The 115,343-nt window shown below is 74.6% G+C and carries 90 protein-coding genes, 1 tRNA gene and 1 pseudogene (1 of these 92 running past the window's edge); 34 read left to right on the forward strand and 58 right to left on the reverse strand.

Annotated elements, in window-relative coordinates; genetic code table 11:
• Window positions 1–436 precede the first annotated feature (436 nt).
• The 6 genes and pseudogenes from AB0H28_RS04255 to AB0H28_RS04280 all read right to left on the reverse strand — a co-directional run.
• Window positions 437–2,731: a transglutaminaseTgpA domain-containing protein gene (locus tag AB0H28_RS04255; protein ID WP_358035138.1), complete on the reverse strand. Its 2,295-nt coding sequence runs from the start codon at window positions 2,729–2,731 to the stop codon at window positions 437–439.
• A gap of 2 nt (window positions 2,732–2,733) precedes the next feature.
• The gene (locus AB0H28_RS04260) at window positions 2,734–3,888 is read right to left on the reverse strand and encodes a DUF58 domain-containing protein (protein WP_358033999.1); all 1,155 of its coding nucleotides are present in this window, start codon (window positions 3,886–3,888) and stop codon (window positions 2,734–2,736) included.
• A gap of 2 nt (window positions 3,889–3,890) precedes the next feature.
• Window positions 3,891–4,886 (reverse strand): MoxR family ATPase, encoded by a 996-nt coding sequence (locus tag AB0H28_RS04265; protein ID WP_358034002.1) that lies wholly within the window; start codon window positions 4,884–4,886, stop codon window positions 3,891–3,893.
• Between the two features lie 24 nt (window positions 4,887–4,910).
• On the reverse strand, window positions 4,911–7,544 hold the full coding sequence (locus tag AB0H28_RS04270) for a fibronectin type III domain-containing protein (RefSeq protein ID WP_358034006.1): 2,634 nt from the start codon (window positions 7,542–7,544) through the stop codon (window positions 4,911–4,913).
• Window positions 7,545–7,688: 144 nt separating this feature from the next.
• Window positions 7,689–8,435: a fibronectin type III domain-containing protein gene (locus AB0H28_RS04275; protein ID WP_358035140.1), complete on the reverse strand. Its 747-nt coding sequence runs from the start codon at window positions 8,433–8,435 to the stop codon at window positions 7,689–7,691.
• A gap of 1,704 nt (window positions 8,436–10,139) precedes the next feature.
• Window positions 10,140–10,313, reverse strand: a pseudogene (locus AB0H28_RS04280) (hypothetical protein); the annotation flags it as partial.
• Window positions 10,314–10,512: 199 nt separating this feature from the next.
• On the opposite strand from AB0H28_RS04280, the gene AB0H28_RS04285 reads away from it, so the two are divergent.
• From AB0H28_RS04285 to AB0H28_RS04295, 3 genes are all read left to right on the forward strand, one after another.
• Window positions 10,513–10,599: transfer RNA gene (locus AB0H28_RS04285), tRNA-Leu, on the forward strand.
• A 212-nt stretch (window positions 10,600–10,811) separates the two neighbouring features.
• On the forward strand, window positions 10,812–11,189 hold the full coding sequence (locus AB0H28_RS04290; RefSeq protein ID WP_358034008.1) for an AbrB/MazE/SpoVT family DNA-binding domain-containing protein: 378 nt from the start codon (window positions 10,812–10,814) through the stop codon (window positions 11,187–11,189).
• On the forward strand, window positions 11,186–12,205 hold the full coding sequence (locus AB0H28_RS04295) for a site-specific integrase (protein WP_358034011.1): 1,020 nt from the start codon (window positions 11,186–11,188) through the stop codon (window positions 12,203–12,205). Before AB0H28_RS04290 ends, AB0H28_RS04295 begins: the two co-directional genes overlap by 4 nt.
• Window positions 12,206–12,453: 248 nt before the next feature.
• On the opposite strand, the gene AB0H28_RS04300 is transcribed toward AB0H28_RS04295, so the two are convergent.
• Entirely contained in the window at window positions 12,454–13,236 is a 783-nt protein-coding gene (locus AB0H28_RS04300) for a transposase family protein (RefSeq protein WP_358034014.1), read from the reverse strand.
• A 106-nt stretch (window positions 13,237–13,342) separates the two neighbouring features.
• Window positions 13,343–13,651 (reverse strand): hypothetical protein, encoded by a 309-nt coding sequence (locus AB0H28_RS04305; protein ID WP_358034016.1) that lies wholly within the window; start codon window positions 13,649–13,651, stop codon window positions 13,343–13,345.
• A gap of 197 nt (window positions 13,652–13,848) precedes the next feature.
• Here AB0H28_RS04305 and AB0H28_RS04310 point away from each other — a divergent pair, with 197 nt between their 5' ends.
• Window positions 13,849–14,433, forward strand: a complete 585-nt coding sequence (locus AB0H28_RS04310; RefSeq protein WP_358034019.1) for a dihydrofolate reductase family protein — start codon at window positions 13,849–13,851, stop codon at window positions 14,431–14,433.
• Here the strand turns inward: AB0H28_RS04310 and AB0H28_RS04315 are convergent, their stop codons facing one another.
• Window positions 14,434–15,441 carry an RNA polymerase subunit sigma-70 gene (locus tag AB0H28_RS04315; protein WP_358034022.1) on the reverse strand — a complete coding sequence of 336 codons (1,008 nt, stop codon included), beginning with the start codon at window positions 15,439–15,441 and terminating at the stop codon, window positions 14,434–14,436. It abuts the gene before it with no gap.
• A 535-nt stretch (window positions 15,442–15,976) separates the two neighbouring features.
• On the opposite strand from AB0H28_RS04315, the gene AB0H28_RS04320 reads away from it, so the two are divergent.
• Window positions 15,977–16,111, forward strand: a complete 135-nt coding sequence (locus AB0H28_RS04320) for a hypothetical protein (protein WP_358034025.1) — start codon at window positions 15,977–15,979, stop codon at window positions 16,109–16,111.
• Window positions 16,112–16,178: 67 nt separating this feature from the next.
• Here the strand turns inward: AB0H28_RS04320 and AB0H28_RS04325 are convergent, their stop codons facing one another.
• Window positions 16,179–16,982 carry an SDR family NAD(P)-dependent oxidoreductase gene (locus AB0H28_RS04325; protein WP_358034028.1) on the reverse strand — a complete coding sequence of 268 codons (804 nt, stop codon included), beginning with the start codon at window positions 16,980–16,982 and terminating at the stop codon, window positions 16,179–16,181.
• A 143-nt stretch (window positions 16,983–17,125) separates the two neighbouring features.
• On the opposite strand from AB0H28_RS04325, the gene AB0H28_RS04330 reads away from it, so the two are divergent.
• Window positions 17,126–17,995 (forward strand): hypothetical protein, encoded by an 870-nt coding sequence (locus AB0H28_RS04330; RefSeq protein WP_358034031.1) that lies wholly within the window; start codon window positions 17,126–17,128, stop codon window positions 17,993–17,995.
• A 188-nt stretch (window positions 17,996–18,183) separates the two neighbouring features.
• Window positions 18,184–21,513, forward strand: coding sequence for a BTAD domain-containing putative transcriptional regulator (locus tag AB0H28_RS04335; RefSeq protein WP_358034034.1), 3,330 nt, complete (start codon window positions 18,184–18,186; stop codon window positions 21,511–21,513).
• A 4-nt stretch (window positions 21,514–21,517) separates the two neighbouring features.
• Here AB0H28_RS04335 and AB0H28_RS04340 read toward each other — a convergent pair whose 3' ends face one another.
• A complete protein-coding gene (locus tag AB0H28_RS04340; RefSeq protein ID WP_358034037.1) occupies window positions 21,518–22,207 on the reverse strand; it encodes a hemerythrin domain-containing protein in 690 nt (229 codons plus the stop codon).
• A 172-nt stretch (window positions 22,208–22,379) separates the two neighbouring features.
• The gene (locus AB0H28_RS04345) at window positions 22,380–22,922 is read right to left on the reverse strand and encodes a TetR/AcrR family transcriptional regulator (RefSeq protein ID WP_358034039.1); all 543 of its coding nucleotides are present in this window, start codon (window positions 22,920–22,922) and stop codon (window positions 22,380–22,382) included.
• Window positions 22,923–23,010: 88 nt separating this feature from the next.
• On the opposite strand from AB0H28_RS04345, the gene AB0H28_RS04350 reads away from it, so the two are divergent.
• Window positions 23,011–24,411 carry a DHA2 family efflux MFS transporter permease subunit gene (locus tag AB0H28_RS04350; RefSeq protein WP_358034041.1) on the forward strand — a complete coding sequence of 467 codons (1,401 nt, stop codon included), beginning with the start codon at window positions 23,011–23,013 and terminating at the stop codon, window positions 24,409–24,411.
• Between the two features lie 116 nt (window positions 24,412–24,527).
• Here the strand turns inward: AB0H28_RS04350 and AB0H28_RS04355 are convergent, their stop codons facing one another.
• The 8 genes from AB0H28_RS04355 to AB0H28_RS04390 all read right to left on the reverse strand — a co-directional run bounded on the left by AB0H28_RS04355 (window position 24,528) and on the right by AB0H28_RS04390 (window position 31,410).
• Window positions 24,528–26,018 carry an NAD(P)/FAD-dependent oxidoreductase gene (locus AB0H28_RS04355; protein WP_358034044.1) on the reverse strand — a complete coding sequence of 497 codons (1,491 nt, stop codon included), beginning with the start codon at window positions 26,016–26,018 and terminating at the stop codon, window positions 24,528–24,530.
• Window positions 26,012–26,401, reverse strand: a complete 390-nt coding sequence (locus AB0H28_RS04360) for an alpha/beta hydrolase fold domain-containing protein (RefSeq protein WP_358034046.1) — start codon at window positions 26,399–26,401, stop codon at window positions 26,012–26,014. Before AB0H28_RS04360 ends, AB0H28_RS04355 begins: the two co-directional genes overlap by 7 nt.
• Window positions 26,402–26,434: 33 nt before the next feature.
• Window positions 26,435–27,244: an SDR family NAD(P)-dependent oxidoreductase gene (locus tag AB0H28_RS04365; RefSeq protein ID WP_358034049.1), complete on the reverse strand. Its 810-nt coding sequence runs from the start codon at window positions 27,242–27,244 to the stop codon at window positions 26,435–26,437.
• Complete coding sequence (locus AB0H28_RS04370) at window positions 27,241–28,098, reverse strand: N-acyl homoserine lactonase family protein (protein ID WP_358034052.1); 858 nt, start codon at window positions 28,096–28,098, stop codon at window positions 27,241–27,243. Before AB0H28_RS04370 ends, AB0H28_RS04365 begins: the two co-directional genes overlap by 4 nt.
• 87 nt (window positions 28,099–28,185) lie before the next feature.
• A complete protein-coding gene (locus tag AB0H28_RS04375; RefSeq protein ID WP_358034055.1) occupies window positions 28,186–29,025 on the reverse strand; it encodes a sulfite exporter TauE/SafE family protein in 840 nt (279 codons plus the stop codon).
• Complete coding sequence (locus AB0H28_RS04380) at window positions 29,022–30,218, reverse strand: diaminopropionate ammonia-lyase (protein WP_358034058.1); 1,197 nt, start codon at window positions 30,216–30,218, stop codon at window positions 29,022–29,024. The genes AB0H28_RS04375 and AB0H28_RS04380 overlap by 4 nt, the downstream gene beginning before the upstream one ends.
• A gap of 14 nt (window positions 30,219–30,232) precedes the next feature.
• A complete protein-coding gene (locus AB0H28_RS04385) occupies window positions 30,233–30,979 on the reverse strand; it encodes an SDR family oxidoreductase (protein WP_358034061.1) in 747 nt (248 codons plus the stop codon).
• Window positions 30,976–31,410: a heme-binding protein gene (locus AB0H28_RS04390; protein ID WP_358034064.1), complete on the reverse strand. Its 435-nt coding sequence runs from the start codon at window positions 31,408–31,410 to the stop codon at window positions 30,976–30,978. The genes AB0H28_RS04385 and AB0H28_RS04390 overlap by 4 nt, the downstream gene beginning before the upstream one ends.
• 124 nt (window positions 31,411–31,534) lie before the next feature.
• Here AB0H28_RS04390 and AB0H28_RS04395 point away from each other — a divergent pair, with 124 nt between their 5' ends.
• The 7 genes from AB0H28_RS04395 (at window position 31,535) to AB0H28_RS04425 (ending at window position 40,837) form a co-directional block, all read left to right on the forward strand.
• Window positions 31,535–32,998, forward strand: coding sequence for a gamma-glutamyltransferase (locus tag AB0H28_RS04395; RefSeq protein WP_358034066.1), 1,464 nt, complete (start codon window positions 31,535–31,537; stop codon window positions 32,996–32,998).
• Window positions 32,998–34,233, forward strand: coding sequence for a M20/M25/M40 family metallo-hydrolase (locus AB0H28_RS04400; protein ID WP_358034069.1), 1,236 nt, complete (start codon window positions 32,998–33,000; stop codon window positions 34,231–34,233). Before AB0H28_RS04395 ends, AB0H28_RS04400 begins: the two co-directional genes overlap by 1 nt.
• Window positions 34,234–34,353: 120 nt before the next feature.
• Complete coding sequence (locus AB0H28_RS04405) at window positions 34,354–35,052, forward strand: GntR family transcriptional regulator (RefSeq protein ID WP_358034072.1); 699 nt, start codon at window positions 34,354–34,356, stop codon at window positions 35,050–35,052.
• 152 nt (window positions 35,053–35,204) lie between these two features.
• Window positions 35,205–37,652 carry a TIM-barrel domain-containing protein gene (locus tag AB0H28_RS04410; protein WP_358034075.1) on the forward strand — a complete coding sequence of 816 codons (2,448 nt, stop codon included), beginning with the start codon at window positions 35,205–35,207 and terminating at the stop codon, window positions 37,650–37,652.
• Window positions 37,653–37,719: 67 nt separating this feature from the next.
• A complete protein-coding gene (locus tag AB0H28_RS04415; RefSeq protein WP_358034078.1) occupies window positions 37,720–38,970 on the forward strand; it encodes an extracellular solute-binding protein in 1,251 nt (416 codons plus the stop codon).
• Window positions 38,971–39,020: 50 nt separating this feature from the next.
• Window positions 39,021–39,983, forward strand: a complete 963-nt coding sequence (locus AB0H28_RS04420; protein WP_358034081.1) for a sugar ABC transporter permease — start codon at window positions 39,021–39,023, stop codon at window positions 39,981–39,983.
• Window positions 39,980–40,837, forward strand: a complete 858-nt coding sequence (locus AB0H28_RS04425) for a carbohydrate ABC transporter permease (protein WP_358034083.1) — start codon at window positions 39,980–39,982, stop codon at window positions 40,835–40,837. Before AB0H28_RS04420 ends, AB0H28_RS04425 begins: the two co-directional genes overlap by 4 nt.
• A 50-nt stretch (window positions 40,838–40,887) precedes the next feature.
• Here the strand turns inward: AB0H28_RS04425 and AB0H28_RS04430 are convergent, their stop codons facing one another.
• The gene (locus AB0H28_RS04430) at window positions 40,888–41,706 is read right to left on the reverse strand and encodes a phytanoyl-CoA dioxygenase family protein (protein WP_358034086.1); all 819 of its coding nucleotides are present in this window, start codon (window positions 41,704–41,706) and stop codon (window positions 40,888–40,890) included.
• A 112-nt stretch (window positions 41,707–41,818) separates the two neighbouring features.
• Between AB0H28_RS04430 and AB0H28_RS04435 the strand changes: the two genes are divergently transcribed.
• Complete coding sequence (locus AB0H28_RS04435) at window positions 41,819–42,661, forward strand: AraC family transcriptional regulator (protein ID WP_358034089.1); 843 nt, start codon at window positions 41,819–41,821, stop codon at window positions 42,659–42,661.
• Window positions 42,662–42,680: 19 nt separating this feature from the next.
• Here AB0H28_RS04435 and AB0H28_RS04440 read toward each other — a convergent pair whose 3' ends face one another.
• Window positions 42,681–43,619, reverse strand: a complete 939-nt coding sequence (locus tag AB0H28_RS04440) for an AraC family transcriptional regulator (protein ID WP_358034092.1) — start codon at window positions 43,617–43,619, stop codon at window positions 42,681–42,683.
• Here AB0H28_RS04440 and AB0H28_RS04445 point away from each other — a divergent pair.
• Entirely contained in the window at window positions 43,618–44,520 is a 903-nt protein-coding gene (locus AB0H28_RS04445) for a phytanoyl-CoA dioxygenase family protein (protein ID WP_358034095.1), read from the forward strand. The two genes, AB0H28_RS04440 and AB0H28_RS04445, sit on opposite strands and share 2 nt — an antisense overlap.
• Window positions 44,521–44,532: 12 nt before the next feature.
• The gene (locus tag AB0H28_RS04450; protein ID WP_358034097.1) at window positions 44,533–46,161 is read left to right on the forward strand and encodes a glycoside hydrolase family 13 protein; all 1,629 of its coding nucleotides are present in this window, start codon (window positions 44,533–44,535) and stop codon (window positions 46,159–46,161) included.
• 43 nt (window positions 46,162–46,204) lie between these two features.
• Here the strand turns inward: AB0H28_RS04450 and AB0H28_RS04455 are convergent, their stop codons facing one another.
• Window positions 46,205–47,131 (reverse strand): AraC family transcriptional regulator, encoded by a 927-nt coding sequence (locus tag AB0H28_RS04455; RefSeq protein WP_358034100.1) that lies wholly within the window; start codon window positions 47,129–47,131, stop codon window positions 46,205–46,207.
• An 83-nt stretch (window positions 47,132–47,214) separates the two neighbouring features.
• Here AB0H28_RS04455 and AB0H28_RS04460 point away from each other — a divergent pair, with 83 nt between their 5' ends.
• Window positions 47,215–48,120 carry a phytanoyl-CoA dioxygenase family protein gene (locus tag AB0H28_RS04460; protein ID WP_358034103.1) on the forward strand — a complete coding sequence of 302 codons (906 nt, stop codon included), beginning with the start codon at window positions 47,215–47,217 and terminating at the stop codon, window positions 48,118–48,120.
• Window positions 48,121–48,169: 49 nt separating this feature from the next.
• On the opposite strand, the gene AB0H28_RS04465 is transcribed toward AB0H28_RS04460, so the two are convergent.
• From AB0H28_RS04465 to AB0H28_RS04480, 4 genes are all read right to left on the reverse strand, one after another.
• Entirely contained in the window at window positions 48,170–49,330 is a 1,161-nt protein-coding gene (locus tag AB0H28_RS04465; RefSeq protein ID WP_358034106.1) for an SRPBCC family protein, read from the reverse strand.
• Between the two features lie 106 nt (window positions 49,331–49,436).
• Window positions 49,437–50,051 carry a TetR family transcriptional regulator gene (locus AB0H28_RS04470; protein WP_358034108.1) on the reverse strand — a complete coding sequence of 205 codons (615 nt, stop codon included), beginning with the start codon at window positions 50,049–50,051 and terminating at the stop codon, window positions 49,437–49,439.
• Window positions 50,052–50,106: 55 nt separating this feature from the next.
• On the reverse strand, window positions 50,107–50,556 hold the full coding sequence (locus AB0H28_RS04475) for an SRPBCC family protein (protein WP_358034111.1): 450 nt from the start codon (window positions 50,554–50,556) through the stop codon (window positions 50,107–50,109).
• Window positions 50,553–51,602: a saccharopine dehydrogenase NADP-binding domain-containing protein gene (locus tag AB0H28_RS04480; RefSeq protein ID WP_358034114.1), complete on the reverse strand. Its 1,050-nt coding sequence runs from the start codon at window positions 51,600–51,602 to the stop codon at window positions 50,553–50,555. The genes AB0H28_RS04475 and AB0H28_RS04480 overlap by 4 nt, the downstream gene beginning before the upstream one ends.
• A gap of 142 nt (window positions 51,603–51,744) precedes the next feature.
• Between AB0H28_RS04480 and AB0H28_RS04485 the strand changes: the two genes are divergently transcribed.
• Window positions 51,745–52,674: a LysR family transcriptional regulator gene (locus AB0H28_RS04485; protein ID WP_358034116.1), complete on the forward strand. Its 930-nt coding sequence runs from the start codon at window positions 51,745–51,747 to the stop codon at window positions 52,672–52,674.
• A gap of 56 nt (window positions 52,675–52,730) precedes the next feature.
• Here the strand turns inward: AB0H28_RS04485 and AB0H28_RS04490 are convergent, their stop codons facing one another.
• From AB0H28_RS04490 to AB0H28_RS04505, 4 genes are all read right to left on the reverse strand, one after another.
• A complete protein-coding gene (locus tag AB0H28_RS04490) occupies window positions 52,731–53,060 on the reverse strand; it encodes a hypothetical protein (protein WP_358034119.1) in 330 nt (109 codons plus the stop codon).
• Between the two features lie 133 nt (window positions 53,061–53,193).
• Window positions 53,194–54,024 (reverse strand): helix-turn-helix transcriptional regulator, encoded by an 831-nt coding sequence (locus AB0H28_RS04495; RefSeq protein ID WP_358034122.1) that lies wholly within the window; start codon window positions 54,022–54,024, stop codon window positions 53,194–53,196.
• 61 nt (window positions 54,025–54,085) lie between these two features.
• Window positions 54,086–55,003: a hypothetical protein gene (locus AB0H28_RS04500; RefSeq protein ID WP_358034125.1), complete on the reverse strand. Its 918-nt coding sequence runs from the start codon at window positions 55,001–55,003 to the stop codon at window positions 54,086–54,088.
• Window positions 55,000–55,902, reverse strand: a complete 903-nt coding sequence (locus AB0H28_RS04505) for a hypothetical protein (RefSeq protein WP_358034129.1) — start codon at window positions 55,900–55,902, stop codon at window positions 55,000–55,002. The genes AB0H28_RS04500 and AB0H28_RS04505 overlap by 4 nt, the downstream gene beginning before the upstream one ends.
• 251 nt (window positions 55,903–56,153) lie before the next feature.
• Here AB0H28_RS04505 and AB0H28_RS04510 point away from each other — a divergent pair, with 251 nt between their 5' ends.
• The 3 genes from AB0H28_RS04510 (at window position 56,154) to AB0H28_RS04520 (ending at window position 59,455) form a co-directional block, all read left to right on the forward strand.
• Window positions 56,154–57,260, forward strand: coding sequence for a helix-turn-helix domain-containing protein (locus AB0H28_RS04510; protein WP_358034132.1), 1,107 nt, complete (start codon window positions 56,154–56,156; stop codon window positions 57,258–57,260).
• On the forward strand, window positions 57,257–58,396 hold the full coding sequence (locus tag AB0H28_RS04515; protein WP_358034135.1) for a helix-turn-helix domain-containing protein: 1,140 nt from the start codon (window positions 57,257–57,259) through the stop codon (window positions 58,394–58,396). Before AB0H28_RS04510 ends, AB0H28_RS04515 begins: the two co-directional genes overlap by 4 nt.
• Before the next feature lie 171 nt (window positions 58,397–58,567).
• Complete coding sequence (locus AB0H28_RS04520) at window positions 58,568–59,455, forward strand: LysR family transcriptional regulator (protein WP_358034138.1); 888 nt, start codon at window positions 58,568–58,570, stop codon at window positions 59,453–59,455.
• A 48-nt stretch (window positions 59,456–59,503) separates the two neighbouring features.
• On the opposite strand, the gene AB0H28_RS04525 is transcribed toward AB0H28_RS04520, so the two are convergent.
• The gene (locus AB0H28_RS04525) at window positions 59,504–60,244 is read right to left on the reverse strand and encodes a hypothetical protein (RefSeq protein WP_358034142.1); all 741 of its coding nucleotides are present in this window, start codon (window positions 60,242–60,244) and stop codon (window positions 59,504–59,506) included.
• Between the two features lie 131 nt (window positions 60,245–60,375).
• Between AB0H28_RS04525 and AB0H28_RS04530 the strand changes: the two genes are divergently transcribed.
• Entirely contained in the window at window positions 60,376–61,848 is a 1,473-nt protein-coding gene (locus AB0H28_RS04530) for an amino acid adenylation domain-containing protein (protein WP_358034145.1), read from the forward strand.
• A 38-nt stretch (window positions 61,849–61,886) separates the two neighbouring features.
• On the opposite strand, the gene AB0H28_RS04535 is transcribed toward AB0H28_RS04530, so the two are convergent.
• From AB0H28_RS04535 to AB0H28_RS04600, 14 genes are read right to left on the reverse strand one after another with little or no spacing between them, the layout of a single operon-like run.
• Window positions 61,887–64,976, reverse strand: a complete 3,090-nt coding sequence (locus AB0H28_RS04535; protein WP_358034147.1) for an AMP-binding protein — start codon at window positions 64,974–64,976, stop codon at window positions 61,887–61,889.
• Window positions 64,977–64,990: 14 nt separating this feature from the next.
• Entirely contained in the window at window positions 64,991–66,064 is a 1,074-nt protein-coding gene (gene gntD / locus AB0H28_RS04540; RefSeq protein ID WP_358034149.1) for a guanitoxin biosynthesis L-enduracididine beta-hydroxylase GntD, read from the reverse strand.
• On the reverse strand, window positions 66,061–67,413 hold the full coding sequence (locus tag AB0H28_RS04545; protein ID WP_358034151.1) for a DegT/DnrJ/EryC1/StrS family aminotransferase: 1,353 nt from the start codon (window positions 67,411–67,413) through the stop codon (window positions 66,061–66,063). Before AB0H28_RS04545 ends, gntD begins: the two co-directional genes overlap by 4 nt.
• The gene (locus AB0H28_RS04550) at window positions 67,391–68,413 is read right to left on the reverse strand and encodes a BtrH N-terminal domain-containing protein (RefSeq protein WP_358034154.1); all 1,023 of its coding nucleotides are present in this window, start codon (window positions 68,411–68,413) and stop codon (window positions 67,391–67,393) included. The genes AB0H28_RS04545 and AB0H28_RS04550 overlap by 23 nt, the downstream gene beginning before the upstream one ends.
• Window positions 68,404–69,000, reverse strand: coding sequence for a hypothetical protein (locus AB0H28_RS04555; protein WP_358034157.1), 597 nt, complete (start codon window positions 68,998–69,000; stop codon window positions 68,404–68,406). Before AB0H28_RS04555 ends, AB0H28_RS04550 begins: the two co-directional genes overlap by 10 nt.
• Complete coding sequence (locus tag AB0H28_RS04560) at window positions 68,997–69,845, reverse strand: GNAT family N-acetyltransferase (RefSeq protein ID WP_358034159.1); 849 nt, start codon at window positions 69,843–69,845, stop codon at window positions 68,997–68,999. Before AB0H28_RS04560 ends, AB0H28_RS04555 begins: the two co-directional genes overlap by 4 nt.
• Window positions 69,842–70,918 (reverse strand): M20/M25/M40 family metallo-hydrolase, encoded by a 1,077-nt coding sequence (locus tag AB0H28_RS04565; protein ID WP_358034162.1) that lies wholly within the window; start codon window positions 70,916–70,918, stop codon window positions 69,842–69,844. The genes AB0H28_RS04560 and AB0H28_RS04565 overlap by 4 nt, the downstream gene beginning before the upstream one ends.
• Window positions 70,915–71,766, reverse strand: coding sequence for a [LysW]-aminoadipate kinase (locus AB0H28_RS04570; protein ID WP_358034166.1), 852 nt, complete (start codon window positions 71,764–71,766; stop codon window positions 70,915–70,917). The genes AB0H28_RS04565 and AB0H28_RS04570 overlap by 4 nt, the downstream gene beginning before the upstream one ends.
• The gene (gene argC / locus AB0H28_RS04575; protein WP_358034168.1) at window positions 71,763–72,785 is read right to left on the reverse strand and encodes an N-acetyl-gamma-glutamyl-phosphate reductase; all 1,023 of its coding nucleotides are present in this window, start codon (window positions 72,783–72,785) and stop codon (window positions 71,763–71,765) included. Before argC ends, AB0H28_RS04570 begins: the two co-directional genes overlap by 4 nt.
• A complete protein-coding gene (gene lysX, locus AB0H28_RS04580) occupies window positions 72,785–73,633 on the reverse strand; it encodes a lysine biosynthesis protein LysX (protein ID WP_358034171.1) in 849 nt (282 codons plus the stop codon). Before lysX ends, argC begins: the two co-directional genes overlap by 1 nt.
• A complete protein-coding gene (locus AB0H28_RS04585) occupies window positions 73,626–73,796 on the reverse strand; it encodes a lysine biosynthesis protein LysW (RefSeq protein WP_358034173.1) in 171 nt (56 codons plus the stop codon). The genes lysX and AB0H28_RS04585 overlap by 8 nt, the downstream gene beginning before the upstream one ends.
• Window positions 73,797–73,818: 22 nt before the next feature.
• The gene (locus AB0H28_RS04590) at window positions 73,819–75,087 is read right to left on the reverse strand and encodes an MFS transporter (RefSeq protein ID WP_358034176.1); all 1,269 of its coding nucleotides are present in this window, start codon (window positions 75,085–75,087) and stop codon (window positions 73,819–73,821) included.
• Window positions 75,084–76,148: an acyl-CoA dehydrogenase family protein gene (locus AB0H28_RS04595; RefSeq protein WP_358034179.1), complete on the reverse strand. Its 1,065-nt coding sequence runs from the start codon at window positions 76,146–76,148 to the stop codon at window positions 75,084–75,086. Before AB0H28_RS04595 ends, AB0H28_RS04590 begins: the two co-directional genes overlap by 4 nt.
• The gene (locus tag AB0H28_RS04600) at window positions 76,148–77,317 is read right to left on the reverse strand and encodes an acyl-CoA dehydrogenase family protein (protein WP_358034182.1); all 1,170 of its coding nucleotides are present in this window, start codon (window positions 77,315–77,317) and stop codon (window positions 76,148–76,150) included. The genes AB0H28_RS04595 and AB0H28_RS04600 overlap by 1 nt, the downstream gene beginning before the upstream one ends.
• Window positions 77,318–77,516: 199 nt before the next feature.
• Here AB0H28_RS04600 and AB0H28_RS04605 point away from each other — a divergent pair, with 199 nt between their 5' ends.
• From AB0H28_RS04605 to argF, 5 genes are read left to right on the forward strand one after another with little or no spacing between them, the layout of a single operon-like run.
• Window positions 77,517–80,822 (forward strand): amino acid adenylation domain-containing protein, encoded by a 3,306-nt coding sequence (locus AB0H28_RS04605; RefSeq protein ID WP_358034185.1) that lies wholly within the window; start codon window positions 77,517–77,519, stop codon window positions 80,820–80,822.
• The gene (locus AB0H28_RS04610) at window positions 80,819–84,865 is read left to right on the forward strand and encodes an amino acid adenylation domain-containing protein (protein ID WP_358034187.1); all 4,047 of its coding nucleotides are present in this window, start codon (window positions 80,819–80,821) and stop codon (window positions 84,863–84,865) included. Before AB0H28_RS04605 ends, AB0H28_RS04610 begins: the two co-directional genes overlap by 4 nt.
• A 2-nt stretch (window positions 84,866–84,867) precedes the next feature.
• The gene (locus AB0H28_RS04615) at window positions 84,868–86,733 is read left to right on the forward strand and encodes a non-ribosomal peptide synthetase (protein WP_358034190.1); all 1,866 of its coding nucleotides are present in this window, start codon (window positions 84,868–84,870) and stop codon (window positions 86,731–86,733) included.
• Window positions 86,734–86,758: 25 nt separating this feature from the next.
• Window positions 86,759–86,959, forward strand: a complete 201-nt coding sequence (locus tag AB0H28_RS04620) for an MbtH family NRPS accessory protein (protein WP_199199650.1) — start codon at window positions 86,759–86,761, stop codon at window positions 86,957–86,959.
• Window positions 86,956–87,933 carry an ornithine carbamoyltransferase gene (gene argF, locus AB0H28_RS04625; RefSeq protein ID WP_358034192.1) on the forward strand — a complete coding sequence of 326 codons (978 nt, stop codon included), beginning with the start codon at window positions 86,956–86,958 and terminating at the stop codon, window positions 87,931–87,933. The genes AB0H28_RS04620 and argF overlap by 4 nt, the downstream gene beginning before the upstream one ends.
• A gap of 63 nt (window positions 87,934–87,996) precedes the next feature.
• On the opposite strand, the gene AB0H28_RS04630 is transcribed toward argF, so the two are convergent.
• Both AB0H28_RS04630 and AB0H28_RS04635 read right to left on the reverse strand, forming a co-directional pair.
• A complete protein-coding gene (locus AB0H28_RS04630; protein WP_358034195.1) occupies window positions 87,997–89,295 on the reverse strand; it encodes a methylaspartate mutase in 1,299 nt (432 codons plus the stop codon).
• Window positions 89,292–89,747, reverse strand: a complete 456-nt coding sequence (locus AB0H28_RS04635; RefSeq protein ID WP_358034199.1) for a cobalamin-dependent protein — start codon at window positions 89,745–89,747, stop codon at window positions 89,292–89,294. The genes AB0H28_RS04630 and AB0H28_RS04635 overlap by 4 nt, the downstream gene beginning before the upstream one ends.
• Window positions 89,748–89,943: 196 nt before the next feature.
• On the opposite strand from AB0H28_RS04635, the gene AB0H28_RS04640 reads away from it, so the two are divergent.
• Both AB0H28_RS04640 and AB0H28_RS04645 read left to right on the forward strand, forming a co-directional pair.
• Complete coding sequence (locus tag AB0H28_RS04640) at window positions 89,944–90,771, forward strand: transketolase (protein ID WP_358034201.1); 828 nt, start codon at window positions 89,944–89,946, stop codon at window positions 90,769–90,771.
• Window positions 90,768–91,706: a transketolase C-terminal domain-containing protein gene (locus AB0H28_RS04645; protein ID WP_358034204.1), complete on the forward strand. Its 939-nt coding sequence runs from the start codon at window positions 90,768–90,770 to the stop codon at window positions 91,704–91,706. The genes AB0H28_RS04640 and AB0H28_RS04645 overlap by 4 nt, the downstream gene beginning before the upstream one ends.
• Before the next feature lie 85 nt (window positions 91,707–91,791).
• Here the strand turns inward: AB0H28_RS04645 and AB0H28_RS04650 are convergent, their stop codons facing one another.
• The 9 genes from AB0H28_RS04650 to AB0H28_RS04690 all read right to left on the reverse strand — a co-directional run bounded on the left by AB0H28_RS04650 (window position 91,792) and on the right by AB0H28_RS04690 (window position 110,746).
• On the reverse strand, window positions 91,792–100,644 hold the full coding sequence (locus AB0H28_RS04650) for an amino acid adenylation domain-containing protein (RefSeq protein ID WP_358034206.1): 8,853 nt from the start codon (window positions 100,642–100,644) through the stop codon (window positions 91,792–91,794).
• A 52-nt stretch (window positions 100,645–100,696) separates the two neighbouring features.
• On the reverse strand, window positions 100,697–101,536 hold the full coding sequence (locus AB0H28_RS04655) for an SDR family NAD(P)-dependent oxidoreductase (RefSeq protein WP_358034209.1): 840 nt from the start codon (window positions 101,534–101,536) through the stop codon (window positions 100,697–100,699).
• A 14-nt stretch (window positions 101,537–101,550) separates the two neighbouring features.
• A complete protein-coding gene (locus AB0H28_RS04660) occupies window positions 101,551–102,333 on the reverse strand; it encodes an SDR family oxidoreductase (RefSeq protein ID WP_358034212.1) in 783 nt (260 codons plus the stop codon).
• Window positions 102,334–102,510: 177 nt separating this feature from the next.
• Window positions 102,511–103,965: a cellulose binding domain-containing protein gene (locus AB0H28_RS04665; protein WP_358034215.1), complete on the reverse strand. Its 1,455-nt coding sequence runs from the start codon at window positions 103,963–103,965 to the stop codon at window positions 102,511–102,513.
• Window positions 103,966–104,048: 83 nt separating this feature from the next.
• Window positions 104,049–105,080 (reverse strand): methyltransferase, encoded by a 1,032-nt coding sequence (locus tag AB0H28_RS04670; protein WP_358034218.1) that lies wholly within the window; start codon window positions 105,078–105,080, stop codon window positions 104,049–104,051.
• Window positions 105,077–106,249, reverse strand: a complete 1,173-nt coding sequence (locus AB0H28_RS04675) for an aminotransferase class V-fold PLP-dependent enzyme (protein WP_358034220.1) — start codon at window positions 106,247–106,249, stop codon at window positions 105,077–105,079. Before AB0H28_RS04675 ends, AB0H28_RS04670 begins: the two co-directional genes overlap by 4 nt.
• Window positions 106,246–107,520 carry a tryptophan 2,3-dioxygenase family protein gene (locus AB0H28_RS04680; RefSeq protein ID WP_358034222.1) on the reverse strand — a complete coding sequence of 425 codons (1,275 nt, stop codon included), beginning with the start codon at window positions 107,518–107,520 and terminating at the stop codon, window positions 106,246–106,248. The genes AB0H28_RS04675 and AB0H28_RS04680 overlap by 4 nt, the downstream gene beginning before the upstream one ends.
• Before the next feature lie 66 nt (window positions 107,521–107,586).
• Window positions 107,587–108,291 (reverse strand): tryptophan 2,3-dioxygenase family protein, encoded by a 705-nt coding sequence (locus AB0H28_RS04685; RefSeq protein ID WP_358034225.1) that lies wholly within the window; start codon window positions 108,289–108,291, stop codon window positions 107,587–107,589.
• Between the two features lie 94 nt (window positions 108,292–108,385).
• On the reverse strand, window positions 108,386–110,746 hold the full coding sequence (locus AB0H28_RS04690; protein ID WP_358034227.1) for a hypothetical protein: 2,361 nt from the start codon (window positions 110,744–110,746) through the stop codon (window positions 108,386–108,388).
• A gap of 188 nt (window positions 110,747–110,934) precedes the next feature.
• Between AB0H28_RS04690 and AB0H28_RS04695 the strand changes: the two genes are divergently transcribed.
• Together AB0H28_RS04695 and AB0H28_RS04700 are read left to right on the forward strand one after the other, a co-directional pair.
• Window positions 110,935–112,203, forward strand: coding sequence for a glycosyl hydrolase family 18 protein (locus AB0H28_RS04695; RefSeq protein WP_358034230.1), 1,269 nt, complete (start codon window positions 110,935–110,937; stop codon window positions 112,201–112,203).
• 19 nt (window positions 112,204–112,222) lie between these two features.
• The gene (locus AB0H28_RS04700; protein WP_358034232.1) at window positions 112,223–113,401 is read left to right on the forward strand and encodes a glycosyl hydrolase family 18 protein; all 1,179 of its coding nucleotides are present in this window, start codon (window positions 112,223–112,225) and stop codon (window positions 113,399–113,401) included.
• Window positions 113,402–113,575: 174 nt separating this feature from the next.
• Here the strand turns inward: AB0H28_RS04700 and AB0H28_RS04705 are convergent, their stop codons facing one another.
• Complete coding sequence (locus tag AB0H28_RS04705) at window positions 113,576–114,991, reverse strand: beta-1,3-glucanase family protein (protein ID WP_358034235.1); 1,416 nt, start codon at window positions 114,989–114,991, stop codon at window positions 113,576–113,578.
• Window positions 114,992–115,199: 208 nt separating this feature from the next.
• Here AB0H28_RS04705 and AB0H28_RS04710 point away from each other — a divergent pair, with 208 nt between their 5' ends.
• On the forward strand, window positions 115,200–115,343 hold the 5' portion of the coding sequence (locus tag AB0H28_RS04710) for a discoidin domain-containing protein (protein WP_358034237.1). Its footprint extends 2,946 nt past the window's final position; the window shows 144 of its 3,090 coding nt (coding positions 1–144); the start codon lies at window positions 115,200–115,202; the stop codon falls past the right edge of the window.

Raw genomic sequence — 115,343 nt, forward strand, 5'->3', positions numbered from 1 at the left:
GTGTTCGGCCGGCCCGTCCCGGACGCCGCGCCGGGGACTCTCCTTCCGGGGTCCCGTGTTCGGCCGGTCCGTCCCGGACGCCGCGCCGGGGACTCTCCTTCCGGGGTCCCGTGTTCGGCCGGTCCGTCCCGGACGCCGCGCCGGGGACTCTTCTTCGCGGGCCTTTGGAGCTGAGTCGTCGGTGATATCGCGCCGGTCCTGGCGGCAGGCGCCGCTCGCCGCCGTCGCTGATGTGCGCCGGCCGTGCCACCGGCGAGCGCGCGGCAACATCCCCTTCGGTGCGATGCCGATGTCCCGCGCACCGAGCCGGCCGGCCGTCGAGTCGTTTCTGATATCAGCTCGAAAGGCTCTCTGACCGAGGCTCTCCGCGCCCCTGAGCAGAGCCTGGCCCATCCCCGGCGAGCGACAGGCCGGGCCTTCGGGAAGCGTCCGGTGATCAGCGCCAGCGCAGCGGGCCCGGGCGCACTCGCCACCACAACCGCCGCCACCGGGGTCGGGCGTCGCGCAGGGCATCGCCGTACGTCGCGGCCAGGGCCGCCGCCCGGACGGCTTGAGCGGGAGTCGTGGTGCCGGGGGCAAAGGCCACCTGGTTGATCAGATCGGCGAGTTCGTCGACGTCACCGCCGGACGGATCGAGGTCACCCCCACCCGGGGCGGCGCGGGCCTCGGCGAGCGCCACCCGCGCCCGCTCGGCCACCTCCGCCGCCGCCAGGTCGTCGCCCACCGGGCGCCCGGCCAGGCGCAGCGCGTCGGCCAGCTCCCGCCAGGCGCCGGCGATCCGTGCGCCGGGATCACCCCGCTCCAGCCGGGCGCGCGTCAACCGGCGGCGCATCGCGGCAAGGGTCGCCAGCACCGCCCCCACCACCAGCAGCAGGCCGCCGGCGCCGCCGCCGACCAGCACCGGCGTACCCACGCCGCCCCCAGCCGGGCCCGACGCCGGCGCGGCGGCCGGGGGCGTGGCCGAGGGGTCCGCGGTCGGCGCCGGCACCTCCGACGGCGGCGGCTCCTCCGGCTGCGGCCGGAAGTCCTCCTCCACCGGCCGGGGCTCGGAGTCCGGACGCGGCATCGGATCGAACGGCACCCAGCCCACGCCCTCGAACAGCACCTCCGGCCAGGCGTACGCGTCGGCGGCCCGCACCGGCCCGTCGGACTTCGGCCGGAACCCCACCACCACCCGGGTGGGCAGCCCGGCGAGCCGGCCGAGCACCGCGAACGCGGCGGCGAACTGCTCCGAGGTGCCCCGCTGCCCACCGCCGTTACGCGGGCCGAACAGGAAGAACGTCAGGTTCGGGTAGGCGTGCCCACTCGGCGCGTCCGCGGTCACCCGGTAGTGCTCGCCGAGGAACGAGGCGATCGCGTCGGCCCGCGCGTACGGCGCGCCGTTGGACTCGGCGAGCTGGGTGGCGAGCCGGCGCAGCTGCTCCGGTGCGCCGTCGGGCACCCGCAGCACCCGCGACACCGCGTCACCGGCGGGCACGTCCGCGACGGTGACCAGATTCGGGTCCGGCGTCTCCCGGATCGAGGACACGTCGTACCGCAGCCCCGGGACGAGCCCCTCCGGCCGGATCAGCGTCCCGCTCGCCGGGTCGTACGCCACCCGCGCGCCGCTCACCTCGCGCGGCGTGGGCACGGCCGGCAGCAGCCGCCCGGTCAGGTCGGCCACCGTGATCTCCTGGCGCACCACGTCGGTGGTCGCGCCCGGCGCCGGGTCGACGGCGGGCAGGATCCGCCCCGCGTTGCGGTAGGTGGCGCCCACCCGCCACGTCACCCCGTCGTAGTCACCGAGCACCGCCAGCCGGATCCGCGGCGGCCCACCCCCGGTCGAGCCGGCGACCGTGCGTACGTCGAGCAGTCGCTGATCCGCGTTCAACGCCCAGCCGGAGATCCGGATCAGCGGGTTCTCGTCCAGCGACTCCACCTGCGGCGGCGCGACGTAACGGCGCGGATCGACCGGACGTTCGTCGACCTGGCCGGCGACCACCGGGGCCAGCAGCGCGGCCAGCGCCACCACCACCGCCAACCCGACCGCGCTCGCCACGGCCAGCCGCAACCGCACCGCCGCCCGTACCGCCGGGGCGAGCCCCGCCGCCGGGTCCGCCGCCGGGTCCGCCGCCGGGTCGGACCGTCGGCCCGGCGCGGCCAGGCCGACGGCCGCGACGGCCGCGAACAGCACGGTCGGGCCGACCGCCGGCTCCGCGTTCGGCCCCACCACGTAGAGCGCGCCCGCGAAGAGCAGCGCCGGCGGCAGGTAACCCAGCAGCACCCGACCGGCCCGTAGCGCCACCTCGGCGGCGGTCAGCCCGGCCAGCCAGGCCGCCACCACCGGAACCAGCACGGTGTCCGGCGCCGGCTGCACCGGGATCATCGCGGTGAGCAGTCGGGGAATCGCGTTGCGGGCGGCGTCGCCGGCCACCTCGCCGAGCCCGCCCGGCAGCGCCGCGTGGCTCGCCGCCAGCCGCAGCGACAGCAACGTCCAACCGGCCAGGGCGGCCACCGACACCGGCGCCACCAGCCATGACGGCAACCGCCGGGCGGCCACGCTCACCAGCACCGAACCGGCCGCCGCGCCGACCATCAGCCGGCTCAGCAGCGGGTCCGCGTACACCCGGCCCAGCACCACGCCGGAGAGCGCGACCAGCACCACCAACGCCCCCGGCAGCAGCACCGCCCACAACGCCCCCGCCAGCCGGCCGCGCGCCGGCGCCCCGGCGGCCGGCCGCGGCGGCGTCACCGTCACCACCGGCGGATCCCGTCCCACTCGGCGGCGAACGCCGCGCCGTCCGCCGCCTCCAGCACCACCAGGCCGGTCGCGGCGGCCCCCGTCGGCGCGCCCGCGCCGAACATCCCCACCACCACCGACGGGTACGCGCCGCGCAGCGCGCCGACATGCCCCAGCTCCTCGCCGGCGCCCGGCCCGGTGAGGAACACCAGCGTGTCGCCGAGCCGCTCCTGACGCAGCCGGCTCGTCGCCGCCGACAACACCTCCGACCCGCCGCCGGTCAGCTCGACCGCGGCGAGGCGGTCCAACGGCCCGGCCGCCCCCACCGGCTCGACCTCGGCCGGCGCGACCAGCAGCAGGCGCGCCGGCAGGTCCTCCCGCACCGCCGCGGCCACCACCGACGCCGCCGCCTCGCACGCCGCCTCGAACGACTCCGCCACCCCCGCCGAGCGCGCCGGGTGTGCGGCGGCCCGATTGTCCAGCACCACCACCAGACGCGGCAGGCTGGTGTCCACGTTCTCCCGCACCATCAGCTCACCCACCCGGGCACTGGTCCGCCAGTGCACCCGGCGCAGCTCGTCACCGACCACGTACTCGCGCAACGCGTCGAACGTGATCGACCCGTGCGGCACACTGTCGACGCGCCCGTCCAGGCTGCGCCCGGCGCCGGTGGGCACCGCGGACAGCGGATGGATCCGCGGGTGCACCCACACCGGCGCGGTGCCGCCGTAGCTCCGGGCCAGCGCCACCAGCCCGAGCGGGTCACGGCGGACCACCCGCAGCGGGCCGACCGGCACCACCCCGCGCCGCTGCGTCGGCACCGGGTAACGGACCCGGGTGTCCCGGCCCGGGCGCAGCCGCAGCAGCGGCACCGGCACCGGCTCACCGCCGCAGCGGTCCTCGGCCACCAGGTTCGCCGCCCGCAGCCGGCCCGTGTTGCGCACGGCCAGCTCCATCACCGCCGGCTCGCCCCGGGCCACCCGGTCCGGGTCGGGTCGACGCTCGACGGCCAACCGGGGCCGCCAGGCGGCGGTCACCACGGCATAGCCGACCGCCACGCCGGCCGCCGCGCCGAGCACGGTCAGCTCCGGGTACGCGTACCGGAAGCCGACCCCGAGCAGCAGCACCGCGGCGACGAGCAGCCCGAGCCCCCGGGCGGTGATCCCCACGCTCAGCCGTGCACCGGCGCGGGCTGTCCCGACGGCAACGGCACCGGCACCGAGGCGACCGCCTGGCGCAGCACCTCGGCCGGCGTGACGCCGCGCACCTGCGCGTCCGGGGTGAGCATCAGCCGGTGCGCGAAGACCGGCTCGACGAGCGCCTTCAGGTCCTCCGGCATGATCCAGCCCCGGCCGTCGATCAGCGCGTACGCGCACGCCGCCCGGGTCAGCGCGATCACCCCGCGCGGGCTCACCCCGACCCGCACCTGCGGGTGGGTGCGAGTCGCCGCGGCCAGCCGCACCGCGTACGCGTACAGCGGCTCGGCGATGTGCACCCGCCGGGCCATCTGCACCATCTCGCCGACCGTGGCGGTGTCGGTGACCGCGGTCAACGAGTCGGGGGAGCGGACCGTTGCGCCGCGCAGCACCTCCACCTCGACCGCCTCGTCCGGGTAGCCGACGGAGAGCTTCACCAGGAACCGGTCGAGCTGGGCCTCCGGCAGCCGGTAGGTGCCGTCCATCTCCACCGGGTTCTGCGTGGCCACCACCAGGAACGGCTGCGGCACCGGGTGGCGTACGCCGTCCACGGTGACGGTCCGCTCCTCCATCACCTCCAGCAGCGCCGACTGGGTCTTCGGCGACGCCCGGTTGATCTCGTCGGCGATCACGATGTTCGCGAACACCGGCCCCGGGTGGAACTCGAACCCGCGGCTGGCCTGGTTGAAGATGGTCACCCCGGACACGTCCGAGGGCAACAGGTCCGGGGTGAACTGGATTCGCCGCCACTCACCCTTGACGGTCGCCGCGACCGCCCGGGCGAGGGTGGTCTTGCCGACACCCGGCACGTCCTCCAGCAGCACGTGCCCCTGGGCGAACAGCGCGGTCAGCGCCAGCCGGACCACCTGCGGCTTGCCCAGCACGACCGCGTTGACGTTGTCGGCGAGCCGGGCGGCCAGGGCGGCGAAGCCCTGCACCTCCGGCTGGCTCAGCGGTTCGTGCGTGTTCACGGGGCGCCCTTCGACATGTCGCGGTCAGCAGGTGGGCAGCAGGTTGATGTCGTCGCCGCCCTCCAGGTTGAGCCAGGCCCACGGGATGTAGTCCCGGCCCTTGCTGTGGTCCACGCGCACCCACCACGTGCTGCGCTTGTCGTTGTTGTAGATGTAGGCGTAGACCTCCTCGCCCTTCTTCTTGCAGTACGCCTTCAGCCGCGCGCCGTTGCGCTCCCAGCCCGCCTGCCTGTCGTTGTCCTGCTGGGTGACCGAGAAGATCTCGTTGCCGTTGCGCTCGCCGGGCACGTCCCGCGAGCAGTAGGTCGCCTCCGCGCCGGAGGAGCCGTTGCGGCAGGTCGCGATCCCGTAGAGCGCACCGGTGGTCTGGGCACGGGTCGCGGTGTTCTTCCCGGCCGCGTTGCTCGCGGTCAGCGTCACCGTGTAGGCGGTGCCCGGCGTCAACCCGGTCACCCGCAGGCTGGCGCAGCTCCCGCTCACCGTCCTGCCGCCGGTGGCGGCCGTGCAGGTGGCCCGCCCGCCGCCGGCGTCGACGGTGAACGCCACAGTCACCGAGGTGGCGTCCGCCGACGAGCCGGTCACCGTGATCCGCGGCGCGGCCACCGTGCGGGCGGTGGTGCCGGCCTCCGCGCCGGCGCCGGCCTCGTTCACCGCCTTCACCGTCACCGTGACGTTCTGCCCGTCGCCCAGCCCGCCCACCGTCGCCCGCACGTCGGTCACCTCGACCGTCTTCCCACCGGCCTGCACCACGTACGTCGTCACCGGGCGGCCGTTCTCCACCGCCGGCGACCACTGCACGGCGACGGTGCCGGGCCGGTCGGCCACCGTGGACGCGCGCAGCCCGGTCGGCGCGCCCGGCGCCGCGAACGGCACCACCGTGTTGCTCACCGGCGACGCCTTCGACCCGGCGCCCCGGTCGCTGACCGCGGTCACCGTGAACGCGTACTGGGTGCCGTACTCCAACTGGCCGGCCGGCACCACCAGCTCCGTCTTCGGGGACTCGCCGGCCGGGGCGCTCGCGCCGGCCGAGGTCGCGGTCACCGCGTACCTCGTGACCTTGTTGCCCTGACCGTCGGCCTCGGGCCAGCTCACCCGGACGGTGCCGTCGGGCCGCGCCTCGGCGGTCACCGAGGCCGGCGGGTCCGGCACCTCGGCGGTCGGCACGACCGGGTTGCTGCGACGCGCCGGGCCGTCGCCCTCGGCGTTCACCGCGTGCACCGCGAACGTGTACGTCTCACCGTTGGTCAGACCGGTGACCTCCAGCGCGCGCTGGTTCGCGCCCACCTGGTGGGTCTGGCCGCCACCCTCCACCACGTACCGGGTGATCTCGGCGCCGTTCGACGCGGCCGGCTGCCAGCTCACCCGCGCCGAGGCGTTGCCGGCGGCGGCGCGCACCGACTTCGGCGCGCCCGGCTCGCTCACCTTCGGCTTCTTCGGCGGGGGCGGCGGCGGGGGAGCGGGCGGCGGGTCGCCGCCGAGCACGTCGTTGGCGTACTTGTTGACCTCACGGACCCGGTTCCGGTCGTCGACCACCTGGGCCGTGGACGAGTCCGGCGGGTTGATGAACAGGTGGTTCTCGCGAACCTCCAGCTCCACCGGCCCGGGCCGGCCGGTGCCCTTGATCGTCTCCACGAGCTGCCCGGCGGCGTCGAACGAGTAGACCGTGCCGGTGTCCTCGTCGGCGCAGTAGAACCGGCCCGCCCAGGCCACCGCCGGGCTGAGCCGGGAGCCCGACCCGGGGACCGTGAACCGCCTCACCTCGACGCCGTCGCGGACCACGTGCACCGACCGGTCACCCCCGACGGTCACCGGCACCTGCGGCCCGCTGGTGCGCGTCGGCAGGTTGCCGGGCGCGGTCATGGTCAGGTCGGCCCGCCGCGTCTCGCCGCCGGTGACCGTCACCAGTGACGCCGACGTGCGGTCCAGCACCGCCACGCCCTCGTCCAACGTGGACACCACCAGTTCGTGCGCCGGCTCCGCCACGTCGTACGTCTCGACGCGTTTCGGGCTGAGCCCGGCGGGCGGCGCGTCGCCCGGCGTGGCCGGCAGTTCGGCGGCGGTGACCGCCGAGACGGTGCCCTCGCTCGGCACCGCCACCCACAGCTTGCCCGCGCCGTCGAAGGCACCGCCGGTGATGCCCGGCGGGTAGCGCACCGGCTCGCCCACCGGCGTCAAGGCCCGCGGGTCGAGCTGCCGGACGATGCCCTGCACCGCGTCCACCACGAACGCCGCGCCGTCGTGCAGGGCGACGCTGACCCCCAGCCCCGGCGCGGTCGGTGTGGACGCGGTGATCTGCAACGTCGCCAGGTCAAGCGAGCTGACCTGGCCGGTGTTGAGGTCGCGCAGGATCAGCAGCCGGTCGGTCTGGGCCACCTGCATCTGGTGGCGCCGCCCGCCGGGCACCTCCATCCGGGTGTCCACCCGTGCGGTGATGCCGTTGACCCGGGCCAGCTCGCTGCGCGTGGTGCTCCACAGCCAGGACGAGGAGTCGAAGTTGGCCACCGCGTTGTCGGCGGCGCCCAGCCCGAGCACCGTCAACCCCATCGCGGCCAGCAGCGCGGCCACGGTGCCGACGGTCACCAGCCCGCCCCGCAACCGCTTCCGGGGGCGGGCCGTCTGCGGCCCGGCGGTGCTCGTGACGTCCTCGATGGTGGTCACAGCCGGCTGCCTTCCCGCGTCGGTGGAGGAGGCGCCGCACACGGCCGACCCTCCCCAGAGCCGGGAGCCATCATAGGTGCCGGCCGGGACCGGTGGAACCCGCACCGTCTCCCTGTGGACACCGAGCGTGTCCTCGGTGACCGGTCAGTTCGGCGGGCCGCTGCCCTCCCGGTCGGTGCACACCTGACCCGAGGTGGCGTACGCGTCGGTCGAGTAGACCGCCAGCACCGTGAAGCAGTAGTCCAGCTTCGCGCTCAGTCCGTTCACCGTGTAGCGGGTCTGCCCGGCGTCCACGGTGGCCATCACCCCGAGCTTCTGCCCGGCGCGGCCACCGGCCACCACGAACGGCACCCCACCGTTCGTCGGGTCGGTCCAGGTCACCGTGATCGTCGTGGTGTCGTCGCGCAACCGCAGGTCGCCCGGGGGTGGCCCGGTCACCTTCGGCTTCACCGCGCCGGGTGCCGGCGCCGGCGGTGCGGCGTCGCGGGTGCCCCACACCACGCCCCCGGCGACCGCCGCCGCCAGCACCGCGCCCACGACCACCAGGGCCAGCACCCTCCGGTTGCGGCCGCGCGGCTCCGGCTCCTCCGCCGCCGGGTACGCGGCGGGTCGGTGGAAGGCCGACGGCACCGCCGCCCAGGAACCCCGCTCCGGGTACGCCGCCGGTTCCGGCCGGGTCTCCTCGGGACAGTCCAGCAAGCCGTCGTAGACCGGCAGCGGCCGGCCCTCGACCGGCATGTCCCCGGCGGCGCTCCGGTCCGCCCCGGCGATGCCGTGGCCCGCCCGGGGCCCCTCCACCGGACGCGCGGCACCTCCGCCGGCGACCTGGGTCTCCGCCGCCTGCTGCGGCTCGGGGCCGGTCGCACCGTCCACCGGCTGCGGCGGCGCCACGCTGCTCCACGGTGGCGCGGTCAACCCCCACGGCGGTACGGCCGGACCACTGACCGGCGCAGCCGGCAGCGGGTGGCCGCCGACCGGTGCCCCGCTGACCGGATACGCGCCGGGACCGCTGGCCGGGTGTCCGGGAGGGCCGCTCACGGGATGCCCGGGCGGTCCGCCGGCCGGGTGTCCCGGGTGGCCATCGACCGGGTACGTGTGCGAGGCGCGTGCCGGATAACCAGACGGCCCGCTCGGCGGACCGGCCGGCGGACCGCTGATCGGCTGGGTCGCCGGCCCGCTCGCCGGTCGCCCGCCGCTCGCCATCGGTCCGCTCGCCATTGGTCCGCTCGTCGGTGGTCCGCTCGCCATTGGTCCGCTCGTCGGTGGCCTGCTCGCCATTGGTCCGCTCGTCGGTGGCCTGCTCGCCATTGGTCCGCTCGTCGGTGGCCCGCTCGTCGGAGGCCTGCTCGTCGGCGGTTCGTTGACGGGGAGCGCGGTTGCCGGCGGTGCGCTGACGGGAGGTTCGCTGCCGGCTCGTGGGTCCGGGGATGGTTCGGTGATCGGGGCCGGCGCGGCGGCCGACGGCGCGGCGGCGGCCTGCCGTTCCGCCTCCTCGCGCAGCAGCGGGCCGATCTGCCGCACCTGGATCGTGGGTCTGTCCCAGCCCGGACCGGACGCCGACGCAGCCGCCGCGGGCTCGTCGGCCTCCGGGTCCGCCCCGGTGCCGGGTGGCGGCGGCGACGGCCGGCGAGGCGGCGGAATCACCGGTGCCGGGGGTGGGGAAGCAGCGGCGGCGGTCGGCGCCGACCGCCCGGGGCGCGGCGGCGGATCGACCGGCGTGTGGGACGGGACGGGCGTCACCCCTGGGCCCGGAACGGACGGCGCCATCCCGGCGCCTGGCACCGGTGTCGCCGCAGGGCCTGGCACCGGTGTCACTCCGGGGGCCGGCCCGACCGGCGTCACCCCGTGGCCCGGCGGGGCAGCAGGTGGCGGGACCGTCGGGGGCGGCGGGCCGTCGGCACCGACGGCGGGCGACGCCGCGGAGTGGAAGGTGGCCTGAACGGGCTGACCCGAGGACCGGGGCGAAGCCCGGTCGGGCGGCGCGGAGAAGGGTGCGGCGCCGTTGCCGGGCGGCGCGGAGAATCGGACCGTGCCCCGGCCGGGCGGGGCTGGGACGCGGGCGGTGGCGTCGTCGGGTGGCAGCGGCGTCCGGGTGCTCGGGGACGGCGACGCGGACCCTGGCCAGGACGGCCGAGGCGTCTCCTGCGGCGGTGGCGCCCACTCGGCCCCGGGCACCGGCGCCGCCGTGGGGGCGGGGAGCGGCGGCGGGACGGGCTGGGGAGGATGTGCGGACGCGACCGCCGGCAGCGATACGGTGGGCCCGGCCAACGCCGGATCGGAAGCACCGCCGGCAGCGGCGGCGGAGCCGCCGACGGGCAGGCCGTAACCGCCGGGAGCGGCGGCGGAGCCGCCGAGGTAGTGGCGGGCTGCGCGTACCGCGGGGTGGTCCGGACCGAGCACGGCGGGCCCGGCGGTCGCCACCCGACCGTAGTTGCGGCGGGCCTCGTGCCGGTTGCCCAACTCCTCCGCCACACCGGCGAGGTCGAAACTGAGGGCCAGCATCAACGGGTCGGCTTCGCCGCGGCGACGCTCGCCCGCCGCGTACGCCTCCTCGAGAACGCGGCGGGCGGCGGCCGGGTCGTCGGCCTCGCGGTGCAGCCGGGCGAGCAGGTGGCCGCTGGTCAGGACGTCCTGGTGGTCCTCGCCGTACGCCGGTCGCGCCGTGGTGATCGCGTCGGCGAGCAGGCGGCGGGCACCGGTCAGGTCGCCCGCGGCGCGAAGCGCCAGGGCCTGGTGTTGCGCGGTGGTCAGCGGGGCGGGGTGGGACACGTGGGCAATGCTGCCCGGACTCGCCGGTTCTGCGCTACCCGCCCGGATCGCAGCGGTTCTGAGCTGGTCAAATATGGTGCGTCAGTGGTGATGTGCATGATCGTTCCGGGCCGTGTACAGTAATCTCCCGTGCGGCCCGCCGGGCCGGCCGATGCGGTGAGCCGATCACCTCGGTCGATTGGGTAGGCTGAACGAGCAGGTCCGGGTGGCGGAATGGCAGACGCGCTAGCTTGAGGTGCTAGTGCCCGTATAGGGCGTGGGGGTTCAAGTCCCCCCTCGGACACCAATTTGCAGCATCCATGCTGTGTTTCGCGTACTGGTGGTCAAGCGCGCTTGACCACGCAACTCTCAGCGCAGCGACCCCCTCGATCGACCTTGTCTCGATCGGGGGCGATTGTCGTGGCTGATCGTTCTGTAGCTCCTGTCATCCCGCCGGTGTTGCTGGCCGACCGAGGGTCGGAGTCCCGTCGTCCCCGTGGTGGAGCGCGCCGTCCCCCGTTGCCGCTGCCGGTGCTGCCGTCGCCACGCGCCGGCACGATGGTGTACGGCCTGGCTGCCATCGACAACAGCGGCAGGATCGCCGACCGCGCGGTCATCCGGGCCCTCGGCTGGGCGTCGGGCTCGCGTCTGCACATCCGCGAAGGTGGCGGAGTCATCGTCGTCCGACTGGATCGGCAGGGCGTCTTCACCGTCAGCGGTCAAGGCCATCTCCATTTGCCGGCGGCCGTGCGGCACTGGTGCGGCCTGACCGTCGGCGACCGGGTGTTCCTGGCCGCCAGCCCATCTGAAGGCCTGCTCGTGGTGCATCCGCCCGCCGCACTGGACGCGATGGTCGTCGCGGCGCACGCCGAGGCGCTGGGCGGTGGCCAGGCATGAGCGACACCACCGTGGGCCGGGCGGAGCTGGATGCCGCGCGGTTGCTGCTGGCGCGGATGGGCATCTCGCCGGCCGACCTCGTCGAGGCGGCGTCGGACCGTCCACCGGCACCGACGTTCGCCGAGTACGTGCCGGTGGTAGCGGCGGCGGTCAGCGACGGTACCCGGCGGGCGTACGGCTCGTACTGGAAGCGAGTCCTGGAGCAGTGGGGACAGCGGCGGCTCGACGAGCCGACTCCGTCGGAGATCGAGCAGCTCGCCGAGTACACCAAGACGCACGTGGTGGCCCGGCGCAACGCGCGGGGCGGGCGAAGCGCGGCGGAGCACCTGATCGCCGCGCTGCGGTGCCTGTACAAGCGGGCCGTCGCTGACGGGTACGTTGCCGCGGCGGACAACCCCGCTCTCAAGGTGGCCAAGCCGCGGCGCCTTCCGAGCACCAGAAGAGCCGTAGCGGACAGCAGGCTGGCGGAGATCAACGCCGTCGCCGCGAGCACGGGCGATGATCCGGCGCTGGACAGCCTGTTGTTGCGGTTGCACACCGAGACGGCGTGCCGCCGGGGTGGTGCGCTGGCGTTGCGGCCGGTCGACCTGGATCCGGATCAGTGCCTCATTCTGCTGCGGGAGAAGGGTGACACGGTGCGGTGGCAACCGGTGTCACCGACGCTGATGAGGCATCTGCAGCAGCATGCCGAGGAGCGCCAGGCGGTGGGAACGGGGCAGCTGCTGCGTTACCGCAACGGGCAGCCGATCACCTACCGGCGCTACGACCATCTGTGGGTGCGTCTCGGTGAGCACCTGCCGTGGGTGTACGTGCAGCAGATCAGTACGCACTGGCTGCGGCATACGACGTTGACTTGGGTGGAGCGGAACTTCGGCTACGCCGTGGCGCGCGCGTACGCCGGTCATACCGACAGCGGCAGCGACGCCGGTGTCACCAGCACTTACGTCCGAGCGAGTCTCCAGGAGGTCGCGGCTGCTCTGGCGGCCCTGGCCAACGAGTCTCATCCTCTCGCTTGAGCTGGAACTATCGCGGGGTGGGCCTGGTCGTTACGTCCAGGCCTACTCGCGGGGGCCTATTTGCAACGAGGCCGTAGCCAAAGCGGGGCCACGTAGCGTCGGCATCCGGATCTGCCGAGTTGAGTGCGCTTGCCCATTTTGGGCGAGCCGGCAGGCAGAGCACCCTGCCCGGTGACGGCCATTGCCCGGCACGGCTCAATCGCCGCAGGCACCATAAATACGCGTGCATGGCATACAGTGACCGTTTTTCATCCTGCGTAGCGGTTGGCTTCGACGTGGTGCAGAACGAGGATGGCCTGCACGATCGCGGTCGCTCGGCGCGGGCAGCAGCGCAGCTTGGCCAGGATTTTCCAGGTCTTGAGCGTGGCGATCGCCCGCTCGCCGCGCGCGCGGATCTTCGCGTGGGCCCGGTTGACCGCCTTCTGCCGGCGTGACAGCTTCGGCCGGAACCGGCGCCGCTTGAACGGCGTCCGCACGCCGCCGCGGGCTCCTTGATACCCCTTATCGGCAAAGGTCATCACCTCGGCGCTGGTCAGCGCGTCGATGATGCCGTGAGTGCGGGCGGCGGTCAGGTCGTGCGTCGCGCCGGGCAGCGCGCCTGAAGCCCTCACGAGGCGCCCGACCGCGTCGGCGATGACCTGCACGTTGACGCCGTGACGCTTGTGTTTTCCGGAGTAGTACGGCTTCTGGTCGGCGACCCGGTCGATCGGGATCAGCGTGCCGTCGAGGATCGCGTATGCCAGCCGCCGGATGCGCCGCATGGCGGTGTTCAGGTCGTCGGCGGCTGCGCTGAGCAGGGCGATTGCTTCTTGGACGTAGCGCCAGGCGGTGCTCACGCCGATCTCGAAGCCGGCGGCAAGGCGCGTATAAGTGTCGCCGTTACGCAGGTGGGCCAGGGCAAGCAGCGCCTGACGGCCCGGAGCCAGCCGCCGCCATCGGGATTCGCGCTGCTGGCGGTGCACGCGGATGCGCTCGGCGAGGTGGTTCAGGGTCCGGCTGGACAACGAGATCGTGGACGGGTAGGACAGCATGGCGAGGCTCCCGGTCGGGGCATCGGGTTTGGTCGATTTACTGTCCTACCTGGAGCCTCGCCCTCATCGATCGCCGCCCCCGACCACCCCGCGCCGACCTGCAAGATCAGGTTGGAAAAGGCTCAGTGCTCTTGTCCTCGCTGCGGGCGTCGCGCAGGGTGGTGCGGAGGTCGTCGAAGCTGCCGACGAGGCGTCGGATGTCGTCTTCGGTGAGGCGATGGGAAGCCTGCGCCTGTGCTGCCGTTGCCGCGTCGCGTCGGGCGAGGGCGGCGGCGTGTTGGGTGGCGTGGAGTCGGCGGATCGTTTCGGTGAGCCGGTGCGAGGCGAACACCTTCAGCAGCCAGTTGTCGAGCGCGGGGACGATGTCTCGTTCCGCGACGTAGACGTTGCGGGGGTGCTGGACGTGGTTGGCCAAGGCGTACTCGTTCAGGTGGCGGCATCGGCGGGGCGGTATCGGCGCGGCTCAACCGCTTGGTGCACTCGTCCGTGCCCCTGTCCCGCCACCCGGTTCGCCGTGGACAGCGGGGCACCATCACCGCAGGCGCGCACCGATGAGGTTTCCGCGTCGAGCCCGTCGGTACGTGGGAGACCGACCTACGAGAGGCTGGCACGATGCGCAGACTGACCTTCGCCATGAACGTCACGCTGGACGGCTACATCGCCGCGCCCGGCGACGACCTCGGCTGGAGCGGGGGTGACGGACCGGACTCGTCGGCGGGCGACGAACTGTTCCAGTGGTGGTCCGATCGGGTGGCGGCGACGGACCTGGCGCTGTACGGGCGCAAGGTGTGGGAGGGGATGAGCGCCCACTGGCCTACCGCCGACCAGAGGGCCGGCGCCACACCGGCGGAGATTCAGTTCGCCCGCCGCTGGCGGGACATGCCGAAGGTGGTGTTCTCCTCGACGGTCGACACGGTCGACTGGAACACGCGCCTGGTCGCCGGCGACGCGGTCGCCGAGATCACCCGGCTCAAGACAGAGGACGCGGGCGCGATGGATGTCGTCGGCGCGACGCTCGCTGGTGCGGCGATGCGGGCCGGGCTGATCGACGAGTACCTGCTGGTCACCTACCCGGTCCTGGTGGGCGGCGGCACGCCGTTCTTTACCGCGCTGGACAACTGGGTGAAGCTGACCCTGGTGGAGACCCGGACGTTTCGGGGCGGCGTGCTGCTGACCCGGTACGAGACACGGCGATGATCACAGCGTCGGGGGCAGGCCCAGCCACGGTATGCCGGTGGCGTCGAACCCGGTGAGTTCGGCGATCGTCCCGTCGACGATGTGCAGGACCGCGATGGCGGACAGCCGGTGGTCCGGGTCGTCGGGGGTGCGCAGGTAGAGCGCGGCGGCTGGCGTGCGGTTGACCATCGTGGTGACACCGCGCCAGTCGTCGTGGCCGGGCTGGAAGAGCCCACCGGAGACCCAGCCGTCCACGGCGTCCCTGGCCGTGACGACCGAGGTGCCCGCCTGGGGCAGCATCACGAAGCGCAGGTCGTCGCGCAGCAGGGACATCAGTTTGTCGAGATCGTTGCGCTCGTGGGCGTCGATGTACGACCTCACCATGGCGCGTTCGTCGGCCGACAACTCGTGGGCGGCGGGGCTCCGCCAGTCGAGGCGGCGGCCGGGCAGCTGCCCACGCATCGTCACGCGGGCCCGCTGCAGCGCGCTGGTCACCGATGCGACGGTCAGTTCGAGGGTGTCGGCGGCCTTCGCCGCCGGCCAGCCGAGGACGTCACGCAGGATGAACACCGCCCGCTGCCGCGGCGGCAGGTGCTGGACCGCGACGATGAACGCCAGCTCGATCGTCTCCCGCGCCACCACCGACTCCTGCGGGTCCGCCGGCAGCATCTGGTCGGGGTACGGCTGCAGGTACAGCACTTCGGAGCCGAACTCCGTCAGCCCGGCCGGCACCGGGGTGCGGTCGTTGCGCTTCTCCAGGAAGTCGAGGCAGGCGTTCGTCGCGATCCGGTACAGCCAGGTTCGCAGCGCCGCGTGACCCTGGAACGACTCCCGCTTGTGCCACGCCCGCAGGAACGTCTCCTGTGTCAGGTCTTGGGCGTCCTGGTAGTTCGCGAGCATCCGATAGCAGTGCACCTGCAGCTCACGCCGGTGACGCTCCGTCATTCGTGCGAACCGCGCCGGGTCTCCGGAGCGGACCGCCGCGATGAACGTGGTTTCGTCGGCGCCCAACGGTCCAGCGTCGGTCATCGTCAGTAGTCCTTCCACCGATGCGAGAAGCTAACAGAACTGACGACCTGGCGGAGGATTTCTGATCGGCGGGTCCAGAGCAGCCGCCCGAGCACACACGCGCCCCAGGCCCGGTGATCAGCGCCGTGGGCGCCCCGGCAGCTGTATGCGCGTAGTGTGCAGAGTTCCGTTGTCAGCCGCATGGGCCGCTCGTCGGGTGTGCCCAACCCCACAAATCTGGCCAGTTCCCGGGGCGGACGAGTTCGGAGTCGGCGCGGTTCAGCTGCGAGCGCGGCTTCTCGACCGCGTTCGATCCTGCTGGCGCCCCTCTCGGGTTGGGGGCCATCCCAACCCTTGCCACGGGCGGTCAGAACCGCCCCTGGCCAGGTTGGTGTGAGGCGCCTCGGTCGCGTGCCGCCCCACGCCAACGATTCCTCGCCGCTGGCAACGACGGCGGGTTGCCGGCCCGCCGGCGTCGCAACGGCCCCGGTGCCTCAAGTTCCTGAGCGCACGCCCCGACCGGGTATTCCTCCTGCCCGACACGAACGGCAGGCACGTGCGGCTGTGGTTCGACTCCGACGTGTCCGATCACCTGGACCGTCTCGACGGCGTCCTCGCCGGCGAGCGCACCGAGATGTGGTCCGGCGTGACCGTCGCAAGCGGGGTGTCGTTCGCCGAGCTGCATCTGTGATTCGCGTGGTTCCTGCCCGGCTGCTGCCGCGTCGCCGCCGACGACGGCACCGACCCGGCCGAGTCGGCTAGGAATCACCTTCGACCGGCCCGGCGGTCGTCTCGCCGGCCAGTTCGACGCCGGTGAGTTCCGCGCACCTGTCGAGCAACTCGTCTACCAACGCATCGATGCGCGCCCGTGTCGGTCGCCAGTCGCGTCCGCTGACATAGCGGCCGGTGACCAGGGCGTCGGGGTCGGTGCCCACGGCGAGACGCACCTGCGCCCGAGCCGCCTCGTCCGGGCTCGTGGGCGCGGCGTCACCCCCCATCCTGGTTCGCACCCAGCCGGGGTCCACCGCGTTGCTCAGCGTGCCGGGCCAGCGGCGGGCCACGGCGACCGCGAGCGCCAGGTCCAGGAGTTTCGAGCTGGCGTACGCCTGCACGCCGTCCCAGGGCCGCAGGTCGTAGCGCAGGTCGGTCAGGTCGGGCACCCCGTCGGCGGCCATCGCCGACGACACGAACACGAGCCGCCCGGGCGGTGGCAGCAAGGCCGTCAGCAGGTACGGCGCGAGCACGTTCACCTGGAAGGTGGACTCCAGTCCGTCGCCGGTCAACTCCCGGTCCGCGGCGTCCAGCCGGGCGATGCCCGCGTTGTGCACGACGGCGTCGAGCCGGCCGAACGCGGACAGTGACCGGGCGAGCGTCCTGGTCTGCTCGATGGAGCGCAGATCCCCGACCACGATCCCGGCGGCGGCCGGCAGCGCCGCCCCGGCGACCGCCGCCCGCTCCTCGTCGCGGGCGTGCACGACCACCCGGTGCCCCTGGTCGACGAGTTGCGCCGCGGTTCGTCGGCCGATGCCCTGCACCGAGCCGGTGACGAGTACGGTGCCCATACCGATCCTTCCATCGTGGTGCCGCCGCACCCTGGTGTGCCGATTCGTGATCGAGGCAAACCCGCGCCGCTTGGTGGTGTCTAAACGCGCTGCGCGACCGGCGCGCCAAGCCGGGCCCAAGTGGTGGTTGGTGTGCTCGCCAGGTGAAGAGATTCCTCGCCTACGGCCTGGCGGTCACGCTCGGCGCCGGGCTGACCCTGGTCGCGGCCGGCGCCGCGCTCGCCCGCCCCTACTGCGACGTACCGAACCCGCCGTCGGCCTGCGACGACGGCCCGACCGAGCCGCCTCCGCCGCCGGTCGGCAGTGACAAGTATCCGATGGGCGCGTTGGAGTCCTGGGAGTACGTCGGTGGCGCGGTCCGGGTCAGCGGATGGGCCAGCGACCCCAACGGGGGCCCCGTCCAGGTGACGGTGGGCACCGATGCGCCGCCCGCGGTGACCCGGCCGGCGAACCTGTGGCACGTCGCCCGTGGCGCCTTCGTCGGCTTCTCCTTCACGGTGCCGAGCTCTCCGGTGGCCGGGGTGCACCGGTTCTGCGTCACCGCGAACAACGTGCCGGACGGCAGCCTGCCCGTGCCCGAGGTCGCCCCGCTGTCCTGCCCGCAGTACACGGTCGCGCCGACGCCGCCCAGCGACCTGACGTTGTCCACCACGTATCACGCCGGCAAGCGCAGCCTGGACGTCACCTTCACCGACAACTCGGTCCGGGAGGACAGCTACCGGATCGACCTGGGTTGGCTGCGGACCACACCGGACGACACCCCGACCGATCCGGGGCTGCCGACCACGCCGCCCGGCGGACCCGCGCTGCCGACCCCGCAGCCCACCTGGGGCGCGCCGATCCCGACCACCGAGGTCGGCGTCGCCCGGGCGATCATCTACGGCACGCCGGAGACCGGACGGCGTACCTGGCACTTCACCGACCTGCCCGCGGCGTTCGTCCACGTGGTGGTGGTCTCGACCGAGGCCGGCCTGACCTCCGACGCGCTCAGCGGAGGGATCTCCACCCGCTGACCCGCAGCGGACCGGCCGCACCGCCGCCGACGTCGCGGCAGCTCGCCCGCTTTCGGGCGCCGAGCTGCCGCGACGTGCCGAGCGACGGGCCGGCAGGACGCCCGGCCAGATACCGGAACCCGACCGTACCGGCCCGCCGCGTCGAACGCGGGATCTGCGGGGCCGGTACGCCCGGCTAGGGTCACGGGGTGACGACGATCGGCGTGTTCGGCCCGGTCCGGGCCACCCGCGGCGGCGCCACGATCAACCTCGGCGCGCCTCGACAACGCGCGGTGCTGGCCCGGCTGGTTGCCGGCGGTGGCCGCGCCGTGTCGGTCGACCGGCTCGTCGAGGACCTCTGGGCGGGAGACCCGCCCCCGCGCGCCCAGGCAGCGCTCCAGGTGTACGTGTCGAACCTGCGCCGCGCGCTGGAGCCGGACCGTCCGTCGCGCGCGCCGGCCCGGATCCTCGTCACCGCCGCCCCCGGGTACGCGCTCGAAGCGTCCCTGGTGGACGTCGACGCCTGGCGCTTCGAGGCGGCGCTGCGGGCGGTCACGCCGGACGCCCGGCGGGGAGCCGCCGCGACGCTCACCGGCTTGGACGAGGCGCTTGCCTGCTGGCCCGACGGCACCCCGTACGCCGAGTTCGCCGGGGAGTCGTGGGCGGATCGGGAGGGCGAGCGGCTGGCCCAGCTACGGCTGGCCGCCGTCGAGCAGCGCGCGAAACTCCTGCTCGATGCGAATCGGCCGGACGAGGTCGTGCGTGACCTCGACCCGCACGCCCGGGAGCACCCCCTGCGGGAGCGGGCCGCCATGCTGCTGGCGGTCGCGCTGTACCGGCTCGGGCGGCAGGCTGACGCGCTCGGCGTGCTACGCGACGTCCGTGCCACGCTGGCCGAGCAGTTGGGCATCGACCCCAGCCGCGAGCTACGGATCCTGGAGACGGACCTGCTGCGCCAGAGCCCCCGCCTGGAGGCCACCGCGCCCGCGCCGCTCGCACCGGCGGTCACCTCCCCGCCCGTCCCCACCGCCGCGGCACGCCCGGCGCAGCCGTTGGGCCGCGAGACGGAACTGGCCCGGCTCCGGGCCGCGGCCACCCGTGCCCTCGGCCACGGCCTCGGCATGTGCTGGGTCGGCGCCGAGGCGGGAGCGGGGAAGTCGACGCTGGCACAGCAGCTCGCCGGCTCACTCGTCGCCGACGGTTGGCAGTCGCTCGTCGGTGGCTGTCAGCAGGTGGAGGGCACCCCGCCGGGCTGGGCCTGGCGCGAGGTGGTCACCGCCGCCCGGCAGTTCCTCCCTCTTGACGACGCCGAGACGCGCGGCCTGCGCCTGCTGCTCGACCCCGACCCGCCGGGCGGTGCCCGGGGCGAGTACGACGAGTTCCACCTGCGCCGGGCGCTCGCCGCCTACCTGGCCCGTGCGGCCGACCGAGCCCCCCTGCTGTTGGTGGTCGAGGACGTGCACCGCGCGGACACCGAAACCCTGCGGATCCTCCGGCACGTCGCCACCGCCCTGGCCGGGGCGCCGGTGCTCGTCGTGGCGACGTACCGCCCGGACGAGGTCACCGACGACCTGGTGGGGGCGCGGGCGGCGTTGGCCGGGGTGCCGGCGCTCGACCTCGACCTGCACGGCCTGGAACCGGAGGACGTCGCCGAGTTGCTGCGCCGCCACGGTGTGGACAGCGGCGACCCGCAGCTGCCCCAGCTGGTCAGGGACCGTTCGGGGGGTAATCCCCTGTTCACCGTGGAGCTGGCCAAACTGGTCGCGGCCGAGGGGCCGGCGGCGGCGCTCGACGGCGTTCCCGCCGGCCTCGGTCACGTGCTCGCCCGCCGCCTGGCCCGGCTGCCGGCCGGTGCCCGCACCGTGCTGCGGCACGCCGCGGTGTTCGGCATGGAGGCCGACGTCGACACGCTGCTCGCGATCGAGGGCGGCCCGGAGGAGCCGATCCTCGACGGCCTGGAGGCCGGCGTGACCGCGGGTCTTCTCGTCGAGCCCGCGCCCGGGCGCGTGCGGTTCGCCCACGCGCTGATGCGTGACGCGCTCCGGCACAGCGTTCCGCTGCTGCGCCGCACCCGCCTGCACCACCGGATCCTCACCGTCCTGCGCGATCAACACCCTGAGGACGTGGCGGCGCTGGGCCGGCACGCGCTCGCGGCCCTCACCCGGTCGACCGCCGCCGACGCGGTCGGTCACCTCGTCATGGCCGCGCGTCGCGCCGGTGAGCTCGGCGCGCCGCGCGAAGCCGCGGCGCTGTGGGCCGGCGCGCTGCGCGCCGTCGACCTGGCCCCGGCCACCGCCGATCGGACCCGGCTGGACCTGCACCGCGAGCTGGCCGCCGCCAGCGCGCTCGCCGGTGACGTGCTCACCGCCCGCACGGCGCGCGCCCACGCGCTCCGGCTCGCCGACGGCCTCGGCGAGCCGGCGGCCGTGCACGCCGCGCTGACCTGCATCGACGCCCCGGTGACCTGGACCATCAGGCCCGACCGCATGGTCGACGAACCCCTGGTGCGGCGACTGGAGCGAGAGCTGCCCAGGGTCGGTCCGGACCGTCCGGCGCTGCGCGCACGACTGTTGAGCACGCTCGCGTTCGAGATCGAGGGCGCCGACCTGGACCGTGCCGACGAGGTGACGCGGGAGGCCCTCGCGCTGGCTCGCGGCCAGGACGATCCTTCGGTGCTCTGCCGCGCGCTCAACGCCCGCTATTTCGTCACCGTAGCCCCCGCGCACCGCGCCGAACTGCCCGTCGTCGGCCGGGAGTTGCTCGCCACCGCCGACGCGGCGGGGCTGACCGCGTACCGCTGTCAGGCCCACCACATCCTCTATCAGGCGGCGCTCGCCGCCGCCGACTTCGACCGCGCCCGCCACCATGTCGACCGCGCCGTGGAGGAGGCCACCACCGGGCAGCTCGGCCTGATCCTCGCCGTCATGGGGTGGTTCGGCGGTCTGTGCGCCCTGTTCCGGGGCGACCTGGACGAGGCGTCCCGCCGCTACGCCGAGGTCAGTGACCGGATGGGCCGTGTCGGCGGCCCGAACGCGGCGGCGATGGGGCTGATGGGCCGCTTCACCGTGCTCAGCGTCGCCGGGCGCGGGCACGAGGTGATCGACGAGCTCCGGCGGGTGCACGCGCGGGTGCCGGACGACACCCACGACGTGCTGGCCCACGCCCTGCTCTCCGCCGGTGACCACGAGGCCGCCCGGGCGGTGTGGCGGCCGGACTCGCCGATCCGCCCGGACTACCTGTGGCTGTACTGGATGACCCTGCGCAGTCAGGTCGCGGCCCGGCTCGGCGACGCGCCGGTCGCCCGGCGCTGCTACCGGGAGTTGACGCCGTGGGCCGGACGTTTCGCCGGGCTGGAGTGCGGTTCGATCTCGCTCGGGCCGGTGGACCAGACCCTCGCCGAACTCGCCGCCGCGCTCGGCGACCGGCCCGCGGCCGCCGCGCACCGCGACGCCGGTCTGCGCCTGGCCCGCACGGCCGGCGCCGTGCCCTGGTGCGAGGAATCCGCCGACGTCCCGACGGTGGCATCGAGCCGGCCATGAGCACTCACCCGCCGCCGAACACCAGCGCCTCCCGCCGCCGGAAGCCCGGCCGCAGAGCGGCGAGCATCAGCCGTAGCACCGGCCCGGCGGTCCGCGTCAACTCGGCCAACTCGTCGGGCTCGGCATAGCGCTCGATCCGGGGTAGCTCGAACCGCAGCGCGCCGCCCCTGCGCACCGCGCGTTCCACCGCGTTCCAGTCCTCGACGCTGACGTATCGTCGGATCACCGGGAACACCAGCCGTTCCTCCTCCTCGATGTGCTCGTCGAGAAGGTCACGCAGGTGGGCCAGGGCCGCGGCGAGGCGCCCCGCGGCGACCCTCGTCCGCTCACCCGCCTCATCGCCCGAGGTGACCACGGCGAGCAGGTCGTCCACGGCTGCCCGCGTCTCGGTCAGCACCGGCTCCAGTGCCGCGTGATCGTCGCTGAGCTCCCGCAGATCGATCTCGCCCGAGGCGGAGCGCGCCAACACCGGCCAGAGCACCTCGTCCTCCATCCGGTGGTGATGGTGGACGCCGTCGCACAACAACGACACGTACGTCCGCAGGGCGCCCGCCCGGCGACGGTCGTAGGTGATCTGGCCGGTCGCCACGCGGTTGAGCAGGTCGGCCAGCCGCCGCGTGTCGGCCCGCATGGTGCGGTGATTGATCCGGAAGCCGAGAAGGTTCGGTCCGGTCTCGGACTCGGTCGCGTCCATGTTCTCCTCCGGCCGCCTGCCCGGCGGCCCGCTCGGTGCGGTTACGTGCTCCGAGTCTGCGGTGGCGCACATGGCGCGGACTTGGCGTCGACTTGGCCGGCGCTCCCGCGGCCCGCCGCGGCGGCCCACGGCCGGCCGTTGCGGAGGCCGACCCGGATCGCGCAGCCGCCTTTCAGGCCTCGTGGTCCCCGAGCAGGTCGATCATCCATGGCTCGCGGGGCACCTGGTCCGGGCCGGCGACCCGCATGGCGCCGAGGCAGGTGAGCAGCATGCCCTTGGCCAGGAAGTCGCGTGCCTCGGTTTCGCTGGCACCGGTCAGGTCGCGGACGGTGCGGTAGATCCGGCCGAAGCGGTCCCGGACCACCGGGCCGATCGCGGGGTCGGCGCTGGCGGTGAAGCCGTGCAGCAGCACCGTGATCAACTCGTGCTGGGCGAGCAGGTCGTCGTAGGCGGCGCCGAGGCTTTCGAGGGTGGGCGACTCGGCGGCGGCCTGCTGGAACCGCTGCTCGATGCGGTCACAGGCGCGCTGCACGGTGGCGACGAAGAGTTGCTGCTTGGTCCCGAAGATTCGGATCACGTACGGCTGGGAGACCCGGGCGAGCCGCGCGACCTGGTCGGTGGTGGTGCCGGCGTAGCCACCGGTGGAGAAGGCGGTGAGCGCGGCGTCGAGGAGCTCTTCCTGGCGCTCCTCGGCGGTGAGGCGGGTGCGGGCCACGAACGCCACCCTACCTTGCCAAGGCATCGGCTGATAAGTAAGGTGGCGTCGACGTTAGTTATCATTCGATTACAACCGGGAGTGCGCGATGACCGCCGTCCTCGACCGGGAGGCTTCCCCCGCCGCCCGCCCTCTCGCCGCGGTGCTGGCCGCCGTCGGTGTCCCGACCTTCATGGTCACGCTCGACAACCTGGTGGTGACCACCGCACTGCCCGTGATCAAGACCGAGTTGGACGCCTCCCTCACCGACCTGCAGTGGTTCGTCAACGCGTACACGCTGCCGTTCGCCGCGTTCCTTCTCACCGCCGCGGCACTGGGCGACCGAATCGGTCGGCGGCGGATGTTCGTGGCCGGGATCGTCCTGTTCACCCTCGCGTCCGCGGCGGCGGCACTGGCGAGCGAACCGTGGATGCTCACCGCCGCGCGGGCGGTTCAGGGCCTCGCGGGCGCGGCCGTCGCACCCCTGGCACTGACCCTGCTGATCCAGGTCGCGCCCGCGGACAAGCGCAACGTCGCGGTCGGGGTGTGGGGCGGGATAAGCGGACTGGGTGTCGCGGTCGGCCCGGTCGTCGGCGGTGCCGTGGTCGAGGGCCTGCACTGGTCGTGGATCTTCTGGCTGAACGTGCCGGTCGGAGTCATGGCCGTCCTGCTCACCACCACGGTGCTGCGCGAGTCGCGGAGCGGCGCGCGGCGACTCGACCCGCTGGGCCTGCTGCTTTCCGCAGCCGGCATGTTGTCGCTGGTCTGGGGCATCGTGGACGGGCCGGACCGCGGATGGACCTCCGGCCGGGTGCTCGGCCTTCTGGGCGCCGGCATCGTCCTGGTCGGCGCGTTCCTGCTCTGGCAGCGGCGCACCCCGACGCCGATGCTGCCCCTCACGCTGTTCCGGTCGCGCGGTTTCGCCCTTGCCACGGTCGTCACCCTGACCTTCTCGGCGGGAACCTTCGGCGCGATATTCCTGCTCTCCCAGTTCTTCCAGGTCGTGCAGGGCTTCAGTCCGTTGACGGCGGGCATCCGCACGCTGCCCTGGACGATGGCGCCGATGGTCGTCGCGCCGGTGGCCGGGATCTTCGCGGACCGGGTCGGGGTCCGGAACCTGATCGTCGCCGGACAGGCCCTCCTCGCTGCCGGCGTGCTCTGGATCGCGCTAGCCGTCACGACCACCGTGTCCTACGACGACTTCGTCGTCGCCTTCGTGCTGGCGGGCGTGGGCATGGGTCTGACCTTCGCGCCGATCAGCACGATGGCGCTGGGCAGTGTGCCGGCTGAGCGGAGCGGCGTGGCCTCGGGCACCAACAACACCATGCGCGAACTGGGCGTGGCGGTCGGCGTGGCGGTTCTCGCCTCGGTCTTCAGCGAGAACGGCGGCTACGACTCACCGCAGGCGTTCGTGGACGGACTCGCCCCGGCCGTGACGGTCGGTGCCGCCATCATCGCGGTGGGCGTACTCGTCGGGGCGCGCCTGCCTCGCCATCCGACCCACCGGTGAGAGCCCGCGTCGCCGAACAGTGCCGCGCTCGCGGGAGGTGGCACCACGCTTCGCCGCCTCGTGGGGACGGCATCACCGTGGATGCCGCCCCGACGAGGCGTTCGCCTGCACGGACGTCAGGACCGGCGCCGCTGCGGCGTCCGCCAGCGCCCCCACCAGCGCAGCACCACCAGCAGGGCCCCGTAGACGGTGGCGTTGTCCGGCCACTGGGTGACCACCCGCCCCGACTTCACCGCGAAGTAGTTGTTGCCCTGCACGAACGCGGTGGCGTTGATCTTCCGCTGCAGCCAGTCGTTGTACCGCTGGTTGGCCGCCGCGCTGACCTCCACCGCCGGCTGCCGGGTGCGAACGAGTCGACTCAGCTCCCGGCTGATGAAGCGGGACTGGCGCTCCAGATTGGTGATGATCAACCCGCCGTTGGTGTTGGGCCCGTAGAGCATGAAGAAGTTCGGGAAGTTGGGGGTCAGCACGCCCAGGTACGCCTGCGGCTCGCCGGCCCACGTCTCGCGCAGGGTGCGCCCGTCGCGGCCGACGACCTCGATGCTGGCCAGATATTCGGTCGCCTCGAATCCGGTCGCCAACACGATCGCGTCGAACCGGTGCCGGACGCCGGCGGTGTCGACCAGGCCGTCCGGGGTGCAGCTCAGCACCGCCCGGGGCACCACGGTGACGTTGTCGCGCCGCAGGGCGGGATAGAAGTCGCTGCTGACGATCGTGCGTTTGCCGGCGAACGGGTAGTCCGGGGTGACCGCTGCCATCAGGTCCGGCCGGTCGGCGAACACCTCCCGCGCGTAGGCCAGCGCCCGTTCCCGGGCCTTGGTGTTGATCCGGTGTCCGGGGCGGAAGAACGCGCCGCGCCACTCCCGCCGCTCCTGCAACAGATAGAGCCGCAGCCGGTTGAGCCGCTGCAGGGTGTGGCTGCGCCGGTACAGCCGCCGCTCCCGCGCGGTGAAGTCCCGGTCCCGTTTGGGCAGCAGCCAGCCGGGCTGGCGCTGGAACAGCGTCAACGCGGCCACGCTCGGCGCCAGGGTCGGCACCACCTGGGCGGCGCTGGAGCCGGTGCCGACCACCGCCACCCGCTTGCCGGTCAGGTCGTGCCGGTCGTCCCAGACCGCGGTGTGCAGCACCGGGCCCGGGAACTCCGCCAACCCCGGCCAGTCCGGCCAGCGCGGCTTGCCGAACATGCCGAGCGCCGACACCACGGCGTGGAAGAACGACTCCTCGCCGGCGGCGGTGCGCAGCCGCCAACCGCAGCGCGCGGCGTCCCAGGTGAGCCGGCGCACCTCGGTGCGGAACCGGATCAGCGGCCGGATGCCGAAGCGGTCCACGACGTGCTCCAGGTAGCGCTGCAACTCGGGCTGCCGCACGTGGGTGCGGCTCCAGTCGTACGGGGCGAAGGAGTAGCTGTACAGGTGCGAGGCGGCATCGGTCTCGGCGCCCGGGTACCGGTTGTCCCACCAGGTGCCGCCGGGGCCGTCGGAGCGTTCGAAGACGGTGACGTCGGAGAAGCCACGCCGACGCAGTTCGATCGCGGCGGCGATGCCGCCGAATCCCGCGCCGATCACGGCGACCCGCAGCTCTGCCGGGCGTGAGGGGGATGTCAGCACTTCGGTCTCCAGGCTCGGGCGAGCTCGCGCAGGTCGTGCGCGAGACGGGTGATCACGGCGTCGGTGGAGAGGACGCCGACGTCGGTGGCGAAGCAGTGCACCTGGCCGTGGCGCACGCGGCAGGTGACGGGCACGCCGGCGGCGCGCAGCCGGTCGGCGAAGAGCAGTCCTTCGTCGCGCAGCACGTCACAGCCGGCCAGGTCGAGCAGTCGGCGGGAGCAGGGCGAGGTCCGGCGCGCGCGGCGGTGAGGCGTCCGGGCCGGCGCCACCCCGGTCTGCCGCAGTGGCGCTGTCCGGTCCGCGAGCATGGCCGACGTCAGCCGCCGCGCGTCGGGGTGCAACGGGTCGGGCGGGGGCGACGAGGAATCGGCGTCGTGGGTCATGGCGCTCCTCGGAGGGGGTGCGGGACGGGGTGGTCAGCCGACCTGCCAGCCGCCGTCGACGACCAGCCGCTGCCCGGTCACGTACCGGCTCAGGTCGCTGGCGAGATAGACGTAGGTGTCGGCGACCTCGTCGGTCTCCGCCAGGTGGCCGAGGGGGATGCGTCGGGTGAACGCGGCTCGTTCGGCCGTCACCTCGGTGCCGTTGTCGTGGGCGCGGCGCTGGAACAGTTCGGCCATCATCGGCGAGCCGACCTGGCCGGGGCAGACCGCGTTGACCCGGATGCCGTGCGGGGCAAGGTCGGCGGCCATGCTCTCGGCCAGCCCGATCAACCCGAACTTCGATGCCGAGTAGGCGGCGTTGCCGGCGCCGCCGCGCACGCCGAACAGCGACGAGGAGAAGATGATCCCGGCCGGCGCGCCGGCGGCGGCCATCCGCCCGGCGAAGATCGACGCGGTGTGGAACGCGCCGGTCAGGTTGACCTCGATCACCCGGCGCCACTCGGCCTCGCTGATCTCCAGCACCGACTTGAGCACCAGGACCCCGGCGTTGACCACGAGCAGGTCGCACTCGCCGACCGTCTCGGCGGTGCGGGCGGCGCACCGGCGCACGCTTTGCGGATCGGTGACGTCGACGTCGATGCCGTGGCTGGGCACGCCGTGGCGGGCGGCGATGGCGGCGGCGACCTCCGCGCAGGCCGCGCCGTCGAGGTCGGCGACGACCACCGAGGCGCCGTGCGCGGCGAACCGTTCGGCGATGCTGCGGCCGATCGCGCCGACCGCACCGGTGACCACGGCGCGGCGCCCGGCGAGCAGCGCGCCGCTGGCGGGGGGTGGAACGGTCATCGGTGGCCTCCCGGCGGGTGGCGGACGGCGTTGAGCACGAGTTGGTCGTGCCCGGGGACGATGCGGGCGTCGGAATCGGCCGCCTCGCGCAGCAGCCGGTCCAGGGAGCGGTCGGCCAGCTCCTCGTCGCCGGGGCGTGCGGCGGCGCAGGAGCCGCAGGGGGTGCGGTCGAGGAAGTTCTGGCCGAGGTCGGCGGCGTCGGCGGCGAAGAGCCAGGTGCCGGTCTCGGGCAGGTCGACGCGCAGCGACAGATGGCCGGGGGTGTGCCCGGGGGTGCTGAGCACGCGGACGCCGGGGGCCAGGTCGGTGTCGCCGTCGAGCAGTTCCCATCGCGTGCCGGGGTGCGACCAGTCCGGCGGGTGGAAGCCGGCGGTCACACCGACCGCGCCGCTGCGGGCGAAGGCCAGCTCGTCGCGGTGCGCGGCGACCGGCACCCCGTGTGCCGCCAGGGTGGGGATGCCGCCGGCGTGGTCGACGTGCAGGTGGCTCACCACCGCGCGGGAGATCTGCTCAGGAGTCAGTCCCACGGTGGCCAGCGCCGCGGCCAGTGGGTCCCCGGCGAGCCCCCACGTCCAGCGGCGGTCGGCCGGCGGGGTGGGGGTGAGGTGCCAGCGGAAGTCGTCGTCACCGTTGTCGCCGGCGGCGTACGCGGCCTGCACGGCGGGGGAGTCCAGCGCGGCCCGGGCCATCTCGGTGTCGAAGAGGATCCACTCGTCGCCGCCGCGGACCAGCACCCCGACGAACGACTCCCAGTAGTGGCGCTCCACCGGGCCGCCGCGCAGGGACAGCGCCGCGCTGACCCGCTCCGCGCCGTACTGGAGCAGGTACATCCGGTCCGCACGATGCCCGCTCATCTCGGTTCCCGCTCTCGGTGGGCCGGCCGCACGTCGCTGACCAGGAGATTCATCGGCCCAGCGTAGGTGGGGCGGGCGTGGGCGCGATCAGTCATCGGGGTGCTCCCGCCGGGCGGCGCGGTGCTGGGCGGCGGCGTGGACGGCCATCCGGAGCGCGACCAGGGTGAGGAACGCGGCGAACAGCACCGCGGCCGCCCGTGGTGGCAACCAGACCGCCACCGCCGCGCCAAGGATCGAGGTGGCCACCCCGGCCAGCCCCATGCTGGCCGCGGCCCGCAGGTCGGCGTTGCCCCGGCGGTGGTTGGTCCAGGTGGCGAGGATGCCGGTGGGGATGACGGCCAGCAGCGAGGTGCCCTTGGCCACCACGTCGCTCATCTCCAGAAACAGGATCATGACGGGGACCATGAAGATCCCACCGCCGACGCCGAGCAGCCCGGAGAGCACGCCGGTGACGACGCCGAGGGCCACCAGGCCGATCGCGACCCCGCTGGTCAGATCGAGGGTGGCGTCCCGGTCGGGGATCTCCACCACCAGCCGGGCCGCGGCGAGCAGCATGAAGCCGATGAACAGCCACCGCAGCGGCGTCTGCGGGATCCGGGCGAGCAGCCGGGCGCCGACGATCGCGCCGCCGCCCGCGCCGAGGATGAGCAGCCCGGCCACCGGCAGGTCCACGGCGTCGAAGAGGAGGTAGCCGACCACGCCGGAGATGGAGATCGGCACCACGGCGGCCAGCGAGGTGCCGTGCGCCAGGCGTTGGTCGAAGCCGAGCAGGAGCACCACCGCCGGGACAATGAGCACCCCGCCACCGACGCCGAAGGCGCCGGAGAGCAGACCGGCGACCAGGCCGATCAGGGCGAGCTTCCACCACGGCGGCGCGGGCCGGACGGTCGGGTCGGCCGGGGCGCCGGTGGTGGCCGGCGTGGTCATGCCACACCCGCCGGCGTGTCGTCGAGCGGGGCGGGGGCGTGGCCCACCACCCGGCGGTAGTTGACCGGGTCGGTGGCGCCCTCGGTGTTGACCACCAGGACGCAGGCGTCCGGGGCCAGGCCGGTGCGCGTCCGGTCGCCGGGATCGCCGGTTCGGGCCACCGCGAGGAGCCCGGCGAGGCCGGCGGCGCCGGACTCGCCGGCGACCACTCCGGCGTCGGCGAGTTCCGTCATCGCGCGGTGCGCGGCGTCGTCGTCAACGGCGAGGAAGACGTCGGCGCCGGCCCGCACCGTCGGCCAGGCCAGCACCGAGGGCAGGCCGCAGTTCAGCCCGGCCATGGTGGACCGGTGTGGGCCGGGAACCTCGGCGAGCCGGCCGGCGCGGGCCGAGGCCATCAGGCAGTTCGCGCCGGTGGGCTCCACCACGACGGTACGCGGCGGCGGCCCGGGCCGGTCCGGGGCGCGGAAGTGGCGGATCCCGGCGGCGGCGAACGCCCCGACTCCGGCCTGCAGCGCCACCACCGTCGGCGCGGGCAACCCGCGCCCGGCGATGTCGGCGTCGATCTCGGCGAAGAGGGTCGCGTAGCCGGCCACCACCGCGGCGGGGATCAGCTCGTACCCCGGCCACGAGGTGTCGGAGACGACCAGGGTGTCCGGTCCGGCGAGCGCGGCCGACGCGGCGATCGCGTCGTCGTAGCTGCCGTCGACCACCACCACCTCGGCGCCCTCGTCGGCGATCGCGTCGGTGCGGGCCCCGGCGGTGCCGGCGGGCACCAGGATCGTGGCGGCGACGCCGAGCAGGCGAGCCATCCGGGCCACGCCGCGTCCGTGGTTGCCGTCGGTGGCCGCGACCAGCCGGCGGGTCCGCGGGCGGGGAATCGCGGCGGCGACCCGGTCCAGGGTCAGCGGGGTGACCGGCTGCGCGATCCAGTGCCGCAGCACCGCGGTGACGGTGGCCCAGGAAGCGCCGAGGATCTTGAAGGAGGGTAGCCCCAGCCGGGTCGCCTCGTCCTTGACCAGCACGGCCCGCACGCCCAGCAGTCGGGCCAGCTCGGGGCTGTCGCGCAGCGGGGTGCAGCGGTAGCCCGGCAGGCTGCGGTGGAACGCGCCCGGCCCGGCGTCGCCCGGGGGCGCGCCGGTGGGCAGCGCCGGGAGCGGCCCGGTCGCCGGATTGAGGTGGAGTTCGTAGCGCATCGGTGGGTCGCCTCTCAGACCGCGGTGTAGCCGCCGTCGACCACCAGCGCCTGGCCGGTCAGGTACGCGGAGGCGGGGGAGGACAGGAAGAGGATGGTGCCGACCAGGTCCTCGGGCCGGGCCTGGCGGCGCAGCGGGATGCTGGCGGTGAGCGCGGCGAGCGCCGCGTCCGGGTCGCTCTGGTGCGCCCAGAACCCGTCGTTGAACGGGGTGTCCACCCAGCCGGGGCAGAGCGCGTTCACCGTGGTCCCGGCCGGTCCCAGCTCGTCGGCCAGTGCCCGGACCAACCCGAGCAGCCCCGCCTTGGTGGCGTGGTAGGCGGGCATGCCGGCGTGCCCGCGCAGCGCCCCCGTGGAGGAGGTGAACACCACCCGTCCGGCGGGGGAGCGGCGCAGGTAGGGCTCGGCGGCCTGCACGGTGAGGAAGGGGCCGCGCAGGTTGACCGCGCTGGCCCGGTCCCAGTCCCGGGCGGTCCAGCTTCGCAGCGGGTACGCGTCGAGCACCGCCGCGTTGTAGAACACCACGTCGAGCTGCCCGTGTCCGAGTTCGGCGGCAGCGGTCACCGCGGCGGCCGGCCCGTCGACGGTGCCCAGGTCGCACTCGTGGAACGCGGCCCGGCCGGGGCGGTTCTCAGCCACCAGCGCCCGGCCGCTGCCGGCGTCGCGATCGGCGAGCAGCACGGTGTCGCCCCGGTCCCGCCAGGCCCGGACCGCGGCCGCGCCGATCCCGGTGGCGCCGCCGGCGACCAGGACCACGCTCACGGTCGGGTCTCCAGCGCGCAGTTCCCGGCGGCCTTCTCCGCGCAGGCCTCGTCGACCGGGGAGGCGGCGCCGCTGACTCCGAGGCCGCCGACGAGCTGGCCCGCGGCGTAGAGGGGGATGCCGCCCGGGAACACGACGGCGCGGCCGCCGAGGGTGCCGGCCAGGCCCCAGTCGCCGCCGCCCGGGGCGGAGCTGGCGATCCAGGCCGAGGTGGGATGGCCGAAGCTCGCCGCGGTGAAGGCCTTGTCGAGGCCGAGGGTGAGGGCGCCGAGCTGGGCGCCGTCCATCCGGCCCGCGGCGACCAGGTTGCCGCCCCGGTCGACCACGGCGGCGGCCAGCCGGACGCCCTGCCGGGCGGCTTCGGCGTGCACCTCGTCGACGAGTCGCCGGGCCAGCTCGTGGGACATGTCGGGTTGCTGGATGAGGGTCACGGTCAGCTCCAGGGGTCGGTGCGGTCGAGCGGGTCCAGGCGGCCTTGATATTCCTTATACTTCATACATAATATGGTCGGGGTCAAGAGCCGAGCGGCGGTTCATCTCCCGAAGGAGGCGGCCGATGACGGCAGCGCAGGCGCACGGCCGGGTCGTCACCGGCGTAGGGGGAGCGGTGAGCGCGGCCCACCCGCTCGCGGTCTCCGCCGCGACCGGTGTGCTCGCCGACGGCGGCTCCGCCCTCGACGCGGCCGTCGCCGCCCAGGCGGTGATCTGTGTGGTGATGCCGCAGGCCGGCGGGCTCGGCGGTGATCTCATGACGCTCGTCCGGGAGCCCGACGGTCGGGTCGTCGCGGTCAACGGCGCCGGTCGGGCGCCGCGGGCGCTGCGACACGTCGACACCGACGGCGGGGCGTCGGTGACCGTTCCCGGCCTGGTCGACGGCTGGGCGGTCGCGCACCGGCACTGGGGCCGTCTGCCGCTGACCCGGGTGCTGCGTCCCGCCGTGCAGCTCGCGGAGCGCGGCGTTCCGGTCGACGCCGCGGTGGTCCGGTCCGTCGAGGCGCAACGCTCCCGCCTGGTGCGCGGCGGAGCGGCCGACTGGCCGTTGCTCGCCCGCGCCGCCGGCGACCGGTGGCGGCAACCGGAGCTGGCGGTCCTGCTGCGGGGCGTCGCCGAGCGGGGTCGCGACGCGTTGCACGCCGGTCCGGCCGCTGCCGCGATCGTGGCCGCCGCCCGCCGGCACGGCGGCGAGCTGAGCGAGGCCGATCTGGCCGGGCACCACACCGCGGTCGGGGCGCCGGTGACCGTCGACTGGGCCGGCGGGCTGCTGCACGTGCAGCCGCCCTCCTCGCAGGGGATCCTGCTGGCGCTGGCCGCTCGCTGGCTGCACCGGCACCCGCCGGCCGCCGGGGACGATCTGGACCACCTGCTGGTCGAGGCGACCGAGGCCGCGTTCCGGCACCGTGACGACTGCGCCCGCGGCGCGGCGCTGCTGGCCGAGCCGCTGGCGGTGGACCGGCGGCGGGCACGCCGGCGAGGCGGCCCCCGGGCCTACCTGCACACGGCCGGCGTGGCCACCGCGGACGCCGCCGGCCTGGTGGTGTCCTCCCTGGTCAGCGTCTTCGACGACTTTGGCTCGGGGGTGTACGTGCCGGAGGTCGGGCTGGTGCTCAACAACCGGGCCGGCGGCTTCACCGGCGGCCCGAACGCGGCCACCCCCGGAGCGCTTCCCGTGCACACCCTCGCCCCCGCGATGGTCGAACTGCCGGGCCGGGCGCTCGCGCTGGCCACCCCGGGCGCGGACGGCCAGGTGCAGACGCTGCTGCAGATCCTGGCCCGGATGCGGTACGACGACGCCGACCTGGCCACGGCCCTGGCCGCGCCCCGGTGGCGCAGTCAGGGCGGCGAGCTGCTCATCGAGCACGACCACCCCGGGCGGGCCGGGCTGGTCGACCGGGGCCACGCCGTGCGGGACGTCCCCGCCGGTGACGAGCTGTTCGGTGCCGTGGTCGCCGCCGGCGCCGGTGCTACCGGCCCCTTCGCGGCCGCCGACTGGCGGCGTCTCGTCCGGTCAGGAGTGGTGTGATGACAGGCTTTCCGGATCACGACGAGGCCGCGGCGCTGTGCGCCCGGGCGCAGGGGCGGCGCGCCGAACTGGTCGACCTCTGCGCCGACCTGGTCGCCGCGCCGAGCGTCAACCCGCCCGGGGACACCCGCGAGGTCGCCGAGGTGGTCGCCGGCGCGCTGCGCGCTGCCGGGTTGCGTCCCCGCCTCGAACGGCGCGTCGACACCATGCCCTCGGTGCTGGCCGAGGTCGACTCGGGCCGGCCGGGTCGGCACCTGGTGCTCAACGTGCATCTCGACACCATGCCGCCCGGCGACGAGTCGGCCTGGTCCGTGCCGGTGTGGAGGCTGACCTCGCGGGAGGGCCGCCTCCACGGACTCGGCATGGGCAACATGAAGGGCGCGGTCGCCGCCATGGTGCATGCCGTCCGGTTGCTGGCCGAGGAGCGTGCACGCTGGTCCGGGCGGGTCACCTTCACGGCGGTCAGCGACGAGGTCGTGTTCGGTGACAACGGGGCGGCGTTCCTGCTCCGTACCCATCCCGAGCTGGTCGCCGACGGGTTGTTGTGCGGGGAGGGGCCGGGCTTCCGACGGTTGGCGCTGGGAGAGAAGGGCGTGCTGTGGTTGGCGGTGACCGCGACCGGCGAGCCGGGGCACTCCTCGGCGGTCCGGGCCGGCGCGTCGGCCTCGGCCCGCCTGGCCGCGGCGGTGCAGCGGATCGACGCGCTCACCGGCTCGGTGGGCCGGCTGCCGGCGGAACTGGCCGAGGTGTCGGGCTCGGCCGGGCTGGACACCGGTCTCGAGCTGACCGCCAACGTCGGCACCATGACCGCCGGCTCCTTCGTCGGCCAGATCGCGACCACCGCCCGGGCCGAGGTGGACCTGCGGCTGCCGCCGGGGATCGACCTGACTGGGGCCGAGGAGGCGGTCCGGCGCGTGGTGGCCGACATTCCGACGGTCGAGGTGCGTCGCCTCAAGGGCTGGGACGCGAACTGGACCGCTCCGGACACCGACCTGGTCCGGGCCTGGCGGGCCGCCGCGCACGAGATCGGCGCCGGAGAGCCCCGGTACGCCATCCGGCTGCCGGCCAGCGACGCGAGTCGCTGGCGGCGTGCCGGGGTTCCGGCGCTCTGCTACGGCCCCCAGCCGACCCTGTCGGCCGGGATCGACGACTACGCCGAGGAGGATGAGGTGGTGCGGTGCGTCTCGCTGTACGCGCTGGCCGCCCTGCATTTCCTGGCCGGGGCCGCGCGCTGAGTGCCGGAAACGCGACCCGATGTATCGGGGAGGGGTGCTGCCGAATAAGATATCAACTATGGTGTGGCCCGGGAGGTGTCGATCCGTCGATCACCGTGCTCATCCGTCGGAGGGAAGTTGATGGCCGCAGTGCAGCCGAGGACCGGCGCCGCTGACCACGGGTTGCCCGACGGGTTCGGCGGCTCCCTGCCGGCTCGCATCCACGAGCTGCTGGAGCGGGCCATCATCGAGGGGGTCTTCGCGCCCGGCACCCGGATGCACGCCGACAAGCTCGCCGCGCAGTACGGCGTCAGCCGGATCCCGGTCCGGGAGGCGCTGCGCTCGCTGCACGAGGCGGGCTGGGTCGACATCCGGCCCCGCTACGGCGTCTACGTCCGGGACCGCTCCGAGCGCGAGCTGCGCGAGCTCTTCGAGACCCGGGCCGTGATCGAGTCCGCGATCGCCGGCTGGGCGGCCGAGCGGCGCTGCGCCGACGACCTCGCCCGACTCGACCAGGTGATCGAGGCGGAGCGGCAGGCCGCCGACGGCCAGGACTCCGCCCGGCTGCTGGCGCTCAGCTCGGAGTTCTACGCCGCGCTGCGCCAGGCCGCGCACAACGAGGTGATGGCCGGGGTCTCGGCGGAGTTGGAGAAGCGGGCGCGGTTCTACTTCTCCATGGTCGCCGCGGATCTGGGCGGTGACTGGGCGTCGAAGCAGGAGAAGCTGGCCGCGCTGGTTCGCGCGCAGGACGTCGCCGGCGCCGCCGCGGAGTCCCGCCGGCACATCGAGGAGACCGGCGAGGCGGTCGCCCGGCTGCTGACCGGCGCCGAGACCGGCTGAACCCTCGGCGGCGTACCGGCCCCCGCCGCAAGCGCTCTGAGCTGGGCGGATCGCGGATACCGACGTATCGTTCCGGCTAGCCACCAACCGCCCGGCTAGTGTATATCTTATCCAATCTCGCGAGCCTCGCGGATCGGCCCGGCGGAGGCGCCATGCCACGCACGTACGAACTCGCCCCGTTCCTCGGTGAACCGCTGCCGGTGGAGATCGTCAGTCGGCTGCACGAGGTGCGCCGCGACGACGCCTCGCTGGTGCTCACCTGCGGCACCGACCGCTACGAACCGCTGTTGCAGGACTACTACGGCACCACGGTGGAGACCGTGTTCGGCGCTCCGGCTCCGGGCCGGGACGCCACCATCCGGCTGGACTTCTGGCAACCGGGCGTGGTGCGGCTGCGCTACTCGCCCGCCGGTGCGTCGGCGGAGGATCCGGGGGAGATGCTGGTCGGCCGACCGGATCCGGACGTGCGGGTCGAGCTGGCGCGCACCGCCGACGGCTACCTCGCGCAAACCGCGGAGGTGGAGCTGGAGATCGTCGCCGAGCCGTGGCGGCTGGTGCTGCGCGACCGGTCGGGCCGGGTGCTCTGGGCGACCACGCCGGTCGACCTGCCGTCGTTCCGCCGGCCCGAGCGGCAGTGGAACCCGGCGGAGCAACGCTGGATCTTCCTGCATCGCTACGCCTACCCGCTGGGCAGCACCGTCGGTGGGCGCCGGGCCGCCTTCGGCTCCTTCTCGCTGCGGCACGACGAGCACATCTACGGTTTCGGGGAGAGCTTCGGCCGACTGGACAAGGCCGGCACGTTCCAGCGGATGTGGTTGCAGGAGGCGTTCTCCAACGCCAGTCCGGCCGCCTACAAGCAGGTGCCGTGGCACCTGAGCAGCCGCGGTTACGGCATGTTCGTGCACACCGCGAACGCCACCGGCTACCACGTCGGGGACCTGGAACACTCGGCGTTGTCGGTCACCGTCGAGGAGACCGACAGCCTGGATCTCTTCCTCGTCGCCGGCCACGGCCCGAAGGAGATCCTGCCCCGCTACACCGCGCTGACCGGACGCCCGGCCGTGCCGCCGAAGTGGACGTTCGGCCTGTGGATGTCCCGGATCAGCTACACCAGCCAGGACGAGGTGGAGCGGGTCGCGGCCGACCTGCGCTCGCACCGGATTCCCTGCGACGTGCTGCACATCGACACCGGCTGGTTCGCCCGCGACTACACCTGCGACCTGACCTTCTCCACCGAGCGGTTCCCGGACCCGGCGGGCATGTGCGCCCGCCTGGCCGAGCAGGGCTTCCGGGTGTCGCTGTGGCAGTGGCCCAACTACAACGTGACATCCCCGCTGTTCGACGAGGGGGTCGCCGGGGGCCACCTGGCCCGCCGACCCAGCGGGCACACCTTCACCTACGCCGGCGGGTACGGCGAGGACGCCGGCTTAGTCGACTTCTCCAGCCCGGAGGCGGTGCGGTGGTACCAGGAGAAGCTCGCCGCGCTGTTCGACCTCGGCGTCGCGGCGATCAAGGTGGACTACGGCGAGGGCGCGCCGCCGGACGCGGTGTACGCCTCGGTGCCCGGCGCGGCCATGCACAACCTCTATCCGCTGCTCTATCAGAAGGCCGTGTGGGAGGTGGCCGAGCGCTCGCGGGGCGAGGCCGTGCTCTGGGCCCGGGCCGGCTGGGCCGGATCGCAGCGCTACCCGATCCACTGGTCGGGTGACGGGGTGGCCCGCTTCGAGGACCTGGCCTGCGTGCTGCGGGCGGCGCTGTCGATCGGGCTCTCCGGCTTCCCGTTCTACTCGCACGACATCGGGGGCTTCTCCGGGCTGCCCGACGCCGAGCTCTACGTTCGGTGGAGCCAACTCGGGCTCTTCTCCTCGCACGCCCGGGCGCACGGCGTCCCGCCGCGCGAACCCTGGGCGTTCGGCGAGCGTGCCGAGGGGATCGTCCGGGACCTGCTGGAGTTGCGCTACCGGCTGCTGCCGTACCTGTGGACCGAGGCCGAGCGGTGCGGGCGGACCAGCCTGCCGATGGTGCGCGCACTGTTCGTGGAGTGGCCCGACGACCCGGTGGCCCACCGGGTGGACGACGCGTACCTGCTCGGCGACCGGCTGCTGGTGGCGCCGGTGCTGGAGCAGGGGGCGGTCTCCCGCCGGGTCTACCTGCCGGCCGGCCACTGGATCGACTGGTGGACCGGGCAGCGCCACGAGGGGGGTCGCTGGGTGGTGGCCGACGCCCCGCTGGAACGGATTCCGCTGTTCCTGCGCGGCGGCACGGCGCTGCCGCTCGCCCCGGCCGCCCAGCACGTCGGGGCGGTGCCGGCGGACCGGTTGACGGTGGTCCTCGCGGCGGTCGAGGAGCCGGGCGACTACGAGATCCGGCTCTCCGACGATTCGTCGCTGCGGTTGCGCTGGTCGGTCGCCGACGGGACGGTCCGGCTGCGACGCGAGGGCGCCCCGGTGCGCCTCGAACTCGTCCTGCTGGGAGTCGAGCTCGGCGCCGCGCCCCGGGCCGTCGCCGGCGAGACGGACCTGGCGGTGGATCGGGTGCCCGCGGGGCTGGCCGTGGCGGTCGGAGATTTCGACGAGGTCTCGATTCGGCCAGGTCATTGACGTGGCCTGGATCACTGTAGAAGATATCTTGTATATAAAATCAGTTTTTCCCCTCCCGGGAGGTCCCATGCTCCGCCCCCGCACAGCCGGACCCGCCACGCTCGCCGCCGTCCTGTCCCTGTCCCTCGCGCTGGCCGGATGCGGTGGTGGTGGTGGTGGTGTGCAGGTCGGCGGCGACGACGGCGAGATGACCGGTGAGCTCGTCGTCTGGCACTACTACGACGAGGGTTCCGGCGGCCTTCAGCCGTTCGTCAAGACCTGGGAGGAGCGCTTCGAGAAGGCGAACCCCGAGGTCGACGTCAAGTTCGAGTACGTGCCCTACGACCAGATGGCCAGCAAGGTGATCTCCGCCGCCGCCGCGGGCAAGACCGCCGACGTCATCCTGACCGCGGCCCCCTGGGTGCCCGAGATGGTCAAGGCCGGCGCCGTGCGGGAGATCGGCGACAGGTGGGACAAGTTCCCGGACAAGGGGCTCTTCCCCGAGAAGGTGGAGGAGGGCGGAATCCTCCAGGGCAAGCGGTACGCCGTCCAGGCGTTCGCCAACATCGAGGGCGTCTACTACAACAAGACGATCCTCGACAAGATCGGCGCCGCCGTGCCCACCAACCTCGACGAGTTGGAAGCCGCCATGGCGAAGGCGGCCGAAGCGGGATACACCCCGTTCACCACCGCCGCGCCGACCGGCGCCGGCGGCGAGTTCAACGCCGTGCCGTGGCTGGCCAGCAACGGGTGGAGCTACACCGACGCGGGAGCGGCCAGCGCCAAGCAGACCCTCCAGCGGATCCAGACCTGGCGGGACCGCAAATGGCTCTCGCCCAACGACGCCAGCGGCTTCAACGCCGGCAAGAACTTCACCACCGGCCGGTACGCCTTCGCCCAGGAAGGCAACTGGATGCTCGGCACGTTCAAGAAGGATCTGACGTTCGAGTGGGGCGTCACCCCGCTCGCCGGGCACGACAAGGCCCTCATCGGCGGTGAGTCGCTGACCGTCGGTGGCAGGACGGAGAAACCCGCACTGGCCTGGAAGTTCATCGCGGACACCTTCCTGTCCGAGCAGGGCGGCATCGACGCCGCCGAGGCCGGCTCGGTGCCGTTGCGCAGCGACGTGGCCGACCAGGACGTGGTCACCAAGGACGTCAACCTCAGCGCGTTCACGAAGATCGCCGCCGCGTCGATCGCCGCCCCGATGGTGCCGAACACCGGCAAGGTCTCCGACGCGATCGGCGGTGCCTGGAACGAGTTGATCGCCGGCCGGATCGACGCCGACGCGGCGGCCGACCGGATCGCCGAGCAGGTTCCTCCGCTGCTGGCCGACTGACCGACGTTCCCGTGCACGTCCGGTACTGACCATCTCTGGAGGCAACGGACATGACCGTTCCCCTCGCGGAAAGGAGCGGGTCGCTGGCGGCCGGCGACGCGCGACGCGTCGCCGGCCGCCCCGCCGCGCGGCGGCGCGGCCCGTCCGGCCGGCTGCTCTTCGCCCTGCCCGCGTTCGCGTTCCTGATCGTCTTCTTCGTCTACCCGCTGGGGCTGCTGTTCGACACGTCGGTGCGCGAGGTGTCGCTGGGCAGCGCCGCCACCCCCGGCAACCCGCTGGTCGGCGCGGAGAACTACCGGACCGTGCTGGCCGAGACGGCCTTCCGCGAGGCGGTGCCGCGAACCCTGATCTTCCTGATCGGTTCGGTGGCGCTGCAACTGGTCCTGGGGCTCTGCGTGGCGCTGGTGCTCAACGAACGGTTCCGGGGCGTCGCCATACCCCGGTTCCTGATCTACTTCGTCTGGCTGCTGCCCCCGGTGGTCAGCGGCGCGGTCTGGAAGTACGCCCTGGATGGCACCGAGCAGGGGGCGGTCAACGACGCCCTGCTCGCCCTCGGGGTGGTCGACTCGCCGGTGCTGTTCCTGACCCGGCCGGCGGTGGCGTTGGCCGCGATCACGCTGGTGACCGCCTGGGCCGGGGTGCCGTTCGTGGCCATCGTGCTGACCGCTGCCCTCAAGGACGTGCCCGGAGAACTCTACGAGGCCGCCCGGGTGGACGGATGCGGTTCGTGGCACCGGTTCCGGTGGGTGACGTTGCCCTCGGTCACACCGACGCTGAGCATCCTCGGCACGCTGCTGCTGATCTACAGCTTCAAGGCGTTCGACTACATCTTCGTGCTGACCCAGGGGGGCCCGGGCACCTCCACCAGCACGGTGCCCTACCTGGCGTACCTCTACTCGTTCGCCCAGTTCGACTTCGGGCTCGGCTCCGCCATCGGGGTGGTCTCCGTGGTCACGGCACTGGTGTTCGCCGTCCCCTACCTGCTTCAGGTGCGCAAGGAGGAACAGTCGTGAGCATCGCCCAGTCCGCCCCGCCCGGCCGCGGCATCAACTCCGAGGGGCGCGGCTGGCGCCGGGTGGGACTCGTCTTCCTGGTGCTGCTCACCCTCGCCTACGGGCTGCCGCTGCTGTGGATGCTGGGCACCTCGCTCAAGGAGGCCGGTGACCTGGCCACCGACGGCTGGCTGCCGTCGCACCCGACCACGGCGGCGTACCGGTCCTTCTTCGCCACCGACTTCCTGCCGGCATTGCGCAACTCCGTGGTGATCAGCACGACCACCACGCTGCTGTCGCTGGGCCTCGCGGTGCCGGCGGCGTACGGGCTGTCGCGCACCCGCTCCCGGCTGATCGTGCCGGGGCTGGTGCTGCTGCTGGTGGTGCAGCTCATCCCGACCTCGGCGACCTTCATCCCGCTGTTCCGGCTGCTCGCCCAGCTCGGGCTGGTGAACAGCCAGTTCGGGGTCTCGCTGGCCCAGGCCACGCTCTTCGTGCCGTTCGCGGTGCTGATCCTGCGACCCGCCTTCAACGCGCTGCCGCCGGCGCTGGAGGAGGCGGCCAGCATCGACGGGGCCGGGCGGGCGCGGTTCCTGCTGCGTATCGCGCTGCCTCTGCTGCGCAACACGGTGCTGGTGACCGCCGCGATCGTGCTGGTCTCCTCCTGGGGCGAGCTGGTCTACTCGCTGACCTTCCTGCTGGAGCAGGACAAGTATCCGCTCAGCGTCTACATCGCCCAGTCGGTCGGCCGGTTCAACAACACCTGGAACCTGCTGATGAGCGTCGCGGTGCTGGCCAGCCTGCCGGTGCTGCTGGTGGTGCTGGCCGCCCAGCGCCGGCTCCGCGACGGGGTGACCCTCGGCGCGGTGAAGTAGCGCCCCGGGCCCAGGGGCCGGCCCGCGGGCCGGCCCCTGGGCCGACCGGCTCAGGGCAGCAGCGGGTTGAACTCGCCGTCGACCGGGTCGCCGGGCGTGTGCCCCGGCAGCCAGCAGGCCAGGTCGGCGGCCTGGTGGGCGTTGCGTGGCTCGGCCACCGGCACGCCGTCGGCCACCCAGATCACCGTCATCACCTCGCGGACCGCCGCGCCCCGGTTGGGCAGCGCGCGGTGCACCGTCCAGCCGGCGTGGAAACTGGCGTCCCCGGCGACCATCGGTCCGGTCCCGGTGACCCGGAACCCGCGTGCGGCGATCACCCGATCGAAGTGCTCGTCGGCGGCGTCGGAGATGGCCACGTCACTCAGCGCCCGGGAGGTGTGCGACCCGTCGGCGAACTCCAACCCACCCGTCTCCGGCGTGACGTCGACGAGCGGCATCCACATGGTCACGGTCAGGTCGGTGTCGAAGGGCCAGTAGAGCGAGTCCTGGTGCCAGGGCGTCCGGCCGCCGCCGGCCTCCTTGTAGAGCGCCTGGTCGTGATAGAGCCGCACCCGCTCGACCCCGAGCAGCCGGGCGGCCACCCCGGCGAACCGCCGGGCCAGCACGAACCGGGCCACCTCGGGGTCACGCCGCCACAGGTTGGTGACCTGGAGGAAAGCCCGCCCGTAGGTGTCCCGGTCGGCGAGCGCCCGCTTCTCCGTGGTGTACCGCATGGTGGCCGCGGAGATCACCGGTCGGTAGGCGGTGACCTCCGCCGCGGTGGCCAGCCCGGGCACCACCACGTGACCCTCGGCGCGGTAGGTGTCGACCAGGGCGTCGTCGAGCGGGTGCGGGGCATCGAGCGCGGGCGTCTGCGCGGTGGTCGTCATGCGGCCCTCCTGGTACCGGTTGGGATCTGGACCGTGCCGACGGTAGGTGCGAGCAGTGCCGGGCCCGGGGTATCCGTTGGCCTTTCGGGTATCGGCTGGTTGAATCGCGTGGGTGAGCACAACCCCGCCGGCCCTGGTGGCCTACCGGACCGGACCGCCCGGGCGGCTCGGCCGGGTGCACTCCGTGGGCCGGGTGCAGGGCGGGCGCGGGGTGCCGACCGGGCCGCCGCGCCGGTTCCACAGCCACGCCCTGATGTACGTCTGGGGCGGGCACGGGCGCTACCGCGACGCCCGCCACGATTTGCCGCTCGGTCCCGGGCACCTGGTGCACGTGTTGCCCGGGCACGCCCACTGGTACGGCGTCACCGGCGCCGGCACCTGGAACGAGGTGCACCTGGTCTTCTCCGGTCCGGCCTTCGACCTGGCCGCGCGGCAGGGCCTTGTCGATCCGGTCCGCCCGGTCCGCCGGTTGACCCCGGTCGAGCACTGGCGGGACCGGCTGGACCGCTTTCGCACCGTCCGCCCGCCGCGCGGCCCGGCCGGCGCGGACGACGAGGTCTGCGAGGTGCTGCGGCTGCTGGTCGAGATCGCCGCCCGGGATGCCGTCCCCGAGCACGACGGCGCTCCGGCAGGCCCCCCGGGCTGGCTGGTCGAGTCCCGGGTACGCCTCGGCGACGACCTGGGCGGCCCGCTGGACCTGCGCGCGGTGGCGCTCGCGGTGGGCATGTCCTACGAGACGTGGCGCAAGCGCTTCCAGGCCGCGACCGGGGAGCCACCGGCCCGGTACCGCCAGCGACGGCGGGTCGAGGCGGCCGGGGAGCTGCTGCGCCGCACCTCGCTGACCAACCGGGACATCGCCGCGAGCCTCGGCTTCACCGACGAGCACCACCTGGCCAAGCAGTTCCGGCGGCTCACCGGCCTGACCGCGGGCGAGTTCCGCCGTACGCTCGGCTGAGTCGTGCCCGGGTGCGCGGTCAGCGGCGGGCCGCGTCGTGGCGCCACCGGGTGGGCGGGCAGCCGTGGCGCCGGCGGAACGCGCGGGCGAGCTGGGTGTGCGAGGAGAAGCCCACCTCGGCGGCGATCCGGGCCACGCTCGCACCGGTGGTGGCGAGCAGTTCCGCCGCCCGTTCCACCCGGCGCTCCAGCAGGTACGCGTACGGCGGTTGCCCGACCTCCGCGACGAACAGCTCGGCCAGCCGGGTCCGCGACAGTGCGCACGCCGCCGCGAGGTCGGCGAGTCGCCAGGCGGCGGCGTACTGCTCGTCGAGCAGCCGCCGGGCGTGGGCGACCGCGGGATGACCTGGCAGTCGGCGGCGTGCCGTGGCCCGGGGACCCAGCAGCCGGGTCACCTCGACCACCAGCAGTTCGACGGCGGCGGCGCGGGCCACCGCCCCGAACGGGAGATCCCCCACCACCTCCCGGACCACCGCGCGCAGCGCGGGCGCCGCGGCGCGGGCGTCGGCGCAGACCCGCACCCCGGCGCCGGTCCAGGCGGCGGCGAGTTCCGGGCGGCGGGCGCGGAGCACCCGCAGGTCCACCGCCGCATACGCGAAATGCTGCCGGACGCCGCCCTCGGGGCGTGGCACGGTGCGGTGCGGCAGCCCCGGCGGCACGGCGACCAGCCAGCCGGGGGCCAGCCGCAGGTGCCGTCCGGCGAAGCGCCAGGACGAGCCCCCGTGCAGTTGCAGGTAAAACTCCCAGCCCGGGTGCCGGTGCTCCACGACCCGGTGCCGGGGGACGGCCCAGTTCTCGCCGACGTGCAGCAGCCCGCTCGGGTCGCCGGGGGTCTCGGCGTGCACGCCGGACTCCACGCCGGGCGGCAGCCAGAGTCGCCAGCCGGGCGTCGGATCCGCCGCCGACCCCGGACGATCCGCCTCCTGCGCCGGCTGCTGCCGACCTAGCGTCTCAGCCATGACGAATCCCTTCCCGGTCGACGTGCCGGTGTTGCCCACGCCCGACGACATCGCCGCCTACCGCCGGGACGGTTTCCTGGTGGTGCGTGGCCTGATCCCGCCGGGCGTGCTGGACGCCGCCGAACGCGGCATGGCCCGCTTCTACGCCGGTGACCTGGACGCGCCCTTCCCGGGCCGCACCCGCCACGACGACTACGACTGGACGCCCGCGCACGGCGGTGGTCTGCGCAAGAACGACTACACCTCGCGGATGGTCGTCGAGCTGGCGCACCTGGTGGAGTTCCCCGCCATCGGCGCGTACGCCGCCGCGCTGGCCGGCGCGGCGGGCATCCGGCTCTGGCACGACCAGTTGCTCTACAAGCCGGCGGGGCTGGACGACGCGCGCGGCAACGTGGGCTGGCACACCGACCGGCAGTACTGGCTCTCCTGCTCCAGCACGGAGATGCTCACCTGTTGGGTGCCGTTCCACGACTGCGACGAGAGTGTCGGCGGGGTCTCGTTCGTGGCCGGCAGCCATCGCTGGCCGCCGCAGCGGGGGCTGGACTTCTTCGCCGGGGACCTCACCGCGCAGGAGGCGTCCTTCCGCCCGGCCGGCGCGGCGGCCCGCAAGGTGGTGCCAGTGCTGCGGCGCGGGGACGTGACGTTTCACCACTGCGGCACCGTGCACGGCAGCGGGCCGAACCTGGCCGATCGGCCGCGCCGGTCGATGGCGATCCATCTCCAGCCTGCCGACAACCACTGGGTGCCGGCGACCGATCCGGCCGGTGCGCCGGCGTTCCACCGCAACGACGAGCTGGTCCGCTCCGTCGACGGACATCCGGACTACGCCGACTCGCGGATCTCGCCGATGCTCTGGCCGGCCCGTCCGCCGGTGGGGGTTCCCCATGAGGCGGCATCCTAGTATCTTTTATAAATGATTTCCCAGCAGTCTGCCGGTGCCGCCGCCGAGCAGACGGCGTCCCGCCCCTGGTGGCGGGACGCCGTCTGCTATCAGGTCTACGTCCGCAGTTTCGCCGACGGCACCGGTGACGGCGTCGGCGACCTGCCCGGTGCCGCGGCGCACCTGCCCCACCTGGCGTCGCTCGGCGTGGACGCGGTCTGGCTCACCCCGTTCTACCCGTCCCCGATGGCCGACGGCGGCTACGACGTCGCCGACCACCGCGACGTCGACCCGCTCTTCGGCGACCTCGCGGACTTCGACGCCTTCGTGGAGCGGGCGCACCGGCTGGGGCTGCGGGTGATGGTCGACGTGGTGCCGAACCACTGCTCCACCGCACATCCCTGGTTCGTCGAGGCGCTCGCCGCGCCGCCCGGCTCGGCAGCCCGCCGCCGCTTCGTCTTCCGGCCCGGTCGGGGCCCGGACGGCGAACTGCCCCCGAACAACTGGCAGAGCGACTTCGGCGGCCCGGCCTGGACCCGCACCGTCGGCCCGGACGGCCGTCCGGGGGAGTGGTACCTGCACTTGTTCGCCCCGGAACAGCCGGACTTCGACTGGTCCTCCCCGGAGGTGGCCGACGAGTTCGACGACATCCTGCGCTTCTGGCTCGACCGGGGGGTGGACGGATTCCGCATCGACGTCGCGCACGGCCTGGTCAAGCGGGACGGGCTGCCGGACAACCCGCCCCGGCCGGCCCCGCCGCCCGGGGTCTACCGGCCCGAGGGCCACGAGTGGGACCAGCCCGGCGTGCACGAGATCTACCGGCGGTGGCGGCGGATCCTGGACGCCTACCCGGGGGACCGGATGGCGATCGGCGAGGCGTGGGTGACCGAGCCGGAGGCACTGGCCCGCTACGTCCGACCCGACGAGCTGCACCAGGCCTTCAACTTCCACTTCCTGCAGGCCCCGTGGGACGCCGGCGCGCTGCGCATCGCGGTGCGGGACTCCTTGGACGCGGTCCGGCGGGCGGGCGCGCCGGCGAGCTGGGTGCTCGGCAACCACGACGTCGTCCGGCCCGTCACCCGCTACGGCGACGGACCCACCGGCCTGCGGCGGGCGCGCGCCGCCGCCCTGCTGATGCTCTTCCTGCCCGGCTCGGTCTACCTCTATCAGGGCGAGGAGCTCGGCCTGCCAGAGGTGCTCGACCTGCCCGACGAGGTGCGACAGGACCCGGCCTGGTTCCGCTCCGGGGGCGCCCGTCCGGGCCGGGACGGCTGCCGGGTGCCGATGCCGTGGCGCCCGGAGGCGGCCGGCCTCGGCTTTGCCCCGGCGGACGCGACGCCCTGGTTGCCGCTGCCGGCCGACTGGGCCGAACTGGCCGTCGACCGGCAGCGGAACGACCCGACCTCCACCCTGCGCCTCTACCGCAGCGGCCTGCGGCTGCGGGCCGCGCACCTGACCGGCGCCGACGAGCTGGCCGAGCTCGACGACGGCGGCGACGCGCTCGTGCTGCGCCGGGGCCGTGCGCTCTGCGTGACCAATCTCGGGCCCGATCCGGTGCCGGCCCCTGCCGGTGGCCGTCCGCTGCTGGCCAGCGCCCCGCTGGCCGGTGGTGCGACGACCACCGACGTGACCTCCTGGTGGCTGCTCGGCGGCCCCGGCTGATCCGGCGGCAGCGGACCGGACGCCGTGCGGCCCGCGCCGGCGCTCACCCCGCGAGCAGGTCCGGGGCCTCCCCGTCCTGGTCCACACCGAGCAGCAGCTCCTGCAACCGGCGGACGTCCGGCGGCACCCGCACCGGGTGACCGGACCGTACCCGGCTGGGGGTGACACCGTAGGCGGCCCGGAACCGGTGCGAGAGATGGTAGGCGTCGGCGAAGCCGCAGCCGGCCGCCACCACGGCGAGCGGCTGGCCGGCGGAGCGCACCAGCGCGGCGGCCCGGGCCAACCGGACCCCCTCGACGGCGCGAGCCGGTGGCAGGCCGAGATGCTGCCGGAACAGCCGGCTGAACGCGCCGACCGAGATCCCGGCGGCCTGCGCCAGCTCGGCCTGGCTCACCGGTCGCAACACCCCGTCGGCCCAGCGTTGCCGCACGTGGCGCACCGCCTGCCACAGGGGCACCGGGATGTCGCCCGGCCGCACGGCGTCGGGCGTCAGCCCGGTCAGCGCGGCCCGGAGCAACAGGTCGAAGGTGGCGTCGGCGAGCGGTGCCGCGGCCGGATCGGTCCGGGCGTCGAGCCAGACCAGGTAACGGAACAGGCGGGCGGTGATCCCGGTGGTCGACCCGGGCCGCGCCAGCCGCGGCAGGGTCAGCCCATCGGCCACCGAGAAGTGCAGGTACGCGTGGCGGGTGGGCAGGCGCGGATGCCACCGGTAGGCGTCCCGGCTGCCGGCGGGCGCCAGCAGCACGGTCCCGGGCCCCAGGTCGGCCGGCACGTCGTCGGAAGTCCAGGTGCCGTCGCCGGCCAGCACCACGAGAAGCTCGTGGTCGTCGAGCACCCGTTCGGCGATGGTGGCGCCCGCCGGCGAGACGGCCAGAAGCGCCGGATCGCGTCGCAGCACCACGGGCGGATCCCACCCGAGGTCTCGGTCGCCAGACGGGGGCGCACCGGTGGCCACATCACGATCAGACATGTCTCAAGTCTAATCCGACATGGCCAGAGGTCTTTTCCGACCAGCAGACTGACATGAATAAACAAACGGAAGAGAGGCTATCGATGAGTGCGACGGTAACGGCCACGGACACCCCGCTGCGACTCGACGAGTATCTGCGCGACGGCTTCACCGTGCTGCGGGGTGCGCTGAGCCGGGCCGAGGTCGACGCGATCAACGCCGAGGCACTGCGCCTGTGCCGGTTGGACTTCCACCACCAGGTGGGAGACGGCACCGCCCCCGACGGCAGCGCCGCGCCGCCGGCGGCCCTGTCGTCGGCCACCGGCGACTCCGACGCCGAGGTGCTGCGCCGGTACCTGTGCGTGCACTTCCCGCACAAGCTCTCCGGGCTGATGGCGGAGGCGCTGCGGCATCCCCGGATCGTCGACGCGCTGACCCAGATCATCGGCCCCGACGTGAAGGCGATGCAGTCGATGCTCTTCCTCAAGGCCGAGGGCAAGCCGGGGCAGGCATGGCACCAGGACGAACTGTTCATCCCGACCCGGGACCGTTCGCTCACCGCGGCCTGGATCGCGCTGGACGACGCGCGCGTCGACAACGGCTGCCTCTGGGCGCTGCCCGGCTCGCACCGTCCGGGGGTGCTCTACCCGGAGCGGGAGCACGACGACCCCAACTACGACTGCACCTGGGAGGCCTACGACTTCCCCTACACGCAGGACGACGCGGTGCCGCTGGAGGTCGACGCGGGCGACGTGGTGCTCTTCAACGGCTACCTGCTGCACAAGTCCCTGCCCAACACCAGCACGCGGATGCGACGCGCCCTGGTGCACCACTACATGAGCGCGCAGTCGCTGCTGCCCTGGTTCCACCAGCCCGAGGTCTACATGGGAAAGACCGACTTCCGGGACGTCGTGCAGGTCGCCGGCACCGATCCCTACGCGTACCGGGGCTACCAGGAGATCTCGGTGCCGCAGGTGCGACCCGACCGGCAGGGTGGCTGCAAGCGCTGACCCCGAGCCCGACGCGCGTCTCCAGACGGCGGACGTGCCACCCCGGCGGTCAGCGCGGGTCGGCCGTGTCCTGGCGCAGGGCGGCGTCGATCCGGTGCAGGGTGGTGGTCATGCCCGCACGGAGGTGGGCGGCCCGGTCGGGTACGCCGACGGCGTCCTGGATCCTGCGGACGATCGCCATCTGCGGTGTCGTCCGGGTCATCGACTCGGTGATCCGGGTGCCGCCGTCGACCTCCTCAAGCTGGTAGCGCCACGACGACGAGGACGGCCAGTCGGTGGTGAAGGCGAACGCCCGCCCCGGCGTGGCCTCGGTGACGGTGGCGCCCATGCGCCACCGGTAGAGCCGGCCGATCCGGTTGCGTCCGGTGAACCGTCGGCCGTGCTCGATCCACCTGGCGGCGTAGGTCTCCGGACTCCACTCGCCCATCCTGGTGATGTCGCTGATCAGAGCGTAGACGCGCTCGGGGGCGGCGGGGACGGTGTGGGTGACGGTGACCGCGAGCGCGGGGTGCTCGGTGAGGTCGGCGATCAGCCGGCGGGCCAGCCGCACCGACGACGCGGGATTCTGCCCGGTGTAGAGACTGCGGTCCACCGTGACGTGGGGCCGGAGCGGGAGCCGGCCCCTGACGTAGCGGGCGCCGCGCTCGACGAGCCGGTCCTCCAGGAGCCACGGCGCCTTGCGGGCGAACCGGTTGAGCAGTTCCTCCCGGTTGGACAGGGCGGTCAGGGTGTAGCCGGCGAACGGCCATGAGCCGTCCTCGTCCGCCGCGGCCAGCAGCGCCGCGGGGGCGTGGCAGAGCAACGCCAGTGGTCGGGCGGAGCGGAGCCGGCGGGTGAGCAGGGCGCCGGAGACGGGGTCCGCGGCGAGATCCTCCATCGGGCCGTGCCCGCCGGGATAGAAGACCACGTCGAAGTCGTCGGGGTCCATCTCGGCCAGGACGCGGGGGTGGGCGAACGTGTCGGCGTGCGCCGCCAGGTACCGGCGGTGGCGTCGGGTGCGCCACGGGCTGCCGGCGAGCGGGCCGAGACTCAGCCGGTCGACGGTGGGTGCGACGCCGCCCGGGGTCGCCACGGTGACCTGCCAGCCGGCCTCGGTGAAGAGCCGGTGCGGCTCGACGACCTCCTCGGCCCAGAAGCCGGTGGGATGTCGCGTGCCGTCGCGCAGCGTCCAGTGGTCGGCGGCCGACACGACCATCAGCACCGTACGCATCGTCGCACCCCCAGATCCGAACCAGGCGGTTCGGTCCTCAGGTCTACCATCCCCGCACGCCGAAAACAAACCGTGCGGTTCGGTTTGGCGGCGCCCGAGACGCCGCTCAGCCCGCCGGCTCCCGGGCGACCGGCCCGGGACGGACCAGGCGCTCGGCGGCCCGCCGGACCTCCGCCCGGTGATCCACCGCCGGGCCGTCCTCGTCCGCGGCGACCTGGTGCAGGTCGGCGGGGGCCATCAGCCAGGAGGTGGACACCGCGATCAGCGCCGCGAGGAGGTGGTGCGGCGGCCACCCCGGGTCGGCCCGGCCGGACTCCTGCGCCCGACGTACCACCTCGATCTTGTGGCGGTATCCGGTCAGGCGCCGATCCGGCAACCGGGCCGCCCGTCCGTGCTCGTGCAGCCACGCCCACACCGCGATCCGTTGCAGATCGGGGCGGGCGGCGAAGGTGTCGTGCAGGCGCACCGCGTAGTCGACCAGGTCGGTGGTGATCGGCACGACCCGGGACAGCTCTTCCAGGCCGACCTGCATCACCTCGTCGAAGAGCGCGTCCTTGTCGCCGAACCACGCGTAGATGCGTTCCTTGCTGGCTCTGGCCTGCACGGCGATCCGGTTGATCCGAGCCCCGTCCACGCCGTGCCGGGCGAACTCCGCCATCGCCGCCCGGACCACCCGCTGCCGGGTCTCCAGGCCCCGTGCCTGCGCAGCCTGAGAGGTCATCCGGCCACGCTATCCCAGCCGCCCCCGGGTGCGGTCGCCCGGCGGCGGGCCGGCGTCACGGCGCGATTCCCTCGATCCACCGCTGGTGCCAGTGCCGCAGTGACCGGCTCAGCCATCGGCTGCTCAGCCGAGGCAACAGCCCGGTCTGGGTCTCCTCGGTGACCACCCGCGTGCCGCCCGGCACGGCTGTGAGAATCCACCGGTGGTGCCCCGACGAGCCCAGGGCGTGACCGGTCCAGCCGAGCACCCGATGAGGTTCCCAGCGGTCCACCACACACGTGACCCGCACGTGCAGCGTCGTCCAGCGGAACCGCACGCCGGGACCGAGCCGCGCCTGCCCGTCCAGGACGACGCGCTGCGCGTTGGCATACCAGGACGGCCACGCGGTGGCGTCGACGAGGCGCTCCCAGACCGCCTCCGGCGCGAGCGCCACCCGGGCCTCGTTGCGCACCGAGACCGACGCCCGGTGCGGTTCGAGACCGGCCGGCCACAGCGGCGCGCTCACCGCAGATCCCGCAGCGCCGTGCCGGGGGTGGTGAGCGCCACCGCCGGGCCGTGCACCTCGGCCGGTGTGCGGTAACCGGGAACGGCGTCACCGGCCGCGGTGCGCGCCAGCAGCTCCACGGCGGTGTGCGCGCTGTAGCGGTACGGGTCCGGCCCGAGCAGCACGGACTCGGCCACCGTCCCCGCGTCGTCGACGGCGACTCCGTGCACCAGACTGCTTCCGGCGTCGAGCTGGGCGGGGCTCGGACCTTCGGGCACCCGGCGCAGGAGCGCGGCCCGCAGGCGCCGCGCCGGGCCGGCGGGGACGAGCCGCGCAGCGGCGGGGGCGACGCCCATGGCCAGCCGCACGGGTGCCGGCACGGCGAAGAACGTCGCCACGTCCGGCACGTCGGTGGACTGTCCGGCGGAGACGACGTCGGCCCGCCACGGGTTCGTGACGACCAGGGTGGTGACGCCGCCGTACGTGATCTTCCGACGTTCGGCGGCGGCCCGGGCCGGCACCAGACGGCCGCCGACCCGTTGGCGCCCGGGCGTGGCCAGCCCGTCCAGCAGCGTGCCGAGCGTGCCCCGGGACACCTGCCCGGAGGTCACGAACGACAACTCCAGCCGGCGGGCGGAGGGCAGGCGCCCGGCGAGGTGCACCGCCATCGCGTCGCTCGGCGCCACACCGAAGCCGACACCGGGCATCGCCATGATGCCGGCCCGCTCCAGCTCGCCCTGCCGCCGGCGCACGGTCAGGAACTCGTCCACCTCACCGCTGAGATCCAGGTAGTGCGTCCGCGTGCGGACACAGGCGTCCAACAGCGGACGCTGGGTCCGCCCGAACGGACCGGCGGCGTTGAGCAACACGTCCGCATCGGCCAGCAGGCGGTCCAGGACGGCCGGATCGTCCAGCTCCGCGACGCACCTCGGCGCGTCCAGGTCGAGTGCGGCCAGTCGCCCGGCGTGGCGGCCGGCCAGCGTCGGGCGGAGCCCACGCTCCACCGCGAGTCGCGCGACGAGCCGGCCGACGTAACCGGTGGCGCCGTAGATGACGGGATAGGGCATGCCCCGACGGTGGACCAACCACGGCGTCCACGTCCAAGAGACGGCTGCCGCGGACCGGTACGAGTCTCCTATGTGAGCTGCTCGACGGTGGGGTGGTCGACGGTGAGCGGACGGCGGGGTGCCGAATCGTTACAGTCATGGGGTGGACCTGGACCGGGTGACCGCGTTCGTCGCCGCGGCCGATCGGATGAGCTTCACCGTGGCTGCCGAGGAGCTCGGCCTGGCTCAGCCGTCGGTGTCCGCCCGCATCCGTGCCCTGGAGAACGACCTCGGCGTCGAGCTGTTCTCCCGCCGCCGGCGTCAGGTCGAACTCACCCAGGCCGGTCGGGAGTTCCTCCGGCACGCGCGTACGATGCTGGCGCTTACCGAGCGGGCCGTGCGGGACACCCGGCGGGCGGCCGGGTCGGCCGACCCGCAACGGCTGACGATCACCACCCTCGCCGCCGGGATCGACGAACTCAAGGCCGGCCTTGTGGTGTCGCTCGACCGGGAACTGCCGGCGGCGCGCGTGAGCCTCACCGCGGTGCCGTTCGTCGACCACGTGTCGACCGTTCGCCGGGGCGTGGCCCAGGCCGGCTACCTCTGGCCGCCCTACACGCGCGCGGCGACCGCCGGCCTGCACGTGGAACCCCTGCGTGCGTACCCCCGGCTGTTGGCCGTCGCGGCCGGCCATCCGCTGGCCGACCGGCGTGACCTCGGCGTCGACGACCTGGCTCGCGAGTCCCAGGTGGCCCTGCCGGACGGGGTCGACCCCGTGTTCGTCCGCACCTGGCGTCTGCTGCCGCACGCGCCGGTGAGCCGCGCGGCACCGGCCGCCGATGTCGCCGCCCTGCTGCGGACGGTCGCCGCCGGGGGCGGCTGCGCCGTCGTGCCCGCGCTGCTGGCCCGCACCGCCGCGCTGCCCGGTGTGGCCTTCGTGCCGCTACGCGGTGTGCCGGCCGCGACCCTGGCGCTCGCCTGGCGGCGGGACCTGCCCGCCGCCCTCGACGCGACTCTGCGCCGGGCCGTCCGGGACGGTCGTGCCGCCACCTCGAGAGATCGGGACAGCTCTCCGGACGCCGTCATCCCATAGGGCTGAGACCGCACCGACGCGGGTCCGCGCGCCGCCGCCGACGGCGTGCCCGGCCCTCAACGCAGGGTCGGCGTGCGCCGCACGCCGGGCGCGGTCGTCCGCTGCGGATGGTCGAGGACCTGTGAGACCCAGCCGCGGCGCACCGCCTCGACCCCGGCCTGGAAGCGGCTCTCCACACCGATGTGATCCAGCAGCTCCGCGACCCGACGGCTGAACGTGCGCGGGGACATGTTCAGCCTGCGGCACGCCGCGGTGTCGGGGGCGCCGGTCAGCAGCTGGGCCAGCACCGGCACCAGGTGCTCGGGCACCGGCGCGCGTCGGGGCGACACCGGGTGCGGCGAGACGCCGCCCGGGTGGCCGACGCGTTGTGACAAGACCAGATCCATGCGATCCCTCCCCGGATCGGCCGAACCGTTCCTGCCATCGACGGTAGTCGTCGCTCGGATGATCGGCGGCCGGGATTGGCGAACAGTACGATCCCACTGTTCGCGATCGGTCGGCCCGACCGTCGCCGGGCGGTCAGGCGGTGGTGAGCCACCCGAGGCGGGCCACCTGGAGACCGAGCTGGAACCGGGTGGTGGTGCCGGTCACCGCCATGAGCCGGTGCAGGCGCCGGTGCAGGGTACGCGGCGAGATGCCCAGCCGTGCCGCCACCTTCCGGTCGGACATCCCCTCGGCGAGCAGGCGCAGCAGCAGGACGGTCTCCGGGGCCGGCTCCTCCGGCCCGAGGTGCGGATCGAGCACGACGGCGGAGCTGCGCCAGAGCGCCTGGAAGAGGTCGTCGACGGCGGAGTGCAGCGGCCCCGGCCACAGGGCCTGCACCCGGCGCGTCGGTTCGCCGCCACAGTGGTCGTCCGGGTGGACCAGGAAGGCGACCTCGTCGGAGATCAGCACCGTGGCCGGCAGCGTGGGCAGCGTACGGACCCGTGCGCCGGCGGCGCGCAAGGGTCGGATCTCGGCGCGCAGCCGCTGGTCGTCGAGCGCCGTGCCGGCGTAGAGGGCGTCGACCCGGGCGCCGCCGGCCAGCAGGTCCAGCTTCATCGCGAGCCGGTGGTCGCCCCACGTCGGGTCGTCGGGGGTGGCCTCCAGCACCCGCAGATGGTGGCCTCTGCCGGAGGAGAGCATGCCGAGCATCTCGGTCGGCGTGACCGGTGTGGTGGGTTGCCGATCCCGCTCCTCGCTGGCGGCGAAGGCGTCGAGTATCGTGCGGCCCGCCACGGTGACCGCGTCGGCGGCCCGCAGGTGCGCCAGACGCACCGCGGCGACCGCCCCTTGGTGTCGCGCCGGTTCGGGCGCCGTCGCGTCGACGGCGGGCGGCTCCGGCGCGTCCCGGCCGGCGGTCACGGTCACCGGTGGCTCGTCCGGCGGGACGGGTCGTGCCCCGGCCCCGGCGGGGAGGCCCGCGGCGACATCAGATCCACCCCTCGCGCACCGCCCGGGTGGCCAGTTGGAAGCGGTTGCGGGCGCCGGTCTTCGCCCGCAACACACCGAGGCGTCGGTACAGCGTCCGCCGGCCCATGCCGAGCGCGTCGCAGATCGCGTCGTCGGACAGGCCGCCGTTGAGCATCAGCAGCAACCGCCGGTCGGTGGCGCGCAGCGGGGCCCGCGGATCCTCCGGCGCGTTCGCCGACACCGGCGCGGCCAGGCTCCAACAGACCAGGAACACGTTCGCCAGGGCGTCCAGCACCGGGGTGCGCCCGGTGACGACGAACGCCCCCGCCGGGCCGGCCACGAAGCCCGTCTCGTCGTCCACCAGATGCAGCCGGACCGGCAGCGTGTCCAACAGCCGGCCCTCGAACCGACCGGCCCGGCCGTCGTGCGCGTCGCCGGCCTGCCACGGCGCGAACGCCCGGTACCGCCGACCGAACGACTGGGCGGTGTGCACCACGGAGATCGGCACGGGGACCGGTTCGAGGTCCACGAAGGGCTCGTTGTCGAGGACCCGGACGTGCCGGCCGGCGCGGCGGACGGCGGCACGCAGGCGGGTCGACGCCGTCACGGTGTCGACCAGTTCCACGCCGTGCTCGCCGGGCCCGAGGGCCCGCCCGAACCGCTCGTAGAGGTCGGTGAGGCGTCGCGCGGCCCGGTCGATGCCGGCGAGCCGTTCGTCGACCAGCACCTGCACCGACGCGGTGGGATTGCGCGGGGTGACGACGCCCCCGGACTCGACCGCCAGGCCGGCGTCCACCAGCTCCGTCAGGGCGCCCCGCTGCTCCGGGTCGACCTCGTCGAGCGGGATCCGGTGCCGGTCGAGCAGTGCGGGATAGCTACGCGCCGCCGCGCCGGAGACGCCGAGCACCCGCAGGGCGTGCTCCACCGAGTGGGTCACCGGGGCCCGCTCACCGTCAGCGCGAGCTGGAACCGGGTCGCGCAGCCGTGCGCGCGCATCAGGTCGTGGACCCGCCGGGCGAACGAGCGCACCGAGACACCCAGGGCCCGGGCGGCGTCACCGTCGCTCGGATGCGCGGCGAGCGCGGCCAGGACGTCCTCGTCGGTCGTCCGGCCCCGCTGGGCCGGGGAGTCGGCGGCCTCCTCCCAGCGCTTGTCGAACAGTGTCCGCAGCATCCGCAGGACCGGCGCGGAGGTGGTGCAGAGCATGTCCGGCGAGGGTTCCGGCCCGGTGGACGGCCGCGCGGGGCCGGGCCCGACCGGCGGCTCGTGCCACAGCCAGGCGGTCGGATCGGGGTCGTCGAGGAGCAGGAAGCGGATCGGGGAAGGGCTGTCGAACCGGGCGTGCGCCGCCAGGCCCGACGACGGCCGGGCGGCCGAAAGCGGGTGGCGCCCCCGGTGCAGGATGCGGAAACGCCCGGCCGGCAGCCGGGTGATCATGCGGATCCGCGCCGCGGTCGGCGGCGCGCTGGGCGGGCCGTCCATCAGCCGCACCTGCCGCCGGGTGTGGTGGCTGCCGGCGACGGCGACGCGTACCGCATAGGAGGGATGGACCCGCCGGACGAGCACGGGTTCCTCGGCCGCCGGCCGCGCCGACCGCGCGAACGCCGCCAGCACCGTCGTCTGCGCATCGTGGACGGCGGTCACCGCGCGCATCCGGGCCGCGGCCACCGCCCGGCCGGGGTCCCGGGGCCGCCCGATCGCCGCGTCGATCAGCCCCGCGTCGACCGGGTCGACGTCGAGGTGGACCGCGTTGCCCAGGAGGAACTCGTACCAGACCCCGGCGGACGGCGAGACGTCGAAGGCGGGCGCCGGTCCGGCTCCCTCGTCACCCCTCACGCACCAACTATGAGTGCCGCTCTCACCCGGTGCAAGGGGTCGTGCGCGGTACGTGATCGAGCTGTGTCGACAACCTTCGGACCGGTCCGGTTTCCGGCAGGTCTCTGCCACTGGCACCGTTGTGCCTTCGTCCGCCGCGCGTGCCGGGTTAACTGAAACCGGACTCGTGACCCGCTGTCGCCAGGTGTCACGCGGACATGCGGGAGTGTGTCGTGTCGGAATGGTCGCCGGGCCGAGGGTCGCAATCAAAGGTGTCGCCTTCCGTCTTCGATCCGAGTGAGCGGGTCGCCGCGGCCGTCGCCGGTGAGATCGGGGCGATCGCCCAGCTCCCCGGGCCCGCGCGGCACGATCTGCTGGTCGCCGTCGAGGCGGGGATGCGCCTGCTCACCGAGGACCGGACCCCGCTGGCGGTCGTCGATGTCGAACGCATCCGCGCCGGGGTCCGCGCCGTGGCCGCCGCCGGTCTGTCCCTGGCCGACTTCGTCCGTTGCCAGGAACTGTGCGCCAGTCGCGCGGTGGCGACCCGCTGCCGCGATGCCGGTCTGACGAGACCGGACGAGTTCGTGAAAACGCTCCATCGCGCCGCCCGGCGGTGGCGTGACCTGTCCCCGGAACTGTTGGGTGTCTTTCTCGAGGAGTCGGCCGCCCGGTCCGGTGTTCCGGCCGCCGCGCAGGTCGCCCGGGCGTTGCTGGACGGATCGCTGACGCCGGACCTCACCGCCGCCTGCGGCCTGCCCCAGCCGGTCGACGGCTATCTCGTGGCCGCGCTGCCGTGCGAAGCCGATGTGGTGGGCCCGCTCGCCGAGCACGGCCGGTGCGACCTGCTCTGGCATCACGATCGCGGCGAACTGGTCCTGCTCACCCCGGTGACCGGCGCGGCGGCGGGGGTGGACGCGGCCCGTAACCGGATCAGCGAAGCCCTGCGCCTGCTGCTGCCGACGGTCGGGGTGCCCGCCGTCGGGGTGTGCCGTCCCCAGCGGCAGGTGGGCGACGCGGTGCGGGAATCCCGGCGGCTGCGGCCGTTCGCCGTCGCCGCCGACCTGGCGGAGCTCTTGCACGCGCCGGAGGACCTCGCGGTCGACCGGGGCGTGGCGCGGCTGCCGGAGGTCGCCGCCGGCTTGTGCGCGGTCCTCGCCCCGCTCGGGTCCGGTAGGGAACTGCGGCGGACGCTGCGGACGTTGTACCGGGTCGACCTGCACCGGGCCCGTGCGGCGGAGCTGCTCGGGGTCCACCGGCAGACGCTGACGTACCGGTTGAACCGGATCCGGGACCTGACCGGCGTGGACCCGCTCTCGGTACGCGGCGTCGCCGTGCTCGCCGCCGCGCTGGCGGCCGAGGCGGAAGCTTCCCGGTCGTGACCGACCTTCGCCGCCTGGTGCGGCACGGCGGCGACCGTGCCCACCACGTCGCGCTGCGGCGGGCCGGCGAGCGGGTGCCGCTCCTGGCCGACCTGTCCGGCACGGATCCGGATCTGCTCCGCGCGGTCCTGCTGCTGGCCGCCGCCGCGATCGAGCCGGTCACGGCGCACCTGCGCCGTCGCGCGACGAGGGCGGCGGTGCACTGCGTGCGGGCGCGGGTGCCGCTGACAAGTCTGGTCGAGGCGAGCCGGATCTTCGTCGAGTCGCTGCTCGCCGAGGTGTGGACGCGGTGCCCGCCCGGGCACGCGGACGCGGCGCAGCGCCTCACCCTCCGGATCCTCGGGATCCACCGGCGCGTCGGCGCCGTCTTCGCCGAGGTCTACCACCCGGGGAACCGGCGGCGAGCCATCGTGGACCATCGGGCCCGGGCGCTGGATCTGCTGGCCGGCCGGCTGCCCGCGGGCCGGCGGGAAGCGCCCGGCGGGTACCTGGTCGCGTCGGTGGGCCTGGTCGGCGCCGGTGCCGGACCGCAGGTCGTCGAGCGCCTGACGGCCGTGGTCGACCAGGGCGCCGCCTACGCCCGGCACGAGCCGTCGGGCAACTACGTGGTGGTGGTGCTGCCGCTGGCGGACGGCACCGCCGCGGCCCGACGCGGCGCGGAGCAGTCGGTGGTCGGCCTGGTCTCCGAGATCGGTGGGCTGATCGTCGGTCGGACCGCCGGCTGCGCCCACGCCCGCCGGGTCGAGGAGATACCGTCGGCGCTGCTGGAGGCGGAACGCGCCCGCAAGCCCCGGTCGGGCCGCTACCTCGGACCGATACGGCGCAGCGGTGAACTGCTGCTCGCCCTCGCCTACGAGGACGACCAGGACCTCGTCGCGCAGTTGCGGGCCCGGCTCGCCCCGCTGCGCGCGGAACCGCAGTTGCTGCGCACGCTGGTCGTGCTCTTCGACAACGACCTGGACCGTGGGCGCACGGCCGCCGTGCTGCACATCCACCGCGGCACGCTCACCGACCGGTTGAAACGGATCAACGAGTTCACCGGCGTCGCGCCGACCAGTGTGCTCGGGATCCGTCTGCTCTCGGCGGCGCTGCACCTCGACCGGACTCTGGGCGTGCCGGGCGGACGCGGTCGTTGAGCAAGTGCCGAGAGGTGTCGCGCCGGAGCCAACAATCTGCGGATGGATGCTAATTGCTGGATCGGCTGATACTGGGTCGGCCGATCGGTCAGTGGGACCCCTCCGAAAGGGGGCACGGCGGAGGGCCTGCCCGCGCGACCGGCAGACGTAGGGCCGGCGAAGGAGTCTTGGATGCAGTGGGAAGACCTGGTCACGTTTCGGGCGGTGGCGACCGACCTGTCCTTCACCCGGGCAGCGCAACGCCTGCACATCAGCAAGCCCGTGGTGTCGGCGCGGGTGAAGAGGTTGGAGCGTGGCCTCGGCGTCCAGTTGCTGCGCCGGGACACCCGCAACGTCACCCTCACCGAACTGGGACGCCGGTTCCTGCTGCGCGTCGACAACCTCACCGAGTCGCTCGAATCGGCCTGCCAGGAGATCTCCGCGGCCGTCGAGCCCGCCGACCGGCCCACCGTGCGGGTCGGACTGGTGGGGACCGTCACCCCCGCCACGGTGACACTGCTCGACCGCGTCGACACCGCCCTGCTCTCGGTGCGCTGGACGGCGGACTCCGCCACCGCCGCCGAGGCACTGCGCACCGGTGAGATCGACCTGCTCGTGCACTCGCGCTGGGAGGGCGCCGCCGACCCCGGCCCGAGCACCGACCCGTCGGTCCGCGCCCTGCCGATGACCACCACCGCCGCCCAGGTGAGCATGGGCTCCCAGCACCGGCTCGCCCGCCGGGGCGCGCTCGCGCTACGGGAACTCGCCGGCGAGCGGTGGATCATCCCGCCGTCGCGGAACGAGGCGGACAGCGCCACCGCCGCGGTCGCCGCCACCGCCGGCTACACCCCCCGCTTCCTGCACCAGCTCGCCACCTACGACGAGGCGGCCGCACTGCAACGGTTCGGCACCGCCGTCGGCCTCACCGTCGCCGGGGCCCCGACGGCCACCGGCACGGTCCGGCGTGCCCTGGAGGACGACCTCAGCCTGCGGACCTACCTGCGGTGGCAGCGCGACGGCGCCGCCGCCGCCCGGTGCGAGGCCCTCGCCGACCAACTCGTCGACCGCGTCAACGCCTGAACGGCACACCGCCGGGACCGGTCGCGCGACGGTGCGGCCGGGACGCGGTCACCGCTGCCGGGCCAGACGCGCGCGTCGCTCGTACAGCGCCCGGTAGTGGGGCTCGTGGTGGTCGAGGTAGGCGCGCAGGCGCGGATCGGTGCGCACCACGTCGCCGTAGTCACCGTCGCGCCGGTGAAAGCCGGTGCTCGACGCCACCCCGGCGTGCCACCGTTCGGTCGGCGCCCAGTCGGCGCGGTGCCCCGCCGACCAGCGCAACGCGTCCGGCCGGGCCGGCAGGCCGGCCCGGGCGCAGAACACCTCGCTGGCCGCCACCGGGTCGGCGACCATCTCGTCGGCGTCGATGACCAGCGGCGGCCGGTCGCCGGCGGCGGCCACGGCGTCGTACAGCTCCCGCAGGTGCCCGAAGCCGACCTGCTCCAGGGTCACGTCCGGGTTCACCGCGTGGTAGGAGGCGATGGTGCGGGCGGGGTGCCGGATCAGGAAGACGTGCGTGGCGCCGGCGAGGAACGCCCGGTCGTCGAGCACGGCAGGGTAACGCTCGTCCGTGGTGTCCTTGAAGAACACCCGCCCGTCGGCGGCCAGCACGCGCAGCGCGGCCAGCACCTCGGGTTCGGTACGCGCGTCGCGCCCGCCGATCTCCACCGCGCCGAACTCGGCCCGGTAGGAGAACGGCTCGTGCACGACGCGCAGGTCACCCCGCTCGGCCACCATCCGGTAGAACGCGGTCGACCGGCAGCGCGGCGCGCTCCACAACGCGATGAGCCCGTCCTCGGGCGCGGCCTCCATCGTGGACTCCCCTCCCTGTGGTGGGGTTCAGTGTGCGGTCCCGGCGCGGCCGATTGCCGTCGGCTGACGACATGTCGCCAACCTCACCGCGGAACCTGCCGTGCCGGCGCCCGCGCTGGTGGGATGCAACCGTGCACCCTCGTTACGCGGACACCCTGCACGACACGTTCACCGCCGCCGCCCGCCGGCACCCGGACGCGGTCGCCCTCAGCGGCGACGGGGCCACGACGACCTACGCCGAGCTGGCCGCGCGCGCCGCGCCGCTGACCGCGCGGCTACGGGCCGCAGGGGTGGCCGCCGGGGAACCGGTGGCCCTGCGCGTCGGTCGTGGGCCGGACGCCGTCGTCGGCATCCTCGGCATCCTCGGCGCCGGCGGCGCCTACGTGCCCGTCGACCCCGCCTACCCCGAGGCCCGTCAGGCGTTCCTGCTCGCCGACACCGCCGCGCGCCACTCGGTGATCCGGGACGGGACCGGCCTGCGCGTGGTGACGCGGGACGGCGGTCCGCCCCCGCGCGCCCTGCCGCCGGGCACCGCGTACGTCATCCACACCTCCGGGTCCACCGGCCAGCCCAAGGGGGTGATGGTCGGGCACCGGCAGGTGCTCGCGCTGTTCGCCGCCTGCGTACCTCTCTTCGAGGTGGACGACCGGGACGTGTGGAGCGTCTTCCACTCGACGAGCTTCGACTTCAGCGTCTGGGAGATCTGGGGCGCGCTGCTGCACGGCGGCCGGGCCGTGATCGTCCCCGAGTCCGCCGCCTACGACCCGGGGCGGCTGCTCGCGTTGCTGGCCCGGGAACGGGTCACCGTGTGCAGCCAGGTGCCCACGCCGTTCCGCTATCTGGTCGACGCGGCCCGCCGGCAGGGGACCGTCCTGCCGGCGCTGCGGCACCTGGTGCTCGGCGGGGAACCCGCCGACCTGGCCGTCGTCGCGGACTGGCGGCGGCAGGGCCACGCCCCGCGCTGCCGGGTGTCCAACATGTACGGCATCACCGAGACCACCGTGCACGTCACGCACACGTTCCTCACCGGCGACGAGGCGCCCCCGCTGCCCGGGGCCACCCCGATCGGCAGGCCGTTGCCCCACCTGGCCGTCGAACTCGTCAACGAGGACCGGCGGCCGGTGCCGGACGGCACGCCGGGCGAGATGGTGGTCCACGGCGCCGGCGTCGCCCACGGCTACCTCGGCAACGCGGCGCTGACCGCGGCGCGTTTCCCCGGCGGGGACCGCTACCGCAGCGGTGACTGGGCCGTCCGGGCCACCGACGGCACGCTGTACCACCTCGGGCGACGCGACGACCAGGTGCAGGTGCGCGGCTACCGGGTGGAACTCGGCGAGGTGGCGGCGGCGGTGCGCGGCCATCCCGCGGTCAACGCCTGCGTGGTGACCGCACCGACCCGCGGCGAGGCCCGGATCCTCGTGGCGCACGTGCAGCTCGCGGCGGGGATGCCCGCCTCGGCGGCGGACCTGCGCGCCCACACCGCGGCGGTGCTTCCGGCCCATCTGGTTCCGTCCCGGTTCGTCGCCCACGAGGCGTTCCCGGTGACCGCCAGCGGCAAGGTGGACCGGTCCGCGTTGGACGCCCCCGAGGCCGCCCGCCGCTGACCCGCCGCGCCCGGTTCCGGGCGGCCCGGCGGGCCCGCTCAGCGGCGGGCGGCGGTCAGGTCGGCCGCGAACCGCTCGGCCAGTTCGGTGACGAATTCGCCGGTCACCGCGTCGGGACGGCCGTTGACCACCACGTGCGCCCGGTGCCCGGCGATCCGCACCTCGGTCTCGACCTCCATCATCGGTGGGACCAGGGGGACCAGGTGCGGGTCGACGGTGACGCCGGGCAGGCGAAGGTCCCGGTACGGCACGTTCTGCAACGCGAACACCGTCTGGTAGAGCGGTGGGCGGCTCGTCCGTCGCGGGTTGACCAACCGCACCACCTCGTCGAACGGCACGTCCTGGCAGGACAACGCGGCCCGCACGGCATCGCCGGTGTGCCGCAGCGACGCGCCCGAACCACCCCGCACCCGCACGCACACCGTCCCGATCGCGCAGCCGACACAGTTCTCCAGGGCGTCCCCGGTCCGCCGCACCACCGGGATCCCGACCCCGAAGTCGGTGGCGCCGGTGAGCGCGGCCAGCGTCCGCGCGTACGCCGAGAGCCAGACGGCCAGCGGCGCCACCCCGGCGTCCCGTGCGGCCCGGAGCACCGCGGTCGGCACCGCCGGCGGCAGCTCGCACACCGCGGCCCGCACGTCACCGCGTCGACCGGCCGGCGGTCGGGGCAGCGGCAGCTCCGGCAGGTCCCGCAGGGCCCGGGCGGCGTCGGCGCGTTGCCGGTCCAGGTCCGCCCCGTCGGAGCGGGCGGTGACGGCGGCGAGCTGCCCGGGCAGGTCCAGCACCGGCCGGTCGAAGTCGGGCGCCGCGCCACGTCGGCGCGCCGCGTACGCGACGCCCAGCTCGTCGACCAGGACGCTGTGCGACCAGCCGTCGTAGGCGACGTGGTGCACGCACACGCCGAGCAGCGCGGTCCCGTCCACGCACGGGGCCACGACCACCCGCCACAGCACCCCCCGCGGCGGGTCCAGCGGCGCGGTGAGCGCCGGCGTGAGGGCCGCGAGCGCGCCGTCGTGGTCCGCCGCCGGGGGCAGGTGCCGCGGCTCGGGGGCCGGCGCGTCGACCGGCTCCGCGACGCCGCGCCCGGCCACCAGACGGTACGCGTGGCGCAGCGCGTCGTGCCGGTGGTGCAGGTCGGCCACGGCGTCGCGGAGGGCGTCGGCGTCGAGCGGGCCGGTAAGCGTCCACACCGTCGGACACAGCGGCCCGGGGTCGGTCGGGTCCCAGTCGTGCAGCAGGACGAACCCGGTCTGGGCGCCGGTCAGCGCGACCTCGGAGGCCCGCTGCCGCGGTGGCGCCGGGACGGCTGGCGGCGGTGTCCGCCGTGCCGGGTCGGCGAGCCAAGCCGCCAGCCCGCGTACGGTCGGGGCGCGCATCGCCTGCGCCGGCGCGAGCGTGACCCCGGTGCGGTCGGTGAGCCGGGCGCAGATCCGCGCCACGTCCAGGGACGTGGCGCCGAGTGCGAACAGGCTCTCGCCGGCCGGCGCGGCGGGCAGGTCGAGCACCTCGGCGACGATGCGGCCGACCAGCTCACCGGTCTCGTCCAGCGGGGGACCGTCGTCGGGGCGGACGAGGGCGGCGGCGAGGGCCAGCACCGCCGCTTCGTCGACCTTGCCGATCGGGGTCAGCGGATAGCGCTCGACCGCGACCACCGCGCCCGGCACCAGGTGCGCGGGCAGGTGCGCGGCGAGGTGCGCGCGGACCGCGTCGGGCTGCGGTCCGCCGTCGGCGTGCGGGACGTAGCAGAGCACGGTGTCCCGGTAGCCGCCGGCGGGGTGCGGTCGCGGCACCACCACGCTGGAGGTGACGCCGTCGAGCGTGGCCGCGGCCCGCTCGATCTCGGTCGGCTCGACCCGGAAGCCGCGGATCTTCACCTGACGGTCGAGCCGGCCCAGGTAGCGCAGGACCCCGTCGGCGGACCTGCGCACCAGGTCGCCGGTGCGGTAGACGCGGCGACGCCGCCCGTCGGGCAGGTCCAGCTCGACGAACGCGGCCGATTCCGCCGCCGCCGCGCCGAGATAACCCGGTGTCAGCCCGTCGCCGCTGATCAGCAGCTCACCCGGTTCGTCCGGCCCGCACCAGTGGTCGTCGGCGCGCACGTGCGCCCCGGTGTGCGCGATCGGGACGCCGATCGGCACCCCGTCGGCGTCGGCGCAGTCCTCCGGCGTCACCCGCCGGGCGGTGGTGACCACCGACGACTCGGTCGGGCCGTAGAGGTTGAACAGCGTGGTGCCGGGATGCGCGGCGAGGAACCGCCCCGCGCGCAGCGGCGACATCGCCTCACCACCGACCTGCACGGTGCGCAGGCCGGCGAAGCAGTCCACCGCCTCGTCGACGAGCAGGTGGAACACCGACGTCGGCGCGACGATGGTGTCCACCCCGTACGCCCGCGTGACGGCGCGCAGCCCGTCCGGCGTCAGGTAGGGGTCGCGCAGCACCACGCAGGTGCCGCCCCGGGTGAGGGCGCTCCAGATCTCCAGCAGCGACGGGTCCCAGGGCAACGCGCAACTGTGCAGGCTGACCGGCGCCGGGCCGGGCGGCAGCGGGGTGACGTCGACCATCCGCACGATGCCCCGGTGCGGTTGCGGGATGCACTTGGGCTCTCCGGTGCTCCCCGACGTGAACGTGACCGCGCACGCGTGTGTGCCCCGCACGCGCACCGGCGGTCGCGGGTCGGGCGTGGACCCGGCCGCGACCGGCGGCTGCGGGACCGGCACCAGCCGCCGGTGCGACCCGACGACCCCGGCGGGCACCTCGTCACCCACCACGACCGGGCAGTCGAGCACGTCGAGCACCCGGCGCAGTCGCGGCGCCGGCCAGCGCCGGTCCGCGCCGGCGTACGCCGCGCCCAGGCGCATCACCGCGAGCGCGGTCACCACGAAGGCCGCGCTGCGGGGCAGCAGCACCGGCACCCGGTCCCCGGGACGGACGCCGTGCCGGTGCAGCAGCCCGGCGGTCACCTCGGCGGCGCGGTCGAGGTCGGCGTAGCCGAGCCGCACGTCGCCGTCGACGAGCGCGAGCGCCGTCGGGGTGTCGCGCACCCAGCGGTCGACGAGCGCGGTCAGCGTGTCGCCGCGCGGGTATCCCGGCCCGGTGCCGGCCGGGACGGGCGTGGTCGCGGTCCGCACAGCAATCTCTCCTCTCAGTACACGATCCGGGACCGCGCGCTGGTGCGGCTGTCCCGGGACTTGCGCAGATCGCCTGTGACGTTGACCCGCTTGAGCCAGCGGTCGGTGCCGTCGAACCGGGCGGTGAAGGCCGCCCGGCCGTGCACCACCTGGTAGTTGTCCAGGAAGCAGACGTCGCCGGGGGCGAGGGCGACCCCGACCATCCGCCGGTCCAGCAGGGCGACGACCTTGGCCAGGGCCGCCGCCGCCTCCTCGTCGCCCGGCACCGCCCGCATGTAGTAGGAGTTGATCAGCAGGTACGGCTCGTCGGGGTCGCCGAACAACACCGGCACCGGGGTGGGTGCGGTGCGCAGCCGGGCGAGCCGGTCCCGGGAGCGTTCGAGCAGTGACCGGGGCGCCCGGTCCCGCAGGTCCGGGTCGTCCGGGTCGAGCACGTGCGACTCGTCGGGCCGGATGACGAACCGGGGCTCGCGCAGCACCCGTACCGGCAGTTCGTGCAGTGGCAGGTCCCGCACCCCGGCGTAGGTGGTCGGCACCGCGTCGGGATTGCGCAGGCACATCAGCCCGACGTAGTCCGGCCGGTAGGGGTGGAACCCGTCCTCGACGTGCCAGGTCAGCTCCGCCTCGCTGGAGGAGCCGAGCTGCGCGTGCTCGTTGCCGGCGATCGGCAGCACGTCCTGCACCACCCGGGCCCGCTGGGTGCTGGCCCACCCGAACGGCTCCCCGAGCAGGCTGGCGCACAGCAGCAGGAACAGTTCCTCGCGCCGGGTGCTGCGCACCTCGGGCAGGTCGCGCCAGTGCCGCGGGGTGGGGCCGAGGGCCGCCTGGTCGACCGGACGGCCGCGCACCAGGCACACGCCCGCCGGCTCGGCGAGCCGGAACTCCCGCAGCCCGGCGCGCAGGTCCCGGGGCAGCTCGGCGGCCCACACGGCGGCGGTGTCCAGCACCTCGTCGCGATCCACCGAGTCGTGGCGGCGGGTCACCTCGTCGAGTAGCGCGTCGACGGCGGTGACGTCCCGCGCCGACAGGCGCACCACGTACGGGGCGGTGGACGTGTCCGGTCCGGGCGCGGTCGTCGCGGCGGTCATCGGGCCCCCTCCACGGCCGGCCGGACGCGCCGGCCCACCGGCCGCGCCCACGGCGGCCGGTAGTCCATCCGGGCGGCGTAGTCGGCGAGCACGGTCAGGTGCTCCCACACCTTCTCGGCCGCGGTGGCGTAGCGGTCGAGCAACCCCTCGTTGGCCGGGTCGAGATGCGCCTTCTGCAACACGAACGTCTCCTCGATCGTTCGGGCCGCCACCGGCGTGGCGGCCGGGTCCAGCACCGGCACCGGGGGAAACGCGGGACGCCATCCACCGGCGGCGGCGAACAGGGGCTGCGCCGGCAGCGGCGCGACCTGATAGGGGCCCACCGGCACGCCCTCGGCCCGCAGGGCCCGCTGCAGCGCGGCCCGCAGTCGCGGCGCCGGCACGTCCAGACCGGCGGCGGCCGGGTCGATCCGGAACCGGAGCAGGTGCCAGGCGTGCGTGCGGCCGGCGGGCGCGCGGGGCGGCAGGAGTCCGGGCAGCGCGCCGAGCCGGTCGAGGAACCGGCGCACCGCCCGGTCGCGTCCGGCCGCCGTCGCCTCGAACCGCGCCAGTTGGGAGCGGGTGAAGGCCGCCTGCACGGCGCTGAGCTTCGCGTTGAACCCGGCGGTCGCCGACACGTAGGCGCGCTCGTCGGTGCCCAGGTCCTCACCGAACTGTCGCAGCAACAGCGCCCGCCGGCCCAGCTCCGGCCGGTCGGTGGTGATCAGGCCGCCCTCGCCGCAGGTGGGCAGGTTCTTGCTGGCGTTCAGGCTGAACACCCCCAGGTCACCCAGGCCGCCGACGGGGGCGCCCCGGTAGCGGGCGCCGTGCGCCTGGGCGGCGTCCTCGACCACGGCGAGCCCGTGCCCGCCGGCCACCGCCGCCAGTTCGGCCATGTCGGCGGGCAGGCCGTGCAGGTGGACCGGCATGATCGCCGCGGTGCGGGGGGTCACCGCGGCCCGCACCGCCGCCGGGTCGACCAGGTAGTGCTCCGGGTCGATGTCGGCGAAGACCGGCACCGCGCCGACGTGCGTCGGGGCGAGCGCGGACGCGACGAAACTCAACGCGGGGACGACGACCTCGTCGCCCGGCCCCACGCCCAGGGCCGCCAGCGCGAGCGCGAGCGCGGTGGTGCCGTTGCTGGTCGCCACCGCGTGCCCGACCTCGCAGTACGCCGCCCACTCCCGTTCCAGGCGGGCCACCTCGTTGTCGCCCCGGCCCACCGACGTCAACGCGCCGCTGCGCAGGACGGCCAGGACCGCGGTCTCGTCGGCGTCGGTCACCACCGGCCAGCGGGGCGCCGGCAGCCCGCGCGGGACCGCCGGTGCTCCGCCCAACATGGCCAGGTCACTGGGCGCGGTCGGCGACATCGGCGCACTCCTCCACGGCGATCGTCAGGTCGGACACGAGGGCTCGGGCGCGTCTGCGCAGCAGCGGCGCCTGCCGGGGTTCGCCCCGCGCCGCCGCGGCGGTGATCCGCAGCGCGGACCAGTGGTGGGCCACCCGGTCGACGTGCCGGGCGAGTTCCCGCCAGCGCGGCTCCTCCCGCGCCCGGCCGGCGCGGCGCAGGTGGGCGGCGTGCAGCGCGGTGGACGCCAGGTGCGGACCGGCGACGGTGAAGAGTTCGTCCACCACCCCGGCGACCCCGGCCTCGTGCCGGTCGGCCGAGTCGGTCAGGAACGCCGACAGCCCGGCGATGCCGACCTGCTCACCGAACGGGTCGTCGGCGGCGAAGCCGGCCACGTTGCGCCGCAACGCCTCCGGGACGTCCCGGGCCGGGTCGTCGCGGACCGGGCCGTCGACGGCGACGTCGAACCAGCGACGGCCGACCGGGACGTCGGCGAAGAACATGTCCCGCCGGTGCGCGCCGACGTTCGTCGAGCCGCGGGCGGCGTCGAGGTGCTTGAGGTCCAGCCAGTCGTGGAACACCGGCGGCACGGCGTCGAGGACGAGCGCCTGGTTGGTCCGGTCGTCGAAGCCGTGCACCACCACCAGGTGGTTGGAGTGCACGTCGTGGTAGGCGGGCCGGAACGGCAGGTGGAAGTTGTCCACCGCCACCACCGCCGCGCCGCCGTCGCGGATCTGCTCGCGGACCTGCTCCCACGCCTGCTGCTCGTCACCGGGCTCGTGCCAGGTGGAGCGGACCGGATGGTAGGGCAGCAGGGCGCCGACCAGCGATCGGCAGCGCGGCAGCGGAAGGTAGTACTCCTCCCGCCGGGCGTCGCCCGGCCGGTAGCGGAAGCCCCAGTGGGCGCCGAGCGCCGGCAGCGGTGCGACGCCCCGGGCCCGCAGCACCGCGGCCACGGACGAGTGCAGGCAGTTTCCCAGCTCGAACCACCAGGGTTCGTACCCGTCCAGCGTTACGCGCATGACGCCTCCGGTGACTCGGGCGGACGTTCGCAGGTGACGGCGAACACGTGCAGGGCCGGGTTCTCCGGCAGGCGCAGGCCCACCAGCGGCGTCCGCCGGGGCACCGCTACCCGCTGGGCCCACAGCGTCGGGCGCATGTTCGCCTGCACGTGCCGCGGGTAGTGCAGCCGCGAGCCGCGCAGGGCCGGGGCCTCACCGAAGTGCGCCTGCCCGCCTGGCCACAGGTCGGACACCCGCAGCCACTCCGGGTCGACCGCGCCGTCGGCGAAGTGCAGCATCACCGGGTCCTCGGTGCGCCGCTCCGCGGTGGCGAGCAGGTGCAGCCAGTCGTAGCGGCCGATCGGCACCTCCAGGTACTGCCCGCGGCAGCGCAGGTGGTCCGGGCCGCCGGCTTCCGCGGTGCGGAACGGGACGCCGTCGACCAGCCAGCGGGGATGCCCGGCGGGCAGGTCCCCGGCGGCGAAGGTGTTGCCCCAGATGTTGAGCGCCCCGGCGTCGGTCGCGTCGGGTCGGGTGAAACCGGTGGAGTCGAGGTGGTCGGTGAGGTCGAGCACGCGATGCCGTCCGGTGCCGGCGGCCACGGTCATCCGGTCGTCTCCTTCCTGATCCTGCGCCACAGTGCGAGCGCGTCGGGATGCAGCTCCCGGGGCACCAGATGGGCCCGGACGGTGGCCGGCGCGGCGGGCCAGAGCGCCACCGCGGCGGCCCGGACGGGAGCGGTCAGCAGTGGGGCCGGGTCCACCGGCCAGACGTCCACCCCGAGCCAGACGGCGCCGCCCGTCACCGTCCGGGCGAGCCGCCGGTGCGCCGCCGTCCGCGTCGCCACCGATCCCCGTCCGGTGCAGACCGCCAGCGTCGGGAAGCCCGCCGGGCCGGCGAACCAGGAGACCGGCCAGCCGATTGCCGGCTCCCGGGCCGGCCGGGCGACCGCCGGGGTGCGCGGGTGCCGTAGCTCACGGCGCAGGGTGACCTCACTCAGCGGCTTGTCCGGGCTGGGCCAGTGCGCGACCGGCAGGTAGCCCAGCGGGGGATAGACCGGGGCCAGGCCCCGCTCGACCACCGCGTGCACCTCGGTGCGGTGGACCCCCTCGGCGGCCAGCGCGTCCTCCAACAGGGCGACCGCCCGGGCGGCGACCGCCCGGCCACGCCAGGCCGGCAGGACGCTGATCCGCTCGACGAGGTGCGTCGGCGACGGTGCGTGGGGGACGGGTCTGCTGCGCAACGCGCCGACCGGCCGCCCGTCGAGGCAGGCCAGCCACAGCCGGCAACCGGCGTCGACCTGCGCCGCCACCGACGCGGCGGTGTCCCGCGCGCCGTCGGGGACCGGCAGCCCGTCGACCGGGTCGGAGCCGGCGTACGCGGCCCGGGTCAGCTCCGCGACCTGCGCCACGCACGCCTCGGTGCCCGGGACGGGGGTGAGGGTGACGGTCATCGGCTGCCGCCGGTGTCGAGCAGGCCCGGCAGCGCGTCCAGCGCAGTGCCGAGCACCTGGATCCCGCGCAGGTACTCGCGCTCGGAGACCTGCTCGTTCCGGGCGTGGTCGAGGGAGCTGTCGCCGGGCCCGTACGCCACCATCGGCACCGGCCAGGTCCCGGCCACCACGTTCATGTCCGAGGTGCCGGTCTTCACCTTGAACGTCGGGGTGCCGCCGTGTTTCCGGACGGCCCGCGCGAACGCCCGCGCCGGCGGGGTGGACCGCCGACCCACCACGGCGGGCACGCTGCTGGTGGCGCGGACCTTGCCGGGGTGGGCCCGCTCGGCCAGCCACGCGAGCAGGGCGTCCGGGTCGGTCCCCGGGGCGGTGCGCAGGTCCACCCGCAGCCGGGCGTGGGTGGTGGTGCCGTCGGCCCGCAGCAGCGTCGCGGTGGTGTGGTGGAACAGGCCCTCGCCGGAGTCGACGGTGGGGAACCTCTCCGCCACCGCCTGCCAGAACTCGCCCGCCAGGTGCGCCGCCTTGGCCCCGGGGTGGGCCGCGTGCGCCGACGGGCAGGTCACCTCGTACTCGACCACCAACTGTCCCTTGTAGCCCAGGGTGATGCCGGACCAGCCGCTGGGCTCACCGATGACGACCACCTGCGGCGCCGCGAGCGTGCGGGTCAGGTGCCACGCGCCGGGCGACTCCTCGGTCTCCTCGCCGACCGCGCCGACCACCAGCAGCGTGCCCGGGAACGCGCGCCGGGCGGCGGCCGCGCAGAGCATCGCGGCCAGCGGCGACTTGGCGTCCACCGCCCCCCGGCCGTGCAGCACGCCGTGCTGGCGTCGTACCGGCACCGGGCCGGCGATCTCGTCGCGGACCGTGTCCAGGTGCCCGAGCAGCAGGACGGTGGGACCCTCGCCGGTGCCGGTGCGCAGGACCAGGTTGCCCACGTCGTCCACCCGCGCGGGCAGGCCGGCGGCGTGCAACTGGTCGCGCAGGAACCAGGCCAGGGTGCTCTCCGCGCCGGAGGGGGACGCGATGGCGAGCATGCCGTGCAGCAGGCCGACCGGATCGATGGCGGGGATCACGCGGGCACCTCCGGGTGGGCGAGGCGGATCCGGGTGCCGGCGCCGTCGAGCGCCCGCCGCACCGGGCGGTCGACGCCGCCGTCGGCAACCAGCACGGTGTCGACCCCGCCGCGCAGCGCCTCACGCGCCGCGATCAGCTTCAGGCCCATGCCGCCCGCCAGGCGTACGCCGGGCAGGGTGACCGCGCCCTCGCCCCGCGGCAGCCGGACCTCGGGCAGCGGTTCGGTGGCCTCCGGGCGGGCGAGCACGCCGGCGGCGCCGGTCAGCAGCACGAGCGCGGTGGCGCGCAGGGCGGTCGCGAGGGCGCCGGCCACCCGGTCGGCGTTGACGTTCACCGGCGCGCCGTCCGCGCCGAGCGCCGGGGGTGAGACCACCGGCAGGTAGCCGCCGGCGAGCAGGCGGTGCAGCAGGTCGGCGCGGACCTCGGTGATCCGCCCGCCGCGCCCGCCACGCAGCAGCATCCGGCGGCCGGCGACGACCGCGACCTGGTCGCGTTTGAGCGCGGCGCGCAGCAGCCCGCCGTCGAGTCCGGTCAGGCCGACCGCGGGCACACCGTGCCGGTCGAGTTCGGTCACCAGCGTCGGCTTGACCCGCCCGACCATGGCCATGGTGAGTACGTCCAGAGTGGCGGCGTCGGTGTGCCGGAACCGCACCCCGGACGCCGAGGTGTGGAAGCGCTGCGGGACGCCGAGTCGCGCCGCCAGCGCCTCGGTCGCGGCGGATCCGCCGTGCACGAGCACCACCCGGTGGGTGGCGGTGAGGACCGCGACGTCGGCGCAGACGCCGGCCGGATCCACCCCGGCGTTGCCCCCGGACTTGACGACGACGAGCGGACGCCGGGCGGTCATACCGGGAACAGGCCGGGGAAGTTCAACCCGGTCGTCTCGGGCCAACCGTGCCGGACGTTGACCGCCTGCACCGCGGCGCCGGCGCCGCCCTTGACCAGGTTGTCCAACGCCGCCACGACGGTCGCCCGGCCGCCGTCGGGGCGCAGCGCGAAACCGACGTCGCAGCGGTTGGTGCCGGTGAGGATCTTCGGCTCCGGGAGGCGGACCGCGCCGGTGCGCTGGGCGACCACCCGGACGAACGGGCTGTCCCGGTAGAAGTCCCGGTAGACCGCGCGCACGGCCCGCTCGTCGGGCCGGCCGGCCAGCGGCACCCGGCACACCACCTGCACGCCGCGCACCGCCTCGACACCGGTGGCGGTCATCTCCACCGGTGCGCCCACCACCTGGGCGATCTCCGCCTCGTGCCGGTGCCCGGCCGGCGCGAAGACCCGCATGGCGCCGCTGCGCACCGGATGCTGGCCGGCGTCCGACGCGCCCGCCCCGGAGCCGGACGAGCCGGTACGCGCGTCGACGAGCACCGTGCCGTCGATCAGCCCCGCCTCGGCCAGCGGGGCGAGCCCCAGGACCGCCGCGGTCGCCATGCAGCCGGGCACGCTCATGCGGTCGGCGGTGCGCAGCCGGTCCCGGTACAGCTCCGGCACCGCCGGGGTGAACGTGTCCAGCAGCTCCGGCGCGCCGTGCGCCACCCCGTAGTGGTCCCGGTAGCGGTTCCCGTCGCGCAGCCGGAAGTCCCCGCTGAGGTCGACCACCTGCTTGGCCCGGCCGAGCAGGTCGGGCAGCACCGCCATCGCGGTGCGGTGCGGGGCGGCGCAGAACAGCACGTCGCAGTCGTCGATCTCGTCGTGCGCGACGAAGGTCAGGTCGGTCAGCCCGCGCAGGTTCGGATTGGTGCGGGTGACCGGCCGGCCGGCGAACCGGCTGGAGGTCACCTGGGCGAGTTCGAGGTGGGGGTGGCCGAGGATCAGGCGCAGGAGTTCACCGCCGATGAAGCCGCCCGCCCCGAGCACCGTCGCCCGCATCACTCGACCAGCCCCAGCACGTGCGCGACGATCGCGTCGGCGAGGTCGACGTCGGTCACCGACTGCAGGGCCCGGAACTCGGTGCCGTGGTTGACCTCCAGCGCCATGAGACGACCGTCGTTGTCCTCCACGACGTCCACGCCGAGCACCCCGCTGCCGACCGCGCGGGCGGCGTCGGTGGCGAGCTTGGCGAGATCCGAGGTGAGCCGGCACGGCGCGGGTTCGGCGCCGAGCGCGGCGTTGGTGCGCCAGTGCTCCGACCGGCGGTACATGGCGGCCACCGGCTGGTCCCCGACGATCAGGACCCGGATGTCGCGGCCGGGCTTGTCGACCCAGTCCTGCACACAGGTCACCCGGTGCTGCGGTCCGGGCAGTTGGCTGCGGTGCTCCAGGAGGTCCGTCGCGGTCTCCTGGTCGGGCACCCGGGCCACGAGCCGGCCCCACGAGCCGACCACCGGTTTGATCACGGCCGGGTAGCCGATCTCATCGCACGCCTGCACGGCGGCGGGCTGGGAGAGGGTCACCAGGGTGCGGGGGGTGGCGACGCCGTGCCGTGCGAAGGCCAGCGCGGTGAGCGCCTTGTCGCCGCACATCTCGATGACCGACGAGTTGTTCACGGTGACGGTGCCGGTCGCCTCCAGGGCGCGGGCGGTGTAGCGGGCCGAGGTCAGCGAGATCTCCCGGATCAGGGCGACGCCGTCGACGATAGGCGACCGGTTCGGTTCGATGATCAGCTCGCGGGGGTCCAGGACGTGGTGGCGCACGCCCCGGGCGCGCAGGGCCTCCAGCAGCGCCCGCTCCTCGGCCCGGATCCGCGAGGCGACCAGCGCGACGTCGACGTCACTCACCCCAGTCCTCCTCCACCTCGGGCGCCCGCGCCAGCAACGGCGGGTCGACGCCGACCACCTCCAGTTCGCTGTCGCACTCGCGGCAGACGAGAATCTCGCTGACCAGGGCTTCCCCCGGCACCGGCACGTCGGCCGCGCAGTCCGGGCAGGCGACTGTGGACATCTCTCCTCCAGGGTGGGTCGGGTCAGGGTGCGATCGACCGACGGGCGGTCGGCGTCGGGGCTTCCTCGCGTACGCGCACGCCGCGCAGTGCCGGCGTGGCGGCGCTCGCGACCGCGACGGTGAGCGCGAGCAGACCGCAGGCCACGAACGCGGTGGCCGCCGACAGGTCGAGCAGGAAGCCGGTGAGCAGGGCGGACAGGGGCGCCATGCCGTACCCGGTGAGCGCGTACCAGGACATGACCCGGCCGAGGTACTCCGGCGCGGCGGCAGACTGAAGGGCGGCCGCGGTGAGCACGGCGGCCAGGCCGCCGGTGACGCCGACGGCGGTGGCGAAGGCGAGCCCGGTGAGGGCGCTCGGGGCGACCCCGATGCCGATCACCCCGGCGCCGTTGAGCCCGCCGAGCAGCGCGAGGCGCACCCCCGGGCGGGGCGCGGCCGGCAGGACACCGGCGGCCATGCTGCCGATCAGGGTGCCGACACCGAACGCGGCGAACAGCCACCCCATCATCTGCGGGCTGTCGTAGACCTCCCGGGCCAGGCCCGGCACCCCCACGTTCAGCGGCCCGGTCAGCGCCAGGTTGAGCACCAGCAGCAGGACGACCAGCACCCGGATCTCCCCGGTGCGCCAGACGTAGCCGCTGCCGACCGCGACGGCCCGCAGCAGGCCGGTGCGAGCCGGTGGGACCTCCCGCGCCCGGCGGGGGCGCACCCGTAGCGCCAGCAGCGTCGCCGCCGCGAACAGCGCCGCGCACAGCAGCAGCGGCGGCAGGTTGCCCGCCCCGCCGATGAGCAAGCCGGCGGCGGCCGGACCGACGATGGTGCCGAGGCTGAGGACGGTGCGGTGGGCGCTGTTGGCGGCGGTGACCTCGTCGGCCTCCACGCTCAACGGCACCATCGTCGAGACGGCGGGCAGGAACAGCGCGTCGACCGCGCCGGACATCACCCGGACCAGCAGGATGTGCCACAGCTGCACCGTGCCCAGCGCCACCGGCACGGCGAGCAACGCGGTGGCGCAGGCGCGGACGCCGTAGGACGCCACCATCACCCCGCGCGGGTCGAACCGGTCGGTCAGGGCGCCGCCGAACAGGATCAGCACCAGCCGGGGGAGCCCGCCGACGAGCAGCGTGACGCCGAGGGCGAGACCCGAACCGGTCAGTTCCAGGGTGAGCCAGGACAGCACGGCCAGTTGCGCGGCCCCGGCGAGTACGGCGCTGACCTCGCCGAACCACAGCACCCGGAACTCGGGGCGCCGTAGCGGCCGGCGCAGTCGCCGCCATCCCTCCCAGGTCATCGGTCGTCCGCCCCGAAGAAGCGGTGCGGGAGCCGGTCGTGCGCGGCCAGCGCCGCGCCGGCGAGCCGGTCGAGGCCGCGCGGGGTGCCCAGCCGCAGCGCGTCCACGTGGGCGTGGCGGTGCAGGTCGGCGGCGTCCGCCCGGTCGGTGAGGCCGACCGAGCCGTGGACGTGCAGCGCGGTCGCGGTCGCGGTCCGGGCCACCCGCCCGGCGGTGGCGAGCGCCTGGGCGGCGATCCGCTGCACCTCGTGCCCGGGCAGGTCCCGGTGCACCGTCGAGGCGGCGTACCGGCTGAGCATCCGGGCGCCCTCGATGCGCGCGGCCGCCGCGGCGAGGGGGAAGGACACCGCCTGGAAGGCGGCCAGCGGGGCGCCGAACTGGCGCCGGCGGGCGGCGTGCCGCTCGGCGGTGACGACGGCCGTCTCGGCGATGCCGACGAGGTACGCGGCGAGCCGGACCCGGGCGGCGGCGAGCAGCCGCAACCAGGCGGACGGGGCGAGGGCACGTTGCCGGGCCGCCACGGCGGTCAGGCGCACCTCGGCGGCCGGGCCGCCGGGCACGGTGAGCCCGGCGGCGCCGGTGGGCACCGCCGCGATCCGCGCCGCGCCGTCCGGGCCGGGCGTGACCACGACCAGCAGGTCGGCCCGGTCGGCGTGGCGCACGTGGCGCAGCCGCCCCGTCAGGGTGGCGTCGCCGGTGACGGCGCCCGTGCGGGTGCCCGGTGCGGCGGCGAGCCGTTCGTCGACGGCCACCGCCGCTCCGGCGACGCCGGCCCGCGCCCGGGCCGCCGCCCGCTCGTCCCCGGCCGCGGACAGCAGGTCCACGGCGAACAGCACGTCCAGGTACGGCGAGCCCGGCAGGGCCGCACCGACCGCCTCCGCGCCGGGCGCGTCGACCGGGGTCGGGTCCGTCGGGTCGAGCAGGCCCGCGGCGGCGAGCAGCCGCCACCGCGCGCTCGCGGCATAGCGGGCGGAGGTGTCGGGTTCGCGGCCCGCCCGGGCCAGCACCGCCGTGCGGGCGCGGACCCGCCGGCGCTCCCGCTCGGTGTCGGCCAGGTCCATCACGCCACCGTGCCCGTGCCGCGCGACGCCGCGACGATCTGCAACATCATCTCCGAGGTGCCGGCGGAGATGCTCACCCCGGGCGCCTCCCGGCGGATCCACTCGGCGAAGCCGCCGTCGGTGGCGCCTGCCGAGCGGGGCACGGCCACGTCCGCGCCGGCGAGGTCGGCGGCCAGGTCGGCGATGCGTTCGGCCAGTTCGCCGGCGACGTACTTGGCCATGGCCGAGTAGGCCGGGTCGAGGGCGCCGTGGTGCAGGTCGCTCAGGCAGCGCCAGCTCATCAGCCGGGCCGCCTCCACCTCCGCGTCGAGGGCGGCGACGGTGTCGGCGACGGCGGGATCGGCCAGCGCGCCGGTGGCGCGGGCGTGCGCGAGCACCACGTCGAGCCAGTGGCGGATCTTGGCGGACTGCTCCAGGCCGGTGCGTTCGATGGCCAGCACGGAGGTCAGCAGCGCCCAGCCGCGCCCGACCTGCCCGACCACGTCGGCGGCGTCGACGTGCACGTCGCGCAGCCGCACCTCGGCGAACTGCTCGTCGGCGGTGGTCGCGATGGTGTCGACCGCCACGCCCGGGGCGGACATCGACACCAGGAACAGCGTGATGCCGTCGGCGCCGGTCGGCTCCGTGCCGGACGTGGGCACGCGGGCCGAGCACAGGGCCACGTCGCAGCGGTCGGTCCAGAGGCTCCACAGCTTGGTGCCGGTCAGCCGGAAGCTGCCGTCGGGCTGCGGCACCGCAGTGGTGCGCAGGGCGGCCAGGTCGGAGCCCGCCTCCGGCTCGCTGTGCAGGGTGCAGGCGAAGGACCGGCCGGACGCCATCGCCGGCAGGTAGCGCTCGCGCTGCTCCGGCGTGCCGGCGAGCAGCAGGAAGTAGCCGACGAAGTCCACGGTGACCACGTGCAGGGTGTCGTGCACGCCGTGCCAGTGCAGCTCCTCGGTGACCGCCGCCGCGTCGAGCACGCTCCGGTCGACGCCGCCGAGGTGCTCCGGCCAGTTGGCGGCGAGCCATCCCCGCTCGCCCAGGTCCTGGTACAGCTCCCAGGCCAGCGCGTCACCGCCGTCGGCGAACCGGCCGGTACTGCCGATGATCTTCGTCGACCGTTCCGAGCCCAGCAGCCGGCACACCTCGTCGCGGAAGTTCCGCTGGGCCGCGTCTATTCGGAATTCCATGGACTCCTCGCTCACCGAATGCTTCACCCACTGATTTGCGATGGGCTTGACAACATGGCGACGGGAATGACTATCTAGGTCCGTGGGAAGTGCTGTCAACCCCTCGCACCAGTCTGGAGACAATGTGGCTGAGGACGGCAGGAAAACAATTGACCCGCGTCCGCGGACGCCGGTCGCGCGAGCTGAACTGCGGGAACGCATGGACTCGCTACGGGCGGCAGCCGGGCACCCGAAAACCTCGACGGCAACGGTCGGTTCGGCAGATCCTGGCGAATTCTCGCCAATCCCGCCCCGGCCCGCCGGGGTGCTGCCGCTGTCGTTCGCCCAGGAGCGCATGTGGGTGATGGACCGGATGCGCCCGGGCACCGCGGCCTACACCATCCCGGTCGCCGTGCGGCTGCGCGGCCCGGTCGACGTGGCAGGGCTCGACCGGGCGCTGAGCCTGGTGATCTCCCGCCACGAGCCGCTGCGCACCCTTGTCGACTCCGACGCCGACGGTCCCCGGTCCCGGCTGACCACCGCCGTCGCCGGCCGGCTGTCCCGCCACGACACCGCCGACGCCGAGTCGGCCGCCGACCTGGCGGTCACCCTCGCGCACCGCCCGTTCGCGCTCGACCGGGAGATCCCCGTGCGGGCCCACCTGATCGGCTACGGCCCGGACGAGCACCTGTTCGTGCTGCTCGTGCAGCACATCGCGGCCGACGGCTGGTCCTGCGGCCTGCTCCTGGACGAACTCGCCACCGCCTACCGGGATCTGCTCGACGACCGGCCGTCCACGCTCGCGCCGCTGCCCTGCCGCTACGGCGACTACGCCGCCTGGCAGCGGGCACGCCTGCCGCAGGGCAGCGACGACCCGCACCTGAGCCACTGGCTGCGCGAGCTGGCCGGCGAGCTGCCGCGCGTCGAGTTCCCCACCGACCGGCCCCGGCCGCCCGTGCCGGGTGGCCGGGGCGCGGTGGTGCAGCACCCGGTGCCGGCGGCGACCGCGGCCCGGCTGCGGAGCCTGGCGGCCGGGGAGGGGGCGACCATGTTCATGGTCGTGCTCGCCGGCCTGCACGCGGTGCTGCACCGGCACACCGGGCACACCGACATTCTCACCGGCTCCCCGTCGGCCATTCGTAGCCGGGCCGAGTTGGAGCCACTGGTAGGTCTATTTCTGAATACCGTCGTCTATCGTTCCGATTGTTCGGGAAACCCGACCTATAAAGATTTGCTGCACTCCTTGCGGGGCAAGGCGCTGGCGGCGCAGGATCATCTCGACGTCCCTTTCGAACGGGTCGTCGAGAGTCTGCGACTGCCGCGTGACACGAGCCGAAATCCGGTTTTCTCCGTGAGCTTGACATTTCAGAACGCCCCCGCCGTCGCCCCCTCGTTCCCCGGTCTGGACGCCGTTGCCGTCGACCTGGACGTCCGGACATCGCGGTTCGACCTGAGCGTGCTCGCCGCCGACGACGAGAACGGTCTGCGACTCGCCTCGGACTACGACACGGACCTGTTCGACGAGGTGACGGTGCGCCGGGTCCTCGATCACCTCACCCGGCTGCTCGACCATGCCGCCGAGGCGCCCGACACCCGCCTGTCGGAGTTGCGGATGATCGGCCCCGCCGAACACGCGCTGCTCACCGCCGGCTCACCGTGGCCGCCCGGTGACCGCCCCGAGGTCGGACTCGCCGACCTGGTCGCCGAGACCACCGCCCGGCAACCCGACGCGGTGGCCCTGCGCTGGCGCGGCAGCTCGCACACCTACCGCGACCTCGGCGAGCGCGCCGACCGGGCGGCCCGCCGGCTCCGGACCCTCGGCGTCGCACCCGAGGACGTCGTCGCGATCGGGGTGCCCCGCGGCCCCGACCAGGTGGCGCTGGTGCTGGGCATCCTGCGCGCCGGCGCGGCGTACCTGCCGCTGGACCCGGCCTACCCGGCCGACCGGCTCGCGTTCATGGTCGCCGACTCCGGCACCCGGCTCGTGATCGGCGCGAGCGCCCCGGTGCCGCCGGGCGTACGTCTGCTGAGCCCGCAGGAGTTGCTCGCCCCGGCGGACACCGACGCCGGCGACCTGCCGGTCGTGCACCCCGACAACCCGGCCTACCTGCTCTACACCTCGGGGTCCACCGGCGCCCCCAAGGGGGTGCTGGTCTCGCACCGCAGCGCGACCGCGTTCGTCACGAGTTGCGCCCGGTGCTTCGCGTTCCGCCCCGACGACGTGCTGGTCCAGTTCTCCTCACTGAACTTCGACGTCTCCGTGTTCGACATCTTCACCACCCTCACCGCGGGCGCCACGCTGTGCCTCGCCGACCAGGGCACCCTGCTCGACCCGGGCGCGCTGACCGACCTCATGCGCGCCGAGCGGGTCACCGTCGCCGACCTGCCGCCGGCCGTGTTGTCGGTGATGGACGCCGACGCGCTGCCGGACCTGCGGCTGCTGTTCGTCGGCGGGGAGGCGTACCCGGGTTCCCTGGTGGAGCGGTGGCTCACCGGCGGCCGGCGCTTCGTCAACGGGTACGGCCCGACGGAGGCCACCTGCGCGAGCCTGATGCACGACTGCGCGGGTCCCCAGCCGGTGTCCCCGCCGATCGGGCGGCCGATGCCCGACCAGCGCGCCTACGTGCTCGACCCGCAGGGCGCGCTCACCCCCGTCGGCGGGGTCGGCGAGCTGTACCTCGGTGGTCTCGGCCTGGCCCGCGGCTACCTGCGCCGGCCCGGCCTCACCGCCGACCGGTTCGTGCCCGACCACGTCGGCGACCGGCCCGGGGCGCGGCTCTACCGCACCGGCGACCTGGTGCGGGTGCGGTCGGACGGCGAACTGGTGTTCGTGGGTCGGGTCGACGCCCAGATCCAACTGCGGGGCCTGCGGATCGAGCCGGGGGAGATCGAGGCGGCGCTGCGTCGCGACCCCCGGGTCCGCGCCGCGGTCGTCACCACCCGGGGCGAGGGGGACGCCCGCCGGCTCGTCGGCTACCTGGTGCCGGCCGGCGGCGGCACCGTCGACCTGGCGGAGGTCCGCGCTGGGCTCGCGCGGTTCCTGCCGCGGACCATGGTGCCCGCGCAGCTCGTGGCGCTCGACGCGCTGCCGCTGTCGCCGAGCGGCAAGGTCGACCACGCCGCGCTGCCCGCCCCACCGGAGCCCGGCGAGGAGCGCGGCGACCCGGCCGCGACGGGCCCGGCGGGAGAGATCTTCGCCGAGGTGCTGGGCCTCGGCTCGGTCGCCCCGACGGACGACTTCTTCGCCCTCGGCGGCAACTCCCTGCAGGCCACCCAGCTGATCTCGCGGCTGCGCAGCCGCCTCGGCATCGACATCCCGTTGCAGGCGCTGTTCGAGAACCCCACGCCGGCGGGCCTGGCCGAGATCGTCGCCCGGGCCGCCGCGCGACGGCAGGCCGCCGACGCGGTACGGCGGGAGGAGGCCGCCACCCGTGGCGAGGAGGGCGACCTGCTCGACCGGATCGCCGACCTGCCCGACGACGAGGTCGACGCCCTGCTGGCCCGGATGCTGGAGGAGAGGGGATGACCACGGTCCCGAACCCCACCCTGTCGGCCGAGCAGAAGCGGGCGCTACTGGTGCGCCTGCTGCGCGAACGCGCCGGCCGCGTCGTCCACCCGCCCGCCACCCCGACCCAACGGACGCTCTGGCTGGCCGACCAACTCGTGCCCGGGTCCCCGGTGTTCAACATCTACTTCGCCCTGCGGCTGGAGGGCCCGCTGGACCTGGCCGCGCTGCGCGCGGCGGTCACCGAGGTGGTCGGCCGCCACGACGCCCTGCGCACCACGTTCGCCATGCTCGGCGACGAGCTGGTGCAACAGGTCGCGCCGCCGGCCGAGGTTCCGGTGCCGTTGACCGACCTGTCCGGCGCGGGAGACGCCGAAGCGCGCGAGGCCGCCCTGGCCCGCGCGATGCGCGCCGAGAGCGACGTGCCCGCCGACCTGAACCACGGGCCGATCTTCCGGGCCGGCGTGCTGCGGCTGGCCGAGCAGGTGCACGTGTTCCAGGTGACCGTGCACCACACGGTGTTCGACGCGTGGTCCCGGGCGGTCTTCTTCCGGGAACTCGTCACCGCGTACGCGGCGCACCGGGCCGGCGTACCCTCCGGTCTTCCCCCGGACCCGCCGCAGTACGCGGCGGTCAGCGCGGCCGACGACGACGCGGAGCCGCGGGCCCGGCTGCACGACCAGATCGAGTACTGGCGGGCGCAGCTCGCCGGGCTCGCCGACCCCGACGTGCCCAGCTCGCGGCGCCGGTCCGCGGAGCCGTCCTGGCGCGGCTCCCGGTACGTGTTCGCGCTGCCACCGCGGCTGGCGGAGCGGATGACGGAGATCGCCCGCGCGCAGCGGTCCACCCCGTTCATCGCGTTCCTGACGGTCTACTTCGCGTTCCTGCACCGCTACACCGGCGCCACCGATCTCGCGGTGCTGACCCCGGTCGCCGGGCGCACCAGCACCGAGTCGGAGGACACGATCGGGCTGTTCGCGCACACCCTGGTCATCCGGGCCGACGTCGACGGCGGCCAGCGCTTCGTCGACCTGCTCGCCCAGGTCCGCGCCACCGCGCTGGCCGCCTACTCGCACCAGGACGTCCCCTACGAGCGGGTGGTGGAGGAGCTTCGGCCGCCCCGCTCGCCCGGCCGGCAACCGTTCACCCAGTTCATGTTCAGCATGCACAACACCCCGGAGCCGGACATCGACTTCGCCGGGCTGCGCGCCCGGTGGCTCGACATCGACGTGGGCACCACCAAGCTGGACCTGCAACTGTCCATCGGCACCGACGCCGACGACCGGCCGGCCGCCGTCTGGGCGTACCGGGACGAGCTGCTCGACACCGACGACGTGCTCCGGTTCACCCGGCACCTGCTGACGCTGCTCGACGCCGTGGTCGCCGATCCGACCACCCGCATCGGTGACCTGCCGCTGCTCGACCCGGCGGAGGCCGCCGCGACGCTCGCGCTGGGCCGGGGCCCGCACCTCGCCGTACCGGCGGAACCGGTGCCGGCCCGGATCGTGGCCCAGCACGCCGCGCGCCGCGACGAGCCGGCCGTGGTCGACGACCGGCACCGGCTCGACCACGCCGCGCTGGACCGGGCGGTCCGCCGGGTGGGCCACGCCCTGCGGCGGCGGGGCGTCGGTCGAGGTGATCTGGTCGCGGTGCGGATGCGCCGCGGGGCGCCGGTGGTGGCGGTGCTGCTGGCCGTCGGGCGCGTGGGCGCCGCGCCGATCCCGCTGGAGGCGGACCTGCCCGAGGAGCGGGTGCGGCTCATCCTCGCCGACGCCGGCGCCGCGCTGCTGGTCACCGATCCGGACAGCGCGCTGCCCGCCGTCGAGGCGCTGGTGCTGCCGGAGTCGGCGGTGCTGGGCGGCCCGGACCCGGGGCCGCTGCCGGTGGTCCCGCTCACCGACCACGACCGGGCCTACGTCATCTACACCTCCGGATCGACAGGCACGCCGAAGGGGGTGGCCGTCGGGCACGGCGCGCTGCGCCACCACGTCGCCGCCACCGCGGACCTGTGGGGTTTCGCCCCCGGCCACCGCTACGCCGCGGTGCAGCCGTTCTCCGTCGACTCCTCGGTCACCTTCCTCTACGGCGGGCTGGCGACCGGCGGCACGCTCCTGGTGCTGGACAAGGACACCGCGCTGGACGGCCCCGAACTCGCCGCCCGGTTCGCCGCCGCCCGGCCCGAGCAGTTCAAGCTCGCCCCCTCCCACCTGGCGGCGCTGACCGGCGGCGACCTGTCGGACGCCCCGGTGCCCGCCCGGGTGCTGATCCTCGGCGGCGAGGCGTTCTCGCCGCAGTGGGCGCGGGAACTGGCCGCGGCGCACCGGGACGTGGCCGTCTACAACAACTACGGCCCCACCGAGACGACGGTCGGGGTGCTCGTGCACCGCGTCGACCCGGCCGACCCGCTGGCGCACCGTTCGGTCGTGCCGCTGTCCACGGTGCTCGCGAACTGCGTCGTGCACGTGCTGGACGACGCGCTGCGACCGGTGCCGCCGCTGGCCCCCGGGCAGATCTACATCGGCGGCCCGCAGGTCTCGCTCGGCTACGTGCGGGCGCCGGCGGCGACCGCGGACCGCTTCCGGCCCGACCCGTACGGTCCGCCGGGCGCCCGCCTCTACCGCACCGGGGACCGGGCCCGCCGGATGCCCGACGGCAGCGTGGACTTCCTCGGCCGGGTCGACCACCAGGTGCGGATCCGGGGCAACCGGGTCGAGCTGCACGAGGTCGCGGCAGTGCTCGGCGACCACCCGGCGGTGCGCGAGGCGGTCGTGCACACCACCGGGGCGGGCGGTGACGCGACGCTCACCGGTTACGTGGTGCTCGCCGAGCCGGTCGGTCGCGCCGACCTGATCGCGCACACCGCCGCCCGGCTGCCCGCGCACATGGTGCCCGCCGCCGTCGTGGTGCTGGACGCGCTGCCGCGCACCGCCCAGGGCAAACTCGACCGGCGTCGCCTGCCCGCCCCGGCCGGCGACGACGTGACCGTGGCGGTGTTCGAGGAGCCGGCCGGGCAGACCGAACGCGTCCTCGCCGGCATCTGGCGCGACCTGCTGGGCCGGGACCGGGTCGGCCGCCGGGACGACTTCTTCGCCCTCGGTGGCCACTCCCTGCTCGCCACCCGCCTGGTCAACCGGATCAGCGACACCCTCGGGCTGCGGGTGTCGCTGCGGGACGTGTTCACCCACTCGACCCTCGCCGGGCTGGCCGGCATGGTCGACTCGGCCGCCGCCGGGCGGGCGCGTACCGCCACCCGGTCGATCATCACGTTCGGCCGGGCCGGGCCGGCGGACCTGGTGCTGCTGCCGGCCGTCGCGGGCACCGCCGGCTGCTACACCGATCTGGCTCGGGCACTGCGGGCCCGCGTGGACGCACGCCTGGCCGCGCTCGTCGCACCCGGGATCGACGACGGCGGCCCGCCGATGCGCGGCATCGGCCGGCTCGCCCGGCACTACCTGAACGTGCTGGGCGCCGCCGGGCACACCGGTCCGCTGCTGCTGGTCGGCTGGTCGATGGGGGGCCTGGTGGCGCACGAGATGGCCGCCGTCGCCCGGCCGGACGACCCGCGGGTACGCGGCGTCGTGCTGATCGACTCCGGCGTGCGCCCGGCCCGCTCGGCGGACCCGGCCCCCGGCGAGATCAGCGCCATGTTCGCCGGTGACGTGGTGGCCTCCCTCGGACTGGACGTGCCGACGCCCACCGTCGAGGAGTTCGCCCGGATCGATCCGGGGCAGCACGACGCCGCGCTGCACCGGTTCCTGCTCGACGCCGGTGCGCTGCCGGCCGGCTTCGAGCTGGCCGACCTGGCCCGCCGCCGCGCGGTGTTCGCCGACCACGTCACCGCCATCGTCACCTACACCCCGTCCCGGCACCGGCGGCCGACGCTGCTGGTGCAGGCGGACCGCTCCGGCGACAAGGCGCCCGGTTGGGCGCCGTACCTGCCGCCGCGCCACGAGCGGGTGGTGCTTCCCGGGACGCACTACTCGCTGCTGCGTCCGCCCACGGTCGACCGGCTGGCCGACCTGCTGCACGCCCGCGTCGTCGGGCGAGACGACCCCGAGGAGTGACCGTGCACGTGCAACCGGACACCGCGCAGCCGACCCTGCTGCCGGACCTGATCGCCGCCCGCCCCGAGACCGAGGAGGCGGTGCGCCCGGCCGACCCGGGCGACGCGCCGTGGCGGCACGGCGACCTGCGCGAGCGGGCCGCCGCCGTCGCCGCCGTCCTGCGGGCCGCGGGCGTCGGCCGGGGCGACGTGGTGGCGATCCTGCTGCCGCGCGTGCCGGACCTGGTCGCCGGTGCTCTCGCGGCCTGGTGGGTGGGCGCCTGCTATCTGCCGGTGGACCCGGCGTGCCCGCCCCAGCGGCTGCGCTTCATGCTCGACGACGCCGCCGTGGCCGCCGTACTCACCGACCCGGCGGCCGTCCCGCTCGCCGCGGACCTGCCCGACGGCGTCGCGGTGGTCGACCTCACCGGCGTGGGGGCCGCGTCGCCCCCGCCCGCCCGGCACCGCCCGCACGCCCGGGACCTGGCCTACGTCATCTACACCTCCGGCTCGACCGGCCGGCCCAAGGGGGTCGCCGTGGAGCACGGCAGCCTCGCCGGGCTGGCCGACGCCTACCTCGCCGTCACCAAGCTGGGCCCGGGCGAGCGGACCAGCCACCTCGCCGGGCCGGCCTTCGACGCCACCGTCTGGGAGATCTGGCCGGCGCTGGCCGCCGGCGCGGCCCTGCACCTGGCCCCGGAACCGGTACGCACCGACGCGCCGGCCCTGCTGGAGTGGTTCGCCGCCAGCGGCATCACGGTGGCGTTCGTCCCGACGCCGGTGTCGGAGCGGATCATGGCGTTGCCCGATCCGGCCGAGCTGGCGTTGCGGGTGCTGGTGACCGGCGGTGACCGGCTGCGGTCGCGACCGCTGCCGGGGCACCCGTACACCGTCTGGAACGCGTACGGGCCGACGGAGGCCACCGTCGCGGTGACCATGGGCGAGGTGACGCCGGCCGGGCCGCTTCCCCCGCCGGTGGGCCACCCGCTGGCCGAGGCGCGGCTGTCCCTCGTCGACGCCGACGGCGAGCCGGTCGGGCCCGGCGAGGTCGGTGAGCTGCTCATCGGCGGGGCGCCGGTGGCCCGCGGCTACCTCAACCGGCCGGCGCTCACCGCCGCGGCGTTCCTGCCCGACCCGGACCCGGGCGTCGTGGGCGGCCGGGTCTACCGCACCGGCGACCTGATGCGCCGCGACGCGCACGGCGAGCACGCCTTCGTCGGTCGGGCCGACCGGCAGGTGCAGATCCGGGGCAACCGGGTCGAACTCTCCGAGGTCGAGGTCGGGATGCTGCGCGCGCCCGGCGTCGCGAACGCGGTGGCGGCGGTGCGCACGGCGGCCTCCGGTGAGCAGGTGCTCATCGGCTACGTCGTGCCCGCCGCGGACGCCGACCGGGACGGGCTCACCGACCGGGTCGCCGACGTGGTCCGCGCCGAGCTGCCCGCCTACATGGTGCCGGCGAGCTGGCTGCTGGTGGACTCGGTGCCGTTGACCGCGAACGGCAAGGTCGACGTGGCGGCGCTGCCGCTGCCCGACGTCGGGGGCGCGGCCCCCGCCGACGCGCTGGAGGAGTTCATCGCCGGGGTGTGGGCGTCCGTGCTCGCAGTCGAGCCGTCACGGCACGACAACTTCTTCGACCTGGGCGGTCACTCGCTGGTCGCCGGTCAGGTCACCGGCCGGATCGGCAGCGCGTTCGACCTGGACATCCCCGGGCGCGCGATGTTCGACGCGCAGACCGTCGCCGACCTCGCCGAGCTGGTCCGCCAGCGCCACCCGGCACCCGACGAGCTCACCGAGATCGCCCGGATCCACCTCATGGTCGACGCGTTGTCGCCCGACGAGGTGGGGGAGCTGCTGAGCCGGCAGGACAGCGGCACCGACGCCACCAACTGACCATCCACCAAGCGAACCAGGAGGGATCATGGACGAGACCGTGTTCCGGGTCGTACGCAATCACGAGGAGCAGTACTCGATCTGGCCGGCGGACCGGGAGCTGCCGGCCGGGTGGACGCCCGACGGCACCGAGGGCACCCGGCAGGAGTGCCTGGACCACATCGACAGGGTGTGGACGGACATGCGGCCGCTGAGTCTGCGGCGGGCGATGGAGGCGGCGCGGTGAGCGCGCCGACGACTGTGGTCGCGCAGTCCGCGCGGGCGGCGGACCGGGCCACCCCGGAGGACTTCCTCCAGGTGATCGACCTGGGCCGGGACGGGCTGCACGCCGTGCTCGACGCCGCGGCGGACGTGAAGGCGCGGCCCGAGGCGTGGCGCGGCCGGCACACCGGCGGGACGGTGGTGTGCCTGTTCGACAAGCCGTCCACGCGCACCCGGGTCTCCACCGCGGTCGCCGCGCACCGGCTCGGGCTGCTGCCGGTGCTGGTCAGCCGGGAGGACAGCCAGCTGTCCCGGGGCGAGACGATCGAGGACACCGGCCGGGTGCTGTCCGCCTACGCCGACGCCATCGTCATCCGCACCCACGCGCACGAGACGCTGTCCCGGCTGGCCGGCGCCGCGAGCGTGCCGGTGGTCAACGCGCTCTCCGACGACCACCACCCGTGCCAGGCGCTCGCCGACGCGCTGACCCTGCGCGAACACTTCGGACGGTTGGCCGGGCTGCGCGTCGCCTACGTGGGCGACGCCCACGGCAACATCTGCCATTCTTTGATCGAGGTGGCGGTGATGGCCGGCATGCAACTGACGATCGCGGCGCCCGCCGCCTACCATCCGGACCCCGCCGTGCTGGCCGGCGCCCGGGTCACCGGCGGGGACGGCACTGTGACCGTGGTGGAGGACCCGGCGGAGGCGCTGCACGGCGCCCACGCCGTCTACCCGGAGATCTGGGTGCCGATGGACAAGGAGCACCTGCGCGCCGAGCGGGAGGCCGACCTGCGGCGCTACCGGGTGGGTGACGCCGAGATGGCGCTCGCCGGCCCGGACGCGGTGCTGCTGCACTGCCTGCCGGCCTACCGGGGCCGGGAGGTGTCGGCGCGGACCCTGGACGGGCCCCGCTCGGTGGTCTGGCAGCAGGCGGCCAACCGGCTCCCGACCGCGCAGGCGGTCCTGCACCTGCTGCTCGCCGGCGCCTACACCTGACCGGGCGCGATCCGGCCGCGCCCCCGGGCGCGGCCGGATCGTCGCCGGACGGTTCCGGCCCGGTCAGCCGCCGAGCGCGTCGCCGGGGCGGGCGGCGGGAAGCTCGGGCGCGTCGGCCCGGTCGCGGACCCGGTTGAGGTCGCGCAGCAGGCTCGCCGCCGTCGGCCGCCGGCCCCGCCGTGGCCGCACCAGCCCACCCAGGGGCAGCCGGCCGATCCGGTCCCAGGCGAGCCGGCCCCGGTCGTCGACGTAGGCCCGGGTGCCGCCGGCGTTGTCCGGGTGCAGGCAGTACGGGATGTCGAGGTAGCCGCGCCGGAAGGCGCGCAGCAGCGCCGTGCCGACGTCGTCGGCGAGATCCCGCACGGCGGCCACGATGGTCGCGGCCTCACCGTGGATCCGGCGCTCCTCGTCGACGTCGAGGACCGGGTCGCCCGGCCCGGCCGCCTCGTCGGCGGCGGCCTCCAGAGCCGCGACGTTCTCGGCGATCGTGGGTATCCGGAAGGCCTCCGCCTCGGTCTTGACGATCAGCCGTTCGGCGCGGGCGGCGGTGGCCAGCCGGGCCGCGTCGGCGAGCACCCGGCGGGCGCCGCGGCGGGTGGTGGGGAACACCCCCATGTAGGCGTACACCACCACGTGCTGGTCCTCGGTCGGCAGCAGGTCGTCCGCCAACCGCCGCAGCGCCCGGACCGCGGCGACGTCCTGGGCGTGGTCCACCTGCTGCGCGTAGCTCACCGACACGCTGTCGACGCCGTGCTGGCAGAAGAACAACGCCTCCAGCACGCTCATCGCCACCAGCAGCGACGGCGGGCACAGCTGCCCGAGCAGGCAGCCGCCGAACGTCTCCAGGTGCGGGCGCACCCCGTCGTCGCGCAGCCGGGCCAGCCGCGCGCAGGAGCGCCGCCACGCCTCGACCGACTCGGTCAGCGGCGTCCGCCCGTACGGCAGGCAGTAGGAGACCGGCCCGCCCTCGGTGGCGCTCAGCCCGGCGGCCACCAACCCGGCGACGATCGCCTCCGGTGTGGCGCATCCGTGCCGCACCTGCACCGGCATGCCCGCCACGTCGGCCAGGACCGCCCGGGTCACCGGCACCGGGTGGGTGAGCAGCGGGTAGCCGTTGAGTTCGGTGCCGTCGCCGACCGCCGCCGCCGCCGCGGCGAGGTCACCGACGCGGGTGTAGCTGTCCACCGTGATGGTGCCGACGGTGGCCGCCCGGGCGGCCCGTACCGCCCGCAGGCCGGCCCGCATCCGGGCCGGGTCGGTGAACCCCATGCGGGGCTGCACGACCGTCCGTCCGGTGCGGGCGACGGCCCGCACGTGGGGGCCGAAGTCCGGCGCCGGGGTGGCGGGCGGGTGCGCCGTCACGCTGCCAGCGGGGTTCGCGCCGGCCGGCTCGCGAGGATCGCGCGCAGCTCGTGCACCCCGGTGTCGTCGGTGCAGACCGCGTGTGCGCCGGCGTCGAGCAGTCGGCGCGCACGCTCGGGCGCCAGCTCGCCGGTGACGTCGAGCTTGCCGCCGATCACCACGGGCACGCCGGCCAGGCGCGGCTCGGCGCGCACGGCCCGGATCGAGTCGAGCCCGTCGCGGTGGCCGTGCCCGTTGACGCTGCTCAGCACGATCAGCGACGGCGCGGCGTCGAGGCAGGCCGACACCAGCAGGTCCGGCGGCACGCAGGGCCCCAGGTTGCGTACGGCGTGCCCGCACTCCTCGATGAGCAGGTGCAGGAACACCAGGTTCCAGGTGTGCGCGTCCGACGACACCCCGCTGACGACCACGGGTCCGGCGGCGCGTTCGGCCGGTGGGGGCGGGCTCGTCATGTGGTCCTCCTCGCGCCGACGAGCGGTTTGCCGGACGGCCCGGTCGGCGTGTCTCCACGGTAGGACGCGATCGACGACTGTGGACGTCTCGGCGCTGATCGCGAACAGTCGCCGGCATTGTCAGCATGTGACGCACGAAGCGGGAACGCGACGAATCCCGTGATAGGAAGGGGGGCATCGACGGGTGGAGGGCACCATGTCCAGGTCACACCTCGCACCACCCACCTGCCCCGACACGGCCGCCCTGGCGGCGGGGATCCGTGAGCAGGTGCTCCAGATGGCGCGCGGCCCCGAGGGCGCGCACGTCGGCGGCGCGCTGTCCAGCGCCGACATCCTCGCCTGCCTCTACGGCGGGATCCTGCGGGTCGACCCGCGCGCCCCGGCGGCCCCCGATCGCGACCGGTTCGTGCTCAGCAAGGGACACGCGGCGGTCGGCCTGTACGCGGTGCTGGCGCTGCGTGGTTTCTTCCCGGTGGCGGAGCTGGCCGGCTTCGGTCGCGACGGCAGCCGGCTCACCGGCCATCCGCCGTGGGAACTGCCCGGGGTGGATTTCGCCACCGGGTCGCTCGGGCACGGGCTCGCCGTCGGCCTGGGGTTCGCCCTGGCGGCGCAGCGGGCGGGCACCGACCAGCGGACGGTGGTGCTGCTCGGCGACGGCGAGCAGCAGGAGGGCTCCGTCTGGGAGGCGGCCGCGGCGGCCGGCCGGATGGCCACCCCCGGCCTGCTCGCGATCACCGACTGCAACGGCCTCCAGATCAACGGCACGGTGCCCGACGGCGACGCCGACCGGGTCGCCGCCCGGTGGGCGGCGTGCGGCTGGCGGACCGAGATCGTGGACGGTCACGACCACGCCGCGCTGCTCCCGGCGCTGCGCGGCCCGGACGCCGGGCCGCGGGCGGTGGTGGCGCGGACGGTCAAGGGCAAGGGGGTCCGGTTCATGCAGGGGCAGGCGCGCAGCCACCATGTCCGGCTCACCGAGGCGCTGCACTCGCGGGCCCTGCGGCAACTGACGGCCGACCGATGAGCGACGCACCGTCGCAGAAGGACGCGCACATCGCGGCGCTCGGCGCGGTGATGGCCGACCGCGACGACGTGTGGTGTCTGGACTCCGACGTGGGGGGCTACCGGACGACGCTGGGCGGCCGGTTCCCCGACCGCTACCGGGACTTCGGCATCGCCGAGGCGACGATGATCGGCGCGGCGGGCGGGCTGGCCGCCACCGGGCAGATGCCGTTCGCGCACTCCCTCGCCGGGTTCGCGGCGGTCCGCGCGTTCGAGCAGTTGAAGCTCGACGTGGTGGCGCCGGGCCTGCCGGTGCGGGTGGTCGCCACCCACAGCGGCCTGTCCGCCGGGCACTACGGCAGCAGCCACCACGTGTGCGAGGACGTGGCGGCGCTGCGCGCGCTGCCCGGGCTCACCGTGCTGACCCCCGCCGACGCGGTGTCCACCGGCCTGCTGGTCGCCGCGCTGGCCGACCATCCCGGGCCGGCGTACCTGCGGTTGGGACGCAAGGCCGTGCCGCCGGTGTATCCGCCGGACGCGGTCCTGCGCATCGGCGAGGCGGTGCGGCTGGCGCCCGGCGACGACGTCACGGTGCTGGCCTCCGGGCCGGTGCCGGTGCAGGTCGCCCTCGCCGCGCACCGGGCACTCGCCGCCGACGGGGTCGGCGCGGGCGTGCTGGACGTGCACACGGTGGCGCCCCTGGACACCGCGGCGGTCATCGACGCGGCGCGGCGCAGCCGGTTGCTGGTCACCGTCGAGGACCACTCCACCGTCGGTGGCCTCGGCTCCGCCGTCGCCGAGACGGTGGCCGAGCTGGCGCCGTGCCGGGTGGTGCGCGCGGGCGTGGCCAGCCCGCCGGCCGGTGGGGTGGGCGGCCACGAGGAACTCCTGTCCCGGGTGGGCGTCAGCGCGGCGTCGCTGGCCGCCACGATCCGGGGGACGCTCGCGCGCCACTGATCCGGGCGCCACCTCCGACGCCGCCGGCCTGACGCCGGCGGCGTCGTCGCTCGTGCGTGCCGGTCTGCGCGGCCGCCTGCGCCGGTCACCCGCCGGACAGGGCGGACTCCAGGTCGGTGATGCCGGTCTCCGCGCACACGTGGGCGGTCAGCGCGGCGGCGAAGTCCACAAGCGCGGGATGCCGCAGCACGGACCGCACCGGTATCTCCACCCCCAGCGCCTCGCGGAGGCGGGCCGCGACGGACATGGCCCGCAGGGAGTGACCGCCGAGCCGGAAGAAGTCGTCGCGGCGGACGATCCGGTCCACCTTCAGAACCTCCCGCCACACGTCGGCGACCAGGTTCTCGATGACCCCCACCGGTGCGCTGTCGTCGCGCGGCGTGCCCGCCCGCGCGGCCCGCCGGCGCAGCGCGTCCCGGTCGATCTTGCCGTTGGCGGTCAGCGGCATCGCGTCCACGGCCAGCACCACGTCCGGCACCAGCGCGCCGGGCAGCACCCGCGCGCACTGCTCCCGCACCGGTGCGGTGTCGGCGACGCCGGTGACGAACGCGACGAGCCGGTCGGCGTGCACCACCACGGCGGCGCCGGTGACGTCCGGGTGGTCGCGCAGCGCGTACTCCACCTGGCCCGGCTCGACCCGCAGGCCGCGTACCTTGACCTGGTCGTCCATCCGGCCGAGCAGGTCGACGGTGCCGTCGGGCCGCCGCCGGCCCAGGTCCCCGGTGCGGTAGGCGCGGGCACCGGGCCCGCCGTCGGGGTCCGGCACGAACGCGGCGGCCGTCGCGGCGGGCGCGGCCAGGTAGCCGCGGGCCAGCGCCGGACCCGACAGGAACACCTCCCCGGGTACGCCGACCGGAGCGAGGTTGCCGTGCGCGTCCCGCACGTCCAGCGAGCGCAGCGGCAGGGGTTCGCCGATGCCCGCCCGGGTCCCGGTCCGGCCCGGGTCGATCCGGCCGAGCGTCGAGGTGATCACCGCCTCGGTCACGCCGTAGCCGTGCCAGAGGGCCACCCGGTCGCCGAATCGTCTGCTCCAGCGGGCCACCGCGTCCCCGTGCACCTTGTCGGCGCCGAGGAGCAACGCGCGCAGGGGCAGCTCGTCGGGCGTCCGGCCGTCCGCGTCGAGATCCTCGACCACCTGATGCCAGTACGGCGCGGCGAGGTTCGCCACGGTCACCCCGTCGTCGGCCGCGCGGGTCAGGAACTCCCGGGGCGTCCACGAGCGCGGGTCGCCGAGCACCACGGTGGCGCCGGCGACCAGGGTGCCGAGAACCTGCTCGACGGCGATGTCGAAGGTCGGCGGGGACAGGTGCAGCACCCGGTCGTCCGGGCGCAGGCCGAGCCGGTCGGCGATCACCGCGAGGTGGGCGCCGAGCACCCCCCGGGGCACGGCGACGCCCTTGGGCACGCCGGTGGAGCCGGAGGTGTGCAGCACGTACGCCGTCGCCTCGGGGTGCGGCACGGCCGGCGCGTCGGGGAACGCGGACCCGGCGGTGGCCGCCGGCAGCCACGTCACGCCGTCGCGCTCGGTGGGCGTGTCGACCGCGCCCACCCCCAGCGTGCAGCCGGCGCGGGCCAGGACCTGGTGGCGGAGCCGGTCCGGCTGGTCCGGGTCCAACGGCAGGTAGACCGCACCGGCCCACCACACCGCCAGTTGCGCCACCACCAGGTCGACGGACTTCGGCACCAGCACCGCGATCGGCACCTCCGGGCCGGCGCCGGCGCGGGCGAGGTCGCCGGCCAGCGCCGCCGCCCGGGACACCAGGGTGGCGTAGTCGACAGTGGTGTCGCCGGCCACCACCGCCGGGCGCGTCGGCGCCCGGTGGGCATGCTCCCGCACCGCCGCCGCGCAGTCCCGCGCGGCCGTGCCGGCCCGCCGGTCGGGCGCGGGCGCGGCCCGGTGGCCCGGCGCGTCGGCGGGCTCGTCCACGGCGATCCGCCACAGCGGCAGGTGCGGCTGCTCGACCAGCGTGGCGAGGGTACGCACCAGCCGCGCGGCCAGGGTGGCCACCGCCGCCTCCGGGTGCCGGGCGCGGTCGAACAGCAGGCGCACCGCGGCGGTGCGCCCCAGCTCCACCGCCACGGTGAGCGGGTAGTTGGTGCGGTCGGTGACCGCCACGGCGCCGTCCGGCCCGGCGAGGGTGTCGCGCAGGCCGGCGTCCATCGGATAGTTCTCCACCACCAGCACCGTGTCGAACAGCGCGACGGTGGGGTCCAGGCCCACCCAGGAGCGGATGTCGGTGACGGAGTGGACCTCGGGCCGTCGGCCCGACGCGGCGTGCAGGTCGGCGAGCCACCTGTCGACGCGCGCCCCGCCCGGCACCGCGATCCGCGCGGGCACGGTGTTGATGAACAGTCCGACCATGCCCTCCGGGTCGGGCAGCCCGGCCCGGCCCGAGACGGTCACCCCGCAGACCACGTCGGTGCTGGCCAGGTAGCGGGAGAGCAGCAGCGCCCAGGCGCCGCACACGACGGTGCCGGCGGTCAGCCGCAGCCGCCCGGCCAGGTCGGCGATCCGGTCGGTGAGCCCGGCCGGCAGGTCGACGTCGACCGCCCCGGTGCCGGTCGCGCCCGGGTCGGGTTCCCCCAGGTCCAGCGACCGGCGTCGGACGTCGCCGAGTTCGGTGCGCCAGTGGTCGACGTCGGCGGGGGACGGCCGGGCCGCCTGGGCGAGGACGTCGGCCACGTAACGCCGGTAGGGCGGCGGCTGGCCCGGCTCGGACCAGGTGCCGCCGTAGCGGCGCAGCACCTCGGTGAACACCAGCGCGGAACTCCACCCGTCGAGCACGACGTGGTGGTTGGTCACGAGGACGTGGTGCTCGCCGCCGAGCCGGACCAGGGTGAGCCGCAGCAGCGGGCCGGCGCCGGCCAGGTCGATCCCCCGGGCGCGGTCGCGCTCGAGCAGGTCGGTAAGCGCCCGCCCCGGGTCGGCCTCATCGGTGAGGTCGACCACGGTGACCGGCACCGTCGCGCGCCGGCGGACCACCTGGAGGGTGCGCTCGCCGGTGGTGACCAGGCCGGTGCGCAGCACCTCGTGCCGGGCGGCGGTCTGCTCCCAGGCCCGGACGAAACGCGCCTCGTCGAGGTCACGCATGCGCCAGCCGACCTGCTCCAGGTACATGCCGGGCTCGGTGGCGGTGACCGACTCGAAGACCATGCCCTCCTGGGTCGGGGTGAGCGGGTAGACGTCCTCGATGTCGCGGTCGCGGAAGTAGCGGTCGATGGTGGCCTGGTCGAGGCCCGCGAGCGGGAAGTCCGAGGGCGTCCGGCCGTGGTTGGCCGGGTCGAGGCAGTGCGCGACGGTGGCCCGCAGTTCGGTGACGAAGCGCGCGGCGAGCGCGGCGACCTCGGCGCTCGGCTGGGCCCGCGGGTGGTGCCTCCAGTCGATCAGCAACTCGCCGTCGATGACCGCCGCGTCGACCTCCAGCAGGTGCGGTCGCGGCCGGGTGGGGGAGACCCAGGTGCCGGGCGCGGTCACGGTGAACGGGTCGGCGTCGACCGCCGAGGCCGACCCCAGCCGGCCCAGGTAGTTGAACCGCACCCGGGGCGTCGCGGTGAGCCCGTCGACGCCGGCCAGCCGGTGCAGGACCCCGTACGCGAGTCCCCGCGACGGGCTGGAGCGCAGGTGTTCCTTCGCCGCCAGCAGCGCGGCGCGCAGGTCGTCGGGGTCGTCGAGGGGGATCAGCACCGGATAGAGCGTGGTGAACCAGCCGACCGTGCGGGACAGGTCGAGGTCGGTGGCGTCGCGGCCGTGGCCCTCGGCGTCGACGAGCACGTCGCCGCCGGCCCACCCGCGCAGCACGCGGGCCAGGGTGGCCAGCAGCACCTCGGTGATCCGGGTGCGGTAGGCGCGGGGCACCTTCTCGATCAGGTCGGCGGTCTCGGTGGCGGGCAGCGTCGACCGGTGCACGGCGGCGCTGCCGTAGGTGCCGGCGTCGCCGGTCAGCGAGGTCGCCGCCGCGCCGGCCACCGCCCGCCAGTGCGGGATCTCGGCGTCGAAGTCGCCCCCGGTGACCGCGTCGGCGAGGTGCGCCGCCCACTGCCGCACCGACACCGTCTTCGCCGCGGGCGGTCGCGCGCCCCGGTAGGCGTGCGCGAAGTCCTCCACCAGCACCGACCAGGACACCGCGTCGACGGCCAGGTGGTGCGCGGCCAGCAGCACCGCGCCGTCACCGTGCACGGCGGCGAGCAGCGGGCCGGTGGACACGTCGATCCCGGCGCAGGCGGCGGCCACCACGTCGGACCATCCCGGGCTGTCCGGGCCCGCCGGGGTCGTGGTCACGGTGACCGGGTTGTCGTCGGGGATGTCGAGGCCGTGCGGGGTCAGTCGCATCCGCAGGGCGTCGTGCCGGTCGAGCAGCCGGGCGACCGCGTCCGCCACGGTCGCGGTGTCGGCGCCGGCGGGCAGCGGCACGGTGACGTGCTGCACGACCAGGTCGGCGCGCGGGTCGCCGTGGCCGAGGAACCAGTCGGTGATCGGGGTCGGCGGCACCGGCCCGACCACGCGGCCCTGCTCGGCGTCGACCTGCGCGGTGGAGCCGACCGCCTGCGCCAGCTCGGCGACCGTCGGATACTGGAAGATCATCTTCGGGGTGATCTGGTGACCGGCGGCGACCGCCCGGGACACCACCCGGATGCCCTGGATGGAATCCCCGCCCAGTTCGAAGAAGTTGTCGTGCACCCCGACCACGGCCAGGTCGAGGACCTCGCACCAGATCTGCGCCAGCGCGGCCTCGACCGAGGTGCGCGGGGCGAGCACCGAGCGCCGGCCCGGCCCCGAGTCGGCCGGGGCCGGCAGGGCCGCGCGGTCGAGCTTGCCGTTGGCGGTCAGCGGGATCCGGTCCAGCACCACGTAGGTGGCCGGGACCATCGCCGGCGGCAGCCGGTCGGCAAGGTAGGGGCGTACCAGTTCGGCGTAGCGGCGGGACACGGCCCCGCGCAACGGGTCGTTGGTCAGCGCGCCGACCGGGGCACCGGCGGGCGGCGGGGCCAGCCCGGGGCATCCGACCACGAGGTGGAACCGGCCACCGGTGCCCGGGGAGCAGCGCAGCTCCACCTCGACGCCGTGCGCGGCGGCCAGGTCGTACACGTCCTGCGGGGACACGCCGGTGGCGGGATGCCGCAGGTCGCCGGCGCGGGCCGCCGCGCCGGACTCCAGCGCGGCCAGCGCCTGCGCCGCGTCGGCCGTGCGGGCGTTCGGCACGTCGGCGACGGCCAGCGCGGGCGGGCCGGCGGCCAGGGCGGCGGCCAGCCGGCGTGGCGTCCAGCCGTCGCGGGTCCAGTCGGTCCACCGTGGACCGTCGCCGGGTCGGTCGCCGTCGGCCGCCGCGCCGACCCGCAGCACCACGTCGTAGCGGAACCGGGTCATCTCCGAGTCGAGCCGGCCGCGGCGGGGCGTGGCGGTGGCGTCGCGCAACCGGGGCAGGTCCGCCGCGAGCCGGGAGAAGAACCGCGGGTCGACAAGCAGCTCGCTCTCCCGGGCGAGCCGGGCGCGGACCCGGTGCAGCACCTCGTCGGCGGGGACGCCGTCGGCGGCGCGGAACAGCTCGATCGCGGTCGCCTCCGCGCCGGCCACGCTCAGGTCGCGCACGTCGCCGACGAACACCGCGCCGCCGTCGACGGTGCGCGTCACCGCCGCGGTCAACACGTCCCGCAGGTAGTCCCCGGACGGGAAGTACTGTGCCACCGAGTTGACCACCACCACGTCGAACCGTTCCTCGACCCGGTCGAGTTCGTCCGCGGCGAGCTGCCGCAGCACGACGTGGTCGGTCCGTTCACCGGCTCGGGTCATCCGGTCGTGCACGTGCGCCAACGCCTCGGCGGAGAAGTCGAGCCCCACGTAGCGTTCCGCGGTCGGGGCCAGGGCACGCAGCAGCAGCCCGGTGCCGCAGCCGATCTCCAGGATCCGCCGCGGTCGCAGCGCCCGGATCCGGTCGACGCTGGCGTCGACCCACTCCCGCATGGCCGCCTCGTCCACCGGCTCGCCGGTGAAGCTGCTCGTCCAACCGGCCAGGTCGGAGGCGTCGTCGGCGGCGCCGCCCGTACCCGAGTAGGAGGTGTCGAACACCTCGCGCCAGGTGCGCTGCTGCTGCGCCGCGACGGCGGTCGTCCCGCCGGCGCCGGTCTCCGGCACCAGGTAGGCCACGAGCGCCGGGGTGTCCCGGTCCCGCCGGACGGTGACCACCGCGTCCCGCACCGCCGGGTGCTCCCGCAGCTGGGCGGCGACCTCACGGGGCTCCACCCGGTGTCCGTTGATCTTCACCTGGTCGTCGCGCCGACCCAGGTACTCCACCACGCCGTCGGGCCGCTGCCGCACCAGGTCCCCGGTGCGGTACAACCGCGCGCCGGGCCGGCCGGAGAACGGGTCGGGCGGGAACGCCGCCGCCGTCGGGCCGGGCTGGTCGAGATAGCCCCGCGCCACCCCGACGCCGCCGATGCAGAGTTCACCCACCGCGCCCGGCGGCAGCGGTCGGAGCCGCTCGTCCAGCACGTACTGGCTGGTGTGCGGGATCGGCACACCGATCGGGACCGACGCCCCCCGGTCCGACGACGTGGCCAGGTGGGTGCAGTTGGCGACCGTCGCCTCGGTCGGCCCGTACTCGTTGAGCAGCTCCGGTCCGTCCTCGCCGAGCCACGGCGCGGCGGTGGCGGTCGACAGGTCCTCCCCGCCGACGACCAGCACCCGCGCGAGCGCCCGGGCGCGTGCCGCCCCGAGCTGGTCGATCAGCAGATCCAGGTGCCCCGGGGTCAGCTTCAGGAACGAGTAGGGCGCCGCCGCCGCGAGCGTCTCGCCCAGCCGGGTCAGGTCCAGGTCGGGGTCGAGCACCGCGACCGGCTGCCCGACCAGCAGCGGCGCGTAGAGCGCCGGCACCACCAGGTCGTACGCGCAGGAGGTGAGCAGCGCCGACCCGCCGGGGGCGGCGAGGTATCGCCGCACACACCAGTGCAGGTAGTTGGCCAGGCCGCCGTGCGTGACCACCACCCCCTTCGGCCGACCGGTGGACCCCGACGTGTAGATCACGTAGGCGGCGTCCTCCGGCAGCAGCGGGACGTCGACCGGCGGACCGTCGAGGGTGGCGCGCGGGCCGAGCACCGCAACGCCCAGCCCGGTCAGCGGGGCGGCGGCGCCGGCCGAGACCACCAGTCGCGTCCCGGCGTCGGTCAGCAACTGCCGCACCCGGTGGGCCGGCTGCGCCGGGTCCACCGGCACGTAGGCCGCCCCGGCGCGCAGCACGGCGAGGAACGCCACCACGAGCTCCGCGGACCGGGGCAGGCAGACGCCCACCCGGTCACCCCGTCCCACGCCGGCGCCACGCAGCGCCCGGGCCAACCCGTCGACCGCCGACGCCAGCCCGCCGTAGGTCAGGTCGGTGCCGTCGGCGTCGCGTACCGCGATCGCGTCCGGGTCGTCGGCCGCCCGCGTGTGGACCGCCTGGTGGACGAAGGGCCGCCCGTCGGGCGGCCGGTGCCCCCGGTCGTCGTTGCCCGTGCGCAGCAGCCGGTCCCGGTCCTCGGCGGTCAGCAGGTCGAGGTCGGCGACCGGCCGGTCCGGGTCCGCGGCGAGCTGGTCGAGCACCCGCACGTACGCGCGGGTGAACGCCGACACGGTCGCCTCGTCGTAGCTGTCCCGGGCGAACTCGACCTGCCCGGTGAGCCCGTCCCCGGCGGGGGTCAGCAGCCAGGACGTGTCGAACTTCGCGGTGCCGGTGTCGACGGGGAAGTCCTCGGTGACGCAGCCGGCGAGGTCGGGCCGGGTCGGCGCCGAGGTCTCGAAGACCTGGAAGCTGGTCTGGAACAGCGGCTGCATGCTCAGCCGCCGCTCCGGCCGCAGCTCGTCGACCAACCGTTCGAAGGGCAGGTCCTGGTGCTGGTAGGCGTCGAGCGCCGTGGACCGGACCCGGGCGATCATCTCGGCCACGGTCGGCGTCCCGGACAGGTCGGTGCGCAGCACCACCGAGTTGACGAAGAAGCCGACCAGACCTTCGAGGTCGGGATGGTTGCGCCCGGCGACCGGTGAGCCGACCACCACCTCCCGGTTCCGGGTGAACCGGCCGAGCAGCACCGCGAACCCGGCCAGCAGCACCATGAACAGCGTCGCGTCGTGGGCCCGGGCCAGCGCCCGCAGCCCGGCCGTCGTCGGCGGCGAGACCGAGAACCCGCACAGGCCGCCCCGGTACGACGGCTCGTCCCGACGGGGACGGTCCGGCGGGAAGGTCACCTCCTGCGGCGCGCCGGCCAGCACGCCACGCCAGTGCGCCGCCAACGCGTCCGCGGCCTCGCCGGCCAGCGCGGCGTCCTGGGCCCGCGCGTACGCGCGGTAGGTGGTCGGCGGCGGCGCCGGGTGCGCGGCCCGCCCCGCCCGGTGCGCCTGGTACGCCGCGCCGAGCTCGGTGAAGAGCACCGCGAGCGACCAGCCGTCCACCACGGCGTGGTGCACGGTCACCACGACCACGTGGTCGTCCTCGCTCAGGCGCAGCAGCAGCAGCCGCAGCAGCGGCCCGGCCGAGAGGTCGAACGGTTCCCGGGCCGAGGCGACGCTCAACCGCCGCGCCTCGTCGTCGCGGTGCCCGTCCGGCAGCCCGGTGAGGTCCGCCGCCCGCCACGGCACCTCGACCCGGTCGTGCACGACCTGCACGGCGCGGCCGTCGCGCTCGGTGAAGGTGGTGCGCAGCGCCTCGTGCCGGTCCACGACCGTCGCCAGCGCCGCGCGCAGCGCGTCGGCGTCCAGCGGTCCGCGCACCCGGAAGCCGAGGGGCGCGTTGTACAACGCGGAGTCCGGTAGGAGACGGTCGAGGAACCACAACCGGCGCTGTCCCGGCGAGAGCGGCACCGGCCCGTCGTCGCCCTCCCGACGACGCGGGGCGCGGCGCAGCAGCAGCGACCGCAGCCGCTCCCGGTCCGCGGCGGTGGTGGTGGGGACCGCACTCAACTCGCTGCTCATCCACGATCCTCCCTGGCCGCGCCGGTCGTCGGCGCGGCCGATGCGCCGTCGGTCAGTCGAGGTGAGCCGGCGGCATCGGTCTGCTTGCCTGGTGCCACGCGCCGAACGCGGTCCACCCGCCGTCGACCGGCAGGGTGGCGCCGCTGATGAAGGTGGCCTCGTCGGAGGCGAGGAACAGCACCGCGTCCGCGACCTCGCCCGGCTCACCCATCCGGCCCAGCGGGGTGCGGCCCTCGATCCCGGCCAGCGTCCAGTCACCGGTCGGGGCGTCGGCCGCGGCGGCCTCGGTGACGATGAACTCGGTCATCGGGGTACGGATGAACGCCGGCGCGACCGCGTTGACCCGGATCCCGTGCTGGCCCCACTCGGCGGCGAGCGTGCTCGTCAGGCCGATCTGGGCGCTCTTCGTGGCGCCGTAGGCGGCCCGGTAGGGCAGCCCACCGATCCCGGCGACGGAGGAGATGTTGACGATGGCGCCGCCGGTGCCCCGGGCCACCATGGCGGCGCCGACCGCGCGGGAGAACAGGAACGTGCCGGTGAGGTTGACGTCGAGGCAGCGTTGCCACCGGGCGAGGCTCAACCGCTCGCTGTGTCCCACGGTCGGGATGCCGGCGTTGTTGACCAGGATGTCGGGCGGGCCCCAGCGATCGAGCACGGTGTCGACCACCCGGCCGACCGCGTCCTCGTCGGCGACGTCGCCGGCGCAGGCGAGCACCCGGTCGGTGCGGTCGCCGGCGAGTTCCTCGGCGGCGCGCGCGGTGCGTTCGGCGGTGCGGCCGTTGAGCACCACGCGGGCGCCCTCGCGGTGCAGCGCCTCGGCGATGGCGAGGCCGATGCCCATGGTGGAGCCGGTCACGAGGGCGACCCGGTCGGTGAAGCGTGCGGTGCGCATGCGGTCCTCCCGCGTCAGTAGCCGGTCATGCAGCCGCCGTCGACCACGACGGAGGCGCCGGTCATCCAGGAGGACTGGTCGCTGGCGAGGAACAGGGCGCAACGGGCGACGTCCTCCGGGGCGCCCAGCCGGCCGAGGGGGTGCAGGTCGGTGACCCAGCGCTGGTACTCCTCGGTGTATCCGTCGCGGAACGTCCGCACGGTGTGGTCCATGCCGGTGCCGTCGATCACGCCGGGACAGATGGCGTTGGCGCGGATCCCGGAGCCGGCGTAGTCGATCGCGATGTTGCGGGTGAGCGCCAGCAGGGCCGACTTGGACGGGTTGTAGGCGCCGGCCCGGCGGGTGGCCTTGAGCCCGGCCACGGAGCTGATCATGACAAGCCGGCCCCCGCCCCGGCCCACCATCTCGGGCAGGACGCCGCGCGCGACGAGGAACGCGCCGCGCACGTTCACCGACATCACCGTGTCCCAGTCGGACACCGAGACCTCGGTGACGCTCCCGCCGATCCAGGCGCCGGCCGAGCAGACGACCGCGTCGACCGGCCCGTGGGCGGCGCGGGCGGCGGTCAGGCCGGCCGTGACGCCGTCCTCGTCGGTGACGTCGAGGGGGATCGCGGTGGCCGTGCCGCCGTCGGCCCCGATCGCCGCGGCGGTCTTCGCGGCCGCCTCGGCTCGCAGGTCCGTGACGCTGACCCGCGCGCCCTGCGCGGCGAAGAGCCGGGCGACGCCGGCACCGATGCCGCTACCGCCACCGGTGACGACGACGTGGTTTCCGGTAAGCAGGTCCGTGATGCCCATGGCCGTCACGGTAGGTATCGGGTCGACGGCGGAACAAGGACGATGGCGTGTTCTCGCCGGCATCGCCCGCGGGCGGGGACGCCGCCGCCGGGCTGGTGCACCATGGACGCCCCGGGCTCCGGCCGGCCGGCGTGCGGGGTGCCGGCGGTCGGCTCGCGCCCGCGCTGCGACTCCGGCTCAGTAGGTCACGGCGATGTTGGTCAGCCCCGCGGTGGCGTTGCGGACCGTGTTCGAGGCGTACACGACGTTGGGGTTGGCGGCGCACTTCGACGTCGACGTGACCCGGATCGCGTAGGCGCCCACCCCGCCGAGGTCGGCGGTGTTGGCCCGCCACACGTTGCCGCACCCGTTCGCGAACGCGGGCGTGCTGGTCGGATTGTGGGTCTCGTACCCGTTGGCGAACGTGCCCGGGGTGGCGAACGTGCCGGTGTTGTCGGCGATGGTGTAGCCGATGCCCTTGACGTCGACCCAGGAGTCGGCGGAGTTCTGGCCGGAGATGCCGCGCCCGTCGAACGTGTTGGCGCGGATGACGCCGTCGAACGTGCCCTCCTTGACGTCGATGTGCTCGGCGGCGACGTACGGACCGATCCGGTTGCCGATGACCTGGACCCGGTCCGAGCGGTCGACGCCGTCGGAGTTGCCGTGACATCCCCAGTTCGATCCGGCGGAGCCGAGGTAGACGCCTTCGCCGTATCCGGGTTGCGTCAGGCCGGTGTACTCGACGATCGAGTCGCGGATGACCCCGTCGGCCGAGGAGCGGCGGAAGTGCACGCCCTCCTCGTCGGTGTGGTGCACGTGCAGGCCGTCGACGACGACGTGCGGGGAGTCGTCGATCACCACGCCCTTCTTGGCGTCCCGGACGGTGAAGCCGGTCAGGTTCCAGTACGGCGCGGCGAACACCCACAGGCCGTACCCCGGATCCCAGCCGGTCGTCGGCACGGGGCACGGGGGTGCGGTGCCGGACGGCCCGTCGTTGACGAGCACCGCCGTGCGTGGCCCGGTCAGCGTGATCGGCCGGCCGGCGGCGCCGGGGCGCCGGATGAGGAACGGCCCGTGGTATTCGCCCGCCGCGAGCCGGATCGTCTGCCCGGGCAGGGCGTCGGCCAGGGCGGCGTCGAGTTCGTCGGCGGTCGAGACGTCCACGACCGTCCCGGTCGGCTCGGTGGGTGACGGGCTCGGGCCCGGCGACCGGCTGGGCGACGGCGTCGGGCTCGGCGGGACGGGGCTCGTGGGCGCGGGACCGCCGGCGCACGGCAGCCCGTCGACGGTGCAGCCGAACGGCAGCCCCGAGCCGCCGGCGTTGAAGCCGAAGCTCTGGTGCCCGCCCGCGGCGATGACGCCGTTGTAGGAGGCGTTGACGAACGTGTGGTGTTGACCGTCGCTGGTGCGCACCGCGTTCCACGAGTTGCTCAGCACGGTGCCCGGCGGCAGGTCGAACCGCACGGTCCAGCCGGTCGACGGGGCGTCGCCGGTGTTCGTGACGACGACCTCGGCACCGTATCCGGTGTTCCAGACGGAGGTCTGCACGACGCTGGCGGTCAGCACCGGACCGGCCGCGAGCGCGGGCGCCGCGGCGGACGCGCAGATGAGCAGGAGGGCCGCGGCCAGGCCGGTCAGGGTGCGGTGGCGCATCGCGGCAACTGCCCTTCGTCGATCGACGGCGCTGGATTTTTGGCAATTCTGCGGGAGCTGTCCCGATCAGTCAATCCGGCCGCTCACGCGCCGGCCGCCGGCTTGTAGCCGCAGACCAGCTCCCAGCCGCCGGGCAGCACGGCCACCCGGTCGAAACCGACCTCCTTGAGCAGGCTGGTGTAGAACTCGACCTCCCGCAGCCGGCTGACGCAACTGTCGACCCCGATCAGGAAGTAGCTCCAGAAGAACTGCATCGCCAGGCGATCCGGGGTGCGGAACTCCTCGCAGATCACCAGCAACCCACCCGGTTCGAGGGCCGCGTACGCCTTCTCGACCAGCCGGCGGGCGACGTCGTTCGGCCAGTCGTGCAGCACCCGGACGAACGCCATGGCGTCGTAGCCGGTGGGCAGCGGCTCGGCGAGGAAGTCCCCGCCGACGAAGCCCAGCCGGCCGCCGTGCCCGGTGCGGGCCCGGGTGGCCTGCACCAGCGGCGCCACCGCCGGCAGGTTGTAGACGTCGACCCGCAGCCCCGGCGCGTCGTCGAGGAGGTGGGCGGCGAGCGTGCCGTCGCCGCCGCCGACGTCCAGCAGACGCCGCCGGTCCGACCACAGCCGGCCGGCGTGGCGGTGCGTCGTCTCGATCACCGGGCCGAGACCGACGGCCATGCTGCGCTCGAAGTCGGCGGTCTGCCCGTCGGTCTTCGGGGGCCAGGCGAAGTCGTCGTCGCCCATGCTCACGTCGCCGCGCAGGCTCTCGGCCAGCCGACCGTGCAGCAGCCGCCAGGGGTAGCGGTCCCGGTCCCGTTCGACCGCGCCGGGGCCGACGACCGCCGTGACGGCGTCCCGGAGACCGGGCACCGCGCGGTACGTGGCCGTGGTGATGTCGTCGCCCGGCTCGCTGCGCTCGACGACGCCGAGGCTCTCCAGGCAGTCGAGGAACTTGTAGAGCCGCAGGGGTCGCAGCTCGAACCGGTCGGCCAGCTCACCGAGGCGCGCCGGCCCGGGCTCGAGCGCGTCGAGCAGGCCCGTGCCGAGCGCGGTCTCCAGCACGTCGATGGCCTTCGGCCCGTTGGCGAGCAGACTCATCAGCGCGCGGGGGGACAGCGTGACAGTCACCGTCTCAGCTCCTCTTCCAGGGCGTCCATGAACGTGTCGATCTCGTCGAGGGTGTTGTAGACGTGCGGGCCGACCCGCAGGTAGCCCCGCCAGCTACAGACCATGTCGCGCGCCACCAGTCGCCGTTTGACGGCCTCGCCGTCGGCGACGTCCAGGCACACGACGCCGCCGCGCCGGTGCGGCTCGGTCGGGCTGACCACGTCGATGCCGGCCGCCGCGGCCCGCTCCAGGATCCGGTCGGTGCAGGCCAGCGAGTGCCGCCGGATCGCGCCGACGCCCACCCCCGCCAGCAGGTCCAGGCCGACCTGGGAGATCAGCGAGGTCAGCGGGAACGGCGTCCCACCGGCGAACCGTCGGGCCCGGTCGGCCCAGCCGGCCGACGGCTGGAACGTGAAGGCCCGGTCCCCGGCCTGCCAGCCGGTCGCCGCCGGCTCCAGCGCCGGCACCAGATCCGGGCGTACGTAGCAGAAGGCGGTCCCGACGCCGCAGAGCCACTTGTGCGCGCCGCCGAGGACCACGTCGACGCCGAGCGCCGTCACGTCCAGCGGCATGATCCCGACGCTCTGGAAGGCGTCGACGACCACCAGCGCGCCGACGTCGTGGGCACGCCGCACCAGCCGGGGCAGGTCGATGGTGGCGCCCGAGGAGAAGCTGGCGTGCGGGACGCACACCAGCAGCGTCCGCTCGTCGATCCGTGCCTCGACGGCGTCCTCGTCGAACCGGGGGCCGCCGGAGCCGACCACGTCGAGCCGGGCGCCGTAGCGGCGGAACGCGGTCCAGATGAACGGCACCGTCGGATACTCCAGGTCGGTGCTGACGATCCGGTTGCGCGGCGGACGGTAGTCGAAACAGGACGCCACCCGGGCGAGCAGTGTGCTCAGGTTCGCGTCGGTGACCACGCTGCCCGCCGGCGCGCCGATGAACGCGGCGACGGAGTCGGCGTACCGGTCGAGGCCGACGTGCCAGTCCGGCCAGACCTCGTCGCGCCAGTTGCTCAGCGTCCGCCAGTAGCCGGTGAGCACCCGCTGGGCGCCCCGCGGCACCGCGCCCGTCGAGTTGTTGTTCAGGTAGACGCCGGTGTTCAGCACGGGGTACTCGGCGCGCAGCGCGGCGTGCGCGGCGGCGTCGAGGCACTCGGGCCGGTCGGGGTTCGGATGCGGTGAACTCACGCGGTGCTGCCTCCGGTCGACTCGGTGGGGGACGGGGGCCGGGTCTCGCCGGCGACGGAGGTGAAGACCGGGATGGACCGGACGGCGGCCAGATAGGGCGTGCCCTCCGTGTAGCCGGTGCCGGGCCGGGGTCCGAGCATCCGGGTGGCGAGCCGGTGGTGCGTGCGCCGCCACTGGAGCACCGCGGCGGCGAACGACCGCATCTCCCGCTCGACCCGCCCGCCGTCGGGCGCGGCGAGCAGGCCGTCGCGCACCGCCGTGCGGTAGGCGTCGTCGATCGACGGCTGCCCGGCGCGCACCAGGTCGCGCACCTCCGGCACCTGGCGGTACGCGGCCGAGTCCAGCCGCGCCCCCTCGGGGGCGCGACACAGCGACTCCATCAGCTTGTAGGAGCGGGACTGGATGGCGCTGGCGCCCGAGGTGTACTCCCGGAACGTCCGGAACGCCTCCGGCTGCATGGTGGCCAACAGCGAGAAGAGCGGCCCGGCGGCGGTGAGCTGCTCCCGGGCGTACGCCAGCCGGTCGGCCGCCCGCGGCGCGTGGCCGGCGGTCAGCGCGGCGACGGTGGCGCGCAGTTCCCCGGCGATCTGCGCGAAGAGACACTCGTACGACTGGAGCACCCGGATGAACAGGTACTCGTCGTGCGACACGTGCACCGGCAGCAGGCTCAGCCGCAGGATCAGCTCCGCGTTCGGTTCGGCGTCGGCGGCGACGGCCCGCAGCCCGTCCGGGGTCGCCACCGCCGCCCGGCCGGGGGCCGTCGCGGCGATGCCCAGCCGGGCGAGCGCGGGCGCCACGGCCCGTACGCCGAGCCGGTGGCGCTTGGCCACCACGTCCCGGCTCGGGCGCCGCTCGGGCAGCAGGTCGGTGGCGCCGGCGGCGGCGGTCAGCTCGAAGGCCAGCGCGTCGGTGACCAGGCGGACGAGGAGCCGGTCGGTGTCCCGGCGGGCGGCGGACCGGTCGGCGTCGGACCCGATGGTGACGTCGTCCCCACCGGGCAGCCGGAGCAGTGGCAGCGCCAGGTAGCTGCGGTAGTCGTACCGGCCGTCCCACTTGTCGAGCGCGACGTCGAGGAAGTCACCCAGCAGGCGGGTGGCCGGCTCCGGCGTGGGCGCCGGTGCGGTCAACCGCGCACGGGCCTGGTCGAGCAGGGCGAGCGCTTCCTTTTCGACGAAGTGTTTACCGACTCGATGAAACTCCGCCAGCACGGCGGAGTACGGGAAACCGGCGGCCCTGCCGTCGCCGGACAGCCAACTCGTCAGTTCACGCACGAAGCCGCACCTCGGCATTTCGGTCGCCACGCGGGGGAATTGAAAATTACTGGTGAACGAGGATTGTCAGGGGTGGCCGGCCGGGAATTCGTCGCCGGGTGCGCCGGAGGGTTTCCGGCGGGCTCGCCACAGTTCCGGGAAGAAGCGGTGTCCGGCGAGTTTGGCGAGCATCGTCGCCTCGGGGCCGCCGGGGTCGTGGCCGCCGACGCGCAGCGCGACCCGGTGGTGCCGCGTCCGCCACAGCGACACCCGCTCGTCCCACTCGATCAACGCCTCGGCGAGCCGCTGGACGGGGTCGGCGGGATCCGGCCGGCCCAACGTGGCCGGCTCGATGCCCTGGGCCGCCAGGTGTTCGGTGAACGCCCGAGCGAGCTGTCGGCTGGTGCCCTGGACCTGCCGCCAGCCGGGCGACTCCGCCCCGGATCCCCTGCCCAGCGCCGGTTGCATGGCCTGGAAGTCGGCCGGGGACAGGTGCCGGAACATCTCCAGTTGATCGGTGACCAGCCGGATCCCGAGCGTCGCCCGGGCCAGCAGCGACTCGGTCGCCGCCAGCTCGCCGGCGCGCAGCCGGGCGACCGCCTCGGTCAACTCGGCGGCGGCGAGCTTCAGCCACAACTCGGTGGACTGGTGCACCACCTGGAAGAGCAACTCGTCGCGGTGGAGCATCTCGGCCGGCCGCCGTTGCAGGTCGAGCAGCGTGTCGAGTCGCATGTAGCGCGCATAGTCCGTGGCGCCGTCGCCGGGCAGCACAGGTGAGTGGTCCTGCTTCACGGAATTGATTCCCTCCGGTCGGCGTCGCGGCATCGGAGACCGACGGTGCGATCATGCGCGCAGCGGCCATTATGCAACGACGGGAGACAATATGCTATGCCCTGTCGTCATCGGTCGCCGGGCGAGAGGTGGACGCTTTTCCGCCACCAGGTACGTTCGGGTGCGGGTGCCCTCGATCATCGACGGTTCGAGGTCGTCCGGTAGGCAGGTCACTCTCTCCGCGACGGTCGGACTCGACCCGTTCGGCCAGTTCTCGGACGCATTGCCGATATGCCGTGCGCGTGTGGTAGGGCCAGTGCCGCTCCAGCGGTGGCGGCACGGTGTCGGTCGGGTCGACCGTGACGCCGCGAGGGTCGCGGAGCCGGACGTCGACAGCCGTCGCCTCGGCGGCGCCGCAGGTGTCTCCGCTCTGCCGGTGGGGGGTGAAGACGGGTCCGCTCACCGGGTCGGTGTCGCGCCACAGGTTTCGCCACCGCCAGTGGAGCCGTTCGCCCGTCTCGCACAACACCCGGCGGCCGAGGTATGCGGGGTAGAGGCGGGCGTAGACGCGGCCCAGCGGGGAGCCGTGGGTCAGCAGCGCCACCCGGGCCAGGACGTCCGGTGGCAGTTGCAGGATCGTGGCCGCCGCCAGGACCGATCCGTGGCTGTGTCCGGAGATGATCACTTTGCCGGTGGCGGCGAGGGCGGTGACCCGCTTGGCGAGTTCGGGGACCGCTCGGGCGGCGTAGCAGGGTGGCGCGAACGGGTGGACCGTACGCGGCCAGAAGTCACCCAGGTCGAACAGGGCCGCCACGGTGCGTCGCGTCTGCTCGGAGCGGTAGGCGCGGTAGGCGAGGACGACGAAACCGATCACCAGCAGGCTGATGAGCCAGACCCCTGCGTCGGTGACGTAGGTGGTGAGCAGCGCCGATTTCGTCGGCCGCGCGGTGAGCCGGGTCACGAGCTGGGCGGGGCCGAGCCCGATCGCGTCGAACGCGATGGCGATCAGACCCAGCGCGGCGATGACGAAGAACGCGACGAGTATCGGTCCCAGTTCCTCGGCCACGTGGGATCGGGCGATGGCCTTCCGGACGGCGTCGAGCCGGGGCGCCGCCGCCGGTGGCGCGTCCCGGTAGTCCCGCGCGACGACGCGTTCGGCGAGTCGGCGGCGCCGCCGGGCGGTGAGCAGGTACGTGATCGAGGCCGCCCCCGCGAGGATGGCCAGCGTGGCGAGTCCGGCAAGCGCGGCCCACCAGTAGGCCACCGGTGGTTCCAGCGGGGCGACGCCAGGTGGATCCGGCCGGACCGGACCGGGGAGATAACCACGATCGAGTTGATCGGCGACCCGGAAGACCAGCGCGCCGGCGAAGGCGCCCGCGATCGTCATCGATGTCGCCGCGACGATCGGTGTGCCGAGTCCGCCCAGGAACGGGCGGTCCCGAGCGTCGGCCACCCGGGATCGCACCGCCGTGACCGCGAGCAGCACCAGCAGGACACCCTGCAGCGTCTTGAGGCCGCCGACGCTTCCCTCGTAGCCGGGCAGTTGCCCGGCCACCGCTGACCCGTCGCCGGCGCGGTCGGCGTAGCCGAGGCTCAGCAGCGTCACCGCGGCCGTGGCCGCCCGCAGCGGAAGCAGGATGCGGCGAACCGTCGCGCCGCGGGTCGGCACGGGCAGGCAGAGCAGCACCGCGCAGCACACCAGCAGGCCCGCGGCGGGCACCAGCAGCAGCCGAGCCACCGAACCGTCGGGCCGGCTGAGCCCGGCGAGCAGGCTGACGTCCAGCGTGCCGACGCCGATCGCCACGTGGATCCCCCGAAGCCAGGCCGGGGTGCGTACGTCGTCCCAGAAACCCGGCGTGGTGAGCTTCTCCCGGGCCGCCGTGCCCCGAGGCGGTGGTGGATGGCCGAAACCTTCGAGCGCCCGCGCGGATCGTGCGCCGATCCGCCAGACGAGGTGCAGTCCGAGCAGCGGGACGAGCGACAGCAGGGCGAGTCGCGGCCCCGTCGGGAGTGCGCTCAGCCAGGACAGGTACGGGCGACCCTCGCGGCACCACTGGTACGGCACGCACTGCCAGCCGATCAGGTCCAGGCTGATGCCGATCGTCGAGAGCATGAAGGCGGCGGTGATGGTCCCGGCGAGCACCCGGCAGAGCGCGGCGAGAAGATCGAACCGGCCCGGCGGTCTGGGGCGTAGCCAGATCGCCAGGTTGATCAGCAGGAACGGCAACAGCAGCAGCATCGAGGCCGTCCGCACCGCCGCGCCGGCGGTGAGGGCACCCCAGCGGTACGCCTCGACCGCGACTCCCGCGGTGGCGCCACCCGCGGCGCCGGCGCCCGGGCGGGGCCGGTAGAACCCGGCGTGCTCGTCCCCGGCGACCCGCACCACCATGGGGTGGTCGAGCATCCGCTCCGCGGTCCCCCCGGACACCCCGTGCACTCTCAACTCGACCGCGTCGCCCGGGCTCGCTGTGTCCACCCGATCAGGCTGACAGGCCGGCGCGGCGGAGGCGGGCCATACCGCGAACCGCCGGCGCCGGACGGCGCCCGCCGCGACGTCCGGCACCCGTGGCCGAGAAATTCAGGATGGTCAAACTCTGGACCTTTACTGTTAACAGTCCTAATAATTAGGGCCCCGGTCCCGACCCGACCCGGAAGGCCCACCCCATGCGTCGCCCCGCCATCCTTGCCCTGGCCGCCGTCCTGGCCGCCGGCGCCACCACCGTCCACCTGGCGTCCGCCGCCTCCGCGGCCGTCGCCTGCCATCCCACCTGGTCGTCGTCCGCCGTGTACGTCGGCGGCGGCCAGGCTTCCTACCAGGGCGTGAACTACCAGGCCAAGTGGTGGACCCAGAACGAGAACCCGGCCACGCACAGCGGCCAGTGGGACGTCTGGGCCAACCAGGGCGCCTGCGGCGGCACCATCCCGCCGACCACGCCACCGGCGCCCACGACGCCGCCGACCACCCGACCCCCGACCACCCCGCCACCGACGACCACCCCGCCGCCCACCACGCCACCGCCGACCGGCAACGGTCAGCTACCGAAGCACTTCCTCACCGGCTACTGGCAGAACTTCGACAACCCGGCCCGGGAGATCCGGCTCCGTGACGTCCCGGCCACCTACGACCTGGTCGCGGTCGCGTTCGCCGACGCGACGAGCACGCCCGGCGCGGTCTCCTTCAGCATCGACGCGGGCCTGAGCGCCTCGCTCGGCGGCTACACCGACGCCGACTTCAGAAACGACGTCGCCACCCTGCACTCGCGGGGCAAGAAGGTCGTCATCTCGGTCGGCGGCGAGCGTGGCACCATCTCGGTCGCCAGTTCCGCCGCCGCCACCAACTTCGCCAACTCGGTCGTCGGCCTCATCGCCACCTACGGGTTCGACGGCGTCGACATCGACCTGGAGAACGGCGTCAACGCGACGTACCTGGGCCAGGCGCTGCGCGACATCCGCAACCGGACGAACCCGAACCTGATCATCACGATGGCGCCGCAGACCATCGACATGCAGAGCACCGGCAGCCAGTACTTCCAACTGGCGCTGGGCATCAAGGACATCCTGACCGTCGTGCACACCCAGTTCTACAACTCCGGTGCGATGCTCGGCTGCGACAACAACGCCGCGTACGGCCAGGGATCGGTCAACTTCCTGGTGGCGCTCGCCTGCATCCAGCTCGAGAACGGGCTCCGGCCGGACCAGGTGTCCCTGGGACTGCCGGCCGCGCCGAGCGCCGCCGGTGGCGGCTACGTCAACCCCTCGGTGGTCAACCAGGCCCTCGACTGCCTCGCCAAGGGCATCAACTGCGGCTCCGTCAAGCCGCCGCGCACCTACCCCGGAATCCGTGGCGCCATGACGTGGTCGGTCAACTGGGACGTCACCAACGGCAACGGATTCGCCAACACCGTCCGCCCCCACCTCAACACCCTTCCCTGAACCCCCGCAGGAGAGCGTCATGAAACTCAGGCAGAAGATCCTGGCCCTGGCCGCCGTCACGGTGACCGCCACCGCGATCACCGTCGTCCCGATGTCCACCTCCAGCGCGGCTACGGCCTGCTACCCGGCCTGGTCCGCGTCTCAGGTGTACGTCGGCGGCGGTCAGGCGTCGTACCAGGGCGTGAACTACCAGGCCAAGTGGTGGACCCAGAACGAGAACCCGGCCACGCACAGCGGCCAGTGGGACGTCTGGGCCAACCAGGGCACCTGCGGCGGCACCACCCCGACCACCCCGCCGCCCACCGGCCCGACCAACCCGCCGCCGGCCGGTCGGATGGCGGCGGCGCCGTACGTCTATCCCGGTTGGGGCAACCCGCCGGCGCCCTCGACGATCACCGGTCAGGGTGTACGCGCGTTCACCATCGCGTTCGTGCTGGCCAACGGCTGCAACCCGGTCTGGGACGGTGAGGGCGGCCTGACCGGCGGCGTCCACGAGTCCTGGATCAACCAGGCCAAGGCGGCCGGCGCGAGCATCGTCCCGTCGATCGGCGGCTGGCAGGGCAACAAGCTCGGCCCGAACTGCTCCACCCCGGAGGCCCTCGCCGGCGCGTACCAGAAGGTCATCAACACCTTCGGGCTCAAGGCCATCGACATCGACATCGAGAACTACGACGAGTTCGAGAACTACACGGTCGCCGACCGCATCGTGCGGGCCCTGGGCATCATCAAGCGCAACAACCCGGGCGTCACCACGATCCTGACCTTCGGCACGACCACGAGCGGACCCAACGCGCACGGCGTCCGGCTGATCAACCAGGCCCGGGCGCTGAACGCCAACGTGGACATCTTCACCATCATGCCGTTCGACTTCGGCGGCGGCAGCGACATGTACACCAGCACCCGCAACGCCGCCGAGGGCCTGAAGAACCAGCTGAAGTCCACGTTCGGCTGGAACGACCAGACGGCGTACGCGCACATGGGCATCTCCGGCATGAACGGCCTGTCCGACCAGCAGGAGGTCACCAGCCCGGCGACCTGGACGCGGATCCGTGACTACGCCAGGAGCAGCGGACTCGCCCGGTTCACGTTCTGGGCGGTGAACCGGGATCGCGGCTGCCCCGGCGGCGGCGTGGTCTCCAACTGCAGCGGCATCGCCCAGAACGACTGGGAGTTCAGCCGGATCTCCGCCGGCTTCTAGGACTGTTCCAGGCGCGGTCCCGTCCGGACACCACACCGGCATCCGGACGGGACCGCGACGCCGGCGCGGCCAGAGCTGCGGCGGATACACCCCGCGCAGCGGCCCCTTCCTCGAGGCGTTGCCCTGACCCGGCGGTTCCGGAACCGGCCGGCCGGTTCCGGAACCGTCACCGGCTCACCAGCCCACGGCGACGAGCAACCACTGCGGGTCGCCGTGCGAGACGAACGACGACTGGTCGGCGACGTCGTCGTACGGGAAGCCGTAGGCGCGGCCGTCGATGGCGCGATCGTGCCAGAACTTCGCGTACCAGTTGGCCGGCGACTGCTGGTAGAAGCGGCTCGGGTCCGCCCACTGCGCCCGGGGCAACTGCGCGGTGTGCCGGTTCAGCGCCGCGCAGCCGGCCGGGTCACCGGCGAACCGGCCGGCGCAGCCGAAGATGTCCGACGTGGCCGCGGGCAGCCCGACGGAGTTGGCGTACGCGGTGAAGTAGCCGGCGTACCGGCCGCCGGCCCGGAACTGCGGTGAGCTTCCCGGCGCCGGGATCCGGTAGGGCGCCTCGATGCTGGCCAGGTGCGTGAATTCCGCCGGCACCGCGTCGGCGAAACGCTGGAAGGTCACCGAGCGGTCCTCGGCGAAGGTCGTCTCGTTCTCGCCGACCGCGACGTCGTAGCCGTCGCGGGCGTGCAGCCGCATCGCCAGTTTGAGGGCGAACCCGTCGACCCGGGTGGTGTTGCCGTTGAACTGGTTCGCTCCGACAGTGAACTCGATGAAGTCGCTGTACTGGCTGCTCGGCGAGCCGAGACGGAAGTACATCCGGCCCGCCGAGTTCACCGGCATGTCCAGGTAGGGCTGCTCGGCGATGGAGTGCGTCTGGCCGTTGAAGCTCCAGTAGACCTGGCTGTCGGGGTAGCGGCCGTTGGTCCGGTTGAGCACCTTGACGGTGAGCACGTTGCGGGCCGGCGGGATGCTCGTCGTGTCGCCCCAGAAGCCGCCGGTCGGCGGTGGGGTGGTCGGCGGTGGCGTCGAGCCGCCGGTGGTGGCGACCGCCATCTCCCAGAGCGAGTAGCCGTAGGGCGTGGCCCGCCTGGTGCCGTACATCCGCACGTACCGCCCGGTGCCGGTGACCGCGACGGTCTGCGTGCCGCCGGTGCCGGTGGTGGTGGAGTGGACGGTGGTCCAGGGCCCGTCCGGCGCGGCGGCCGTCTGGAGTTGGAAGGCGACGGCGTAGGCGGCCTCCCACCGGAGGGTGACCTGGCAGATGTCCTGGGCGGCGCCGAGATCGATGCGCAGCCACTGCGGGTCGGCGAAGGCGCTCGACCAGCGGGTGCCGGTGTTGCCGTCGACGGCGGCCGACGCCGGGAAGGCGGCACTCTCGACGGACGAGGCGACCGCGGGCCGGCCGGCGGCCACGTTGCCGCCGCAGGCGGCGACCGCCGGGCCGGCGTCGGCCGAGGCGGCGTCGGCGAGCATGCCGCCGGCGAGCAGGGTGAGGGCGGTCGCGGCGGCGGCGAGCAACCGACGCCCGGGACGGCGGTGACGGACGGGGCGGTCCGGCGCGAGCCGGCGCGGGACGGGTGGGGTGGGGGACATGGACGCCTCCTTCGGTGGATCCGACGGAGGGCGCTCTCTCGGTCACCGAGGGTGGACCCGCACCGCGGTCGCTGTCAAGGAGAAACCCCTCCCCATGATCTTTTCCGGACTTTCCGTGCATCGTTGACTTCAACGAAGAACGTCGATGACGCTGGATTCGAGGGCGCTCTCTCCGCACGATCCCGCCACCACCACCCGGGAGCCACGCATGCCCACGATCCCACCGCTGCCCGCCCCCGTGCGCCGCCGGCACCGCCCGGCCGCCGTGGCGCTGGCGCTGCTCGCCCTCCTCGCCACCTACCTCGTCGTGCCCGGCCCGGCCGCCGGCGCGGCCGGGCCGCTGATCTCGCAG

The sequence above is a fragment of the Micromonospora sp. NPDC050980 genome (assembly GCF_040653835.1).
GTDB lineage: Bacteria > Actinomycetota > Actinomycetes > Mycobacteriales > Micromonosporaceae > Micromonospora.

Coding starts and splice junctions, on each gene's coding strand:
- AB0H28_RS04665 (WP_358034215.1), bottom strand. CDS start 103,965: ATGCGCCACCGCACCCTGACCGGCCTGGCCGCGGCCCTCCTGCTCATC.
- AB0H28_RS04440 (WP_358034092.1), bottom strand. CDS start 43,619: ATGGCTGAGACGCTAGGTCGGCAGCAGCCGGCGCAGGAGGCGGATCGT.
- AB0H28_RS04655 (WP_358034209.1), bottom strand. CDS start 101,536: ATGCGCACCGCACGCTTCACCGACCGGGTCGCCCTCGTGACCGGCTCC.
- AB0H28_RS04370 (WP_358034052.1), bottom strand. CDS start 28,098: ATGAGCGGGCATCGTGCGGACCGGATGTACCTGCTCCAGTACGGCGCG.
- AB0H28_RS04400 (WP_358034069.1), top strand. CDS start 32,998: ATGACAGGCTTTCCGGATCACGACGAGGCCGCGGCGCTGTGCGCCCGG.
- AB0H28_RS04360 (WP_358034046.1), bottom strand. CDS start 26,401: ATGACCCACGACGCCGATTCCTCGTCGCCCCCGCCCGACCCGTTGCAC.
- AB0H28_RS04340 (WP_358034037.1), bottom strand. CDS start 22,207: ATGGACGCGACCGAGTCCGAGACCGGACCGAACCTTCTCGGCTTCCGG.
- AB0H28_RS04455 (WP_358034100.1), bottom strand. CDS start 47,131: ATGTCTGATCGTGATGTGGCCACCGGTGCGCCCCCGTCTGGCGACCGA.
- AB0H28_RS04470 (WP_358034108.1), bottom strand. CDS start 50,051: ATGACCTCTCAGGCTGCGCAGGCACGGGGCCTGGAGACCCGGCAGCGG.
- AB0H28_RS04310 (WP_358034019.1), top strand. CDS start 13,849: ATGCGCAGACTGACCTTCGCCATGAACGTCACGCTGGACGGCTACATC.
- AB0H28_RS04420 (WP_358034081.1), top strand. CDS start 39,021: ATGACCGTTCCCCTCGCGGAAAGGAGCGGGTCGCTGGCGGCCGGCGAC.
- AB0H28_RS04395 (WP_358034066.1), top strand. CDS start 31,535: ATGACGGCAGCGCAGGCGCACGGCCGGGTCGTCACCGGCGTAGGGGGA.
- AB0H28_RS04300 (WP_358034014.1), bottom strand. CDS start 13,236: ATGCTGTCCTACCCGTCCACGATCTCGTTGTCCAGCCGGACCCTGAAC.
- AB0H28_RS04555 (WP_358034157.1), bottom strand. CDS start 69,000: ATGACCGTGGCCGCCGGCACCGGACGGCATCGCGTGCTCGACCTCACC.
- AB0H28_RS04645 (WP_358034204.1), top strand. CDS start 90,768: ATGAGCGACGCACCGTCGCAGAAGGACGCGCACATCGCGGCGCTCGGC.
- AB0H28_RS04490 (WP_358034119.1), bottom strand. CDS start 53,060: ATGGATCTGGTCTTGTCACAACGCGTCGGCCACCCGGGCGGCGTCTCG.
- AB0H28_RS04695 (WP_358034230.1), top strand. CDS start 110,935: ATGCGTCGCCCCGCCATCCTTGCCCTGGCCGCCGTCCTGGCCGCCGGC.
- AB0H28_RS04520 (WP_358034138.1), top strand. CDS start 58,568: ATGCAGTGGGAAGACCTGGTCACGTTTCGGGCGGTGGCGACCGACCTG.
- AB0H28_RS04465 (WP_358034106.1), bottom strand. CDS start 49,330: ATGCGTACGGTGCTGATGGTCGTGTCGGCCGCCGACCACTGGACGCTG.
- AB0H28_RS04570 (WP_358034166.1), bottom strand. CDS start 71,766: ATGACCGCCCGGCGTCCGCTCGTCGTCGTCAAGTCCGGGGGCAACGCC.
- AB0H28_RS04635 (WP_358034199.1), bottom strand. CDS start 89,747: ATGACGAGCCCGCCCCCACCGGCCGAACGCGCCGCCGGACCCGTGGTC.
- AB0H28_RS04525 (WP_358034142.1), bottom strand. CDS start 60,244: ATGGAGGCCGCGCCCGAGGACGGGCTCATCGCGTTGTGGAGCGCGCCG.
- AB0H28_RS04660 (WP_358034212.1), bottom strand. CDS start 102,333: ATGGGCATCACGGACCTGCTTACCGGAAACCACGTCGTCGTCACCGGT.
- AB0H28_RS04610 (WP_358034187.1), top strand. CDS start 80,819: ATGACCACGGTCCCGAACCCCACCCTGTCGGCCGAGCAGAAGCGGGCG.
- AB0H28_RS04325 (WP_358034028.1), bottom strand. CDS start 16,982: ATGGGCACCGTACTCGTCACCGGCTCGGTGCAGGGCATCGGCCGACGA.
- AB0H28_RS04550 (WP_358034154.1), bottom strand. CDS start 68,413: ATGCGCGTAACGCTGGACGGGTACGAACCCTGGTGGTTCGAGCTGGGA.
- AB0H28_RS04315 (WP_358034022.1), bottom strand. CDS start 15,441: ATGACCGACGCTGGACCGTTGGGCGCCGACGAAACCACGTTCATCGCG.
- AB0H28_RS04415 (WP_358034078.1), top strand. CDS start 37,720: ATGCTCCGCCCCCGCACAGCCGGACCCGCCACGCTCGCCGCCGTCCTG.
- AB0H28_RS04650 (WP_358034206.1), bottom strand. CDS start 100,644: ATGAGCAGCGAGTTGAGTGCGGTCCCCACCACCACCGCCGCGGACCGG.
- AB0H28_RS04700 (WP_358034232.1), top strand. CDS start 112,223: ATGAAACTCAGGCAGAAGATCCTGGCCCTGGCCGCCGTCACGGTGACC.
- AB0H28_RS04545 (WP_358034151.1), bottom strand. CDS start 67,413: ATGTCGCCGACCGCGCCCAGTGACCTGGCCATGTTGGGCGGAGCACCG.
- AB0H28_RS04295 (WP_358034011.1), top strand. CDS start 11,186: ATGAGCGACACCACCGTGGGCCGGGCGGAGCTGGATGCCGCGCGGTTG.
- AB0H28_RS04705 (WP_358034235.1), bottom strand. CDS start 114,991: ATGTCCCCCACCCCACCCGTCCCGCGCCGGCTCGCGCCGGACCGCCCC.
- AB0H28_RS04350 (WP_358034041.1), top strand. CDS start 23,011: ATGACCGCCGTCCTCGACCGGGAGGCTTCCCCCGCCGCCCGCCCTCTC.
- AB0H28_RS04460 (WP_358034103.1), top strand. CDS start 47,215: ATGAGTGCGACGGTAACGGCCACGGACACCCCGCTGCGACTCGACGAG.
- AB0H28_RS04430 (WP_358034086.1), bottom strand. CDS start 41,706: ATGACGACCACCGCGCAGACGCCCGCGCTCGATGCCCCGCACCCGCTC.
- AB0H28_RS04560 (WP_358034159.1), bottom strand. CDS start 69,845: ATGACCGTCACCCTCACCCCCGTCCCGGGCACCGAGGCGTGCGTGGCG.
- gntD (WP_358034149.1), bottom strand. CDS start 66,064: ATGACCGCCGCGACGACCGCGCCCGGACCGGACACGTCCACCGCCCCG.
- AB0H28_RS04600 (WP_358034182.1), bottom strand. CDS start 77,317: ATGGAATTCCGAATAGACGCGGCCCAGCGGAACTTCCGCGACGAGGTG.
- AB0H28_RS04590 (WP_358034176.1), bottom strand. CDS start 75,087: ATGACCTGGGAGGGATGGCGGCGACTGCGCCGGCCGCTACGGCGCCCC.
- AB0H28_RS04605 (WP_358034185.1), top strand. CDS start 77,517: ATGGACTCGCTACGGGCGGCAGCCGGGCACCCGAAAACCTCGACGGCA.
- AB0H28_RS04480 (WP_358034114.1), bottom strand. CDS start 51,602: ATGCCCTATCCCGTCATCTACGGCGCCACCGGTTACGTCGGCCGGCTC.
- AB0H28_RS04585 (WP_358034173.1), bottom strand. CDS start 73,796: ATGTCCACAGTCGCCTGCCCGGACTGCGCGGCCGACGTGCCGGTGCCG.
- AB0H28_RS04450 (WP_358034097.1), top strand. CDS start 44,533: ATGATTTCCCAGCAGTCTGCCGGTGCCGCCGCCGAGCAGACGGCGTCC.
- AB0H28_RS04445 (WP_358034095.1), top strand. CDS start 43,618: ATGACGAATCCCTTCCCGGTCGACGTGCCGGTGTTGCCCACGCCCGAC.
- AB0H28_RS04365 (WP_358034049.1), bottom strand. CDS start 27,244: ATGACCGTTCCACCCCCCGCCAGCGGCGCGCTGCTCGCCGGGCGCCGC.
- argC (WP_358034168.1), bottom strand. CDS start 72,785: ATGCGGGCGACGGTGCTCGGGGCGGGCGGCTTCATCGGCGGTGAACTC.
- AB0H28_RS04410 (WP_358034075.1), top strand. CDS start 35,205: ATGCCACGCACGTACGAACTCGCCCCGTTCCTCGGTGAACCGCTGCCG.
- AB0H28_RS04375 (WP_358034055.1), bottom strand. CDS start 29,025: ATGACCACGCCGGCCACCACCGGCGCCCCGGCCGACCCGACCGTCCGG.
- AB0H28_RS04380 (WP_358034058.1), bottom strand. CDS start 30,218: ATGCGCTACGAACTCCACCTCAATCCGGCGACCGGGCCGCTCCCGGCG.
- AB0H28_RS04640 (WP_358034201.1), top strand. CDS start 89,944: ATGTCCAGGTCACACCTCGCACCACCCACCTGCCCCGACACGGCCGCC.
- AB0H28_RS04595 (WP_358034179.1), bottom strand. CDS start 76,148: ATGGACCTGGCCGACACCGAGCGGGAGCGCCGGCGGGTCCGCGCCCGC.
- AB0H28_RS04405 (WP_358034072.1), top strand. CDS start 34,354: ATGGCCGCAGTGCAGCCGAGGACCGGCGCCGCTGACCACGGGTTGCCC.